This window comes from Asticcacaulis sp. W401b (assembly GCF_046503825.1).
GTDB lineage: Bacteria > Pseudomonadota > Alphaproteobacteria > Caulobacterales > Caulobacteraceae > Asticcacaulis.
Genome location: NZ_JBKFEE010000006.1, coordinates 113462 through 228804, shown reverse-complemented (window position 1 = coordinate 228804; position 115343 = coordinate 113462). Strand labels below are relative to the sequence as shown.

The 115343-nt window shown below is 59.4% G+C and carries 90 protein-coding genes, 3 pseudogenes and 2 riboswitches (2 of these 95 running past the window's edge); of the genes and pseudogenes, 45 read left to right on the top strand and 48 right to left on the bottom strand.

Annotated elements, in window-relative coordinates; genetic code table 11:
* The 5 genes from ACK8OE_RS14345 to ACK8OE_RS14325 form a co-directional block, all read left to right on the top strand.
* Nucleotides 1–1242, top strand: the 3' portion of a protein-coding gene (locus ACK8OE_RS14345) for a DUF2336 domain-containing protein (protein ID WP_410273082.1). 33 nt of this gene lie to the left of the window's left edge; only the last 1242 of its 1275 coding nucleotides appear in the window; its start codon lies beyond the left edge, outside the window; it ends in the stop codon at nt 1240–1242.
* Nucleotides 1243–1578: 336 nt separating this feature from the next.
* Complete coding sequence (locus ACK8OE_RS14340; RefSeq protein ID WP_410273081.1) at nt 1579–2085, top strand: PAS domain-containing protein; 507 nt, start codon at nt 1579–1581, stop codon at nt 2083–2085.
* A gap of 225 nt (nt 2086–2310) precedes the next feature.
* Nucleotides 2311–2688 carry a helix-turn-helix domain-containing protein gene (locus ACK8OE_RS14335; protein ID WP_410273080.1) on the top strand — a complete coding sequence of 126 codons (378 nt, stop codon included), beginning with the start codon at nt 2311–2313 and terminating at the stop codon, nt 2686–2688.
* Nucleotides 2688–3245, top strand: coding sequence for a hypothetical protein (locus ACK8OE_RS14330; protein WP_410273079.1), 558 nt, complete (start codon nt 2688–2690; stop codon nt 3243–3245). Before ACK8OE_RS14335 ends, ACK8OE_RS14330 begins: the two co-directional genes overlap by 1 nt.
* 142 nt (nt 3246–3387) lie before the next feature.
* Nucleotides 3388–3759 carry a hypothetical protein gene (locus ACK8OE_RS14325; RefSeq protein WP_126422676.1) on the top strand — a complete coding sequence of 124 codons (372 nt, stop codon included), beginning with the start codon at nt 3388–3390 and terminating at the stop codon, nt 3757–3759.
* A 142-nt stretch (nt 3760–3901) separates the two neighbouring features.
* On the opposite strand, the gene ACK8OE_RS14320 is transcribed toward ACK8OE_RS14325, so the two are convergent.
* A complete protein-coding gene (locus ACK8OE_RS14320) occupies nt 3902–4315 on the bottom strand; it encodes a SufE family protein (protein WP_290795634.1) in 414 nt (137 codons plus the stop codon).
* Nucleotides 4316–4482: 167 nt separating this feature from the next.
* Nucleotides 4483–5226, bottom strand: a complete 744-nt coding sequence (locus ACK8OE_RS14315) for a sensor histidine kinase (protein ID WP_410273078.1) — start codon at nt 5224–5226, stop codon at nt 4483–4485.
* 173 nt (nt 5227–5399) lie between these two features.
* Between ACK8OE_RS14315 and ACK8OE_RS14310 the strand changes: the two genes are divergently transcribed.
* Complete coding sequence (locus ACK8OE_RS14310) at nt 5400–7208, top strand: sensor histidine kinase (RefSeq protein WP_410273077.1); 1809 nt, start codon at nt 5400–5402, stop codon at nt 7206–7208.
* Between the two features lie 3 nt (nt 7209–7211).
* Here ACK8OE_RS14310 and ACK8OE_RS14305 read toward each other — a convergent pair whose 3' ends face one another.
* Nucleotides 7212–8141 (bottom strand): hypothetical protein, encoded by a 930-nt coding sequence (locus tag ACK8OE_RS14305; protein ID WP_410273076.1) that lies wholly within the window; start codon nt 8139–8141, stop codon nt 7212–7214.
* A 72-nt stretch (nt 8142–8213) separates the two neighbouring features.
* Here ACK8OE_RS14305 and ACK8OE_RS14300 point away from each other — a divergent pair, with 72 nt between their 5' ends.
* Entirely contained in the window at nt 8214–8543 is a 330-nt protein-coding gene (locus tag ACK8OE_RS14300; protein ID WP_298329099.1) for a DUF1491 family protein, read from the top strand.
* 124 nt (nt 8544–8667) lie between these two features.
* A complete protein-coding gene (locus tag ACK8OE_RS14295; RefSeq protein WP_290795624.1) occupies nt 8668–9057 on the top strand; it encodes a hypothetical protein in 390 nt (129 codons plus the stop codon).
* A 112-nt stretch (nt 9058–9169) separates the two neighbouring features.
* Here the strand turns inward: ACK8OE_RS14295 and ACK8OE_RS14290 are convergent, their stop codons facing one another.
* Entirely contained in the window at nt 9170–10366 is a 1197-nt protein-coding gene (locus ACK8OE_RS14290; protein ID WP_410273075.1) for an MFS transporter, read from the bottom strand.
* Between the two features lie 141 nt (nt 10367–10507).
* On the opposite strand from ACK8OE_RS14290, the gene trhA reads away from it, so the two are divergent.
* Nucleotides 10508–11170: a PAQR family membrane homeostasis protein TrhA gene (trhA, locus tag ACK8OE_RS14285; protein ID WP_126422688.1), complete on the top strand. Its 663-nt coding sequence runs from the start codon at nt 10508–10510 to the stop codon at nt 11168–11170.
* Between the two features lie 51 nt (nt 11171–11221).
* Entirely contained in the window at nt 11222–12826 is a 1605-nt protein-coding gene (locus tag ACK8OE_RS14280; RefSeq protein WP_410273074.1) for a peptide chain release factor 3, read from the top strand.
* A gap of 6 nt (nt 12827–12832) precedes the next feature.
* Here ACK8OE_RS14280 and ACK8OE_RS14275 read toward each other — a convergent pair whose 3' ends face one another.
* Nucleotides 12833–13219: a Tat pathway signal protein gene (locus ACK8OE_RS14275; RefSeq protein ID WP_410273073.1), complete on the bottom strand. Its 387-nt coding sequence runs from the start codon at nt 13217–13219 to the stop codon at nt 12833–12835.
* Nucleotides 13220–13392: 173 nt separating this feature from the next.
* Here ACK8OE_RS14275 and ACK8OE_RS14270 point away from each other — a divergent pair, with 173 nt between their 5' ends.
* From ACK8OE_RS14270 to ACK8OE_RS14250, 5 genes are all read left to right on the top strand, one after another.
* Nucleotides 13393–14298: a response regulator gene (locus tag ACK8OE_RS14270; RefSeq protein ID WP_290795611.1), complete on the top strand. Its 906-nt coding sequence runs from the start codon at nt 13393–13395 to the stop codon at nt 14296–14298.
* Complete coding sequence (locus ACK8OE_RS14265) at nt 14295–15476, top strand: hypothetical protein (RefSeq protein WP_410273072.1); 1182 nt, start codon at nt 14295–14297, stop codon at nt 15474–15476. Before ACK8OE_RS14270 ends, ACK8OE_RS14265 begins: the two co-directional genes overlap by 4 nt.
* Before the next feature lie 109 nt (nt 15477–15585).
* Nucleotides 15586–16776, top strand: a complete 1191-nt coding sequence (locus ACK8OE_RS14260) for a hypothetical protein (protein WP_410273071.1) — start codon at nt 15586–15588, stop codon at nt 16774–16776.
* 126 nt (nt 16777–16902) lie between these two features.
* A riboswitch (cobalamin riboswitch) is annotated at nt 16903–17095 on the top strand.
* Between the two features lie 100 nt (nt 17096–17195).
* Complete coding sequence (locus ACK8OE_RS14255) at nt 17196–18200, top strand: DUF1852 domain-containing protein (RefSeq protein ID WP_290795605.1); 1005 nt, start codon at nt 17196–17198, stop codon at nt 18198–18200.
* A gap of 12 nt (nt 18201–18212) precedes the next feature.
* Nucleotides 18213–19241 (top strand): methionine synthase, encoded by a 1029-nt coding sequence (locus tag ACK8OE_RS14250; protein WP_410273070.1) that lies wholly within the window; start codon nt 18213–18215, stop codon nt 19239–19241.
* Between the two features lie 2 nt (nt 19242–19243).
* Here ACK8OE_RS14250 and ACK8OE_RS14245 read toward each other — a convergent pair whose 3' ends face one another.
* From ACK8OE_RS14245 to ACK8OE_RS14235, 3 genes are all read right to left on the bottom strand, one after another.
* Nucleotides 19244–20992 (bottom strand): SLC13 family permease, encoded by a 1749-nt coding sequence (locus ACK8OE_RS14245; RefSeq protein ID WP_410273069.1) that lies wholly within the window; start codon nt 20990–20992, stop codon nt 19244–19246.
* Between the two features lie 179 nt (nt 20993–21171).
* Nucleotides 21172–21714, bottom strand: coding sequence for a molybdenum cofactor guanylyltransferase (locus ACK8OE_RS14240; RefSeq protein WP_410273068.1), 543 nt, complete (start codon nt 21712–21714; stop codon nt 21172–21174).
* A gap of 28 nt (nt 21715–21742) precedes the next feature.
* On the bottom strand, nt 21743–23887 hold the full coding sequence (locus tag ACK8OE_RS14235; RefSeq protein ID WP_410273067.1) for a glycoside hydrolase 43 family protein: 2145 nt from the start codon (nt 23885–23887) through the stop codon (nt 21743–21745).
* A gap of 200 nt (nt 23888–24087) precedes the next feature.
* Here ACK8OE_RS14235 and ACK8OE_RS14230 point away from each other — a divergent pair, with 200 nt between their 5' ends.
* From ACK8OE_RS14230 to ACK8OE_RS14215, 4 genes are read left to right on the top strand one after another with little or no spacing between them, the layout of a single operon-like run.
* Entirely contained in the window at nt 24088–25197 is a 1110-nt protein-coding gene (locus tag ACK8OE_RS14230) for an endo-1,4-beta-xylanase (protein ID WP_410273066.1), read from the top strand.
* A gap of 10 nt (nt 25198–25207) precedes the next feature.
* Nucleotides 25208–26872 carry a glycoside hydrolase family 43 protein gene (locus ACK8OE_RS14225; protein WP_410273065.1) on the top strand — a complete coding sequence of 555 codons (1665 nt, stop codon included), beginning with the start codon at nt 25208–25210 and terminating at the stop codon, nt 26870–26872.
* Entirely contained in the window at nt 26869–28137 is a 1269-nt protein-coding gene (locus ACK8OE_RS14220) for an MFS transporter (RefSeq protein WP_410273064.1), read from the top strand. Before ACK8OE_RS14225 ends, ACK8OE_RS14220 begins: the two co-directional genes overlap by 4 nt.
* Nucleotides 28134–29756, top strand: a complete 1623-nt coding sequence (locus tag ACK8OE_RS14215; protein WP_410273063.1) for a glycoside hydrolase family 43 protein — start codon at nt 28134–28136, stop codon at nt 29754–29756. Before ACK8OE_RS14220 ends, ACK8OE_RS14215 begins: the two co-directional genes overlap by 4 nt.
* On the opposite strand, the gene ACK8OE_RS14210 is transcribed toward ACK8OE_RS14215, so the two are convergent.
* Entirely contained in the window at nt 29737–30702 is a 966-nt protein-coding gene (locus ACK8OE_RS14210; RefSeq protein WP_410273062.1) for an alpha/beta hydrolase family protein, read from the bottom strand. The genes ACK8OE_RS14215 and ACK8OE_RS14210 overlap by 20 nt on opposite strands.
* 161 nt (nt 30703–30863) lie before the next feature.
* On the opposite strand from ACK8OE_RS14210, the gene ACK8OE_RS14205 reads away from it, so the two are divergent.
* Nucleotides 30864–31625, top strand: coding sequence for a LytTR family DNA-binding domain-containing protein (locus tag ACK8OE_RS14205; RefSeq protein ID WP_410273061.1), 762 nt, complete (start codon nt 30864–30866; stop codon nt 31623–31625).
* Nucleotides 31626–31829: 204 nt separating this feature from the next.
* Here the strand turns inward: ACK8OE_RS14205 and ACK8OE_RS14200 are convergent, their stop codons facing one another.
* Nucleotides 31830–32318: a hypothetical protein gene (locus tag ACK8OE_RS14200; protein ID WP_290795580.1), complete on the bottom strand. Its 489-nt coding sequence runs from the start codon at nt 32316–32318 to the stop codon at nt 31830–31832.
* A gap of 22 nt (nt 32319–32340) precedes the next feature.
* Nucleotides 32341–33135, bottom strand: coding sequence for a DUF4198 domain-containing protein (locus ACK8OE_RS14195; protein WP_410273060.1), 795 nt, complete (start codon nt 33133–33135; stop codon nt 32341–32343).
* Nucleotides 33136–33329: 194 nt separating this feature from the next.
* On the opposite strand from ACK8OE_RS14195, the gene ACK8OE_RS14190 reads away from it, so the two are divergent.
* Nucleotides 33330–35420, top strand: a complete 2091-nt coding sequence (locus tag ACK8OE_RS14190; protein WP_410273059.1) for a TonB-dependent receptor domain-containing protein — start codon at nt 33330–33332, stop codon at nt 35418–35420.
* An 8-nt stretch (nt 35421–35428) separates the two neighbouring features.
* Nucleotides 35429–36148: a TonB family protein gene (locus ACK8OE_RS14185; protein ID WP_410273058.1), complete on the top strand. Its 720-nt coding sequence runs from the start codon at nt 35429–35431 to the stop codon at nt 36146–36148.
* A 24-nt stretch (nt 36149–36172) separates the two neighbouring features.
* Here the strand turns inward: ACK8OE_RS14185 and ACK8OE_RS14180 are convergent, their stop codons facing one another.
* Nucleotides 36173–39667 (bottom strand): EAL domain-containing protein, encoded by a 3495-nt coding sequence (locus ACK8OE_RS14180; protein ID WP_410273057.1) that lies wholly within the window; start codon nt 39665–39667, stop codon nt 36173–36175.
* A gap of 150 nt (nt 39668–39817) precedes the next feature.
* Between ACK8OE_RS14180 and ACK8OE_RS14175 the strand changes: the two genes are divergently transcribed.
* The 4 genes and pseudogenes from ACK8OE_RS14175 to ACK8OE_RS14160 all read left to right on the top strand — a co-directional run bounded on the left by ACK8OE_RS14175 (nt 39818) and on the right by ACK8OE_RS14160 (nt 44745).
* A complete protein-coding gene (locus ACK8OE_RS14175) occupies nt 39818–41059 on the top strand; it encodes a TadE/TadG family type IV pilus assembly protein (RefSeq protein ID WP_410273056.1) in 1242 nt (413 codons plus the stop codon).
* Between the two features lie 10 nt (nt 41060–41069).
* Entirely contained in the window at nt 41070–41684 is a 615-nt protein-coding gene (locus ACK8OE_RS14170; RefSeq protein ID WP_410273055.1) for a PleD family two-component system response regulator, read from the top strand.
* Between the two features lie 402 nt (nt 41685–42086).
* A pseudogene (locus tag ACK8OE_RS14165) lies at nt 42087–42376 on the top strand (ATP-binding protein); the annotation flags it as partial.
* Between the two features lie 716 nt (nt 42377–43092).
* Complete coding sequence (locus tag ACK8OE_RS14160) at nt 43093–44745, top strand: alkaline phosphatase family protein (RefSeq protein ID WP_410273054.1); 1653 nt, start codon at nt 43093–43095, stop codon at nt 44743–44745.
* A 33-nt stretch (nt 44746–44778) separates the two neighbouring features.
* On the opposite strand, the gene ACK8OE_RS14155 is transcribed toward ACK8OE_RS14160, so the two are convergent.
* From ACK8OE_RS14155 to ACK8OE_RS14120, 8 genes are all read right to left on the bottom strand, one after another.
* On the bottom strand, nt 44779–46569 hold the full coding sequence (locus ACK8OE_RS14155; protein WP_410273053.1) for a sulfotransferase: 1791 nt from the start codon (nt 46567–46569) through the stop codon (nt 44779–44781).
* Nucleotides 46570–46572: 3 nt separating this feature from the next.
* A complete protein-coding gene (locus ACK8OE_RS14150) occupies nt 46573–48483 on the bottom strand; it encodes a tetratricopeptide repeat-containing sulfotransferase family protein (protein ID WP_410273052.1) in 1911 nt (636 codons plus the stop codon).
* Nucleotides 48480–49094: an aspartyl/asparaginyl beta-hydroxylase domain-containing protein gene (locus tag ACK8OE_RS14145; RefSeq protein WP_410273051.1), complete on the bottom strand. Its 615-nt coding sequence runs from the start codon at nt 49092–49094 to the stop codon at nt 48480–48482. Before ACK8OE_RS14145 ends, ACK8OE_RS14150 begins: the two co-directional genes overlap by 4 nt.
* Nucleotides 49091–49729: a sulfotransferase family 2 domain-containing protein gene (locus ACK8OE_RS14140; protein WP_410273050.1), complete on the bottom strand. Its 639-nt coding sequence runs from the start codon at nt 49727–49729 to the stop codon at nt 49091–49093. The genes ACK8OE_RS14145 and ACK8OE_RS14140 overlap by 4 nt, the downstream gene beginning before the upstream one ends.
* 64 nt (nt 49730–49793) lie before the next feature.
* Nucleotides 49794–52583, bottom strand: a complete 2790-nt coding sequence (locus ACK8OE_RS14135; protein ID WP_410273049.1) for a TonB-dependent receptor — start codon at nt 52581–52583, stop codon at nt 49794–49796.
* A gap of 402 nt (nt 52584–52985) precedes the next feature.
* Nucleotides 52986–53762: a DeoR/GlpR family DNA-binding transcription regulator gene (locus ACK8OE_RS14130; protein WP_290795563.1), complete on the bottom strand. Its 777-nt coding sequence runs from the start codon at nt 53760–53762 to the stop codon at nt 52986–52988.
* A gap of 132 nt (nt 53763–53894) precedes the next feature.
* Complete coding sequence (gene phnX / locus ACK8OE_RS14125) at nt 53895–54677, bottom strand: phosphonoacetaldehyde hydrolase (RefSeq protein ID WP_410273048.1); 783 nt, start codon at nt 54675–54677, stop codon at nt 53895–53897.
* On the bottom strand, nt 54667–55791 hold the full coding sequence (locus tag ACK8OE_RS14120; protein ID WP_410273047.1) for a TIGR03364 family FAD-dependent oxidoreductase: 1125 nt from the start codon (nt 55789–55791) through the stop codon (nt 54667–54669). The genes phnX and ACK8OE_RS14120 overlap by 11 nt, the downstream gene beginning before the upstream one ends.
* A 155-nt stretch (nt 55792–55946) precedes the next feature.
* Here ACK8OE_RS14120 and ACK8OE_RS14115 point away from each other — a divergent pair, with 155 nt between their 5' ends.
* The 3 genes from ACK8OE_RS14115 (at nt 55947) to ACK8OE_RS14105 (ending at nt 58892) form a co-directional block, all read left to right on the top strand.
* A complete protein-coding gene (locus tag ACK8OE_RS14115) occupies nt 55947–56882 on the top strand; it encodes a LysR substrate-binding domain-containing protein (RefSeq protein ID WP_410273046.1) in 936 nt (311 codons plus the stop codon).
* Between the two features lie 51 nt (nt 56883–56933).
* Nucleotides 56934–57506, top strand: a complete 573-nt coding sequence (locus ACK8OE_RS14110; RefSeq protein ID WP_410273045.1) for a metal-dependent phosphohydrolase — start codon at nt 56934–56936, stop codon at nt 57504–57506.
* Nucleotides 57507–57611: 105 nt separating this feature from the next.
* Nucleotides 57612–58892: a DUF5690 family protein gene (locus ACK8OE_RS14105; RefSeq protein WP_410273044.1), complete on the top strand. Its 1281-nt coding sequence runs from the start codon at nt 57612–57614 to the stop codon at nt 58890–58892.
* A gap of 988 nt (nt 58893–59880) precedes the next feature.
* On the opposite strand, the gene ACK8OE_RS14100 is transcribed toward ACK8OE_RS14105, so the two are convergent.
* The 3 genes from ACK8OE_RS14100 to ACK8OE_RS14090 are packed head-to-tail and all read right to left on the bottom strand — an operon-like array spanning nt 59881 to nt 64228.
* Complete coding sequence (locus ACK8OE_RS14100) at nt 59881–61386, bottom strand: PepSY-associated TM helix domain-containing protein (RefSeq protein WP_410273043.1); 1506 nt, start codon at nt 61384–61386, stop codon at nt 59881–59883.
* Complete coding sequence (locus ACK8OE_RS14095; protein ID WP_410273042.1) at nt 61383–61955, bottom strand: hypothetical protein; 573 nt, start codon at nt 61953–61955, stop codon at nt 61383–61385. The genes ACK8OE_RS14100 and ACK8OE_RS14095 overlap by 4 nt, the downstream gene beginning before the upstream one ends.
* Entirely contained in the window at nt 61955–64228 is a 2274-nt protein-coding gene (locus ACK8OE_RS14090) for a TonB-dependent receptor domain-containing protein (RefSeq protein WP_410273041.1), read from the bottom strand. The genes ACK8OE_RS14095 and ACK8OE_RS14090 overlap by 1 nt, the downstream gene beginning before the upstream one ends.
* 409 nt (nt 64229–64637) lie before the next feature.
* Here ACK8OE_RS14090 and ACK8OE_RS14085 point away from each other — a divergent pair, with 409 nt between their 5' ends.
* Nucleotides 64638–67214, top strand: a complete 2577-nt coding sequence (locus ACK8OE_RS14085; RefSeq protein ID WP_410273040.1) for a glycosyl hydrolase 115 family protein — start codon at nt 64638–64640, stop codon at nt 67212–67214.
* Between the two features lie 735 nt (nt 67215–67949).
* On the opposite strand, the gene ACK8OE_RS14080 is transcribed toward ACK8OE_RS14085, so the two are convergent.
* The 3 genes from ACK8OE_RS14080 to ACK8OE_RS14070 all read right to left on the bottom strand — a co-directional run bounded on the left by ACK8OE_RS14080 (nt 67950) and on the right by ACK8OE_RS14070 (nt 72195).
* Nucleotides 67950–70040 carry a TonB-dependent siderophore receptor gene (locus ACK8OE_RS14080; RefSeq protein WP_410273039.1) on the bottom strand — a complete coding sequence of 697 codons (2091 nt, stop codon included), beginning with the start codon at nt 70038–70040 and terminating at the stop codon, nt 67950–67952.
* 137 nt (nt 70041–70177) lie between these two features.
* Nucleotides 70178–71722, bottom strand: a complete 1545-nt coding sequence (locus tag ACK8OE_RS14075; RefSeq protein ID WP_410273038.1) for a PepSY-associated TM helix domain-containing protein — start codon at nt 71720–71722, stop codon at nt 70178–70180.
* Nucleotides 71719–72195 (bottom strand): hypothetical protein, encoded by a 477-nt coding sequence (locus ACK8OE_RS14070; protein WP_410273037.1) that lies wholly within the window; start codon nt 72193–72195, stop codon nt 71719–71721. Before ACK8OE_RS14070 ends, ACK8OE_RS14075 begins: the two co-directional genes overlap by 4 nt.
* Before the next feature lie 378 nt (nt 72196–72573).
* On the opposite strand from ACK8OE_RS14070, the gene ACK8OE_RS14065 reads away from it, so the two are divergent.
* From ACK8OE_RS14065 to ACK8OE_RS14055, 3 genes are all read left to right on the top strand, one after another.
* On the top strand, nt 72574–73095 hold the full coding sequence (locus ACK8OE_RS14065) for an RNA polymerase sigma factor (protein ID WP_343685631.1): 522 nt from the start codon (nt 72574–72576) through the stop codon (nt 73093–73095).
* 25 nt (nt 73096–73120) lie between these two features.
* Nucleotides 73121–74065, top strand: a complete 945-nt coding sequence (locus ACK8OE_RS14060) for a FecR family protein (protein WP_410273036.1) — start codon at nt 73121–73123, stop codon at nt 74063–74065.
* 99 nt (nt 74066–74164) lie between these two features.
* Nucleotides 74165–76648: a TonB-dependent receptor domain-containing protein gene (locus ACK8OE_RS14055; protein ID WP_410273035.1), complete on the top strand. Its 2484-nt coding sequence runs from the start codon at nt 74165–74167 to the stop codon at nt 76646–76648.
* 76 nt (nt 76649–76724) lie between these two features.
* Here ACK8OE_RS14055 and ACK8OE_RS14050 read toward each other — a convergent pair.
* Nucleotides 76725–76976 (bottom strand): annotated as a pseudogene (locus ACK8OE_RS14050) (energy transducer TonB); the annotation flags it as partial.
* A 21-nt stretch (nt 76977–76997) separates the two neighbouring features.
* Here ACK8OE_RS14050 and ACK8OE_RS14045 point away from each other — a divergent pair.
* Together ACK8OE_RS14045 and ACK8OE_RS14040 are read left to right on the top strand one after the other, a co-directional pair.
* Nucleotides 76998–77693 carry a hypothetical protein gene (locus ACK8OE_RS14045; protein WP_410273034.1) on the top strand — a complete coding sequence of 232 codons (696 nt, stop codon included), beginning with the start codon at nt 76998–77000 and terminating at the stop codon, nt 77691–77693.
* Between the two features lie 292 nt (nt 77694–77985).
* Nucleotides 77986–79002, top strand: coding sequence for a hypothetical protein (locus tag ACK8OE_RS14040; RefSeq protein WP_410273033.1), 1017 nt, complete (start codon nt 77986–77988; stop codon nt 79000–79002).
* Nucleotides 79003–79154: 152 nt separating this feature from the next.
* Here ACK8OE_RS14040 and ACK8OE_RS14035 read toward each other — a convergent pair whose 3' ends face one another.
* The 5 genes from ACK8OE_RS14035 to ACK8OE_RS14015 form a co-directional block, all read right to left on the bottom strand.
* Nucleotides 79155–79829 (bottom strand): energy transducer TonB, encoded by a 675-nt coding sequence (locus ACK8OE_RS14035; protein WP_410273032.1) that lies wholly within the window; start codon nt 79827–79829, stop codon nt 79155–79157.
* Between the two features lies 1 nt (nt 79830).
* On the bottom strand, nt 79831–80907 hold the full coding sequence (locus ACK8OE_RS14030; protein ID WP_410273031.1) for a cytochrome-c peroxidase: 1077 nt from the start codon (nt 80905–80907) through the stop codon (nt 79831–79833).
* Nucleotides 80907–83714, bottom strand: a complete 2808-nt coding sequence (locus ACK8OE_RS14025) for a secretin and TonB N-terminal domain-containing protein (RefSeq protein WP_410273030.1) — start codon at nt 83712–83714, stop codon at nt 80907–80909. Before ACK8OE_RS14025 ends, ACK8OE_RS14030 begins: the two co-directional genes overlap by 1 nt.
* Nucleotides 83715–83840: 126 nt before the next feature.
* Nucleotides 83841–84821 carry a FecR family protein gene (locus tag ACK8OE_RS14020; RefSeq protein ID WP_410273029.1) on the bottom strand — a complete coding sequence of 327 codons (981 nt, stop codon included), beginning with the start codon at nt 84819–84821 and terminating at the stop codon, nt 83841–83843.
* 70 nt (nt 84822–84891) lie between these two features.
* Entirely contained in the window at nt 84892–85407 is a 516-nt protein-coding gene (locus ACK8OE_RS14015; RefSeq protein WP_410273028.1) for an RNA polymerase sigma factor, read from the bottom strand.
* A gap of 573 nt (nt 85408–85980) precedes the next feature.
* On the opposite strand from ACK8OE_RS14015, the gene ACK8OE_RS14010 reads away from it, so the two are divergent.
* The 3 genes from ACK8OE_RS14010 to ACK8OE_RS14000 are packed head-to-tail and all read left to right on the top strand — an operon-like array spanning nt 85981 to nt 89778.
* Nucleotides 85981–87678, top strand: coding sequence for a PAS domain S-box protein (locus ACK8OE_RS14010; protein ID WP_410273027.1), 1698 nt, complete (start codon nt 85981–85983; stop codon nt 87676–87678).
* A gap of 39 nt (nt 87679–87717) precedes the next feature.
* Nucleotides 87718–89397: a methyl-accepting chemotaxis protein gene (locus ACK8OE_RS14005; RefSeq protein ID WP_410273026.1), complete on the top strand. Its 1680-nt coding sequence runs from the start codon at nt 87718–87720 to the stop codon at nt 89395–89397.
* Nucleotides 89398–89415: 18 nt separating this feature from the next.
* On the top strand, nt 89416–89778 hold the full coding sequence (locus ACK8OE_RS14000; RefSeq protein WP_410273025.1) for a hypothetical protein: 363 nt from the start codon (nt 89416–89418) through the stop codon (nt 89776–89778).
* 423 nt (nt 89779–90201) lie between these two features.
* On the opposite strand, the gene ACK8OE_RS13995 is transcribed toward ACK8OE_RS14000, so the two are convergent.
* The 16 genes and pseudogenes from ACK8OE_RS13995 to ACK8OE_RS13920 all read right to left on the bottom strand — a co-directional run bounded on the left by ACK8OE_RS13995 (nt 90202) and on the right by ACK8OE_RS13920 (nt 105103).
* Nucleotides 90202–91455, bottom strand: coding sequence for a methyl-accepting chemotaxis protein (locus tag ACK8OE_RS13995; protein ID WP_410273024.1), 1254 nt, complete (start codon nt 91453–91455; stop codon nt 90202–90204).
* Nucleotides 91456–92204: 749 nt separating this feature from the next.
* On the bottom strand, nt 92205–92555 hold the full coding sequence (locus tag ACK8OE_RS13990; protein ID WP_410273023.1) for a hypothetical protein: 351 nt from the start codon (nt 92553–92555) through the stop codon (nt 92205–92207).
* Between the two features lie 240 nt (nt 92556–92795).
* A complete protein-coding gene (locus ACK8OE_RS13985) occupies nt 92796–93608 on the bottom strand; it encodes an AraC family transcriptional regulator N-terminal domain-containing protein (RefSeq protein ID WP_410273022.1) in 813 nt (270 codons plus the stop codon).
* A gap of 84 nt (nt 93609–93692) precedes the next feature.
* On the bottom strand, nt 93693–94322 hold the full coding sequence (locus ACK8OE_RS13980) for a YecA family protein (protein ID WP_410273021.1): 630 nt from the start codon (nt 94320–94322) through the stop codon (nt 93693–93695).
* Nucleotides 94323–94378: 56 nt separating this feature from the next.
* Nucleotides 94379–95035, bottom strand: a pseudogene (locus ACK8OE_RS13975) (transposase); the annotation flags it as partial.
* Between the two features lie 516 nt (nt 95036–95551).
* Entirely contained in the window at nt 95552–96769 is a 1218-nt protein-coding gene (locus tag ACK8OE_RS13970) for a type II toxin-antitoxin system HipA family toxin (RefSeq protein WP_410273020.1), read from the bottom strand.
* Nucleotides 96762–97355 (bottom strand): helix-turn-helix domain-containing protein, encoded by a 594-nt coding sequence (locus tag ACK8OE_RS13965; RefSeq protein WP_410273019.1) that lies wholly within the window; start codon nt 97353–97355, stop codon nt 96762–96764. Before ACK8OE_RS13965 ends, ACK8OE_RS13970 begins: the two co-directional genes overlap by 8 nt.
* A gap of 203 nt (nt 97356–97558) precedes the next feature.
* Nucleotides 97559–97834 (bottom strand): HU family DNA-binding protein, encoded by a 276-nt coding sequence (locus ACK8OE_RS13960; RefSeq protein WP_410273018.1) that lies wholly within the window; start codon nt 97832–97834, stop codon nt 97559–97561.
* A 339-nt stretch (nt 97835–98173) separates the two neighbouring features.
* Entirely contained in the window at nt 98174–98836 is a 663-nt protein-coding gene (locus ACK8OE_RS13955; protein ID WP_410273017.1) for a hemerythrin domain-containing protein, read from the bottom strand.
* Nucleotides 98837–98895: 59 nt separating this feature from the next.
* Nucleotides 98896–99450, bottom strand: a complete 555-nt coding sequence (locus ACK8OE_RS13950; protein WP_410273016.1) for a molybdenum cofactor guanylyltransferase — start codon at nt 99448–99450, stop codon at nt 98896–98898.
* 4 nt (nt 99451–99454) lie between these two features.
* A complete protein-coding gene (locus ACK8OE_RS13945) occupies nt 99455–99895 on the bottom strand; it encodes a molybdenum cofactor biosynthesis protein MoaE (protein ID WP_410273015.1) in 441 nt (146 codons plus the stop codon).
* Nucleotide 99896: 1 nt separating this feature from the next.
* On the bottom strand, nt 99897–100169 hold the full coding sequence (locus ACK8OE_RS13940) for a MoaD/ThiS family protein (RefSeq protein ID WP_410273014.1): 273 nt from the start codon (nt 100167–100169) through the stop codon (nt 99897–99899).
* Nucleotides 100169–101407 (bottom strand): gephyrin-like molybdotransferase Glp, encoded by a 1239-nt coding sequence (gene glp, locus ACK8OE_RS13935; RefSeq protein WP_410273013.1) that lies wholly within the window; start codon nt 101405–101407, stop codon nt 100169–100171. The genes ACK8OE_RS13940 and glp overlap by 1 nt, the downstream gene beginning before the upstream one ends.
* Nucleotides 101404–102390 carry a bifunctional molybdenum cofactor biosynthesis protein MoaC/MoaB gene (moaCB, locus tag ACK8OE_RS13930; protein WP_410273012.1) on the bottom strand — a complete coding sequence of 329 codons (987 nt, stop codon included), beginning with the start codon at nt 102388–102390 and terminating at the stop codon, nt 101404–101406. Before moaCB ends, glp begins: the two co-directional genes overlap by 4 nt.
* 4 nt (nt 102391–102394) lie before the next feature.
* Nucleotides 102395–103369 (bottom strand): GTP 3',8-cyclase MoaA, encoded by a 975-nt coding sequence (gene moaA / locus ACK8OE_RS13925; protein WP_410273011.1) that lies wholly within the window; start codon nt 103367–103369, stop codon nt 102395–102397.
* Nucleotides 103360–103495, bottom strand: a riboswitch (molybdenum cofactor riboswitch). (Overlaps the previous gene by 10 nt.)
* A 66-nt stretch (nt 103496–103561) precedes the next feature.
* Nucleotides 103562–105103: a nitrate- and nitrite sensing domain-containing protein gene (locus ACK8OE_RS13920; RefSeq protein ID WP_410273010.1), complete on the bottom strand. Its 1542-nt coding sequence runs from the start codon at nt 105101–105103 to the stop codon at nt 103562–103564.
* A gap of 201 nt (nt 105104–105304) precedes the next feature.
* On the opposite strand from ACK8OE_RS13920, the gene ACK8OE_RS13915 reads away from it, so the two are divergent.
* From ACK8OE_RS13915 to narH, 7 genes are all read left to right on the top strand, one after another.
* Entirely contained in the window at nt 105305–105985 is a 681-nt protein-coding gene (locus ACK8OE_RS13915; protein ID WP_410273009.1) for an SCP2 domain-containing protein, read from the top strand.
* Complete coding sequence (locus tag ACK8OE_RS13910) at nt 105972–106961, top strand: peptidase U32 family protein (protein ID WP_410273008.1); 990 nt, start codon at nt 105972–105974, stop codon at nt 106959–106961. Before ACK8OE_RS13915 ends, ACK8OE_RS13910 begins: the two co-directional genes overlap by 14 nt.
* The gene (locus tag ACK8OE_RS13905) at nt 106958–107878 is read left to right on the top strand and encodes a U32 family peptidase (RefSeq protein ID WP_410273007.1); all 921 of its coding nucleotides are present in this window, start codon (nt 106958–106960) and stop codon (nt 107876–107878) included. The genes ACK8OE_RS13910 and ACK8OE_RS13905 overlap by 4 nt, the downstream gene beginning before the upstream one ends.
* 123 nt (nt 107879–108001) lie before the next feature.
* Nucleotides 108002–109330 carry an MFS transporter gene (locus ACK8OE_RS13900; RefSeq protein ID WP_410273006.1) on the top strand — a complete coding sequence of 443 codons (1329 nt, stop codon included), beginning with the start codon at nt 108002–108004 and terminating at the stop codon, nt 109328–109330.
* A 32-nt stretch (nt 109331–109362) separates the two neighbouring features.
* Nucleotides 109363–110697, top strand: coding sequence for an MFS transporter (locus tag ACK8OE_RS13895; protein WP_410273005.1), 1335 nt, complete (start codon nt 109363–109365; stop codon nt 110695–110697).
* Nucleotides 110698–110729: 32 nt separating this feature from the next.
* Nucleotides 110730–114506, top strand: a complete 3777-nt coding sequence (locus ACK8OE_RS13890) for a nitrate reductase subunit alpha (RefSeq protein WP_410273004.1) — start codon at nt 110730–110732, stop codon at nt 114504–114506.
* A gap of 4 nt (nt 114507–114510) precedes the next feature.
* Nucleotides 114511–115343 carry the 5' portion of a nitrate reductase subunit beta gene (gene narH / locus ACK8OE_RS13885; protein WP_410273003.1) on the top strand. 694 nt of this gene lie beyond the right edge of the window, so the window shows 833 of its 1527 coding nt (coding positions 1–833); it begins with the start codon at nt 114511–114513; the stop codon falls past the right edge of the window.

Here is a 115343-nt window from a genome sequence, read left to right as displayed (position 1 = left end):
CCAGAAGACGAAATGTCCGTTGATGACGGCCTTATCGCGGTGGGTGCGCGTGCCGATGAGGCCCCCGAACAGGTCTTTCCGGCGCGTCAGACCCTGCTGAAACGGCTCGCTGACGTGGTCTGTCTGCCGGAAACGCGGGTCAATGCCTTTGAGCGCGCCGTGACCGCCGACCTGCTGGTCGAAATGCTGCGCGAAGCGCAAAAGGGCGAGCGCCTGCGCGTGGCGCGCCGTCTGAGCAAGCTGAGCGAAGTGCCGCACACCTTGGTGCGTCTGCTAATTACCGATGAGCCGGAGATCGCCCGCTTCCTGATCGAGGATTGCGACTCGCTGGCCGAAACCGATCTGCTCTATTGCGTTCGCCGCGGTACGCCGACCCACTGTCGCCTTCTGGCGGCGCGTAAATATATTGGGCCTGTGGTGGCCGAAGCCCTGACCGACACCGGCGATATCGACACGGTCGAGCAGTTGTTAAAGAACCGCACCTCCACCCTGTCGCAGGGCGCCATTGAGGTGGCGGTGTCGCTCAGTCAGGACGCGCCACGACTGGTGCCGCATCTGATCCGGCGTCTGGAACTGCGCCCTAGTTCGGCCTATGTGATGTTCTGGTGGGCCGATGCCGATGTGCGTCGCGTCATCCTGAGCCGGTTTGCCGTCAACCGCGAAGTCATGCAGGATTCCGCTGGTGACGTATTCGCTATGGCTGCGAAAGAAAAGTGGGGCGACCCGCTGGCGCGCAAGGCCCTGCAATTTATCGAGCGCCGTCAGCGCAACCGCGAGGCCCTGAAAAAAAGCCCGTTCGCCAGTCTGGAGGCCGCCATTGCCGAGGCCGCGCGCAGCGGCATGACGCGGCACACGGCCGAGGAAATCTCTTACCTGTCCGGTATCAAGCCTTCGACCGGGGCCAAGATCCTGCGGGATGGTGGCGGTGAGGCGCTGGCCGTGCTGTGCAAGGCAACGGGGCTGAAAAAGGCCGATCTGCGCAATCTGTGGCGGGCTTTGCGCCGTCCGGGGCAAAAGGACGGGGAGGTGCATCCGGACCTTGAGCGGGTGCTGGTTGTCTATGACACCCTGGCTGTGGATCGGGCGCAGACGGTGCTGCGCTACTGGAACTGGTCGCTCTCTTCGGCCCTGACGCCGATGATGATCCGCGCCCTGTCGCAAGGGGAGTCGATGGAAATAGACGCCCTGTCCGTACCGCAACGCGCCGCCATGCTGGCCTTCGCGCAGGACCTGAAGCGGTAGCCCCGAAATCAGGCTGGCGATAAATATAGAATCGCCTCACGCGACCCGCGGCTCAAGACTCGTCAAAGTACCAGACGGCTCAGAATGTGAGATTTTGCGGCTTTATTGACCTCATATACAGATACGAGCGGCATTTTGTCACAAACCGCACAGCGTGATGAGAACAAAAGGAGTCTAAATCCTGCGGGCCGTATCCTTAAGCCCGCATCTGTGGATAGGCGGCGGCCTTAACCGGGTTTAAATCTCTGGTTAACCCTTTTTTGCTTGCCAAGGAATCACTGATTAAGAGAAGGTGAAGGTCAGTGATTCGTATACGGGGCAAGGTTTCAGGCGATTATGACGGGCATGGCAGCGGAAATGCTGAGCGCTTTGCGCATGCACGAAGAGGTCTTCCGTTACTGGAAGAGCCTGCGCCGCCCCGGACGCCTGCCGTCGCGCGCCGACATTGATCCGTGCAGTGTGCGCAAGCTGTTGCCGACCATTTCCCTGATTGATGTGCTGGCCGATGATCCGGCGAATGAACCTGAGCGTTTCCGTCAGCGGCTGGCCGGCACCGACCTCTACACGGCCTATGGTATGGAGATCACGGGCAAGTCGTTCACCGACATCTATGGCCCCGAAGAAGCCCGCTACTGGGCCGAAGAACTCACCTTTGTGGTGCGTACACGCAAACCCGGTGTCGGTCTCCATTCGATGGCGTGGCGCGGTTCAAAATCGCTGAGCCTGTTCTGGCTGCGTCTGCCTCTGGCCTCGGACGGGGTCAATGTCGATATGATTCTGGGCCACGACGCCCTGATCGGCCAGCCGGAACTGATCGGCCCCAGCGGCATCCGCGCCGCCTGATTTTTTTGTCATCGCGATTTTTGACTTTAGTGCCGGAGACGAATCGCCTCTGCCCGCGGGGGTTTTGCCGTCGTCATCTGGCCCTCTATCCCCCTACTTAAGAGCGAAAAATAGGCTTAATTGCCCATATTTTCACTTGAAATAGGAAAACTATCCTCTCAATATCCGCTTCGCTTAACATGAGAACAAATTGGCAACATTTGAGTCTCGTGAAAGGGGATCGCTATGAAACGGAGGGTGCAGACAGAGGCGGAAATCGCCGCCGAGGCGCAGGCGGACCTGACACAGGCCGACTATGTGATGGGGCTGGTGTCGGTGGTAACCGGCGTGCCGCTCAGTGATATCCGCGCCATGGACCGCAAGGATGCGCGCACATCGCGGGCCCGGCAGTTGTGCATGTACCTGATCTCGGTGGCCTGGCAATGGCCGCTCTATCGCATTGGCGCGGCTTTTGGCCGTGACCGCACGACGGTCGGCCACGCCTGCCGTCGCATCGAGGATTTGCGCGACAACCGCCTGCGGGACGAGCAGATCGAGCGGCTGGAGGCCTGTCTGCTGGACATGCCCTCCGGTCTGGCCCTGCCGCGCCGGAGGGCCGCCTGATGCGCGGTACGCCCGAAGCCCTGCGCGAGCGGCTGAAAGCGCCGGGGGCGCACCTGAAGCCCGTGGCGGGCGGTTACGAACTGCGCCTGACTGCGGACGGGCGAAGGCGCGCCGTGGACCGGCTGAGTGCCGCCGACCTGCGCGCCGTTCAGGCGCTGGGGCCGCTGACCCGCCATGCCGACGGGCGGCTGAGCCTGATGCCGCCGCCGGATGACCTCAGTGGCCTGATCCGCGAGGGCTATTTTGACCGCCTTCAGTTGCTGGCGCTGGATCAGTGGCGGCGCGATCACGCCACCGCCTATGCTGCTGATCGCCTGACTCAGGACTGGAGCCGCTTTGGTGGCGGGGGGCGCTCTACCACGTCCAGTGACCTGCCGCTCTATCGTCTTCAGGCGCGCAGGCGCTGCGAAGAGGCGGCTGCTGTGCTGGGTGATCTGGCCGGGCCGGCGCGTCGGGTGGGGCTGGAAGACTGGCCTTTGTCGAAGGCGGCCTGTGGTCCCGAAGCATTGACGGAGGCCTTTACTCGCCTGTCTGGTTATTATCGTATCGGCGGTTAACCCAGTCATGTCCCGCTATGAAACGAAAATACCGAAAACTATAGCATGGATAATACACTGTTAACAAAAACCGCGATTGCCCGGTTGACCTTCGTAAGTCCTGCGCAGAGGATATATCCACAGTTCGGGAAAAGGACACATTATGTCTGAAGACAAGGCCACCCCCACCACGGTGACTCCGCTCAAAAATCCGCCGCGTAACACGCTGGACAAGCCGCTGCGCCATGTGGTGTCGAACGAAGAACTGGACGCCTTGTGCGAAGTGCGGCGCGAATACGTGACCGAGTATGTATGGGGCGCGGTCGGTGTGGCCATCGGCACCTTGCCCGGCACGGTGGCCCTGCTGTACGGCTATCTGACATCTGGTACCGCCTATGGCTTCCGCCCGGAAGGGCTCATTCAGTTCGGCCTGTTCTGCGCCGCCCTGTCGGTCATCGGCAGCATGGGCATGATCGCCCAACGCCGCGCCCGCCGCCTGCGCGATATCGAAGCCGATATCCGTATGCGGGCCTAACCGTTTCCAGACAGACTCATACCAACGGCCGAAGATGCTGACCGCATCCGGCCGTTGAAGAAACGAGAATGTCTCATATGTATCAGCGACATGAGACATTCTCGAATGGAATACCGAGGGTCATTCTCCATGACCCTTGGTATCAGGCCGCCGCCTGTTTCAGGCGTTCGACCATCGAGATCAGGCCATTGGTGCGCTGCGACGACAGGGCCTCATCCAGCCCCAGACGGGTCAGGGTGTCGCGGATTGAAAAGTCGCGCACCTCGGCGCGCGGCAGGCCGTTCAGCAACCGCACCAGAATGGCGATCAGCCCCTTGACGATATGGGCATCGGAATCGCCGCGAAAGCGCAAAACCCCGTCGCCGGCCTCATCCATCATCAGCCACACCTGTGAGGCGCAACCGCGCACGCGCGTCACCTCGTTGCGCTCGGCCTCGCTGAGCGGGGCGAGCGTTTTTCCCAGGTCGATAATATAGCGATAGCGGTCTTCCCAGTCGTCGAAGAGGTCGAATTCTTCGAGCAGATCGCTCAGGCGGGCGTCGAATGTATCGGTCATGGCGTGGCTATAGCGCGCCAAAGCGCATTCCGAAAAGTGTGAAACGGTTTTCGGATGCAAATGCGCGTCAAAAAAAGCGCATTCCGAAACGAAGTTCGGCGAAGCCAAAAGTGTGAAACGGTTTTCGGATGCAAATGCGCGTCAAAAAAAGCGTCCAAACCGAAAACTCAGCGTCGCTTCAGTCGCACCGTGGCTTTCAGCCCGTTGCGCGGGTCGGATTGTACCGAAAAGCTGCCGCCCATCGCTTCTGAGGCCAGTTTGACGATCGACCAGCCGAGCCCCGCACCTTCGCGGCTGCGGTTGTAATCGCTGGCCCCCTGCTCGAACGGCCGCATCAGGCGCGGGATATCGGCGGGGTCAGGCGCCTTGCCCGGATTGAAGACAGCGATATCGACAAACTCGCCGTCCGGGCGGGCGGTGATTTCGACATCGCGGCCTTCGGGCGTGAAGTCGATGGCATTGCCGATCAGGTGATCGAGACACAGGCCAAGGCCGCGCGGGTCAAAGCGCGCGCTCAGTTCGGCATCGGTCAGGCCAGGCAGGATATTGACGCCGCGGGCCCTGGCGCAGGCGGCGTGACGGCGCGCCGCGTCATGGATATGCGGCGGCAGGGTTTTGATCTCCGGACGCAGCAGGTTGGGCTCGCTTTCCAGCCGCACCAGCTCCAGCACGTCATTGAACAGGCTGAGCAATTTCTTGCCGCTGTCGCGGATAATCCCGGCATATTCTGTATATTGCGGCGCGCCCAGAGGTCCGTAAAGCTCGTGCGTCAGCACCTCGGCAAAGCCGATGATCGAGTTGAGCGGGGTGCGCAGTTCGTGGCTGACCATGCGCATAAAGGCACGCTTGCCGAAGTCGCTTTCCGGCGGGGGGCAGGCAGACGGGGTAAGGGCCGCCGGTTGTTTGTCCATAAGCGTGCGCCGCAACAGGAAGGAGAGGAATGAAACTTTGGGCTGAATCGTACAGTTAACGTCTTAAGCAGAGGTTTCCGGGGCGAAAGACGACTTTTCTTTGGTCTTTTCTCGCTTGGCGGGGGATAGCCTTTCTCTTTTGGCGGCAGTTGGTTAGGATGGCACACGTATCCGTGAGTAAAAACGTGCCGCTGAAATCCTATCTTCAGGAACTGAGATCACCCACCGGGGCCATGGCCACGCCGCGCAGTCGTGTGCGGTTGGGCGTCATTGCGTGGCATCTCGGCTGGTCGGCGGTCAGTCTGGCCTCCATGATCTATCTGATCTTCCTGCCGGCCTCGGTCAATGTGTTGGCGGCGCTGGCGGCGGCGGCCCTGCCGGGTGTGTGCAGCGTCTTCCTGCTTAGCCGGGATGATTTCCGTACGCGGCAGATGCTCGTCTGGGTGTGGGCCCTGGCCTGTCTGGCGGCGCTGGGGCTTTCGGGCGGCGTGCTGGGGCCGCTGGCACCGTGGGTAGCCGCCCCGATGGCGGCGGCTGTGGCGCTCAATCAGCGGCGGCTGATCCTGCTGGGGGCGGCCCTGTCGGTGGCGGTGACCCTGTTTGCCATCCTGTTTTCGCTGATGCGTCTGTTCCCCCTGCCGGATATTGTCGAAAGTTTCTGGCTGTCTTCGGTGGCGGTGATCACGCTGGTGACGGGGCTCGGCCTGTCGCTTTTGCCGGCGCTGCGCGTGCGTACCGAGGCGGTGCGCGGCGTCGAACACGACCGCACGCGCTTTCTGACGGTCCTCAGCGAACAGCCGCACCTGATCATCAGCGTCGATGGAGAGGGGCGTCTTCTGTCGGCCTATGGCGAGACGCCGCCGGGGCTCGATATGGCGCTTCTGATGAAGCACGGCCTGATCACCTGCGCCCACGTTCCGCACCGTCTGGGCCTGATGCAGGCGCTGGAGGCGGCGCAGGAGACGGGCCGCGCCGAAGCGGGCTTCATGCCGCACGCCGCGCTGGATCACTTCATTCGCCTCAGCCTGCGGCGCGGGGCGGATGGCAAGCTCTACGGCGTCCTGTCCGACGCCTCGCTGCAACACGCGCGCGAGGACGAGCTGGAAACGGCGCGTCAGGAAGCGCAGGCGCTCAATGAGGGCAAGTCGCGGTTTCTGGCCGGGATGAGCCACGAACTGCGCACGCCCCTCAACGCCGTCATCGGCTTTTCCGACATCATGCGTCAGCAGATGTTCGGCCCCCTGACCGGTAAATACGCCGAATACTCGCAACTGATCTGGGAGTCGGGGCAGCACGTGCTCGATCTGGTCAACGACGTGCTCGACATGTCAAAGATCGAGGCCAGCCGTTACGAGCTGTCGCTGGAACGCTTCGATGCGCGCGAACCCGTATCGGCGGCGCTGCGCCTGATACTGGCCACGGCGCACGAGAAGGGCGTGACGGTGAAGTCGGTCCTGCCGCCGACGCCGCTTGAGGTTACAGCCGACAAGCGCGCTATCAAGCAGATGTGCCTCAACCTTTTGTCCAATGCCGTCAAGTTCACGCCGCAGGGCGGCACGGTTACCCTGATGCTCAGCGAAACCGGTCAGGACAGTATCGACATCCAGATTACCGACACCGGGGTCGGCATCGCGCCCGAAGACCTCAAGCGGCTGGGCAAGCCCTATGAGCAATCCGGGCCGATGGAACAGCGGGCTATGGGGACGGGGCTGGGTCTGTCACTGGTGCAGGCCTTGGCCGGGCTGCACCGCGGGCGCATGACGATCGAAAGCGAGCTGGGGGTGGGGACGAGCGTCAGCCTGCTGCTGCCGGTGGCGGTCAATTCCGATCAGCCGGAACTGCCGCTCAGCCCGCCTGGCGCACCGGACACTGAGACGCTGGTGGCCCTTTCGACGGAAACGCCCAAGCCGCTGGAAGATCGCCTCTACACGCCGCCTGACCTGACCGGCAGCGACTTTGTGATCCGTCCCTCGAAGTCGTAATCTCTACTTCACCCCATACGGCGAGGGCAGGGTGGCGAAGACCAGACCCGGCACGAAATCCCCGGCTTCGAAGCGCGCATATTGCGTGCCGCTGTTGAAGTCGAAGGCCACCACAATGTCTTCGCGCGGGTCGAGCTTGCCGATGGCGACCGTGGCGCTCATCGGAAAATCAAAGCGCAGGGTGTCGCGCTTTTCCGCGTGACCGGCGAATTTTCCATCGACCGTGAACCCGGCCAGATTGACGCGCGGCGCGTTCTTCAGCGCGATCTGCGTGTTACGACGGCCGGAGGCGCTAAAGCTCAGATCAAACGGGCTCATGCCCTTCGGTATCTGCGCTGACACGGCCAGAGGGTCACGGTTGATCAGGCCGGAACGGCGGGCCGGATCGCGCACGATCAGCCGCGCCGCATAGGGCGTCTCGCCGCTGAATTGGGCCATCACACTGAGCGTCTGGCCTTTCAGCGTGCCATAGAGGCCAAAGCCCATGGCAACGTCACCGGTCTGCTGATACTGCACCAGACGCCATTTCGACAGGCTCTGTTCGGTGCGGTCAGCCAGCCATTCGCTGCGCAGCCCGCGCAGCGTCAGGCGGTTTTGCGCCACAAAGCCGCGATAGGCGCCGCGCAGGGTTTCGACCTCCTGCACCAGCGCCGGGTTGCGGCAATCGGCGCGGGCGGCGGCGGCGCGGGCGTGGTCGATCGTGGCATAGACGGTGGCCGGGGCAACGCCGTGATTGAGCGCCGCATTGCGGTTTTGCAGCAGCCCGGCCTTCAGCGCCAGCAGGGTGGGACCGTCGAACCAGTTACAGCGCGCATTGGCGCTGCTGATGAACTGACGACGGGTCAGGGTCTCCAGAGACACGGGCTCAGCGGCCGCCGTAGTGGCGGTCAGCATCAGAGCCAGGGCCGAGGCCAGTATTTTGCAGCGCTTCACGTTCGACATCCCTTCGCAGGCCGACTATAGACGAACGTGTTTAAGTCCCGGTGAGCAAACAGGGTAAACCGCATGTTACTGCCGACCGACCTTTGGGTATCGGCCCTGATCCGACGCGCCGAGCAGGGCGGGGCCTTTGCCTATGTGCTGAAAAAAGGCGATGCGCGCGCCGGTGCGGTGATCCTCAAAATCACCCACCTGCGCGAACGCGAAACCTATATCCTGCGTCAGGTCACCGCCGGGGACGAGGTGAAGTGGATGAAGCCCATCACCTCACACGATCCTGAGGCCATTGAGTCCTATATAGAGCGCGAGCGCCGCTTTGACTCCGATCTGTGGGTCGTCGAAATCGAGGATACCGAGGGGCGGCATTTCCTCACCGAGTCTATTCAGCTTTTGTAAACCCTGTTCCTAAACGGGATTTCAAACCCTCTGTGTCAGGATGATCACCCTGAAGCGATGTGCGGAAAAGTGTCAGCGGTTTTCCGCGATAACATCGCGACAGAAATAAAAGTAGTTCATAAAGGTGATCGCCTTGCATTTTCTCCTCAACGATGTCGTCTTCGATCTTGACCCCTCGCGCATGATGCATCCGCTGGATGCGCAGCGCTTCGAGGCGCTGTCGATCGACTACATCGCCCAACTGGGCAAGGAGATGTTTGCCGAAAACCCGCAGGCCCACCGCTACAACCCGGAACGCGCCCGCCGTCTGTGCTATCTGCTGCATCTCAAAATGCCGCACGTCAACGCGGCGCAGTTTCTCGATCAAGCGGGTCGCGGTCAGGCCGCCGACGTGCTGGCGGATTTCAAGGCGCTCAATGAAATGGCGCTGGGCATGATGTATCAGCAGCAGGTCATCGGACAACTGGATGCGGCGAAGGTGGATGGGGCCGTCTGGCACCGCCACGCCGCATAAAATCGAGGTCTTTGGTCGATTAGGGCGTCGCCGTCGCTTGGCTGTATTCATATACAGCCGGCGCTAGGCTCCTGCTACTCGACTCAAATCTCTCGATTTTAGATGTTGGCTGTCAGGCTGACTTCCGTTCGCCGGTGAGGAAGAGGGTGAGACCGATCAGAGGCGCGACGGTGCCGGCGATGGCAATGGCTGTCCAGCCGCCCAGACCATAGAGCGGGCTGGCCACCGCCGAACCGATCGCACCGCCCACAAAGATCGACGCCATATAGAGCCCGTTGAGACGGCCCCGGCTGTGCGGGTCGAGGCCATAGATGGCGCGCTGCCCCTGAATCATCGTCAACTGCACGCAGGCATCGAGGACGATACCTACGACCATCAGCGACAGAATGCTGACCAGCGCGGGTATCGTGCCGCTCAGCATGGCGAGGGCCGCGCCGATCAGGCCAAACAGCGTTACCTTCGCTCCGTGCCCGGCATCGCCCAGCCGTCCGCTGAGCGGGGCGGCCAGAGCGCCTGCGGCCCCCGACAGGGCAAACAGCGCGATCTGCGACTGGCTGAGGTGAAACGCCCGGAACAGCTCCACCGGCACGGCGGTCCAGAACAGGCTGAAGGCCCCGAACATGGTCGCCTGAAGCAGCGAGCGTTGCCTCAGCACCGGCTGGCTGAGCCACAGCGATGCCATCGACCGCAGCAGCGCGCCGTAAGAGGCCGTGTGCGCCGGGCGGCGCTGCGGCAGGGTCAGGGCCAGCACCAGACCAATGGCGATCATCAGCCCGGCGGCGATAAAGAACACCGCCCGCCACCCCAGATGATCGGCCACAAAACTCGACAAGGGCCGCGACAGCAGGATGCCGGTCAACAGCCCGCCCATAATATTGCCGACCGTCCGGCCGCGCGTTTCTTCCGGGCTCAGATGCGCCGCTAACGGGATCAGCATCTGCACCGACACCGCCCCCAGACCGGTCAGAAAGGCCACGAACAGGAACAACCCGCCGTTTTGCGCCGTGGCGCTGAGGACCAGGCTGACAAAGGCCAGACCGAGGGTAACAAGGATCAGGCGTTTATTCTCAAACAGGTCAAGCAAGGGCGTGATGAACACCATCCCCGCCACATAGCCAATCTGGGTCAGCGAGACGATCAGGCTGGCCGTCGTCTGCGACAGGCCGACATCCGGTGCGATCAGCTCGATAATCGGCTGGGCGTAGTAGAGATTGCCGACAATGGCGCCGCACGCGAAGGCGAACAGCGCCACAAGCGCGGGTGACAGGTGAGACGGGGCGGGGATGCGGGCATCAGTCATGGCGCACATATAGGTGGCCTTTTCGCAGATGCAAACGTTTGGACGGGGCGGGGGCGAAAGGGGCTTGCCTTTCCGTTGCGGCAGGCGGTTACAATGCGATGCAACAGGGTTTGAATTGACCCTGCCCGGCCTTTGCGCGATCCTCTGCCCATGAACATTTCCCTGCCCCCTCTGCCGCACTATCCCACCCGCTGGGCGCGCCACGCCGATCTGATCGTGCACGTGACGGGGCTGGCCTTTGCCCTGTTCGGTGGCGGGGTGGCGCTGGGTCTGGCGGTGACGCAAGGCTTGCTGGGCATGGTGGCCGCCGTCATCATCTATGCGGTGGGCATGATCGCCATGCTGGCTTTTTCGACGGCCTATAATTTCGCCAACCCGCGGTTTCAGCCGTTTCTGCGCCGTCTCGATCACGCGGGCATCTTCCTGATGATCGCCGCCAGCTACACGCCCTTCACCACGCAGGCCTTAAGCGGGCCGTGGGCCTGGGGCATGACGGCCGGCGTATGGACGCTGGCCGGGCTGGGCATATTGGGCAAGCTGTTCCTGCCCGGCGTGGGTAAGGGCGTGTGGGTGGCGCTTTATCTGATCCTCGGCTGGCTGGTGGTCATTGCGCTCAAGCCGATGATCGCCGATGTGCCGCCGGCCGCCATGATCCTGCTGGCCATCGGCGGGCTGGTCTATAGCGTCGGGGCCATCTTCTACATGATGAAGCGTCTGAAATTCCGCCGCGCCATCTGGCATGGCCATGTGATCACCGGGGCCGTCCTGCACTGGTGCGCGGTGCTGGTCGGTGTGGTGCTGGTCGGGCATTGAGGACGGGTTCGGGGCCTTTACATTTTACCCCCAAAGCCTTATCCGCAGCGCATGTCCAATACCCCCGCCACCGAAGCGCCCCGCCGCCGTACCTTCGCTATTATCTCGCACCCGGACGCCGGTAAGACGACTCTGACCGAGCACCTCCTGCTGGCTGGTGGGTCAATCCGTGCCGCCGGTCAGGTGCGGGCGCGCGGTGAAAACCGCCGCACCCGTTCCGACTGGATGAAGATCGAAAAGGAACGCGGCATTTCGGTCTCGTCCTCGGTGATGACCTTTGAACACGATGGCAAGGTGTTCAACCTGCTCGATACGCCGGGCCACGAGGACTTTTCGGAAGACACCTACCGCACCCTGACCGCCGCCGACGCCGCCATCATGGTGCTCGACGCCGCCAAGGGGATCGAGCCGCAGACGCTCAAGCTGTTTGAGGTGTGCCGCCTGCGCGACATCCCCATCATCACCTTCATCAACAAGATGGACCGTGAGGCCGAGGACTCGCTGGCCCTGCTGGATGAGGTGGCGTCAAAGCTGCAACTCGATCCGTCGCCCCTCTACTGGCCGGCCGGGTCGGGTAACCGCTTCCGTGGGATGCTGGAGCTGAAGACCGGCCTGTTTTACCCCTTCACCCGCCGTGAGTCGGGTTCGGAATACGATCAGGGCCACGAAGACCCGGCCCCGCTGGATCAGGCGGTGGCCAAGGGCTGGCTTGATCAGGCCGAACTCGACGAACTGCGCGATACGGCCGAACTGCTGGAAGGCGGGTTCAAGGCGTTTGAGGTGGAGAGCTTCCTCGAAGGCCACATGACACCGGTCATCTTCGGCTCGGCGCTGCGCCATTACGGCGTCAATCAGTTGCTTCAGGCGATTGGCGATTTCGCTCCGGCCCCAAAGACGGTGGCGGCGTCGAAGGCCGGGACCGACACTACGGTCGATCCGACGGACAAGGAAGTCACCGGTTTTGTGTTCAAGGTGCAGGCCAATATGGACCCCAACCACCGCGACCGCATCGCCATGCTCAAGCTGACCTCTGGCAAGTTCCAGCGCGGCATGAAGCTCAAGGTGCAGAATACGGGCAAGCAACTGAGCGTCAACGCGCCGATTATGTTCTTTGCCTCGGACCGCGAACTGGCCGAAGACGCCTTTGGCGGCGATGTCATCGGCATTCCCAACCACGGCGTGCTGCGCGTCGGTGACTCCCTGTCGGAAAGCGGCACGGTGCGCTTTCAGGGTCTGCCCAACTTCGCGCCGGAAATCCTCCAGCGCGTGCGCGTCAAGGACCCGCTGAAGGCCAAGCACCTTAAAAAAGCGCTGGAATCTCTGGCCGAAGAGGGGGTGACGCAGTTGTTCCGCCCGTCCATCGGTTCAGACTTTATCGTCGGCGCCGTGGGTCAGCTTCAGTTCGAAGTCATGGCCGACCGTCTGGCCAACGAATACGGGCTGGATGTGATCTTTGAACCCTCGCCCTATGCCGAAGCGCGCTGGCTGGGCGGAGATGCGGCCAAGATCGAGGACTTTGCGGGCAAGCACCGTTCAGCCATGGGCACGGATATTGACGAGTTTCCGGTGTTTCTGGGCAAGTCGGCCTGGGAGATCGGCTATGTCGCCGAACGCTATCCGGACGTGAAGTTCCTGCGCACCAAGGAGCGGGGTTAATAGAGTTTACGCCAGAACCACGCTGCCCAGCAGCACCTTGACGCCCTTTTGTTTGATGATGGCGTCGGTGGCCGTCTGAAGCTCGCGCGTCAGATAGTCGAGATCAATCAGCGATGAGGCCGTCAGCCCCATGGCATAGGCTTGCAGGCGGGCCACATAGGCATCGCGCAGGCGCGGAACCGACTTACTGAGGGTTTCGGCCAGCTTCTCATTCTTGTTGGTGTCGAGCCCGACCTCAACCGTCAGCGTGCCGTGCTTGCCGCCGCGCGCCTTGGTAAAGACGGTCAGCAGCGGCATCTGCACAAAGTCGGCTCCGCCGCCCTTTTTCTTGGGCGCGCTGGCCAGGGCGTGTGAAGCCGTGCTGCCCGTCGCCATAAGGGTCAGGCCGGACAATTGCCATCTTAAAAGGTCGCGTCTGTTCATGAGGTTGAGGCTAGCACAACAGGGTTTACAGGCGGTTTCCATTTACGCTTAATTTCGATTAACCATGTATTTTCAAATGGTTAAAGCTGGAATTAAGAATTTGAGGCTAGGGTGCGTCCGCGAAGAATTGCGGTGCCTCTCTGATGTCTGAAACCTCTGCGCTGTTGCGCCATGTCAATCTGCCGGCCACGACGGTCCTGATTGTCGAAGATAATGACGGACTGAGGCGGATGATCGTCGAGGTGCTGCGCGCCTCTGGTTTTCAGCAACTGATTCAGGCCCGTGACGCCGAAGAGGCGATCGAGCTTCTGGGGGCCTATAATCCCGATCTGATGATCCTGGACTGGAACCTGCCGGGTTTGTCGGGCATTGATCTGACGCTGTTGCTGCGGCAGGCGGCGGTGAATGAAGACGCGCGCTTTCCCAATCCGCGTATCCCCGTGCTGATGCTGACCGGGCGTCAGCGCTCGCGCGATGTGACCGAAGCGCGCAATGCCGGGGTCGATGAATTTGTCATCAAGCCGTTTTCGACGCGCAGCCTGATGCGTGGGGTGGCCTCCGCCCTGTGCCGTCAGCGCCCGTTTATCGTCTCGGCGGGCTATGTCGGCCCCTGCCGACGCCGGCGCAAGGATGAGGACTATCGCGGTCTTATGCGCCGCGTCGATGATATTGAGGCCGCCGCCGACCGCCATTCGCGCGCCCTGTTCCAGCAGACCCTGTCGGTCGAGCTTGAGGCCCTGCACGCCCTGATGTCGGCGCGCGGCGGGCTGCACAAGGAGACGCTGGATTACCTGATCGAGCGTACCAGCGAGGCCGAGACGCAGGCGGTAAGATATCGCCAGAGGCTGCTGGCCGAAGCTACACGTTCTTTAAAGGAATATGTGTCATATTTCGGGAATGCGGCTGAACCGGATGTGCTGGACGTGCATCTGGATTCCATTCGCCGGCTGAACGCCCTGCGCCATGAGGATACGGCCGAAGCCCAGACCATCCTTCGTCAGCTTGAAGCGCTGGTGAAGAATCGCAAGAGGAAGAGACTGTCGGCATGAGTGCGGTGGCAACCTACCGGCAGACCAAAGGCGCGTTTCAGGCGCGTTCGGACAAGGGTAAGCCCGCCTCACGCGATGTGCGCAATCTGGCGAATCTGGGCGATACGGCCTCGACCAGCCGCGTCCTCAATCTGGCAGCGATTGCGCTCGTCATGTCCGGCGAAAAAGACTATGCCGCCAAGCCCTTCTTCCGCGACCGGCAGCTTAACCGCGCCATACTGATCAAGCACACCCTGCGCGCCAATGAGCGCGACCTGTTCAGCCGCACGCGGCGCACGGCGACCAAGATCGTCATGCCCTTCGACGCTGAGGACCTGCGTCTGGGCGGGCGTTCGGTCATGGTCAATCAGGTGGGCTTCGAAGCCTTTTGCCGCACGCAGTTCGGCATTGGCGATGTCAATTCGCATATGGATGTGCAGGTTCTGCGCCTGCTGGACGACCTGCCGTCGCTTGATCCGTTTCTGGTGCGCGAACACCTGTCGCGCAATGGCTTCAAACCCGGCGCCTGTTATCTCAATATCTCGGCCCATGATATTCAGCGCATGATCGGTTTCGCCAATGCCGAGATCGAGCAACTGGTGCGCACGGCGTTCGGCAATATGATGGTCGGGGGTGCCAGCATCAAGCTGGCCGGCAAGATCCTGTCGAATGAGCTGGATCAGGAATTGTCGCCCCTGCGCCAGACGCTGCGCATGTCCGAAGAAGAGTTCTCCGAAGGCATCTTCTCGTGGCGCGGCTTCCTCTATTTCAAATGGCGTCACGAAGAACTGCAAAACGAGATGCGCCGCGTCATTCAGGGGCTGGGCTCTTACCAGCCCGTCGGCGCGGTTGACGATCAGGTGCGTGATTATCTGCGTGAGGTGCGTCCGCGGCTGGGCCGACGTATCGCCAAGGCGGTCAATGAGGTGGCGCGCACCCTCAGCATCTATGATCGCGCCTATCACGCGCTGACCCAGGGGCAAAACCCCGGTCCCTTCCGTCAGTTCCTGCTTCAGGGGCCGAAGCTGTTTTTCGAACTGGGCGAAACCATCGGCATATTGGGGCATATCTCGTCCTTCTGGACCTACCGCATGATGTCGAGTTTCGCCGCCCAGCGGCTGACCGCGCTGGAATACGCCGACGTGCTGATGGATTTTGACGACAGCCTGATGATTTTGGGGCCTGACGACGAGGATTAACCGTCTTCGTTCACGCCCTGTTGGAACCTGTCCCATACGGTCCGAAACTGACCTTTTTTCCGTTTCAGTCTGGTTCGTGATGGTTTCAACGGCCCGCCGACATTACAAGATGACCCGCGCGCCGGATCAATCGAACCGCGTCATCCGCGAATACCGCAATCTGGCCAATCTGGGGCAGACGGCCGCCTCAACGCGGGTCCTCAACCTGTCGCGCGTCTACCGCCTGCACCACAAGGATGAGGACTATGGGGACAATCCCTTCTTTCAGTCCTCGCTGCTCAACCGCTGCATCATCCTCAAACACACCCTGCGCCTGAACGAGCGGCACTTCTATCACGGCACCCGTCGCACCGTGACCAAGATCATCCTGCCCTACGATCATTTCGACCTGCGTCTGGGGGCGTCGAGCATCTTCATCAACCAGATCGGTTTCGAGCAACTGGCGCGGGACTATCTGTCGATCAGCGATTTCGACAAGAACCCGGACATAAAAATTCTGCGCCGACTGGATCAGTTGCCGTCGCTCGACCCGTTTCTGGTGCGTGAAACCCTGGCGCGCCACGGCCATCGCCCGGCGGGCATCTATCTGCGCCTGTCGCCCGCCGACCTGTCGCGCATGATGCAGTTCACCTCCAGCGAGATCGAGCGGCTGGTCAATACGGCGCTGGGCGATCACTATGCCGGGGCCTCGATGAAGCTCGGCAACAAGATCCTCTCCGATCAGCTTGACCGCGAACTGTGGCCGCTGAAAGAGACGTTCCGCATGTCCGATTTGGAATTCGCCGAAGGTATCTTCGCCTGGCGCGGCTTCCTCTATTACAAGTGGCGTTACCTTGAGCTTCAGGATCGTCTGCGCGAAGTCCTCGCCGGTATCGGCACCTATCAGCCCTTTGGCGTCAGCGATGATCGCGTAAAGGACTATATCCTCAGCGCCCGCCTGCGTCTGGCGCGCGGCATGGCGCGTGCGCTCAATCAGGCCTACGACGTGCTGAAAATCTATGACACGGCCTATGCCGATCTGGTCAGCCACAATAAGCCGGGGCCGTTCAAACGCTTCCTGCTCAATGGCTCCGGCCTGTTCACCGAACTGGGGGAGATCATCGGCACGCTGGACCACATCGCCGCCTTCTGGAGCTTCCGGATGAATCGCGCCATCCAGTCGGGCAAGCCGATGAAGCCGGTCGAATATGCCGACGTGCTGATGGATTTTGAAAGCGGGCTCAACTACCTGTTCGAGGATCGCCCCAGTTTCAGCGTCACGACCTCCGGCTTTCTGCGCGCCAGTATCCCGGCGGGGTGAACGAGAGTCTTCGACGGTTCACAAAAGGCGAGGGCGAAGGCGAGGGCTTTCGCCTTTTCATTTGCAGATAACATAATCATATAAAGATATGTTTATATCATTATTGACTCTCGCGCCTCGTCCGCCTAAGGTCCGGCTGTCAGCGGTCCGCGCCTTTTAAAAAGCGTGGCTAAGAGGGAAGCCGGTCCAAACCCGGCGCTGCCCCCGCAACTGTAGGCGGTGAGTGTCGATCCGGAAGACCATTGGGGTGCGCCCTGAGAAGGTGGATCGAAACCGTGACCCGCAAGCCAGGAGACCTGCCACTGACCGCATCTGTCATCCCGGGCGGAGGGCCACGGGCATGAGTCCTTCGCCCTGCGGCCTGACGCGGGATCGCGGACCTGTGCCCAAAGCGCTCCCCCACAGAAACGGGGAATACCGTGTCACACCCTTTGCCTGTCGCGCCGCGCGCAGACTTCGATTTTACCCTGCGGCGGCTTCGCTTCGATGAGCACTACACGCCGTCGCAAACCACGCGCCTGACCACCAATTTCGCCAATCTGGCCAGAGGCGACAACCGCCAGCAAAACCTGCGTAACGCCTTGCGCATGATCGATAATCGTTTCAACGCGCTGGCCCACTGGGACAACCCGAATGCTGACCGTTACGCCGTCGAACTCGACATCATTTCGGTCGAGATCGGCCTTCCGGATCGGGCAAGCGATGACCGTTTCCCGCTGCTCGAAATTCTGAAAACCACCATACTTGACCGTCACACGGAGTCACGCATCGAAGGCATTACCGGCAATAACCTGTCGTCCTTTGTGCGCGATTACGATTTCAGCGTCGTGCTGCCCGCGCACAACCGGGACCGCTCTGACTTCAGCCTGCCGCCCAATTTCGGCGACCTGCACGGTCACCTGTTTCTCAGCTTCGTCCAGTCGCCAACCTACAGGACGCAGTTTCACAAGCCGCCCGTCATCTGCCTGAGCGTCGCCAACAGTAAGACCTATCGGCGGACGGACACGCATCACCCGATACTGGGCGTGGAGTACCAGCAAAGCGACGAGTCCCTGACGGATATATATTTCCGGAAAATGGGATTAAAGGTGCGCTTCTTTATGCCGCCGGGCAGCGTCGCACCGCTGGCCTTCTACGTCTTCGGCGACCTGCTCTGCGACTACACGCCGCTGGAGCTGATCAGCACGATCAGCACCATGGAAAGCTTTCAGAAGATCTACCGCCCGGAAATCTACAACGCCAATTCGGCCGCGGGCGCGGTCTATCAGCCCAGCCTGCAACACCCCGACTATTCGCTGACTCAGGTGGTCTATGACCGCGAAGAACGCAGCCGTCTGGCCGTCGAACAGGGGCGCTTTGCCGAGGCGCACTTCATCAAACCCTATCGCACCCTGCTTGAGCAGTGGTCCGCACATTACGCCTGAGAGGTAATTCTCATGACTTTACTCCTTCCCCCGTCCACCGCCGGCAGCCTGCCGAAACCGTCGTGGCTGGCCCAGCCGGAGACCCTGTGGTCGCCGTGGAAACTGCATGGCGAGGAACTGACTCAGGGCAAGCGCGACGCCCTGCGTCTGGCGCTCGATGATCAGCTTCAGGCCGGTATCGAGATCGTCAGCGACGGCGAACAGACGCGCCAGCACTTCGTCACCACCTTTATCGAACACCTCGACGGAGTCGATTTCGCCCAGCGCGAAACGGTCCGCATCCGCGACCGCTATGAGGCCAGCGTGCCGACGGTGGTGGGACGTGTGTCGCGGCCGCGCTCCGTCTTTGTCGAAGACGCCAAGTTCCTGCGCCAGCAGACGACACAGCCGATCAAGTGGGCGCTGCCGGGGCCGATGACCATGGTCGATACCCTGTTCGATGCCCACTATAAGAGCCGCGAAAAACTGGCCTGGGCCTTTGCCGAGATACTCAATCAGGAGGCCCGAGAGCTGGAGGCTGCCGGCGTCGATATCATCCAGTTCGATGAACCGGCCTTCAACGTCTTCTTCGATGAGGTCAATGACTGGGGTGTGGCGGCGCTCGAAAAGGCCGCCGAGGGCTTACGGTGCGAGACGGCGGTGCACATCTGCTACGGCTACGGCATCAAAGCCAATACCGAGTGGAAAAAGACGCTGGGGTCGCAGTGGCGGCAATACGAAGAGGCCTTCCCCAAACTGCAAACCTCCAGCCTCGATATCATCTCGCTGGAATGTCACAATTCGCGCGTGCCGATGGACCTGATCGAGCTGATCCGCGGCAAGAAGGTGATGGTCGGGGCCATTGACGTGGCCAGCTCTGTTATTGAGACGCCTGAAGAGGTGGCCGAGACGCTGCGCAAAGCCTTGCAATTCGTCGATGCCGACAAGCTCTATCCCTGCACCAATTGCGGCATGGCCCCTCTGTCGCGCGAGGTCGCCACGGGCAAGCTGCGGGCGCTGGGGGCCGGGGCGGCGATCGTGCGCAGGGAGCTTACGGCCTGACTCTACCCGCCAAACAGCGTGCTAAGCACAAAGGCGGTGGTGGCCACGACCAGCACCGCCAGCAGCGCGCCCGCCCGTGCGTAGTCGGTGAAGCGATAGCCGCCCGGTGCCATGACCAGCAGATTGTTCTGATGCCCGATGGGCGTCAGGAAGTCCGAGGAGGTGCCGACCAGCACCGCCAGCAGCAGGGCGTCGGGCGACACGTGGAGTATCTGCGCCAGCTGAATAGCCAGCGGCCCCATGATCAGGGCCGTAGCCACATTGTTGAGCAGTATGGTCAGGAACAGGGTGAGGCCGCACACCGCCGCGATGCAGAGGATCAGGGGCGCGCCCTGAAGCCCGCCCGCCAGCGCATCGGCGACCATTTTCGCCGCGCCCGAACTTTCGAAGCTCTGCCCCACCGGGATCATGGCCGCCAGCAGGACGATGACGCTCCAGTCGATCGACTTATAGATTTCCGGGGCAGGGATCAGGCGCAGGGCCGCCATGGCCGCTGCCGCCGCCAGAAAGGTCAGGGCGGGGGAAACGTCGAACAGCACGGTCACCGCGATGGCCAGCACGAAGATGCCGACCGTCTGGATCGCCGCGCGGATATTGACGGGGGCGGTGTCGGCGCGGTCGATTTCCAGCAGGCGTTGCTGCGTGCCAAAGCGCGCAATATCGGCGGCCTGCCCCCGGATAAACAACTGATCGCCGCCTTGCAGGAGGATGCCCCCCAGCGGCTGTTTCAGGCGGGCGGCGCGTGGCCCGCCGGCCGTGACATTCAGCGCGCCGCCGCTGCGGTGGGTGATGGCGTCGTAGCGCTCCCCGATGATGGGGGAGCCGTGCGCCACGACCATGTGCGCCGTCACCTCGTGCTCGGCGGGTAGCGGCGCGGCGGTCTTGACCTCCAGACTGTCGGCCACGTCGCCGGGCATATAGCGCGACAGAAGGAGCAGCTTGTCGCCGCGTTTCAGGCGATTTTCTTCCGGCCAGTCGATGATCTTGTCACGACGGATGAGGCGCAGCAGGCGCGTGCGGCTGGCGTGCAACTGTTTCGACAGGGCGTGGCGGCTGAGTTCGACGGCGTGGGTGAGGGTCAGTTCAAACACCTTCCACGGGGCGGCGTGACCTTCCATCGTGCCGCGGCGCGGCGGCAGCAGTCGCCAGCCGATGACGGCCAGATAAAGTATGCCGACAACGGCCACGGCAATGCCGACCGGTGCCATGGCAAAGAAGCCGAAGCCCTGCCCCAGCCGCTCCTCGCGCACCGACGACAGGATCATATTGGCCGGGGTGCCGATCAGGGTGATCATGCCGCCCATAATGGTGGCAAAGGCCAGCGGCATCAGGATGGTGCCGACGGCCTTCTTGTTCTGACGCGCGATTTCTGCCCCCAGCGGCATGACGATGACCAGCGCGGCAATATTGTTCATGAAGGCCGACAACAGGGCGCCGACGGCCATCAGCATGGCCATTTGCAGGCTGTAGGTCGCCTTGCCGAACATGATGTAACGCGCCAGCTTGGCCGCCACGCCGCTGAGTTCCAGCGTGCGCCCGACGATCAGCACGGCGGCCACCGCCACCACGGCGGGGTCGCCAAAGCCGCTTAAAGCGTCCTCAGGTTTGACGACGCCGGTGATCAGCCCGGCCAGCAGCGCCAGCACGGCGATTAAGTCGTGGCGCACCCGTTCGGTGACAAACAGCACAAGGGCCCCGGCCAGGATCAGCGCACTGATCAGGGCGGGAGAAACAAAGGGGCTTAAGTCCATTCAGCGGGGGTCCGGTCGAAGGCAGGGTCTTTCTACTGCCCGCAACACCGGTAAAGGGGCGATAGGGAATGTGCTCAGGCGCGGAGCCTAGAGCGATGTGCGGAAAAGTGTGAGCGGTTTTCCGCAAAAACATCGCGACAAAACAAAAATTTAGAGCGAAATGGCGATTCAACCTAAAGTCATTTCGCTCTAAGGGCCGCGACGTCCTGCGGCGTGTTCAGGTTGCGTAAGGTCAGACCCGCCGGGACCGGGAGTTCGACGCAGCCCACCTGCCGCAGCAAGGCGCGCAGGGATGGCGCGCGCGGGGCGGTGGTCACACACTCATGGGCAGCCGCAAGGACCGCCGGGCTCAGGCGCAGGGCAAAGGGCAGGGGCTGCCCTTCAAAACAGGCACCGATACCCTTGTGCGCGGCCAGCAGACGCAGGGTATCGGGCGACAGTTCGGGCATATCGACGGGCACGCACAGGACCTGATCCACCTCCGCGCCAACCTGCGTCAGGGCCGCCAGCACGCCGCCGGCCGGACCGCTGTCCGCGACAGGATCGGCCAGACCGCCGGGCAGGTCGGGCCGCCCGCTATAGAGGATATGCGTTGCCCCCGCCGCCGTCAGGGCGTCGGCGGCGACTTCCAGCCACGTCCGGCCCTCGAACGTCAGGCCGGCCTTATCCACGCCCATGCGGCGCGATTTCCCCCCACAAAGCACAATACCGGCAAGGGACATGTGGCCTGATCTCCAAAAGGGCTCCGCGTTACTTTACCTCTTCCCACACCAGCACCGTGCCGTCCTTGCGGTCGGGATCGGCACCGGGCCAGTCGGCGGCGTAGGGCTCACCGGTACGCACGTCAAGGCCCAGATAGCGGTGCGTGCGCAGCGACATCAGCATGAACTGTTTGCGCAGCATGTCCTGCCACTGGAACAGGCTGTCCGGCGTTTCCGTCTTCATCAGGCGCACGTCCGACGACAGGCCCAGCCCGACAACGGTCAGGAAGCCGCTGCCATCCATGGCCTCCAGCGCCACGCGCCCCTGCCCGCGATCGTGGACGCGGAAGCGCGCGCCGGGGCCGGCGGCCGCCTTTGAGCCATTGGCGGCGAAGTGCAACATGCCGTGCGGATTGGCCCACATCGGCTGATCATTGGCGAAGTTGCGGATGGTCACGACCTTGCCCGCCGGAATGTTCTGTGAGCGGTCGGCCAGAGGCTCATCGACGCGGAAATCGTCGAAATCCGCCTGCCCGCCGGTCGTGCCCTTTTCGTTGAAGGCAAACAGGGCGAAGCGCACGCCCTGAAAGGTGCGCAACTGATAGGCGGTGCGCACGTCGCCACCCATCGGGGTGAAGGTCCTGCCGTCGGTGGAGTAGCTGAACTGCGACAGCTCGGTGTCGTAATTGCCGCTGACGCGCAACTGCACGCGCGGTCCCGGCAGGGCGGCCTCGATGGTTGTGTTGGTCAACTGATCGTAGAAGCGCAGGCGATAGGCCTGACCGTCACGCACCACACCCAGCCAGTAGTAGGGGATGTTGAGCAGGCCCAGACCGGCCACATCGCCGTCTTTCAGCCCTTTGGCATCCAGCGTCGTCGTCGCCGTCGATTCCGGCCCGATGACGCGCTGGGTCAGGCTGTTGCGCGCCAGCAGGAAGTGCGGGGCGGGCAGGCTGTGCAGACGCAGATAGCCGCGCCGCTCAGACAGAGACCATTTCGTGTCGTCCGGCACGTGGTTCCATTGCCAGACCGCTTGGGGCTTCGGGCCGGAAAAGTCGTCATTGCGCTGATAGGTCGGGGTCGGGGCGACGGTGGCCCCCGTAGCGGGTTTCAGCCAGGTGCGCGGGCTGCGCCCCAGATTGCCGGGCAGGCCGAAATAGGGCCAGCCATCGTGCCAGGTGACGGGCGACAGGAAGGTGGTGCGCCCCATCGACTTCACATCCATCATCGAAAAGCCCCACCAGTCGCCATTGGGCAGTTCGACCAGCCCGCCCTGATGCAAGGGGTCGGCCCCGAAGGCATTGCCGCCCGGCGGTGGCGGCGAAACGCTGATTGTGTCACCGGGGGCCGGCAGGCTGCGCCCGATGCCCTGGGTGCGCCAGCCGAACTGTGTGCCCATGGTCTCCCGCGCGCTGATCGTCACCGTCTCATAGGGGCCGAACGGACTGTCTGAGCGTGCCGCCTGCATCCGCCCGACCGGGGCGTAGTTGGCGCTTATGATGTAGTATTTGCCCTTGATCTTGTAAAAGTGATGGCCTTCGCCCATGGCGTTGCCCGCCGGGATAATCACTCGCTCGCTGCCTTCAACCACGCCGCTGAGGTCGGGTTTCAGTTCGACCAGCCGCACCTCATCATAGCTATAGACGGCGTAGATCTTGCCATCGTCGTCGAACAGCACCGACAGGTCGTGAATCTTGCTGTTCAGCGACTTGTGCGTCCACGGCCCGGCGGGGTTGGTCGCCGTGAACACCTGTATCCCGTAACCGTTGATATTGGAGAAGATGTAGAAGGTGCCGTTGTGATAACGCAGCGCCGGGGCCCAGATGCCCGCCCCATAGGCATCCTTGCCACCTTCGAGGCGGTATTCCGGCCCCATCTCCAGACGGTCCAGCGCGTAGCCCAGCAACCGCCAGTTCACCAGATCCTTCGAATGCAGCACCGGCAGGGCGGGCATGGTGTGCATGGTGGTGCCGGTCATATAGTAGTCGTCGCCGACGCGGATAATATCAGGATCGGAAAATTCGTCGTTAAACAATGGGTTGGTGAAGGTGCCATTGCCATTGTCCGGCGTCCAGGTCGTCGCCGCCGTGGTTTTGGGCAGGACCTGAGCGGGCGGGGTCTGCGCCGCGGCAGACAGGCTGAAAAGAGCAAACAGCGCCGTCAGCGCAAGGCCGGGCAGGGGGCGGGCGGGCATGAGCGTTTCCTGTTATCGGTGTTTGGGCGCACTATAATAGTCTGAGTTATCCGGTCAATCGCGCTTCGCCGCGCGCCTGCTCGGGCGTTTGAGGGGGGATAGCAAAAACCCGGACATGACTTGATCGCCAATTGACAGAGGCGAGGAAACCGTGATTTGTTAGCGTTAACATAAAAAACAAGCTTCGTGCAGGGATACCCATGCCTAATCTTCTTCCGACACGCCGCCACGTGCTGGCGGGCCTGAGCGCTGCCGCCCTTCCGGTGATGGCGTCCACCCCTGTTCTTGCCGCCAGCGGGCCGTCTCTGCGGACACTGGCCGCCGAAAAGGGAATCCTGTTCGGTTCGGCGCTGAGCGCGGGCACCATGGAACCGGCCTATCTGGACATACTGAAGGCCGAATGCGGCGTGATCGTGCCGGAGAACGAATTCAAGGTCCATGTCATCGCCACCCAGCCGGACCGCTATAACTTCGCGCCCGGCGATACGATTGCGGGCTTTGCGCGCGATAACGGCATGAAACTGCGCGGGCACACCCTGTTGTGGAACAAGGTCGAGTTCATGCCGAAGTGGCTGCTGAATATTGACTTTGGCGCAAACCCGGCGCGCGAGGCCGAACGCTATCTGCGCGACTACATCAAACGCGTCTGCACCCATTACGGCGATCAGGTGTTTTCGTGGGATGTGGTCAACGAAACCATCGACCCCCAGACCGGCGACATCCGCGACACGCCGTTTACCAGGGCGCTCGGTTTCGAGTGTATCCGCATCGCCTTTGAGGCGGCGCGTGAATACGCCCCGAAGGCGCAACTGGTCTATAACGACTATATGTCGTGGGAGCGTGGCAACGAGACGCACCGCAAGGGCGTGCTCAAACTGCTGGAAACCCTGCGGGCGAAAAACGTCCCGATAGATGGCTTCGGCATCCAGAGCCATATCGGCAATGACGGCCACATCAAGGAGGCGCAGCACGATCAGTGGCGCGCCTTTATCGACGCGGCTGTGGGCATGGATTACAAGCTGCTGATCACCGAATTCGACGTCAATGACAAGGACCTGCCGACCGACACCGCCGTGCGCGACGCCGGGGTGGCCGCAGCGGCGAAGGACTATCTCGACCTGATGTTCTCTTACAAGCAACTGGATCAGTTCCTGTGCTGGGGCATGAGCGATAACCATAGCTGGCTTCAGGGCTGGACGCCGCGCGCCGACAAGACGCCGCAACGCCCGACTCCCTATGACGCCCAGTATCGCCCCAAGCCCCTGCGTGAGGCCATTGCCGCCGCGCTGAAGGCCGCCCCGAAACGATAGGAGACAGACGATGCGATATCTGGCAATGCGATATCTGGCTGCCCTCTCCGCCGCCCTGTCTGTGGGCCTGTCCTTACCGGCTGTGGCCGAGCCGGCGCGCTTTGAGCGCTTCACCTATGAGGGCCGCTCTCAGGAGCAGGCGAAGGCGGGACCGGGGGAATATCTCAACCCCATCCTGTCGGGCTATTATCCTGACCCATCGGTGACGCGCGTCGGCGACGACTATTACCTCGTCAATTCGTCCTTTACGCACTTTCCGGGTCTGCCCATCTTTCATTCAAAGGATCTGGTGAACTGGACGCAGATCGCCAATGCGATCAGCCGCCCGGAACAGCTCAATTTCGATGGGCTGAAGGTGTCGCGCGGGGTCTTCGCGCCGGATATCTCCTATCACGACGGCCTGTTCTACATCGTCAACACCTGCGTCGATTGCAAAGGCAATTTCGTCATCACGGCCAAGGACCCGAGGGGGCCGTGGTCTGATCCGGTGTGGTTCGATTTCGAAGGCATCGACCCCTCGATCTTCTGGGACACGGACGGCAAGGCCTATATCGTCAACAATGGCGCGCCGAACGAGACGCCGCGCTATGACGGCCACCGCGCCATCTGGGTTCAGGAATTCGACTACAAGGCGCTGAAACTGGTCGGTGAGCGCACGCAAATCGTCAATGGCGGTGTCGATATTTCCAAAAAGCCCATCTGGATCGAAGGGCCACACATCCTGCGTAAGGACGGTTTCTACTACCTGACGGCGGCCGAAGGCGGCACGGGTGATCAGCATTCGCAGGTGGTGCTGCGCTCGAAAAGCGTGCGGGGGCCGTTTGTGCCTTATGACAAAAACCCGATCCTCAGCCAGCGCACACTGGACCCGGCGCGCCAAAACCCCGTGACCTCCGCCGGTCATGCCAAGCTGGTGCAGACCCAGACGGGGGAATGGTGGGCGACCTTCCTCGCTACGCGGCCCTATGGCCCGGACCTGTACAATATCGGACGCGAAACCTTCCTCTTGCCCGTGACGTGGAAGGACGGCTGGCCGGTCATTCTGGAAGACGGCAAGGCCATTCCCTTCACGGAAAAAAAGCCCAACCTGCCGGCGCAGGCCGCCCCAGCTCAGCCGGTCAATGGCGATTTCGGCTTTAGCGAAGCGTTTGACGGCAAGAGCCTGCCCCTGTCGTGGATCGGGGTGCGCACGCCGCACACACCCGTCTATCGGCTGGACAAGGGGGCATTGGTGCTCAATTCTGGGTCGGCGCTCGGCGACCTGAAAGGGACGCTGGCCTTCATCGCCCACCGTCAGCAGCACCACATAGCCACTGTGTCCACGACCCTCACCTACAGCCCGGAAAAAGACGGTGACCGGGCCGGACTGGCGGCCATGCAAAACGATGACGCCTGGCTGTTCTTCGGCCTGACGCGCATAGACGGCAAGCCGCAGATCGCCCTTTATGCCCGTGAAAACACAGCGGCAGACAAGCTGATCGCCGCGGCCCCGCTGATGGCGCGCGACGTCACCCTGACCCTGCGCTTTGACGGTGGACGCCTGACGGCCGACTATACGGCGGATGGTCAGACCCGCACTCTGAGCCGCGACGTCGATATCACCTTCCTGTCGACGCGTAAGGCGGGTGGCTTTGTCGGCACCCTCATCGGGCCCTATGCCTATGAGGCGAAATGATGCTGAAACGGATCGGGCATCTGCGCTGGTGGATCATCGCTCTGGTGATGCTGGGCACCATCATCAACTACCTGACGCGCAGCACGCTGAGCGTTGCCGCCCCCACCCTGACGCAGGAACTCAGCCTGACGCCGCAGCAATACAGCTACATCACCAGTGCCTTTCAACTGGGCATCATGATGCAGCCGATCGCGGGCTACATACTCGACCTGATCCGTCTGCGTATCGGCTTTGCCCTGTTTGCCACGGCGTGGGGGATTATCACCATCGCCCACAGCCTTGCCGGCAACTGGCAGGGGCTGGCCATGCTGCGCGGGCTTCTGGGCTTTGCCGAAGGGGTGGCGCATCCGGGCGGCCTGAAGGTCGTTGCCGAATGGTTCCCGGCGAAGGAGCGCGGGCTGGCGGGCGGCATCTACAATATCGGCGCGTCTCTGGGCTCGATGCTGGCCCCGCCGCTGGTGGTGTGGGCCATCCTCTATTACGACTGGCGCGCCGCCTTTGTGATTACCGGCATTATCGCTCTGGTCTGGGTCGTCCTGTGGCTCCTCTTCTATCAGTCGCCGGACAAGCATAAGGCCATTTCGGACGGTGAGCGCAGCTATATCCGCGACGGTCAGGAGCGCCATCTTGAGGCCACGGCGGCGCGCCCGTCGCCGTTGAAGATTCTGGGGCAGCGCAATTTCTGGGGCATTGCCCTGCCGCGCTTTCTGGCTGACCCGACCTGGGGGACGCTGACCTTCTGGATGCCGCTCTATCTTTCGACCGCGCGCGGCTTTGACCTGAAAGAGATTGCCCTGTTTGCGTGGCTGCCGTTCGTCTTTGCCGATATCGGCTGCCTATTTGGCCCGGCGGTGGTGCTGTGGCTGCAAAAGCGCGGCATCGGCCTGATCGACGCGCGCCGCTGGGTGTTTACGCTGGGCGCGGTGCTGATGACCGGCATCATGTTTGTTGGCTGGGTCAAAAGCCCCTTCGTCGCCATCGGTTTACTGTGTCTGGGGGCCTTTGCGCACCAGACCCTGTCGGTGACGGTGATCACCCTGTCGTCGGACCTGTTCCGCAAGAACGAGGTAGGGACGGTGACCGGCATGGCCGGGACCTTCGCCAATCTGGGGGTCTTGCTGTTCTCTCTGGCCATCGGTGCGCTGGTCAGCACCATCGGCTATGAGCCCTTCTTTGTGATACTGGGTCTGCTCGACCTGATCGCCGCTGTGGTGCTGTGGACGCTGGTCCGCGCGCCAAAGGCTGAACCGGAGCCTGTGACGTGATCCGTAATCCGATCCTGCCGGGCTTCAATCCCGACCCCTCCATCGTGCGCGTGGGCGACGACTACTACATCGCCACCTCGACCTTTGAGTGGTATCCGGGCGTGCAGATCCACCATTCGCGCGACCTGATCCACTGGCGGCTGATTACGCGGCCTTTGCGCCGTCCGGCGCAACTCGACATGCGCGGCGCCCCCGATAGCTGCGGCGTCTGGGCCCCGTGCCTGACCTACGATAACGGCCTGTTCTATCTCATCTATACCGATGTGAAACGCTATGGCCGCACCACGGTCGGCGGGGCCAGCGGCGCGTCCCTGCGCGACTTCCACAACTATCTGGTCACCTGCCCCACCATCGACGGCGAATGGTCCGACCCCATCTATCTCAACAGCAGCGGCTTCGATCCGTCGCTGTTCCATGACGATGACGGGCGCAAATATCTGGTCAACATGCTGTGGGATCACCGGCCGGGCCGCGTGCGCTTTGCCGGTATCGTGCTGCAGGAGTATGACCCGGTAGCGCAGGGTCTGACCGGCGAACGCAAGGTCATATTCGAGAGTACGTCGCTCGGTATGGCCGAAGGGCCGCATCTCTATAAGCGCGACGGCTGGTACTACCTGATCACGGCGGAGGGGGGCACGGGCTGGAACCACGCGGTGACTATGGCGCGGTCGCGGACCCTCACCGGGCCGTATGAGTTGCACCCCGAAACGCACATTCTCTCCAGCCGCCTGCGCCCGGACAGCCCGCTTCAACGCGCCGGTCATGGCGATCTGGTCGAAGCGCGCGACGGCACGCCGCTGCTCGTCTATCTGTGCGGGCGGCCCCTGCCCAATCGCGGACGTTGTGTGCTGGGGCGCGAAACGGCCATCCAGCCGATGCGCTGGGACGAAGACGGCTGGCTGCGCACGCTGGACGGGCAGGGCCTGCCCCTGCTGGTCGCCGAAAGCCCGGAGCCGGTCGCTGAGGCCTTTGAGGCACCTTCCGTCGATTTTAACGGCCCGGACCTGCCCATAGACTTCCAGTGGCTGCGCTCACCCTATCCCGAAAAGCTGTTCAGCCTCAGTGACCGGCCCGGACATCTGCGGCTCTATGGGCGCGAAACCCTGGGCAGCCTGTTTGAACAGGCGCTGGTGGCGCGCCGTCAGCAGGCCTTCTGCTATTCGGTGGAAACCGTGCTCGACTATCAGCCGCGCCATTATCAGCAGGCGGCGGGACTGGTCTGCTACTATAATGGCAGCAAATACCACTACCTGCACGTCACCCACGACGAACAGGCGGGGCGGCACGTGCGGGTGATGTCGGCCCTGCCGGACTCCACCACCAGTGACGCTTTCAGCGCCCTCTATCCCGTCGCCGATGGTCCGATCCATCTGCGCGCCGAGGTCGATTATGAGCGCCTGCGCTTTGCCTTCCGGCTGGCGGCGGACGCCGACTGGACGTGGATCCACGGGCATTTCGACGCCAGTGTCCTGTCGGACGAGGCCACGGTGCCGGGGGCGCCTAACTTTACCGGCGCCTTTGTCGGCATGGCCTGTCAGGACACGTCGGGCGAAGGCTTGCCCGCCGATTTCGCGAGGTTTGATTATCGCGAGCGCGACTTTATCGCAGAGATTGGCTGAAGAAGCGCACCACCTCGGCATTAAAGGCGTCGTGGAAGGCCGCGCGATCAAAGCCCGCCCGGCTTTTGCAAATGTGCGGGGCCAGATTGACGTCCACGCACGGGGCGAGGAAATCGAAGTGCCCGGCATTGGGGACCGCGTGAAACTCAGGCGGTTGCGGCAGGGCCTGACGCACGGCATCGGCATAGTCGGGCGCGGGCAGAATCTCATCGGCATCGGCGCGCCACAATTGTACAGGCAGGCGCAGGTCTTTCAGGCCCTCGGCAAAGGTGAAACCGAGCGCCGGAGCCGCCACGATCAGCGCCTTGATGCGCGTATCGGCGGGCATCGCAGGCGCGGGAACGGCGGTGGTCGGGCGCGGATGGCTGGCGATCATCTGGCAATCGAAATAGGCCGGATGCGCCTGACAATGCGGGATCAGGCGCGCAAAGTCCGGACGCCCGCCGGTAGCCGCCAGAACCGTGAACCCGCCCGCCGAGAAGCCGAAGGCCCCGATGCGCTGCGGGTCGATGACGCCACGCTCTGGTGCCTCGTTCAGCATGTAGGTGATGAGCTGGCTGAGCGCCTTCGGGCGGTCCTCGATCCGGGTGGCGCGGCTATTGTCCTGCCAGTTGTCGCCCGGATGGGTGAGGGCCGCTACGACGAAGCCCGCTTTCGCCAGGGCCACCGCCGTATCGACATGGCCGGAAAAGCTGCCGCCTGTGCCGTGCGACATGACGATCAGCGGATGCGCGCCGGGCAGGGGCGCGGCATTGGCCACGACCGCGTGGCTGTAAAGCCCCAGCCTTTGGCGGGCCGGTGTGCCTGCGGCGGGAAACCATATGCCGACCTCGACGCCCTCAGCCGTGACGGCGTGGCGGAACCCGACCTGTGGGGTGTCCGCATGGGCGACCATGCCAAGGGCGGCGAACGAAATAAAGAGAGCGAATAACAGGCGACAGCGCATGAGAAATCTCCGTTTGACCCGTCCGCTCTAACCGTCTGACACAGCGCGTAAAGGCGTCATTCGCCAATGGGCAAACGGGTACGTGGTCCGGCGATTGGGCGCTCTGGCGGTGCGGGGCGCAGGCCGCTATAGTGCGCTAAACCGCCTTGCTCTGAGCCCCGATGCCGACTTCGTTTTCCAACCGTCTGACACAACTGAGCCGTAACCCCGTCGCGCAATGGGCCGCCGTGGCCACGGTCGCCGGGCTGATACTGGGGGTGCTGGGGCCGTTCGGCAGCTATCTGAATACGGGGCTGGACAAGCGCATCGCCTATTGGGTGGTGTCGATGCTGGTGGGGGCAGCGCTGTTCGGGGGCACCCTGCGGGCGGTCAGGCGCCTCGCCCCCGGCGGCGGGATGAAAAGCCTCAGTCTGCTGGCTGTCGCCCTTGGGCTCGTCAGTCTGTTGCAGGCCTTTCTGACGCGCACAGCGGCCTTCTGGCTGTGGCCGGAACTGCATCGCTTCGATCTGTCGCCGGTCCTGTGGTACGGCCAGACCCTGCTGATCGCCGGGTTGATGGTTGCCGTGGTGTGGGCGCTTCAGCGTCGGGCGGCCGCGCGCCCCGTTCTCTCAGAGACGGAATCGCCCGCCGCCCTGCCGAGGGACGTGCTGGCCCTTCAGATGGAAGACCACTATGTGCGCGTCCACACGCCCACGGGCGCGCAACTGATGCTGATGCCCCTGCATCAGGCGATTGCCCAGCTTCAGGTCGAAGGGCTGCGGACGCACCGGTCCTGGTGGGTGGCGCGTCACGCGGTCAGGTCTATTGAAGGCACGCCGCGCGCCATGCGCCTGCACCTGACCAACGGCCTCACCGCGCCGGTCGCCCGCTCGGCGGTGGTGCACCTGCGTCAGGCCGGCTGGCTTGAACATGCTGGTGGGTGAGAAAGGGCCTATCACTGATAAGCCCTTTTTTGCCCGACACCGCCTAGTATCGTGAATTTGAAGTTCGCTTCATTCTGATATCGAGAGCCGGGCGAACTTCAAATTCAAAAACGATACGAGTTACAATAATTTGCTAGTGTCCTGTTGAATCTGAAATTCGCCAGAGGGCGATATCAAGCGCATGCGAATTTCAGATTCAGGACACTAAGGATTCACAAACTCGCCCGTCTTGCCGCTTTTGGCGGCGTCTTCGGCCAGAACCACATCCTTGTGATCCACCGCCCCGTCCTTATTGCGGTCGTGCAGGTCGAACATGCGCAGACCCGAAGCGAGGTGTTCCGCCTGACTGATGGCGCCGTTCTTGTCGGTGTCGAGGACGCCGAAACGCACCTTGGCCTGACGCATCTGGCGCTGCTGTTCCTCCAGACGCTTTTCCGGGTCGCCGATGCGGCTGAGTCTGGCCATCAGGCGGCCTTCGTATTCGCCGATATATTCGGCCTCGCTCAAGCTGCCGTCTTCATTGAAGTCGGCCTTGCGAAATTCGATGGCGCGACCAGCCTTGAATTCCTCAAGCGACACCTTGCCGTCGCCATTGAGGTCCTGTTCCTCGATAAAGGTCGAGGTGGAGTGTGAGGCGGCCAGCGCCGGGGCCGAGACCGCGATGAGGGCGGTTATGAGAAGAGACGTTTTCATCCGGGTATCCTTATAGAACGAGTTATTGGGGCAGGACTTCAAGGGTGAGGGTGGCGGTGTGGCTGAGCCACAGGTTCGCCTGACCTTCGGCGGGGCGGCGCACGCGCACCTGAAGGAGGTAGAGGCCGGCGGTCTTCGGCGTGAAGGTGACCTCGCCCGCGTCGTTGGTGCGCAGCGTCTGTTCGCCCACCTTGGGTGTGGCATAGGTCTGGCCGTCGGTGATGACGGTCACGTTTTGACCCGACAGACCCTGGCCATTTTCACGCACGCGCACGGTGAAGGGTTCACCCGCATAGGCGTCATAGGGCGCGGTGACGGGGAAGAGTTCGACGCCGTTGCTGCGGAAATCGGGACGGCTGGGGCGGCCATGCGTCACATAGACATCGGCGCGCGTCAGGCTTTGCACGTCGATGACGGTTTCGCCGGATCGGGCAGCATTGGGGCCTTCGAGAAAGTGCACCTCACCGTTGCGGAGGACGCCCCTGGCCACGCGGCCCTTACGCACGCCGGAAGAGATCAGATAAGTGCCTTCGGCCTTTAGAGGCGCTTCGAGAAATACCGCGTCCTTAAGCGTCGCCGCCGGGGGCAGGGGCGTGTCGGTCCCGTCCGGTGCGATGATGTGGAAGGCGTCCGACTTCATGGCCACGTCAGGACGCAGATCGCCATCCGAGAAGGCCGCTTCGATCGTTACGTGGTCGCGCGGTGCCGGGACCGTAAAGGCCGCGGGCTTGAGATAGGGCGAATGCGCCACGGCGGGCGCGGTCAATAAACCAAAGAAAAGCAACGGAGTAATGCCGATAAAGCGATAGGCGGTCATGTCGTGTGATCCCTGAAAGAGCCCTGTGGCCCGAAAGACATGAATCCAATAATGAGAATCATTATTATTTGCAAGTGGCTTGACGTCGCATCGCCTCAGGGTGTAGTCGGCGAGTCAATGAGAATTATTCGCAACTATGGGCGTGGGGCCTATGGCGAATCTCAGCCGATTTTTTTCTGAAAGGAAGTATGGGGATGTCACTCAAATCATACCGTCTGCCGGCCGTCAGTGCTCTGGCGCTCAACGCCCTGATCCTGTCTGCCGCGCCGGTTCTGGCGCAGGAAGCGGACAAGACGACCGACGCCACCACCCAGTTGTCGCTGGGGCGCATCGTCGTCTCGGCGGGCAAGGAAAAGGTCGCCACCGATACGCCGCAGTCGGTGACGGTGCTCGATCAGGAGGACCTCGAAAACGCGCAGGCCGGTACGGTGGGCGAACTGCTGGAAGGCGTGGCCGGGGTCGATGCGGCCGGGGGCGTCTCATCGCTGGGGCAGGGGCTGAACATCCGCGGCATGGGCACCGCCCTGTCGGAATCGGACAGCCGGGTGGTCTTCACGGTCGATGGCGTCACCAAGTTCTTTGAGGGCTATCGCATGGGCAGCCTGTTCACCGATACCGAGCTTTACAAGCGCGTTGAGGTGCTGCGCGGGCCGTCCTCTTCGACCGTCTATGGCTCCGGCGCGCTGGCCGGGACGGTCAACTTCACCACCAAGGACGCTTCGGACTTCCTGAGGGGCGATGATCGCTTCGCGGTGCGTCTGAAGGGCGGCTACGACAGCAACAGCGAGGGCACGCTGCTGTCGGCGACTCTGGCGGCCAAGCCGATGCCAAACCTCGATGTGCTGCTGGTCGCCAACAAGCGCGACTTCGGCAACTACACCGATGGCAATGGCAAGATCGTCAACCCGTCGCAGGCGGCGGGCGAGTCGGTGCTGCTCAAGAGCCGCTACTATATTGGCGGCGACCGCAAACACAGCGTCTGGGCCTCCGCGCAGAAATGGAGCGACGATTCCTGGCAGATCTACGATCAGCAGGCGGCCTTTACGACCAGTCAGGTGCGCCGCAAGACCGACGACACCAACTACGTGATCGGTTACGACAACGCCTTTGAAGGTAATGACTGGCTGGACCTCAAGGCGCAGATCGCCTTCGACGAATCGAAGACCGATCAGCGCGACAACCAGTTTTCGCCCACCGCGCTCGGCTATACCTCGCAGTACAGCTACAAGACCGTGCAGGCGAAGGTGGAGAACGTCTCGACCTTCACCACCGGTCCCGTCGAGCACTTTCTGACCGTCGGTGTGCAGACCTATCATCAGGAGCGCCGCAACCCGCGTTACAGCGCGACGGGCAGCCTGACCAATGGCGCGACCACCCACCCCGAAGGCGATATGAACCGCGTCAGCCTGTATGTGCAGGATGAAATCCTGATCGGAGACAAGCTGACCCTTATTCCGGGTATCCGCTACGATAAGTCGAAGCTGAAACCTGGGGCGGGCACCTATGTGGTGGGCACGACCGGCGTGCCTTCCTCTGTCGAACTGGACGCCACCTCGCCCAAGCTGGCGGTGCTCTATGCGCTGACGGAGCAGGTCAAACTGTTCGGCTCGCTGTCGCATACCGAGCGCCTGCCCGTACTGGATGAGATCTATACGCGCGGTGCGGCCCAGACCATCAGCCTCAATCTCAAGCCGGAAGAGTCGGAAAATCGCGAGGTGGGCGCCAGCTATTCGAAGCGCGGTCTGTTCAGCAAGGGCGATGGTCTGAACCTCAAGCTGACCGTGTTCCAGAACGACATCAAAAACCTGGTCACGCGCACCTCGACCACGGCTTCGGCCTACACCAATGTCGGCGAAGCGCGCTATGAAGGGGCCGAACTGGAGGCCGAATACGCCTCACGCCGTATTTTCGGGCGCGTGGCATGGTCCACGGTCAATGGCTATAACAAGGTGACGAATATCGCGTTTAACACCATCCCGGCGGAGCAACTGAACCTGACGGCGGGCTGGGTGTTTCCTGAAAAGGGGGTAACGCTCGGCTGGAAGGGCGATATCGCCGACAAACAGTATAGCTACAACGCTACCACCGGCGTCGTTTCGGCCACCAGCAAGTCCTATACGGTGCATAACCTGTTTGCCACCTATCGCCCGCTGTCCGGCCCGCTGGCCGGGATCGAGGCGCGCCTGAACTGGGACAATATCTTCGACACCTATTATCAGCCGCACCTCAGCTATCTGCCAGCCGCGGGTCAGACGGTCCGCCTGAGCCTCGCCAAAACGTTCTGAAACCAGCGGTGACGAGCAAGGGTCAAAAAAGCCTGGCTGTCGGGGCCTCCGTTCTGGTGAACGGGGGCTTCCTGCTGGCCGTCGCGGGGCTGGCGCCTCAGCCAACGCCCCCGCCGGTGGAGGTGCCCGTGTTTGAGGTGGCAATAGAGATGCGCCCGGCCGTGGCGAAGACGGCCCCGTCAGCGGCAGAGGCTCAGACCCCCCCCTCTGCGGCTATCAAACCTTCTGAAAAGCCTGCGCCTGTCGCGGTTTCGACGCCGCAGCCGTTGTCTTCGTCGGCACCCGTGGCCGCCATGCCCTCAGCGCAAGCGGCCCCGGCCTCCGCTCGGACCGAGCCCGCTGCGGCCCCTCCGTCGGCGGGTGCGCCTGCGTCTGCGGCCCTCATTCCCCAACCCGCCGCAGCCGGTGCGCCGCGTCCGAGCGCGTTGCAAGGCCCGCCCCCAGCGGCCTATGCCGCGCGTCTCCGCCACCATATCGAACAGTTCAAACTCTATCCGCCGCAGGCCAAACGCCGTCGCATCGAAGGCGAGGTCGTCCTCAGCTTTCAGATGGATCGCCAGGGGCGCGTCCTGACGTCGCGGATCGAGCGCGGATCGGGCTCAGCCGACATTGATCGGGCGGCGCTGGCCATGCTGGCCGACGCCCAGCCCCTGCCGCGTCCGCCGGATTCCGTGGCGGGTGAGGTTCTGTCCCTGAGCTTCGCGACGCGCTTCAGCCTTACGGACTGACAAAATGTCTGGGGCGAAAGAACGTCACGAGGATGCCGAATTCCCCGGTCGCCGCGTTGACTCCGCTAAAGGCGCAGGCGACAGACGCTCGATTATGGCCTCTATGCGCAGCGGGCGCGAGAAGAGGTAGCCCTGCATGGCGTGTACGCCTGCGGCCTTGAGGTGCTGATGCTGGGTCGCGGTTTCGACCCCTTCGGCCACCACCTGCATCCCGAAGGCGCGGCCAATACCGGACACGGCCTGAATGATGGCCAGCGCCTCCAGCGCCTTGCGCGCTTCGCCGTCCAGTCCGCGCACAAATTCCTGATCAATCTTGATCTTGTCGAAGGGGTGGCGGTGCAGGGCGGTCAGCGACGAATAGCCAACACCGAAATCGTCGAGCGCCAGGCGGAAGCCGTGCGCGCGTAAGCGCTCAAACAGCCTGTTCATACGCTCCGGATCACCGAGGATGGCCGTTTCGGTCACCTCGATCACAAAGCGCGACGGGTGCAGTCCGGCCTCACGCACCGACGCCAGCAGACCGGCCTCAAACTCCGGCTGATCAAGCTCGACCGGCGACACATTGATGGCCAGCGGCAGGTCGCCCAGCCGTCTGGCGTCGGCAAAGACGATTTCACGCACGCGCTTGCCGACGCCGATAATGCGCCCGCTGCGCTCAGCCAGCGGCACGAACAGGGCCGGGGTGACAGGGTTGGGGTCTTCGGCGGGCCAGCGGACCAGACATTCGGCGGAGATAATGGTTTCGCCCAGGCGGTCATAGATCGGCTGATAGACGACATCGAGCCGCCCATGCGCCAGAACGGCATCCAGACGCCGCAGCAGGGTCGCGTCCTCATCCGTGAAGCTGGGCACAGCGACCGACACGGGCGAAGGCAGGCGCTGCGCCATTTCGGCCAGCGTGGCCGCCAGCGCGTCGGTCAGCGCTTCGCCATCCCCCAATCGCAGGTCCGGCGGCGTCTGACGCGCCAGTGCCTCGATACTGCCCGCCAGATCGGCCAGCCGCCGCGCCCCCAGATTGAGGCTCATCGAGCGCAGGGCGTGGGCGGCGGACGACACCTGATGGGCGTCTTCGTCTTTCAGGGCGGCCACCAGCGTTTTCAGGGTGACCGGCGCGTGGGAACGGTAAAGTTCGACCACGCGATCGCGGAAGGGGGCGGCCTCTTTCAGCAAAGCCGTAAAGCCGGGGCCCAGCCACTCACCCGCCGCCAGCGGGGTGGGATCGGGCACCGGCATTTCCGCCGCCAGCCCTTCGACGGTCACCGCCAGATGCGGCAGGAAGCGGTTCAGCACCTCGCCGAGCGCGGCCAGCGTGAAAGGCTTGTGCAGCACGGCGTCCATACCGGCGGCCCGCCATTCCTCGGCGGCCTTACCCACCACGTGCGCTGTCAGGGCGACGATGGGCAGGTGCGCGTCGCCTTCGTCCGCCCGCCAGCGCCGCGTGGCCTCAAAGCCGTCCATGTCCGGCATGGAGCCGTCCATCAGCACCAGATCAAACGCCTGCGTCCCCATCTGCCTCAGGGCCTCGGCGCCGTTGGCGGCGGTGACGCACGCAATGCCGAAGCGGCTGAGCGATTCACGCGCCACCTCCAGATTGACCTCGGCATCGTCGGCGACCAGCACGCGGGCGGCAGGGTAGTGGACGCCAACGGCCGCAGGGGCGTCGGCGATGTCCACGTGCAGGGGGGCGCCTGCGGCAAAGGCGGTGATCAGGCGGTCAAGATCGCTGTGGCGCAGGGGCAGGCCAAGTACCGCCGCGCAGCGTCCGTCTTCGCGCCACAGTTCGGCCTCTGCGTCGCGGATATCGGCCAGCAGGACCAGCGGTGCGACTTCGGCGGCAAGGGACTCGCGGTGCACGGCATCGGCCAGAATGAGGTTGGGGGCCTCGGTGCTGAGGGTGAACCCGGCCGCTTCCAGTCGGGTTTTCAGCGCGTGGGCCAGAGCCGGGGCCGCGACGGCCAGATGCAGTCGGGCGGGGGCCGTAAGGCGCGGCGGGGCGGCGGTCGGGGCGTCCGCCTGACGCGGCAGCCGCACATGAAACGACGTCCCCTTGCCCTGTTCGCTGCTGACGGCGATGGCCCCGTGCATGGCCTCGACCAGCCGTTTGGCGATCGACAGGCCCAGCCCCGTGCCGCCGAAGCGCCGCGTCGTGGTCTGGTCTTCCTGCGTGAAGGCGCCGAACACGCTATCGAGCTTGTCCGCCGCAATGCCGATGCCGGTGTCAGAGACCACCAGCCGCCAGTGCTCCGGATGACGGTCGGGCAACAGTTTCAGCGTCACACGTCCGCGTTCGGTAAATTTAACGGCGTTGGACACCAGATTGGCAATGACCTGCCCCAGCCGCACCGTATCGGCGGGCACCCGGCGCGGCGCGTCCGGATGCACAAAAGCCACCAGTTCCAGCCCCTTGTCGCGCGCCCGGTCGTGGAACAGGGCCACCACCTCGTCGATCAGGTCCACCACATCGACGTCGCTGATTTCGACGTCCATGCGCCCGGCCTCGATCTTGGAGAAGTCGAGGATGTCGTTGATGACCGCCAGCAGGTTGCGCCCGGAACGCACGATGGTGTCGGCGTGACGACGCGCCTTGGGCGGCAAGGGCTCGCTGGCCAGCAGTTCGGCCATGACCATCACGCCGTTCATCGGCGTGCGGATTTCATGGCTCATGGTCGCCAGAAACTCGGACTTGGCGGCATTGGCGGCGTTGGCCTCGTCGCGGGCCAGCCGGTAGTCTTCGGTGCGGGCAGCGACCTCGTCCTCAAGGTGCTGCACGTGAGCTTCGATCTGCCGGTCGCGCTTGTCGATGGCTTCGGCCATCAGGTTGAAGCCGTCCACCAGCGTGCGCACCTCGTCCTCGGCCTCGGTCTCGACGCGCGTGAACTGCCCGCTCTGCGTCACCGCGGCGAGCGTCTCGGTCAGATCGGTCAGCGGTTTGACAAGGCGGCGTTGCAGCCGGTTGGCGACGAGCAGCGCAATGGCCGCGGCCGCCACCGCCATCAGGCCGATACCGGCCAGAGTGCTCAGCAGCCCGGCGCTGAGGCCGCTGGCCTTATGCACCACCACCACGTGGCCGAGTAAGCGGCCTTCGTGGCGGATGGGCGAGCGGATTTCGATGGAACCGGTGGTCAGAAGGTGGCTGAGCGACGGCGTCTTGCCCTTGTCTTCGATGCTGACATCGGATTTCAGCCGTACCCCAGCCCCGGTTTCGGCCAGCACGCCCTGCACCGTCTCCACCCGCGCATAGACGATGCCGGGCGTGCGCGTAACGGCGCGCAAAGCGCGGAACGCCCCTTGGGCGTCGCCCGTTTCGACGCTTTCCGAGGCGCTGGACGCCAGCACGTCGGCAGCGGCCTTCAGCGTGGACCAGCGCGTTTCGCCATAGCGATGGGCCTCATTGACCACAAACAGCGCCGCTACCGGTAGACAGGCCAGCAGCACGCAGCCAATAACCAGCCGGTTCAACCGGCTATGGAAACCCGGCTGACGCCGGCGTGAGGTAGTGATTCGGGCGTCTGAGCGCATAGACGGACGCTAAAGCATGTCTCGCCAAAGGGGAAACCGGTTTTACCGTGCGCTTTTGTCGCATCACGGAGTTGTATAAAAAACGCATAAAAATACAGGCGTTTAGGTTGTGGAAAGGGGCTGTTAACAGGCGCGTGTTACAAGGCTGATATGAGATCAGGTCGGTTTGATCGCTATACGCGCTTGCTGAAGCGCTTTCCGGGGGCCCGTGACGGGCACGCCGGGATCACGGTTGCGCTGCTGGCCGTGCCCTTGATGCTGGCCGTCGGCGGGGCGATCGAGCTGAATGCGTACAACCGCGACAAGAGCCGGCTTCAGGACGCCGCGGACGCCGGGGCGCTGGCCGGGGCCGGTCGGCTAACTCTGGCGACCTATGGGCAGAATACCTCCGGTGTCACCACCTTTGCCACCCAGACCGCCTATCTTCAGGCCAACCCCCTGCCCGACGGGCTGACTGTAGAATTCACTGCTGCGGCCGATTTGCAAAAAGGCATGGTCGAGGTGACGGGGGTGGCTGAGCGCAAACCCATCTTCAACGCCATTGATTTCGCCTCCACCCTGACGGTGAAGGCGCGCGCCGAAAATATGCAGAAGACGCCGCTGTGCGTGCTGCAAACGCAAGATGGTGGCCTAAGCGTGCAAAACACAGCCCAGATCAGGGCTCCCGGCTGCGCTATACACGCCAATCACAGCATCACGGTCGAACCCGCCGCGATGATCGAGGCCGAGCGCATCCAGACCTCAGGCAAGGTCACCGGCATCACGCGCCCCCAGGCGGGCGAGGGGGCCATGACCATTGCCGATCCCTTCACCACGCTCGACCTGAAACCGCCATACCCCTGTATCGGTTTGCCGCTTCAGATCAATGTGCTGAACACCCAGTCGATCATCTTGCCTCCGGGCGTGCATTGCGGTCTGCTGATCATCGCCGGCTCCGGTCGCGTCCACCTTATGCCTGGCGAGCATTACTTCATGTCCAAAGTTCTGATGTCAAATATGGCGCAACTGACCGGCGACGATGTGGTGCTGATCTTTGGCAGCGACGACAAGATAGATATTGCCGATCGCGGCGAGGTGCGCCTGACAGCCCGCAAATCGGGCCGCTTTGCGGGTTTTCTGATGGCGACTTCGCGCGAAAACACGCAGACCTTCACGATAAAGTCCGATCGCGTCAGCCAGCTCTTGGGGACCATCTACATCCCCAATGCGACACTTCAAATCGAAACCGCCGGGCGCGTGGCGCAGGATTCGGCGTGGAGTGTGATTATCGCTCGCACCATTACCCTTCGTCAGGATCCGACGCTGGTAATCAACAAAAACTATACCGGTTCCGGCGTGCCCGTACCCGAAGGCGTCGGGCCGAACCGTTCCATGCCGGCATTGACGCAATAGGGAGCCTGCGATGAGCTATTTTGTCACCTTCGAAGCGGCGCGCCTTCTGGTGGTCGATGACGACCCTATCCTACGCGAATTTGCCCTGACGCATCTGGCGACGCCCAATGTCAGCGTTGAGGTGGCCGAAGACGGCGCCGATGCCTGGACGAAGATGGGGCGCACCACCTATGATATCGTTCTGCTCGATCTCGACATGCCGCGCATGGACGGTTTTGAGCTGCTGGGCCTGATGCGCGCCGATGCGACGCACCGCCACGTCCCGGTGGTGGTGGCCACCGGACGCGAAGACATGCTGGCCGTGGACAAGGCCTTTGCCAATGGCGCGACGTCGTTTGTCATCAAGCCGCTGAACTGGCGACTGGTGTCGCATCAGCTGTCCTACGTCCTGAAAAGTGCGCGCGAAGAAGCGGCGGTGCGACAAACCCTGCGCACGCTTCAGGAAGACAACCGTCTCAGGGATGAGGCGGTGACGCTGGCGCTTTCGAAGCTGGAACAGTCGAGCCGCGCCCTGAACGCCATGCTGGCGCGCCCGGAAGAGGTCGAGCTTACCGAAGCCCAGACGGAGGCCGAACGTATTGTCCGCCTGTGTGAGGCCCTTACTCAGGCCGCCCGCCTGCCCTGATACTGAACGGAGGCCAGCGGCCGATCGCCTTCGCCTCACTGTAAACGCCTTCAGATCATTATGATTTCTGGTAGAAACATAATGATCTGGATTTTTGTTTAGTCCCTCGCCGGGTACGGGCTCCGCCACCTTGGCCGCCGCCTCAATGGCGGCTTGAGCGGAATGCTTCCATCAGAAATCATTCCGCCGAATCGACCAGAATGGTCGTCGACGGGTTTGAAAGAGGGTAATTCGGCGAAATGGTGCGGTATTTTTTGACCGTTATATGCATTGGATGCTAACTGGCATGGAGATGCCGCATCCCAATGTTGAGCCCGTTGCGGTAGGCTAACCAACCGATGCGAGTTCCATACTTACACTCCTCGAAATCTTTCGGGTCGGTGTAGTAATATCCAATCATCCGCGGCAGTGACTGTTCTAAGCGTACATACTCTGGCTCAAAAAACCTTTCGCGTTCCGAGTAAAACCGCGGCGGAGTTACTGTTCGAACTGATCTCGCAGCGCTACGAGCGTGGATCGCCCCTCATCACCAGTAATCAGCCCTTCGATGATGGACCGAAACCTTTGGATCCGGGCGGCTCACCGGTGCCTTGCTGGACCGCATGACCCACCACGTCAGCATCCTTGAGATGAATGGCGACAGCTATCGTCTGGCTCACAGCCGCGCCCGCAAGGCCAGACCCACTCCCTAATCCCCCAAAAAAGTATGGAAGCCCTTTACGGGCGACGTCCTCCAGGCGCTCCTACACGCGCGACTTAACTGGCCTGATTTTGCTCTGCCCTTGACACGTAGTGATGTCTTCAGATTCGACTCCACTTTCTCTGTCGTAGATCAACGGCACATCGATGGAGATGCCAGTGTCCGGGACGCGGCAACAATTGATCTCCTTGGTTTCCTTCAAAATGAATGGAATCGCAGGCAATCATGCGGACGAGCCGGTGATCCGCTGATGCCTCCAATCGAGTAGCTACTGCCCGTCTCGAAGGAATGGCGGGATCGCCTGATCAGCTTCGGGGACGGCGACGCTTCTGCACTTCGCGAACCGTCCTGTGTGATGTAGGTAACCAAGTGGTACCACACTCCATAGCGAAGTTTTTTGACACTATCCGCCCATGGCGGTCATTCAAGGGCATAGTTTCGCTCAGGCCGCCGGTTAAAGCTATTCGGTCAGTTCTCTTCAGCGCGGTCTTTCATACGAGGTTTCAGCGTTATCCCCTCGCTGAATTGAACAGCCTCTCAAGTGGTGACAATAACACAAACCCTAATTTATTCGTCAAATCGGATTGCTTATTTCACAATTTCTCACATTTTTTGACCGTTTCGCATGGTTGTCACACATTGCCTATAGGCTAAACCCGAATACCGCGCGGCATTGGCGCGCGCTTTGTTTCAGGACGGGAGCCACCGATGTTACGCAGCCTGCGATCTCTCACCCTTGCCACTACGGCCCTTATGGCCCTCGTCGCGCCGGCGATGGCCGAGCCGTCCCGACACGTCATCATTATCGGCGTCGATGGCCTGAGCACTGACGGCGTCCGCACCGCCAAGACGCCAATCATGCACGAGATGATGAAAAAGGGCAGCTCCAGCCTGCACGCGCGCGGCGTCCTGCCGACGACCAGCGCCGCCAACTGGGCCTCGATCCTCAATGGGGCCGGACCGGAACAGCACGGCGTGACCAAGAACGACTGGCAGGTCGGGGATTTCAACTTTCCGACCTCGGTCACCGGTTCGGGCGGCTTCTTCCCGTCGCTGTTTCAGATCATCACCGATCAGCACCCGGAATGGGAGGTCGGGTCGATCTATCAGTGGGACGGTTTTGGCAATCTCTATGACCATCGCTTCGTCGATTACGACGCGAATCCAAAGACCGAGGACGAGACGGCACAGGTGGCGGCTGACTATATCCGCCGCAAGAGGCCGAACCTGTTGTTCATCCACCTCGATCATGTTGATCACGTCGGACACGCCGACGGGCATGGTACGCCGCAATATTATCAGGCCGTCGAAAAGGCTGACCGCCTGATCGGCCTGATCCGTCAGGCCACCGTTGAGGCCGGGATCGACAAGCAGACGACCATTCTTGTCACCTCCGATCACGGCGGCGTGGGTAAGGGGCATGGCGGTGAAAGCCTGGCCGAGCTGGAAATCCCGTGGATAGCTTACGGTTATGGTATCAATCCCGGCCGCACCGTCGATCAGCCCATCAACACCTTTGACACGCCCGCCACTGTGGCGAAGCTGCTGAACGTGAAAATCCCCTATGCGTGGCTGGGGCGTCCGGTGGCTCTGGCGCTGGAAGGCGAACCCGCGCCGGATCAGGTCTATGGCACCAGCAGCTTCTACGCCATGCCGGTCATCGAGCCGGTCAATGCGGGCAATTCACCTTCCGGTGGCCTGTTCGTTAACAAGGGCGCTTCCTTAAGCATCCGCAATCCGAACCCTGTGGGTGAGGTGCGCTACACTCTGGACAACAGCACGCCGACGGCCACATCGACACTCTATTCGAAACCAGTGGCCATTACCCAATCGACCATCGTGCGCGCCGCCCTGTTCGTGGACGGCAAACCGGCCAGCGTGCCGACGACGGCCTACTTCCGTATCGTCACGGACACGCCCGCCGCGCCCAAGGGCGTCAGCTACCGCGTCTATGCCCTGCCCGAAGGGACGGCGCGTCTGCCGGACTTCAGCCGCCTGAGCCCCATCGCCAGCGGTCACGCCTATGAGTTCAGCCTCGACGGCCTCACCCTGCCGCAGACGGACAATGTCGCGGTCGTGTTCGAAGGCGATCTCGACATCGCTACGGCGGGCAGCTACGGCTTCATTCTGGCCTCCGATGATGGCAGCAAGCTCTATATCGACGGGCGGACGGTCGTCGATAATGACGGCGACCACGGCGTCGTCAGCGCCAATGGTTCGGCCGACCTGACGCCCGGCAAGCACCGCGTGCGCGTTGAATACTTCAATGGTGGCGGCGGGTCGTGGCTGGGGGCCTATTATCAGGGACCGGGCGTCCCGCGTCAGTTTATCGACGCCAACCGCCTGACGCCTGTGAAATAGCCTGATGGAGAGGGGCTCAGGGTCGCCTGAGCCCTACAGGTTCGCCAGCCGGTACCAGAGGGCTTCAAGGCCCGGCAGCACGCGCTCTATGGACTCGCGATTACGCAGCCACTTGTCGGCCGCAGGCGCCGTATGAGTGTGACGCGACAGCGGCAGAGCGGCAGCGGTGCGGGCCTGAAGCGCCGCATCAAATTCTACCCCGGCAAAGTCGCACAGGCGGCGCGTGACGCCCGCCGGATCAGCCAGAAAGTTGTGGTAGGCCACGGCAGTCCAGTCGTCATCCGGCAGGGATTGAAGATCATCGAGAGCGATCTGGTTGGCGCTGCGCCACTGCCAGGCAGCGACGGTTTCCAGCGGGGCCCCGCTCATCATCTGCCAGCCGGGGGGCAGAAGCAGCGACCACGGCCCCTCCAAGCCCGGTAGGGCGCGATAGGTGACCCAGCCCCCGGCCTTCCACGCCTCCATGATCGAGCTGACATTTTCGCGCGGGTCTCGCCACAGGAAGATAAAGCGCGCATCAGGAAAGACCCGCTTCAGGAAGGGGATACGCAAAGCGTTTTTGGGCGTTTTTTCCAGCAGCGGTGCGTCTGCTGCGGGGCGCGCGCCCTGCGGCCCCTGCCGCCGGTTAAGCGCCATTTCACGGATGGCCGCAATCAGGTCAGGTGTCGCTTCGGCAGCCCCCAGCCGGTTGGAATCAATCCCCGGCGCGCCGGGACGTAAGCCCGCGTGGTCCTCGATCAGCCAGTGAGCTTCGCCGCCAAAGCTGTTGAAACCCGGCGTGGCGGCCAGGGTCTCATAGAGCAGGGTGCTGCCCGATCGCGGTGCGGCAATGATAAAAACCGGGCGGTCCAGCGGCCCCTTAGCCTTTGACCGCCCCACAGCCGGAGCGCATGGCTGCGGTTCGGCGACCAGATGTTGCAGGACGCGCTTTTCCAGCACCAGCCGCGCACTGGCCCCATTGGTGCGCATAACCAGTCCCTCGGATAACTCATGCACCCTGGCCTGAACAGCCGTCGCCAGATGCCGGAAGGCGTCGAGCCCCTCGCCCGACGTGCCGTGCAGGCCGCACAGTTGCCGCCAATCGAAGACAAGGTTTTCGAGCAGGGTGTGAAAGGCCTCGGCCTGAGCGTCAGGCATGGTGGCCATCAGCTCACCGCGCAAATCCTCGATCAGCCCCTGCACCTCAGCGGCGGGCATGATGACAGAGCGTTCATTGGTCTCCGTCAGCAGCGGCATCGGCGCCTGCGGGTCGAAGGCAACACGCGGCCACTGATCAAGCGGCGGTGTTGCGGCCGTGGCAAAGTGCCAGAAGCCCGCCGTCCCGGTCGTGTCAGCGACCAGATGGATGCGCGGGCTATCGGCGCGGTTTTCGACGTGGTGCCGCCGCCAGTTGTCGAAAATCCACGCCTCACCCGCACCCATATGTACGGACTCGCCATCGCAATGGAAGCGCACTTCGGGACGGGTAAAGACCGGTATGTGCAGACGCACGCGGGTGTGCCAGTGATAGTTGATGTCGGCGTGTTCGGGCACGCCGGTACCGGGATCGAGACGCATCAGGCGCGAACGACTCCACACGACGCCAAACCCGGCCAACACCTGTTTCAGATAGGGCATGGCTTCCAGCCACGGCGTCGGGCGCATCGTGCCGTGCACGGCATCCGTCTCCTGTCCTTCGGCACTGATCAGGCGCACGGCGCTGTTTCCCGGCACCCGGTCTGGATGCGGCACAAAGGCCTGCGGCGGCAAGGCGGCGACCTCGGATTGCAAACGCGCCACATCGAACAGGACGGGCAACTGATAGAAGGGACGCGAAAGACGCATCGGCTACTCCCGATATCGGTTTACGGCATCGCCCAGCGCGGCGCGCAAATCACCCAGCCACGGCGCATAGGCCTGCCACTGGGTAAGGCCGTCACGGCTTAAGGGCTGACGCACCTGTTCGGAGCTGGGGGTACGGATACTGCGTTGCGTCTCGTGAAAACGCAGGCAAGCGGAATCGAACGGCAGGCCGCAATAGTCGAGCAGACGCCGCACCCCGCCCTCCAGATCATCGACCAGAGCCTCGTAAGACACGCGCAGCACGCGACCGGGCAGTACCGTGTCCCAGTGGCGCATCAAATCGAGACAGGTGCGGTAGTGGCGGCCAATATCCTCTGCGGCGTAGGTAAATTCCTGATTGGTGGTGCCGAACAACTGTTTGAGATTGCTGAAACCGCAAGCCATCGGTTCGCGGCGCACTTCGATGATCTTTGCCCTGGGCAGGATGAGCTGGATCAGGCCGATATGCCAGAAATTGTTGGGCATCTTGTCGAGAAACACCGGTCGCCCCAGCCGCCGGTAGGTGCGCGTCTCAGACAGATACCGCGCCCCAAGCGCCTGCGCCTCGGTTTTGCTGAGCCGTAACAGGGCTTCGGGCTCAAGCGGCAGGCCGCAATCCGGATCACGCCCGCAGCGTTCGGCCATATAGCGGCTGATCTCGGTCAGCTCCTGCGTCCCCTCGACCTGCGGGTGCGAGGCCAGTATCTGCTCGATCAGGGTCGAGCCCGAACGCGGCAGGCCAATAATGAAGATCGGGTCAGCGTCGTCAACGCCCCAGCCAGCGCGATCACTGAACACCTCTGCCGTGAAGACCGCGCGCAGACGTTGCGCGCAGGCCTCGGCCACCTCTGGGCGCCAACGGCTCAGCGTCCGCCGCAGGGCGTTGCCGCGTTCGTAGTGCGCCCAGGAGGCGGCGTAATCGCCGCGATCCTCAAACGCCTTGCCGAGAGCGAAGTTGAGATAGATGCGATCCATCCTCTGCGTATCCGGCCGCGCTTCGGCGGCGCGCAGGCGGGCGATATCGGCCTCGGAGAAACGATAGGTCTTGAGATTGGCCAGACTGAACCAGGCGACGCCATTATCGGGCCGCGCGACGAGCGAGGCCTGATAGTCGGCAATCGCCTCCGCCTGTCGCCCCGTGACCTTTAGCGCATTGGCCCGCCACAGGCGCAGGTCGGCGGCCTCTGCTCCCACAGCGGGTGTCGTGGCCAGCAGCCGTGCATAGAGGTCGATGACCGGCTCATGATCGCCCAGTGCCACCGAGGCCGCCCCATAGTGTTTGAGATAGTCGCGATTATCCGGCTCAACGCGCAGCAGGTGTAGCGCCTCCTGCCGCGCCGCCAGAGGCTTCTGAAGGTGTAGCAGCACCATGCCGTAATCGAAACGCGCCGCGTGATAATCGGGGGCCAGTTCCAATACCTGCGCCAGCAGCGCCTCGGCCTCTTCGGACGCTCCGCGTTCAAAGCAGATGCGCGCCAGAAGCCGCAAGGCCCCGACATTGCCGTCAGTCTGCTCCAGATAGGTCCGCAGCACCTCTTCGGCCGGTTCCAGATCGCCATCGGCATAGAGGCTGTTGGCCACCACAATTTCCGGCGGCAGTTGACGCAGCGTCTCCAGATGCCGCTCGGCGGCCTCCGCCTGCGCCTTGTCGCCCATCAGCCGGTAAAGCTGCGCCAGCATATCCCAACTGGTCGGCAGGGTCGCATTGAGCGCCACGGCCTGACGCAGGGCGTCGATGGCCGCCGGGGCATTGCCCAATTGAATCTGGCAGTGAGCACGTTCCTGATAAAGGCGGCTGAAACGCGGATAGTGCGCCTCCAGTTCTGACAGGGTGCGCAGGGCGTCGGGCAGCCGCTGTTGTGCGCGCAGGGTCTGGGCGTCGCGCAGGCGACGGTCACGCTCAGTCATCAGGCTCATCGCGCGCCACCGCGCAAAAAGGGCTCCAGCCACGCCGGGTCCGGCTGGTCAGCGTCGTAATATTCAAAGATCAGATGGATGCGGTCACAGTCGCCTGTATTGCGCACCCAGTGCGGCCCCAGATTATCGACCTCGACCGCCTCACCCACAGCGAAATGGCGCTCCGCCCCGCCGAAAAAGGAGATGACGCCCGGATTTGTGGTGAGGGGCACATGGATCTTGTGCGGCCATTTGGCGGCCGGGTTGGCGTCGATATGCGGCTGAATGACGCCGCCCACCGGCATACGCGCCAGCATGACGCGCGGAAAGACGCCGCGCGCATAGCCATAGTCGCGCACCGCCGCCGTAAGCACCGGCTCAAGTCGCGCCCGCCAGCCCGCCCACAGCGGCCGGTCGTGCGACCCGCGCCAGTCGCGCGGACTATCGACAAAGCGAAATACGATATGGCGGGTGTCTTCGAGCACGCCGAACTTGTTGGGCTTGGTCGCATTTTCCGCTGCCCACACGGCTTCGGGAATGCCCAGAACGGCCTCGGTCAGGGCCGCCACATCGACCTTTCCGAGCGCGCGCACACCCGTCGTCTTGCGCGGATTGGCAGCGGGTTCGCTCATCTCAGGCCTTCGAACGTGTAGCCAAACAGGTCAATATCCAAAGCGTAGCGCGCGGCTACGGCGTCTTGCAAGCTCTGGTCATAATAGTGGCGATAATCCCCGTGACGACTGCCGTTGACGCGGTCGAGCGGGCGGGTTGCCAGACCGATCTCAGCACAGATGGCGTCATAAGAACCCTGCATGTCTTCGACACGCCCGATGCGGTCGGTCAGAAGGCTACGCCCGTCGGCATCGACCAGCAGGGCCGACTGCGGCTGGAACAGGATATGACCTTCCGGCGGTGCGACGAACAGGAAATGCTGCATCACGTCGCGGGGTCGCTGCGCAAAGACGTCGCTGTCGCGCGTCATGAAGGCGCAGTAGGAGACGAAACGGTCAAACGGATTGCGCACAAAGGCGAATTTGAAATAGGCGGCAAAGGCCTCTTCGCCCAGATAGGGCCGGACCTGTTGCAGGGACAGATGGCCGTGGCGGATGGCCGCCAGATCGTCCCACGGAAAGCGCTTGTTGACGAACAGGCCCACCTGTTCGACATCTTCATCCCCCATCTGCTCGCGCAGGGCCTGCCGCACGGAATGGGTGCCAGTCTTGGGAACGGCGGCGAAGATGAAGCGGTGACGGTGAGAGACGATCATAAACGCTCTGAACAGAATGCGGAAGACGCCCCCTTCTGTATAAAGGGGGCGTCCACCGGGTCGATTAGAACTTATAGCTGAGGCCGACCATATAGGTGGCGCCGCTCTGGTTCTGGTTATAGAGGTAGCGGTTCTGACCCCAGAACTGCGTGTCCTTCTGGTTGGTCAGGTTGATGCCGTTCAGCGTAAGCTGAAGCTGTTTGCTGACATTCCAGAAAGCCGAAGCGTCCACATAGGTGCCCGCCTCGAAACCACGGGTGCTGGCGCTCATCACCGACGCATTGCGACCACTGTACCACAGGTCACGATGGCTGAGCGAGGCGCGCGCGCCCCAACGGTCGGTTTCGTAAAACACCGTGGCGTTATAGCTGGTCTTGGAAATGCCGGTGATCTTTTCCGGGATATCCAGCGACGTATAGTTGGCCTGCATACCCAACTTATCGAACGGCGCGGGCAGGAAGGTAAACTGCGCCTGACCGGCGAGTTCGATCCCCTTGATGCGTTGCGTGCCTTCAATATTGATCGGCATGGAGAAGTCGTTGATGATCGTATTCGCCGTCGCACCGGGGATCGAAGAGATGGGCATACCCGCCTGAGCGAAGGTCAGGGCGTTGTTATCCTTTGAGCTGTAATCAGCGGACCCGATGAAGTTCTTGACGTCCTTCTGGAACACACCGGCCGACAGCAGGCCGACATTGCCGAAATAGTATTCAACGGCCAGATCGAGCGTCGTGTCCTTATAGGGCTTCAGGTTCGGATTGCCGCGCGACGCGCTGATTTCGCCGCTGGTCTCGTCCTTGAAGGCGCTGCCCTTGGCGGCCATCGAGCCCATACCCGGACGGTTCAGGTTCTGCGTGGCCGAGAAGCGCACCAGAACTTCCGGCGTCATTTCGAGCACGGTGTTCAGCGTCGGCAGGACGCCGCTATAGCTGCCATCCACATCCGCCGTCCCGAGATAGGCGTAGGAGTCGCCCTGAATCCAGCCTGTCGAGTTGGTGTCGGTCTGATAGCCGCGCAGGCCGACATTACCGCGGAAGCGCTTGCCGGCGATGTCGCTGTCCCAATCCGCCTGCACATAGACGGAGGTCGTCTTCTCGCTGGTCGTATAGACGTTTTCGATGTCCTGAAGCGCGCCGCCGGTGCCGTCCGTGTTCGGGCCAAAGCGGTGATATTCGTTATACTTGGCAAAGGTCTTGGCATAGTCGCCGATCAGCCACGAACCGAAGTTGTTGGTGAAGACCGTCGTGACGTCGGCCACCGGCTTGCCACGCATCTTGCTGCGGGTGCCATTGACGTTGTCGTCATAGAACTTGTCGATGCCGTCCTGAGTGAATTCGTGATAGGCCACGCCCGCACGCAGGGTCCACACGTCCGAAAGAGAGTAACGGCCATTAAGGACGGCTTCTTTCAGCTCTGAAGAGTTGTTGAAACCGCGATAATAGAAGGAATCGAGAGCGTAGTTGGCCGGATTTGTCGTGTCCCAGCCCGGGTACTGGAACGACGCGGAACGCCCATCCGAACCGTAGTTGGCGATCAGGTTGCCCTTGGCACGCATATAGAGCTTGTCATCATAGGGCGTGTCGTAGGTGGACTTTTCATAGCCAATATGGCCGTCCAGCGACAGGCGATCGGAGATGTCCCACTTACCGGTCAGCACCAGTTGGTTAAACTTGTTTTCGTTGAGCGAGCGACGGTTTTCGCTGCCGAAGGTCATGCCCGTCACATCGGTCATGGTCACGTAGTTGCTGCTATCCCAGGCGATATTGTTGATCACCGAATTCGTTTGGAACGCGGCCGGCCACACACCGCCAGCGGCAGTATCAAAGGCCACGGAACCCGTGGAAGCCAGCGGGCGGGTCGCCAGGTGCAGTTCGCTGCGCTTGGTCTTGAATTCACCGTGCAGGGCATCCAGCGTCAGGAGCAAATTTTCCATCGGCTTCCATTGCACGGCGGCGGTGACGCCCAGACGTTCCATCTCGGCATTCCACGACGAAATACGGTTGCCGTCGGCGAAATAGAGGTCACCCGACAGGAACTTGGCCTGCTGCGCGGCGCTGAGTTTGGAGATGTTGAGGCCCTTGGTCACAAGGCTCGACAGGGTCGAAGCGCTCGGCTTCGAATAGTTATAGGTGTTATGGCCCTGCTCAGTCGTTTCGCGCTTGCCATAGGCGACCGACAGGGTGACGCCAAACACGTCGTCCCAGTTGCGGCTGTAGAGGGCGGCGATGCGCGGCTGGGTATCCTTGGTGTACTCATTGGTGCCGATTTTCACCGAAACGGCGCCCTTGGTGCCCGGCGCATAATCGAAGGGCTTGCCCGTGAACAGACCGACCGTACCGGCCATGCCGCCCTCGTGTTGCGCGGCCTGATAGGTCTTTTCGACCTCGACGCGCGAAAACAGTTCGGACGCGAAGATATTGAAGTCAAAGGCGCGGTCGCGCGAACGCTGGCCGCGGCTGTCCTGTGCCGAGTCCACATTGCCGAGCACTTCCATGCCGTTTAGCTGGACGCGGGCAAAGTCCGGCCCCAGACCGCGAAGGCTGATGCGACGGCCTTCGCCGGCTTCGCGGTTGATCTGCACGCCCGGCAGACGTTGCAGCGATTCCGCGAGGTTCAGTTCCGGGAACTTGGCCATGTCTTCGGCGACGATCACGTCCTTGATGACGTTCGATTCACGCTTCAGCTTGCGCGCCTTGGTCAACGAGCCGCGATAGCCCGTGACGACGACGGTGTCGATAGTGTCGCTTTCGGCCTGACCGGCTTTGGGCGCGGCGGGCGTTTCGGTCTGCGCGTAAGTCGGCGCAGCCATGAAGAACAGCGCGCCAGCGGCGGCCCCTGTCATAAGCATCTTCATAGAATGTCTCCGTGAATAAAGCGCGCCGAGCGATCGCGATGCACAGAAGATGCCCCCCGCGGCCGGCTGCGGAGGACACAATTAACGTTTGTTTGTGACAGGTGTGTATTTTGGGAGGGAAAATGTGAACTTTTGTGAGGTTTTTGCGCAACGGTGTTGGAAAAACCCGAAAAGCTGACGCGATTTGATTTTCGCGTTAAATGTCAGAGTCTAAGGTTCGCCTCTCTAAAATAATGATTTTAGAGCGCTTTCTGCAACGAAGTTCGGCGAATGCAAAAGTGAGACGCACTTTTCGGATAAAAAAGCGCGTTAAACCAAAAATTTAGAGCGTGCTTTCGTTTCAATTTAAACGAAGTGCGCTTTAGTTCATTATGATTTCTGGTAGAAACATAATGATCAGTGTCAGGCGACCAGAACTTCAACCTCGTGTAGCGCCGCAACCAGTTGCGGCGGCGGGGTCTGATCTGTCACGAAAATATCGATCTGCTTGAAGTCGAGCGCCTTGATAATGCCCTGCCTTTCAAACTTTGTGGAGTCCGCCAGCGCCACAACGCGCGAGGCCCGAGACCATATGGCCGCCTTCAGCGAGGCTTCCGGATAATGGAAGTCGAGCAGGCCGCGTCGTGAATCCACCGCCCCTATTGCAAAGAAGGCGATTTCCGGCGTGAAGCGACCCATAAAGGCTTCGGTCTCGCTGCCGAAACAGGACTGATAATCATAATCCATTTCGCCGCCGGCAAAGAAGACCTTGCAGCCATTACGGCCCGTCATCTCACGTGCCACATCCAGTGCATTGGTAATCACCGTCAGATTGCGTTGCTTGATCAGGGCGCGGCTCAGCCAGTAAGAGGTCGAACCCGCGTCAATCAAAATGGTCATATTGTCTTCGACAAGGGCCGCTGCCTTCAGCGCAATCGCTTGTTTTTTTTCCGCATTCTGATTACGTCGCACCAGATAGGGGGCCTCGGCCGCCGTTTCCTTGAGCGTAACGCCGCCGCGTACACGGAAGGCAAACCCCTCTTCTTCAAGCTGACGGATATCTCGCCGGATGGTTTCGTCGCTGACATCGAAGCGCTGGGCCAGATCCGTTATGGTACAGGTACGATGGACCTGAAGCAGATTATAGATTTCTGACTGACGGGTATCCTGAAGCATACGGCCCCGGGGAAGGATAAACATGACGGCTTCTGTTGTGTTGTGTTTTGCCGCAGCCTGTCAATGGCGATGCGCCGAAGCCCGCCGCATAAGGTGGGCGTATGACAAACGTGTGATGGCGTGTGAGATTTTGTGGACTTTGTGGAAATCCGCGCGTCAAAGCCCCAGCCACTGCGGCAGATCGGCCACCGTATCGAGCACCGCATCGGCCCCGGCGGTGTAGAGCGCCGTCCGCGCCGCTTCAAGTCGCACAACACGCTCGGTCGGATCAAGGGCCGCAAACGCCTCCACGGTCAGTCCCACCCCATTTCCGCTGGCAGCCACCCCGATCGTGTAGGCCCCGGCGGCCTTACCCGCCGCGATACCGACCGGCGCGTCATCGACCACCACCACATCTGCTGCGGGCCATACGCCCAGCTCAACCAGATTTTTCCAGATCATCAGCGGGGCGGGGCGGCCCTGCGGCGTTTCCCCGGCGCAGACGACCAACTCCGGCTCGTAGCCCTGCGCCGCAGCGGCCGCCAGAATGGGTGTCATCATAGCGCGCGTATAACCGGTGGAGGAGCCCACGCGGATACCGGCGGCGCGCAATTGATCAAAGGTGGCACGCGCCCCCGGAATAAGGGTGGCCCGCGCGGTTCCCGCCGCCCGCATCAGCTCATCCAGATGGGAATAGATACGCTCAATATCCGTGTCGGTCGGCAAGCGACGGAACCGGTCCTGCCAGCGCTGCGCCACGGCGGGCTGGGCCATCAGGGCGGCGACGTGATCGCGCTTGGCCTGCCCCATGGGCAGGCGCACCTCAGCCTCTGAGACCTCGACCCCGGCGGCGGCAAAGCCCTGCTGCATGGCGATAACCGGGGCCAGAGAACCAAAATCGACCATGGTCCCGGCCCAGTCAAAGATAACGGCCTTGGGGTGTAGGGGCTTAGTGGTCATGCGCGGTTTCCTTACCATACAGATCATTGAGCGTTTCTTCGGCAATGCCGAAGGATGTGGAGGCCCCGGTGCCGCTGGTCACCACGACCAGCCGTACCCGCTCAGCGGGCGACAGACGCATCAGGTCTTCGGCGGCGCTGGCATAGGTGCCAAGCCAGCGTTCGATCACTGGCGGCGGTTCGATACCCAGAACGCGCTGGAACTCTTCGAGGATCAGCGCCTCGACCGTCACGTCGTAAAAAGGTTCAGGGGCGCGGCCGTAATGATGGCTGTCGCCGACGATCAGCGAGCCATCGGCGCTCTGGGTGACGATCAGGTGCACGCCGGCGTCCAGATACGCCTTCTGTTCGCGCTCGAGCACCGCGCTGAGCGCCGCGCTCTGCAGGCGCTCGGCATAGCCACGATAGCGCACCAGAGACAGGTCCGACATACGCGGGCAGATCAGATCAAAGCCCGGTGCCGCCAGGCGCAGCATGTGCAACTGGCTGCGTGTCACGCCCTGGCGGGCATAGAGGTCGGGATAGAGGTGGGTCAGGTCGTCACCCGGGCAGACGATAACGGCTTCGCTGCGCACGCGTCCCTGCGGCGTAACAACCTCGGTACCATCTACCGCCAGCGCCGCCGTATCGAACAGGAAGGTGACGCCGTTGTGCGCCAGCCACTGCACCAGACGCGGTATAGCGGTGCGCGATTCCACGCGCAGCTCGTGCGGGCTGTAGAGGGCACCTTCAAGGGCAGCGCCTATGCCGGCATAGGTCGCGCGCACCGCATCGGGCGTCAGAATCTGACATTGAGCGCCCATCGCATGCGCGGCGAAGGCTTCCAGCACCTGCATGGCTTCGGGGCGCTGCGCGGTTACGAGAAGCCCGCGCTGCACGATCTCAATCCCCGCCTGCGGTGCGATTTCGGCCCAGATGTCACGACTGCGCCGCGCCCGTCGCCAGGTGTCGGTTTCACCCTGCCCGGTCACGGTGACGAAGCCGAAATTGCGAATTGACGCACCGATCGGGGCGGCTTGACGCTCAATCACCACAGGCCGCAGGCCCCGCCGCAGCGCCATCAGGGCGTGCGCCAGCCCGACAATCCCCGAACCGATAATGGCTATGTCGTACATGAAGGCCTCCTTGCCGCTTCTATAATGAATTATTATTACATCTGTATAGTTATAAATTTCGCGAATTTTGTAACCTTGCCACTCGCGACTGAACTTGGCAGGCTCCCCAAGCCACTATATGTCTGCCTGTGCACCCCCGCCTGAAAGGAAACGACATGTCCGCACCCGCGCCCGGCAATGCAGACGCTGCCCCAGAAGACCACCCAACACGGCGGCGGGAAACCAGTGGCCTGTCGATCGGGGCCTTGCGTGCGTTTGTAGCCGTGGCGGACCTTGGTTCATTTTCGCGCGCCGCCGCAGAGCTCGGCGTATCACAACCCAATATATCTAATCAGATTATGGCCCTGGAACAGGCGTGTGGTCTGCGGCTTCTGCACAGACGCTCCCACAATCAGAGCCTTACAGATGCCGGACGCGAACTCTATACCCGGGCGCGGCTGGTCGTAAGTCGCATGCAAGATTTTGAGACGGCGGCGAACCTCTTTTCCACTCTGAGTCGGGGGCGGATCGTCATAGGTTATTCAACCCCACCCATTGCTATGGCGCTCATCGGGCACTTCATGCGTACTTACGGCAATATTGAAGTCGTTGCCCGCCATGGCAATACGGCCGACCTCCGCGCAGAGTTGCAGGAGTGCCGTATCGACGTGGCGATTACCTCGCTGATGGAGCCCGACCCCACCTTGTCATGCCATCTGATCGCACACCAAGGTCTGAACCTGCTTCTCCCGGCAAGCCACCCTTTCTGCGGGCGGGCCGATATCACCGTTGAGGAACTGAAAGGCATGGCCTTTGTCGCGCGGGAAGAGGGGTCTGTCACCCGCCTCCTCAGCGAGGCAGCCTTAAGCGCGGCAGGGGGCACGTTTGACCCGGTTCTGACCGTTGAAAGCCGCGAGGCGGTGAAAGAGGCGACTGCGAATGGCGTGGGTTTAAGCTTTATACTGGACGGCGAAATCGGCGAGGACGCACGGCTGAAAGCCCTCCCTGTGCGTGGCATGACGCGCGGCGTTGGCGTTTACGCGATCGCCCTGAAAGAAAGCCTCGAAATTCCGGCTGTTTCGGCGTTCGTGCGCCTTGCCTGCAGCACCTGACACCATTATAATTATATCCAATACAGATGAGACATTGGATATGAAATAATTATGACAAATTCAATCACCCTCATCGACGAAATCCGCCAAGTCTATTTGTGTGAGGGCCACCATGCCTATGGCCTCTACCATCTTAACCAGTTGCAGCACGCCTTACAGTCGGCAGCCCGTGCCGAAGCTCAGGATCTGGGCCCGGCCATGATCATGGCTGCCTTGCTTCACGACGTCGGCCACATGGTTCACGACCTGGGGCACGCGCCCGCCGAGGAGGGTGTGGATGACAAGCATGAGGTACTGGGCGCGATCTGGGCTGCCGCGCGCTTCCCGCCGGCTGTGAGCGAGCCGATACGCCTGCACGTGGCGGCCAAGCGCTATCTGTGCGCGGTTGAACCGGGCTATGAAGCGGCGCTGTCAAAAGACTCGGCCATTTCCCTGCGCCTTCAGGGCGGCCCGATGACCCCAGAAGAACAGTCGGCCTTTCTGAGCACGCCCTACGCCCACAATGCCCTTGCTCTTAGGCGGATAGACGAATTGGCGAAGGAGCCGCAGGCAATCACCCCCACGCTTGAACAGTTCCTCGACACCTACCTTGAAAAGGCTCGCGGTCAGGTCACGGTGGAATAGTCCCCCCTGTCATCGGCACGTTAAACTGGGTCTGTATCAGCCTTCATGAGATCGGGTTTAGCCCGTAACTTTTGGTGCCCATAACTTTTAGTGAAAGTCTTGCCCATGACGTCCGGCCTGACCCGCAGACTGTCGCGCGCCGGCCCCATCTGGGTGGCTGTTTACGCCCTGACGGCCGCCTTCCTGACCTATTTCTGCATGTATGCCTTCCGCAAACCGTTTACGGTGGGTACCTACGCGGAGATAGGCGACTGGCACTTCGCGGTCGATTTCAAAATAACGATCGTCATCGCGCAGGTCATAGGCTATGCCCTTTCCAAATTGATAGGTATCAAGATCGTCAGCGAAGCCACACCGCAACGACGCGGGTTGATGATAATTGTCTTTGTGCTCGCCTCTCTGATGGCCCTGATCCTCTTTGCGGTGGTGCCGACGGGGTTGAAGGTCGTTGCTATCTTCCTAAGCGGTCTGCCTCTGGGCATGATCTGGGGGCTCGTCTTCGGATTTTTGGAAGGGCGGCGTACATCCGAGTGGCTGGGGGCTGGCTTGTGCATCAGTTTCATCGTCTCGTCGGGTGTAGTCAAATCCGTAGGTAAGGCCCTGACCGTTGACTACGGCGTGCCGGAACTGTGGATGCCCGCCGCGACGGGGGCTCTCTTCTTTCCATTACTGGCATTCTGTGTGTGGATGCTGTCGCTGACACCCCCGCCGGATGCCGCCGATGTAGCCGAACGCATGGCGCGTCAGCCAATGTTTCGGGCCGAGCGGAAAGCCTTCTGGGCACGGGCGGGGCTGGGTCTTGTGCTGCTCATTGTCGCCTATGTTGTCCTCTCGGCCCTGCGTGACTTCCGCGACAACTTTGCGGTCGAACTCTGGGACGCCCTCGGTTATGGCGATGAGCCGGCCATTTTCAGTCTGTCAGAGTTGCCGATCGCCGCCCTTATCCTGCCGCTCTTCGGTCTAAGTTCCTTGATCCGCAATAATGCCCGATCCGTTCTCGTCTATCACGCCATGATCATCATCGGGGCCGTGCTCATCGCGACGGCTACTCTGGCGTGGCAAGCGCAGCTTCTGAGCCCCCTGTGGTGGATGATTGCCGTTGGGGCCGGGGTTTATATGGGCTACATTCCCTACAATGCTGTACTCGCTGATCGCCTGACGGCGGCGTTGGGCCTGCCTGGCAATGCCGCCTTTTTTATGTATCTGGCAGACGCTTCCGGCTATGGCGGCAGTGTCGCTCTGATGCTGCTGAAAAATTTCGGGCTATCCCTTAGCTGGCTCAGCTTCTTTACAGGCCTGTGTTATGTCTCCGCCGCCATGGTCGGCGTCACGACGGTCCTCTCACTGTTCTATTTTCATGCGATGTTTCGTAGGTCCGCAGCCTGATTAAAGCGCTTTTCGAAACGGAGTTCGGCGACGGCAAAAGGCATGGCTTACTTTTGGGATAAAAAGTGTGTCAAACCAAAAAATTTAGAGCGATATTTGGCTATGCAGAACTGTGTCTCAATTCAATCTGAACAAAATTAACTAAAAAAACAACAGTTTACACATATTTCCGTGTCTGTGTCACCCGAACAGTCGCGCAGCGCCTATCGGTCAAATCTGTGGTTCAAACCGATTTGACGCAAAGTGTTAAACTTTCGCCGAGAATGTGTGGCTTCTTTTTTGACTTATTTTATCTTTGAGCGTCATCGCTAAGGGACGGAAAAGCCTTATATGGGTGCAACGTTGTACAAATTTGGACGGACTTGATCCACAATATATGGCGCGGTACATCATTTTACAAAATACTACATCAATGTTGTACTTTTTCGCGGCGTACTTCTTTTCTGGGGTAAAGTTATCAAGCCTGTAAAATCTATAACGCATTGAAAAATATTGCAAATCGAATGAAAATTCGTGTATTGGGTCTGATGGTTTCCTCAGTCTGTCCAATATGTTGACTGGATCGTAGCTTCGTAATTTTATGAAAGAAAATCAAGCACTTAGATCGGCAAAATTTTCCGTGGCGCCGATGATGGACTGGACGGATGCTCGCTGATTTTTCCAAATTTTCAATTTTAGTCAGTATGTTACCCAAGTAGCAAATTTTGAGCTGTACTTTTTGCTGTACCGAATCGACGAGAATGGTCGTCGACGGGTTTGAAAGAGGGTAATTTAGCAAAATAGAGCGGTATTTTTTGACCGTTAAATGCATTTAATGCGAACTGGCATAGAAATACCGCATTCCAAAGTCTCGCCCGTGGCGTTGGGCTGACCAACCGGTGCGCATTCGCTACTTACGCTCCTCGCAGATGGGGGGCAGTTCTCGGCGACAATCAACGGTGGCGTGGTTTCGGTCCGCCGGGATCATCCCTTGAGCGTTTCCGCGGACCTATCCGGTCTGGCGCGTGCCATGGGGAGATGTGCTCGACCAGAGTGTACTCACAACAAGTGCGCAGGCCATGAGGGCGACCGCACAGTCAACGAACCAGACCACAGGGTCAGCCTGCACAAAGCTGAGCAACAGAACGAGATGTATGCCGACCGTACCAATCAGGCCCGCGGCAGTGGCAAGCCTGAGTCCGACCGAAATCGGTTTTGCGGGCACCAAAGCCGCGAGCCACAGTGAGGCAACGGTTATGCCCAGCCATAGGGGTATGAGCGCTGTATCGCTGCGCGTGATGAGCGCCAGCCCGGCTGTGAGTGCGTAGGCGAACGGTTGGCTCCAGACTGTAGCGGCCCAGAGGCGCTCAAAGATCGGGGCCGGGCGTCCTTTGTCCCGCCGCCGGGCCAGCCAGATCGCGACCCCGGAGGAGGTTACGGCCGCCAGTCCAAGACCCAGGACTCCGTAGACGAGCTTGATAGCCCAGCCGCCAAACCAGCCAAAATGCAAGGGCGAGAGGGCCGAGTATATCTTCTGGCCCGCCGTGCCCTTTTCCCAGCCCCAGTTACCCAGATAAACTGCCTTTCGGTCATAAACATGCATCTCCCCACGCGACAACTTGTGAGGCGTTTGGGCGCTGACGGAGACTGAGGCCCCCTCTTCGCCGGGGTGCTCGATCATGATGTAGGTCACCCTTGCGTCGGGCTCGCGCGTTTGAAGGTCCATCAGGAGCGCATTCAGGTTCGGGCGAGGAGCCGGTCGCGGATCGTCAACCGGATGAGGGCCTGTGAACAGGGCGTAGGCCTTCTCGACATCGCCCTTATAGACCGCCAGTGCCAGCACACCGACGATCAGCGTCGTCAGGCCGAGAAATGCGCCGGTGAGACTTACCAGAAGATGAAACGGCAGCCCCCAGATTCCGACGCGATTGTGCAGGTCGGCTTCCTGAAGGCGTTTATTGGACCCCATGCGAAAGGCAAAGGCGTCCTTGAATACGCGCGGATGCGACAAGACCCCGGAGACCAGAGAAGACAGAAGTGCCACGCCCGTCAGGCCGACGAGGAAGCCGCCCCACATGCCCGGCAGATGCAGGCGGGTATGCAGATAGGCCTGAAAATTGGTCCAGGCGTCCACGACTTCGGTCGTCAGGTTGCCTTCGGCATCAACCATCCAGGTCTTGTCTTTCCGCGCATGATCCTCATGGTCGGGCTGAACCATGACGCGCATCTGCGGCAGGTCCTCGGTTGGCAGGGTAATGAAGACGTGGTGCGCCCAAGGCGCACGCTCTAGGGTCTGTCCGAAGGCCTTGTCGATCAGATCGGGTGTGATTGAGGTCACTCGCGGGCTTCCGGGGTTTTCCCAGCGACGGAACTCGTCCGTGAAGACGGCGAGGGCACCCGAAAAACAGACAAGGTAGATAAGGGCCGCGAAGGCCAAGCCAAGCGCCGAGTGGCCCGCCAGCACAGCGCGAACAAAGCCGGCGGGAATACGTGGCCATAAAGGTCTCGCGCTCATGTCAGCGTTCCTTTCAAAAAGGCTGCGCCAAGGGACAGACTGGCGACAGTGAACAGGACGCAAAAGGCGCGGATAATCTTGTCGTCGGACAGGGTCCACGCCATGCCTGCGGCCCACAGGAAGGGCACGAGAAGGCCGCCGATGACCATTCGCGTCTGCGCGGCCCCCGGAAACCATATGGCGACGAACAGCCCCACACCCATAGCGGCAGTTCCTGCCAGAGGGCCGGCCAGAAATCCTCGCAGCCAGCCCCGCCAGGCCACGCGCCGGCGATCCGAAGGCTCCAGAGGGATTTCGCGCGCCGTGCGCGCCTTAACCACCCGCATCGTAAACCCGGATAACGCGATGACCAGTCCGGTCAGACAGATGAGGACAAGAGCCATAAAAGGCCCGCGCACCGGTCCCAGTCCTCTGGCGGCCAAAACGGCTGCCAGGGCAAAGGCAAGCCATCCGCCGATAATCAGCCAGGGCCGTGCCTTGCTTAGCGTCTTCCACGCGGCTTTAAGCGCCAAAGCCCCCGTAACCGCGAGGGCCAGAACGCCGGTTTGCAAGAGGAGATCACCTGCCATCAGAAGCGCGCCTCAAGGATCAGACCTACCGTCCTTGGCGCTCCCAGAAGCGCGATGCCGTCTTCTGGCCGCGCGTATTGCATGTAGTGCGCATCCAGAAGGTTGTTGGCGTAAAGATAGGCCGACCAGCGCGCCGTCTCATAACCGATCTTACCGTTAAGAAGCGTACGCGCCTTTACCTCAATGGTGTTGTCCACACCCTGATAGTTCTTGTCGCGATAGTTGGCGTTGAGGTTGGCGAACATGCCGTTATCTGCGCGCCAGGTGCCGCCAGCGGACACGGTCCAGCGTGGAGCGTACATAAATTCTTTGCCGGCGAGGTCGGTGAATAAAGTGCCCTCGCTCACCGTGAAGTCGTCGAATTTGGTTTTGGAATAACCGATGGAGGCATACCAATCGAAGGTTCGGCTAACCTTGTGCGCCACCTCGACTTCGAACCCAGAGAGGTGTGACGCGCCGGCATTGCGGGTCTCGTTGTCAAATTCGTTCGTGCCGAGATTGACGTTCACCTGCTGATCGGTCCAGTCGATGTAGTAGAGATTGGCGTTAAGCGTCAGACTGTTTTCCATCCACGCGCTACGCCAGGCCAATTCGTAATTGGTCGTATATTCCGGGTCATAAGCGACCACACGCGAGCGGGCCTGGTTGATGACGGAGCCCCCGGAACGATAGCCGCGTTGGGCGATAAAGCTCAGCGACATCGTCTCGGTGACATCGTACTTGACCCCCAGTTTGGGCAGCCAGGCCTCAAAGGTTCGGCTTGAGGGGGCAGTATCCGAGTTCGCGGCGGACACCTGGGCGGCTACCAGGGTGTTGATACCGATGATGGCAGGTTGCAGCATAGCCGGGTAATTGCTGGGGTTCGGATAGGTGCCAGCGAAGGTGGCGACCTGGGTCGTGCCGATGCTGTAGTCCTCACGGTCATAGCGCAGCCCGGCCATCAGTGACCATTTCGGTGTAATTTGCCAAGTGCCGTCGGTGAAGAGGGCGGTGTTTTCAACGGTCTCCGGCGAAAACGAGCGGACATTCACCGGGATGACGGGCAGGGCTTGCCCGTAAAGCGTGGCAATGGTGGTGGCGGTTGCCTGATCGAGACCCCCTTGCATCAGGCCGCTGGTTATGAACGCCACGGGCGTGGTGACATTGGTCAGGGAGCTGGCGTTTGCGTCACTTTCGCGCTTGGCATGGTAGAGGCCGACTAGCCCCGTCAGACGGTCACCCCTATAGTTGAGGCGCAGTTCCTGCGAGAAGGTCTTTGTCAGCTGATCCTGCGCACCGTATGCAAGGTTCCGAGCGCTTGAGTCCTGATCATACGACATCGTTGTGTCGAACCGATTGTAGGACAGGATGCCCGCCAGATTTAGTCTGTCCGACAAGCGATAGCTCGTCTCAACCGTGAATATGTCGGTCGTCGTGTCGTTGACATTCGGGTAGTTCGAGGTGTTGGTACGATGCTTATAGAAGTCCGGTACCGTGGTATCTGTATAGGTGAACAGATAGCCAGACCTGAAGTCGTTATGCGCATAGGTAGCGATGACCTCCAACCCGCCAATCGCCTGCGGACGGATCAGGAGCTTGCCGCGAAGACTGAGACTGTCTACCGGCGTCTCATCCGTCTTTCGCGTCGTATTATAGATATACCCGTCATCATTGCGGACTTCTGCGGACAGACGGAAAGCCAGTTGGTCTTCGATCAGGGGGCCGCCGACAGCGGCGGCGACCCTGCGGTCGCCCTGGTCTGAGATCAGGGCGCGGGCCTTGCCCTCGAAGGTGAAACCGGGATCTTTCGAGCGGATGACGACCGCCCCCGCCAGAGCATTCTTGCCCTGAATGGTAGATTGCGGGCCGCGGAAGATTTCGACCTGCCCGATGTCCCACATGTCGAGCGGGCCAGAATAGGCGGCGCGCTCCGGCAAGGCGGCACCGTCAACATAGATGGTGGCAAGCGAACCCGCACCGCCGCCCGACACGTTCAGATTGGAGATCCCCCGAATAGTGAAGCCTGTAGGCCCGTAGGTTTCCGACATGTTCGCCGTCCGGTTCACGATGTCGTAGAAGGTCTGAATGTTTTCTTCTTCGATCTTCTTTGTGGTCGTCACCGCAACCGAACTCTGGGTCTTTTGCAGCGAGCGGCTCGCTTTTTCGCCTGTGACGACGATTTCGGTAATCGGGTCGGCTTCCGTAACGGCCGCGTCAGCACGACTGTCTGCCGCCATTGCCTGTGCACACAGCAAGGCGGACAGACTTACGGATAGGAAAAGACACGATTTCATGGCGGCGCCCCCACGGCGAACAAGTTGAGAATGGGTTGCAGCTACACATTATGCGGATGCGAGTCAATTGCATTTTGAGGTGGAGGGCCTCGCCTTTTCATGCGGATGCGGAATGACGACTTGTGGGCAAACCGAGGGCCGCCTGCAGAAGCCTGGCAGGCTTTCAAGGTGGAATGATGCCTTACCCCACGCACACGACATAGCTCGGTCGTGTCTGGATAGCGAGTTTCGTCACTGGGCCCACCTGTGGCGCGCGTGACGACCAAAACTCATAATGGTGTGCTGGCTCATGACACATTTGATAGCGCTACCAATAACGTATTTTTTGTTATAGGTTTGACCAATAGCCGGTCGATGGTCGGATCGGCGCTGAAAACCAATAAAGGCCAGATGCTCATCAGGAGGAAACATGAAAGCCGTCGTTGTCGCGTTTATTATCGCAGTCTTTGCGGCGGGCCCATGGGTGGCCAGCGCTTGCGAAAGACCTGTCAGTATCTGCGAAAAGGAAACCCCCGCCAGTCTGGCATTGATCCGCGACGGGCAGCCTATCAGAGTTTATGTGGATGCCTCTGCCGATAGCGCCGTGCGTCATGTGGCGGCAGACTTTGCGGACGACCTGCAGCGCGTGTCCGGGACTTCGGCTAAACTGATCACAGATCTGAGGGCAATGGACGGCGAGGTCGTGATTGTGGGCGTCCTCGGTCAAAGCCCGGTTATCGACCGACTCGTCAGAGCACGCAAAATTGATGTCAGTGCGGTCAGAGGAAACTGGGAAGCGTTCAACCAGGTCGTCCTTGAGCGTCCGCTACCCGGTATCAAACGCGCTTTGGTGATCATTGGTTCGGATAGGCGGGGTGCCATTTATGGCACTTACGACATATCCGAAAAGATGGGGGTATCGCCCTGGTATTGGTGGGCGGATGTGCCCGTCGCACCCAAGTCCAATCTCTTTGTTGTCGCCGGTGAGCGATCAGATCGGCCCAGAGTTCGTTATCGCGGTATCTTCATCAATGACGAAGACCCGGCCTTGAAGGGGTGGGCGACAAAGAAATTTGGCGGCGTAAATTCCAGGATGTACGAACACGTCTTTGAACTCACCCTGAGACTGAAGGGCAACTACATCTGGCCAGCCATGTGGGGAAAGGCATTCGCTGTGGATGACCCGCAGAGCCCAAAGATTGCTGACGCGATGGGGGTGGTGATGGGAACCTCGCATCATGAGCCCATGATGCGGGCGCACAAGGAGTGGCATCTGAATAAGGAAAGCGGCGTCACTGGGGGCAAATGGGATTACGTGACGAATGCCTCAAATCTTCGGGCATTCTGGCGTGGGGGCATCGAGCGAATGATGTCCAAGCCTGGTAAAGGCGGCTATGAAAGCCTTGTGACGGTTGGCATGCGGGGAGATGGCGACGAGCCGATGTCCGAAAGTACGGCAACGGCGCTTCTCGAAAAGATCGTTCAGGATCAAAGACAAATTATCGCCGAGGTCACAAGGCAGCCTGCGGAGAAGACTCCTCAGGTCTGGGCGCTATATAAGGAGGTGCAGCAATATTATGATCACGGTATGCGGGTGCCGGATGACGTGACCCTTTTGTTCGCCGACGACAACTGGGGGCAAATCCGGCGCCTGCCCGTTGTTGGCCAGGATAAGCTGGACCGAAAAGGGGGGTACGGCGTTTATTACCACTTCGACTACGTCGGCGCACCGCGTAATTATAAGTGGCTCAACACGAACCAGATAGGGAAGGTCTGGCAGCAGATGGACCTCGCCTACAACCGCGGTGCCCGCAATCTGTGGATCGTGAACGTCGGCGACATCAAACCGATGGAATATCCCCTGAGCTTTTTCATGAAAATGGCCTGGAATCCCGAACGGATGACGCCCGAGGCCATGGCCAGCTACCCCAGCGAATGGGCCGCGGAACTATTTGGTGCTGAAAACGCCACTGAGATTGGTGCGATCCTTTCCGAGTACAGCCGCCTCGCATCGCGCCGCAAACCCGAGCTTCTCGATCAGAATACCTACACCATAGGGGAGGGGGCGGGCCCGGAACTCGATGGCGGTGAATTCGGCGCCATTGTCAACGAGTGGCAGGCCCTGATCACACGCGTCCGCGCTGTCAAGGCGAAGTTGCCCGAGCAGGCGCAAAGCGCCTACTTCCAGATCGTCGAATATCCGGCCGAGGCTATCGGTAATCTCTACGGGATGTATTACGCGGCCGCCTGGAACAAGCGGCTCGCTTCCCGAAACGATGCACGGGCGAATTACTTTGCCGACTGGGTCGAGACAGCGTATCAGCGAGATCAGGACCTGACCGATCAATACCATGCGCTCAATGGCGGTAAATGGGACGGAATGATCAACCAGGTGCATATGAGCTATGTCATCTGGAACGACCCCACCCAGCAAACCATGCCAAGTATTACTCGGGTGGCCGGCGAGACGCCTTCGGACAAGCTGTCAGTGGCACCGGTGTTCAAATCCGCCCCGACTGTCCGGGCGGCGAATGAACGCGTTATTGAGGCCGTTGACTATACCCGCTCGACAAAAGGCAATGGCGTAGAATGGAGAGCCATCGCCGATCTCGGCCAAGCCAAGGGCGCGATGATCTTCTATCCGCAAGGCGTGGCAAGTTCAACGACCGAGGACAATGTGCGGCTGGACTATGACTTTGAGACCGCTCAAGGCGGATCGGTCCGGGTCCGCTTGGTCCTGTCCCCCACATTGGATACCTCATCTAAGGGAGGTTTGCGGTTAGGTCTGTCCTTGGACGACGGAGCGCCGCAGATATTGACATCGACCTTGCAGCCGACGGGTGGCGGCGCCAATACGCCTCAGGAACAGGCATGGTACAAAGCCGTAATCGGCAATGTGGAATGGCTGGACGCGAGGTTCGATGGAGTGGCACCAGGAAAACATACTCTCAAGGTCTGGCGTCTCGACGATAATGTCGTCCTACAAAAACTGGTTATAGCGCCTTAACGTCGATGTCCGATTGGGGGGCATGTTCTGGCGAAGGTCTCTGCAGGTCGGACGTGTGAGTCTATGGTCGAAAACACCAACAAAGGCGTAGACATAGCAAGTTTTTTTGAACCACAGATGAGGGGGAGTTGGCTTTGGCGCATCTGAACACGATCCTTGATCGTGGCTTTGAAACGGGTGTCTTTAGACTCGGTTTAATGCATTCGATGTGCACAAGATGATTAGCGCTCTTCGGTTCGACAACGTTTCAAATCGCTGGACCGTCAAGAATATTGTAGACGTCGATATTTGCTAGCCCCCGGAGACTAGCCGTTATCGTCTGGTCGACTATTAACCTGGTTATGCTCCCCGCGCGCGGAGCCCCCGACCTCTTGCAATCGGTCATTCAACTGTTGCGCCGTCAGGAAGAACCAAATGGCGGAGAGCACGGCCACCAGAACGATAAACAGCGAAAGGCCCTGCCATATGAGTTTGCCGGTGGGTCGGCGAGTTTGAGACGGTCTGGACTGAACCATTTAAGCGGTCTTCCTTTGCTGACGTGCACAACGCTCCGCCGGACAGACTTTAGTGGGGGGTTCGGAAGAATGCAGTTGGGCCCCATATTTCGGCACGCAAAGGATGGCTAAAGGGCCAGAGCCCGCCCGCGTGTTTTTGCGCGGACGGGCCTCTAAAAGAGCGGGGTAACGCTGCACGCCTTGTCTGAATTTGCCACGTGCGAGCCAAAGGATCGCCAGATCAGAAGCTGTAATCGAGAGTGACGAGCACACTGCGGGGCGCAGCGTAGAAAGCCTGCCCCCAGCGCAGCCCGCCCCAGTATTTTTCGTCAAGCGCATTTTTGACATTAAGCGAAGCGCGAACCTTGTCCGTGACACGCACACTCGCGAAGAGATCGACAACGCTGTAGGCTTCCTGCTTGAACACCGTGGTGAGTGCCAGGGTTTGCGTATCGCTCTGCCAGCGGACCGAGCCGCCCAGCTTGAGGTCATTATAGGCCGGCAGACTGTAGGTCGTGGCCATTTTCAACGAACGGCGCGGAAGGTAGAGACGCGCATCATTGCCGTCGGCATCTTCAATAGACAACTGCGTCCAGCCACCATTGAGGCTCCAGTGCGGGGTGATCTTGCCAGAGACCTCAAACTCGTAGCCTTCGACGACCGTGTCGATGCCTTGGTAATAAGAATCCCAAGTGTTCGGAATATAACCGACAAACTCGGCCAGATCGCTCTGTTCCGATTTGAACACCGAGGCCGTAGCGTAAAGTCGGCGCTCAAACCATTCGGACTTCACACCCGCTTCATAGCTCTTGCCCTTGGCCGACGGCAGGCGATTGCGGTTGATGTCCACCTCGGCCTGCGGGTTGAAGATGTCGGTATAGCTGGCGTAGAGCGACACATGGGTGTTGAGGTCATAGACCCCCCCGACATAGGGGCTGACCTTCTTCTCGGCACGGTCCTGTGTCACGCCGTAAGAGATGCCGGTTGTCTTAAGGTCAATAGCGTTGAAGCCTACTACGCCCTTGAAGCGGTCCGTAAAATTCAGGTGGATGGCGGCATAGGCGCGCGTCAGTTCGTCCGTAACATTGGCCGCTTCGTAGGGCGTCGCGAAGCTGGTGGGCTCGGCCGGGGCGATAATGCGCGCCCCCTGATAGGCCGGATACGCGAAACCCGGCGCTTCGCCGGCCCAGCGCAGGGTGTCGCTCTTGTTGGCATTGGCGCCGACGACCACCTCATGCTGGCGTCCAAACAAGGTTACGGACCCGTTGGCAACGACGTCGAACAAATGTTGCTTCCAGCTTGAGGGATAATAGCCCGCAAAACCCGCAACACCCAAACCGGTCGCCTTGTCCGGATTGCCATAGGCATAGGTCAGCTTCGCTTCGTCGCTCAGATTCTTGTAGGTGTAGATGCCTTTGACGGTCCAGCCGCTATCAAACTGATAAGACAACTCGGTGAAGGTGGTCGCGTTGTGCGTATCCCAATAGGTCCACGGCGCAGATGTATTGGCCGAGACGTCATAAGGGATTTTCGTACCGTCCGTATAGACCAGAGGCAGAGCACCCCAGTTGTTGCCTGTAGCCAGATTGTCCTGTTTGGAATATCCGGCCGTAGCGTTCAGCTTCGGCGTGATGTCCCACGAAAGGACGCCGTAGTAGACGTTCCGATTGACACCGTAATAGTCGAGATAAGACCCGCTATCGCTGTTGGCATAGACGAAACGGCCCGTTACGGTGCCCTCGGCATTGAGCGGCCCCGACACGTCGCCGGTCAGGCGCAAAGTGTCCCAGGTGCCGTAGCTGGCCGAAACACCGGCGCGGAAATCTTTTGTCGGACGCTTGCGTATATAGTTGAGGGTCGCCGAGGGGTTGCCGGTGCCAGTCATCATGCCGTTGGCCCCACGCACGGCTTCAATGCGCTCAAAAATAGCCACATCGAGTGCGCCGGTCTGCAACCCCCAGTCCAGCGGCTGACCCACGCCGTCAACCTGAAAATTCACCACGTCAAAGCCACGGGAATTATAATAGGTGCGGTCTGTTTCCGACGCCTCGACATTAATACCCGGAAGGGTCGCCAGAAGCTGATTGGCGTCTGTCAGCGCGAAGTCCTGCATTTGCTGCGCCGTGACGATCGTCACCGACTGTGGCGTTTCCCGCAAAGATAGATCCAGGCCGGTGGCCCCCGCGGACTCGCGGATGACGCGTTTGCCCAGAACGACCACTTCCCTGACATCGGAATCGACCTCAGAAGGGGCATCGGCGGCCAAAACCGGTGCGGCACTGATGCTCATCAGGAGAATCGAGGTGGAGGCCAGAAGCAGAGGTTTGCGCATGATACACCTTTGAACACGAGCAGCGGTTATCGCCACCTTAGTGAGAACGACAGTCATTATTGAATTGGGGCGCGGAAGACAAGATTATTGCGAGTGATTATCAATCTCTGTGACTTCTCAGTTACAGTCGCAAAGACCTATTCACCGGGCGCGGGGACGGCAGCCGCAGAGCGTGCTTCAGTCATTAGACCGCGCAGAGCCGTCAAGGTGAACATCAGGCCCAGCAGGGTAAGGGGCAGACTGACCTGAACAGCGGCAAGGCTGAGAGAGCTATTCACTAACAAGTGGGTGACGACCATGACGACCAGGCTGGCCCCCAGAAGCAACCGCATCAGTCGCGAGACCTTCTGGGCGGGGGCCTGGGAGAGGCGCAGGCTGACGAGGGTTGCGATCGCAAGGGACATCATTAGCCCCCAAAACAGGACCACCGGGTTCCAGCCTGTCGGCATGGCAGCGACAAAGGTCAGGGCGATGGCGGCGGGCGATCCGTAGATCAGCACGGTCCATAGCCTATGCAGGCCCGGCCGCGGGCGGCCGCGTCCTGCCGACTTGATCAGCCATATATCCATGCCCGCGGCGATCATGACCGTGAGCCCCAGACCCAGAAGGGCGTAGACCAACTTGACCGGCTGTCCGCCGAAGTTACCGAAGTGAAGGTTATAGAGACTGGCGGCAATCTGGCGCCCGGCAGGACCATCGGACAAATGATAACTGCCCTTGAGATTGCCCTCGGCATCGAAGCGCCACGCCTCCCCATATACGAGTCGCTGAGCCGGCATGGTGGTGATCTCGATAAACTCCTGCGGTGTCCCGACCATGCGGATGGCGATGAAGGTGATGGGTTGCTGCGGCTCCGCCTGACGTGTCTGGCTGATGGCGTTGACGATGGCCGCGTCGCCGTTCAGCGGCTTGCCACCGGTCGCCGCCTGGATCTCGGCTTGCGAGCCGAAGATGGGCTCATAGGCCTTGAGGCTATTGCCGTTGTAAAAGGCCATTCCCATAACCAGCGCCACCACCTGAGACAGGCCGATCAGCGTGCCTGTAAGGGTGATGATCACTGCGAAGGGCAGGGTCCAGACACCCAGCCGATTGTGCACATCGGCGCGGCTGAGGTGGCCATGCGTGCGTGCGCGGAGGCTGAAGGCTTCGCGAAACATACGCGGATGCGACAGGACGCCACCGATCAGGAGCGCCAGCATACCCACCCCAAAAGCGCAAACCACGATCATGCCGAAGCTCTCGGGCAGATGCAGGTAGTAGTGTAGCTCCGTTAGAAAGTGGGTGAGGTCGTGCGTCGCTTCGCCTGCGAAACGGCCGTCCGCGTCATAGCCGCGCGCTTCGTGGCCATAGCCCACCACCAGACGCGGCAGGGAGTCGGTCGGTGTGCTGATATAGATGTCCGTATCAAGTGGTCCGCGATGCGTATCGGCCAGCATCACTTGGCGCGTATCGGCGGCCGCGCGCGCAATGGCCTCGGGGGTTGTCGCGGTAAATTCCGGTATATTTGGGCGCTCCCAGCGCTCAAATTCGACATAGTAGACTCCGATCCAGCCCGTCAGGCAGATCAGATAGAGTATGCCGGCAAGCGCCAGCCCTAGCGTCTTATGGCCGTCCAGCATACGGCGAACGAAACCGGCAGGCATTTTGGGCCACAGGGTAGTATCTTTGTGAGCCTGGCTCATCTAAGACCTCCGGCAGTAAGAAGCGTGGGCAGGGCGCTTACGAAGCCCGCGGCGCTCATCAGACCCAGCGCCCGCCACGGACGTCGGGCACTCAGGCCCCAGAGCTGAGCCACGGCGAAAACAACGACAAAACCGAATACAGCCCAGACAAATCGCGTGGCTTCATGTCCGGGCATCCACAGCCACATCAGCAGCCCCGCACACATACCGGTGGCGGGTGCGACGATCAGGGCGGCGAGGCTACGCGCAGCCACGCCCGGCCATGAGGGACTGGCGTCAGGTTCGGCGCTACCCGCGCGGGCGGCCTCTGGCCGGTGAAGGACGCCCCGCCAATCTCCATTGCGAACTATAAAGCCCAGCGCGATGACCATGACAGCCAAGACGCCGAAAGGTATGCCAACTATGGGATGATAGGCTGTGGACCACAGGACCAGAGACAAACAGATAAAGGCCCAGCCCAACAAGACCGGCATTGGAAGGGGGCTCACTCCGCGCCATCTAAGAAAGAGGAGCCAGATGCCTGCAAATGCACTGGCGAGGGCAGAGGCAATAGCGAAGGAGGATGAAAGGAAGGCCATATCTGGTCTTAACAAGGCCGTCTTCGTTTGTAAATAAGTCTGCGAGGCATTTGCAACGAGCTGCCGACCATAGGTTTGGAGCGAGTAATCATTTCTCACCCGGAGAGGGCGCACGAGAAGCGAGAGGGCACAGACTCATTCATGTGTTGCAAGCCGGGTCCGGCGGTCTCAGGTCTCTGAGAACGGGTGCCTTAGTTAGCAATCTCAGCGGGACCGGTTGGGTGTGGATCGATCAACGCACAAACTGTCACATTTGGCTGGTAACGCCGGAACATGAGCAACGCCTGTCTGAACGAAACCGTCTGTTCGGCGAGTCATTTTGACGCGCTTGCCCGGCGCTTGCGTCAGCCTCTGATGACCTTCTTTCTTAGACGTGCCGCCTCACCGGCGGATGCGGAAGAGATGGTTCAGGAAGTGTTCGTACGTCTTTTGCGACGTGACAATCTGTTTGCCCTGCAAAACCTCGACGGGTATGTCTTTGAAACCGCCGCCAATCTGATGCGAGACAAGGTGCGCCGTGATACGGCGCGCGCATCGGATCGGCACGATGATGTTAGCGTCCTCGATATCGCGACCGAGGCGCCCTCTGCGGAAGACAGCGTCGCGGCGCGTCAAAGGCTGGACCGAATGATGTCAGCTCTGGACACCTTGTCGCCAAGGGCTCAGGCTGTCGTCCTCCTCCGAAGGTTCGAAGACATGTCCTATGCTCAGATTTCCCAGAGGCTCGGTATTTCTGTCAGCGCGGTTGAAAAACATATGATCAGGGCTATGGAAGTCCTGAGACTTGTTGATTAGACCACGACTGACTCCAAAGGATATTATGGATACACCCCAGACAGCCGACGAGTGGTTCGTCCGCCTGAATTCAGGCCACCCTGTTTCGCCTCAGGACGAAGCGGCCTTCCGCGTCTGGCTGTCCAAAGACCCGCTGAACGAAAAGGCTTACCGTGACTGTCAGGTTCGCTGGACAGAGTTGGCGGCATTGGGCCAATCGCCGGAGCTTCTGGCGCGCCGGGCTAAGGCGCTGAAAGCTGCGGCCGGGACCAACAGCCGCCGCGATCTTTTGCGTTGGGCCGGGGGTGGTTTGGCGGCCGCCGTGACAGCGGGCGTGGTCTATGCCGGATTCGCGCCATCGCGTGCCTGGGCAAAGTATGCGACGGGGGAGGGGCAGAGGTTGACCGTTCCGTTACCCGACGGATCCGAACTGACACTGGCGCCGCTGAGCCGAGCACGGGCCCGCTTTATCGATGGGGGTCGCATCATCGAATTGCAGGACGGCCAGATATTTGTACGCGCCGCGCGCAGACCAACGCCTTTAATGGTACGGGCAGGTGATTGCGTCGTTACTGGGTCTGGCTGTCAGGTGCAGGTGACGCTTAACGCTGATAAGACCGAGGTGCTGGTCGCCGATGGTGGCGCGACGGTAAAGCCGCAGGGCGGACGGACACGCCATCTGTGGTCGGGTCAGAAGCTGAGTGGCGACCTGACAACAGCCCGGATACAGGCGGTTGATGCGCGTACCGCCACCGAATGGCGCGAGGGGCGGCTGGTTTTCAGGGACCAACCCCTTTCCGATGTGGTGGCAGACTTTAACCGCTATTCCATCGAGCAGTTTATAATTGCTGACCCCAAACTGGGCGCACTGCGACTATCGGGTTCGTTCCGCTATGATGGTGTCGAGGATTTTCCGCAGGCGCTGGAGAGTGTTCTGGGTCTGTCTGTCGAGCCGGCTGGCGCGAACCGCTGGCGTATCGCCTCTCGCTGAATTGGATGAAATTTTTGCGACAGGGTGTGGATCGATAAAGGCCGCGCGTTCCTGAAAGCGGGCCCGGTTGAGAGGGGTCTGTTCAAGGAGATATTCGCGATGCCTCGCGTTGCATTCAAAACAACACTGCTGGCGTTCTGCGCCGCCGCTTCTCTTACCGCTGTCATCACGGCCCCCGCCTGCGCGCAAACCGCCCCTGTGGCATTTCGCATTGAGAGCCAGTCGCTGGATCAGGCGTTGATTGCATTCGCCCGCAGCGCCGATGTACAGGTATTGTTCACCCCGGAACTGGTCCGCGGTAAGCGCGCGACGGCAGTCTCCGGCTCAATGGCGCCGCGCGAGGCGCTGGCCACGATGCTGAGCGGCACGGGCGTCGGCATCCGCAGCGTCAGCGCCGATGGCCGCACCTTCTCGCTGGGGGGCATGGACTTGGCAAGCGCAGAGCCGGAAGTGGTTGTGGTCACAGCACTGAAGCGTTCGGCAGCCATCGCAAAGGTTCCGGCGGCGGTCGTCGCCCTCAGCGGAAATGAAATCCGCGAGCGAGGTATTGTTGGAACGGAGGGCCTCGTTGACGAAGTCCCCGGCGTCTCTATCAACTACGCCTTCGGGGGTACGGGCTATGGCCTGCTGAGCATCCGCGGCATCGGCGGCGCTGACGACTATAAGCCGAACGGTTCGCCCTCGGTCGCCCTGCATGTCGATGGTGTCTACCAGACCTCGAATTCCTATTTCAGTATGCCCCTGTTCGACCTTGAGCGCATCGAAGTGCTGAAGGGGCCGCAGGGCACCCTTTATGGCCGCAACACGACCGCCGGCGTCATCAACGCCCTGACGCGCGGACCTTCAGAAACCTTCGAAGGTTATGCCGACGTGCGCGCCGGTAATTTCGACTACACGCGCTTCGAAACGGCCGTCGGCGGGAAGGTCAGCGAGAATTTCGGCGTGCGTCTGGCCGTCATGGCCGAGAATGGCGGCGGCTTCATGAACGGTGAGGGCGCAGGCACGCTGGCCGGGTTCCGCCCCAGCGTCGGTGGCGTCGTTCAGACCCAGGTTCCCGCTGTCACCGATCCGGGTAAGCGCGAGGGTTTTGGCGACAAGGATATGGTTGCCGCGCGCGCTACCTTTTCTTTTGACTTCACTCCGCAGACCAACCTTACCATCAAGACCTTCGCCAGCCGTGACCGCGGCGATAGCCGTCAATACGACCGTCTGGCTAAGGCTCAGGACAATACGCAGTTCAACGCCGGTGAAAATGCCGATCCGTATAGTTTCTATTCGCAGAAATATTTCACCCACGCTTACGACATCCGCGGCCTGTCTGGCACGCTGACGCACCGCGTGAAGGAAAACCTCAACTTCACCGTGGTCGGCGGCGTGCAGTCGACGGATCGCACTGACGGCGGCAATGGCGATGGTTCGCCCTATCCCGGCTACGAGTACGCTTTCGATGAGAAACTATCTCAGGCCTCGCTGGAGATGCGCCTGAGCGACGACAACGGCGGCAAGCTCGACTGGATCGTAGGTGCGTTCTATTTGACGGACTCGGCGCACTTCGACTCGACCTGGACCAGCTTCACCGTGCGATCGGTCTATGACAACAATCACAAGCAGCGCCGCAATTCCTTCGCCGTGTTCGGTCAGGCCGACTATAACCTCACCGAAAAGCTGCGCCTGTCGGGTGGTTTGCGCTTCACGCGCGACAGCGTCGATTACAAGGGCCAGAACATCGACCACAATCCGTGGGGCATTTCGATCTACAACTCGACCTTCGCCACCGTGTCGGGCTTTAGCTGGGATCGCGATTTCGAAGACGACAACCTGTCAGGCCGCCTGACGGCGCAGTATTTCGTCAGCGAGAATTTCAACCTCTTCGCATCAGCCTCGACAGGCTATCGTGGCGGCGGCTTCGATGGCACTTCGATCATGACGTTGGAGGAGACCTATCCGTTCGAGTCGGAAACCGTCACCGCCTATGAAGCGGGTGCGCGGTGGTACAAGGGTCGCTTCCGCGCCTCGCTGGATGTGTTCTCTTATAAATTCAAGAATCTTCAGGCGACAACGCGACTGGCGAATGACACCAATGGCCGCACCAATGTGGGTAAGGCCGAAACCTCGGGCGTTGATCTGGCCGTCGGTGCGCGCCTGTTCGACGGTCAGACTCAGAAGCTGGACCTCGACCTGTCGGCGGCCTTCCTCGATTCGGAAATCACCGAATACATCTCGCGCCGCGCTGCCGATGTGGCGGCCACGGTCGGCGATCCGCTGCCGGGTGCGCCAGACGTTACGGCCAATCTCAGCCTGAAGCATCAGGTGGCCTTTACTGGTGGTTGGGACCTGACCTCGCGCCTTACCGTCGCTCACCACGGTGAAGAATCGAACCGCCTGAACGCCTTGCCCAATAATACGGCAGAGCCCTACACCCTGACGAATATCCATGTGGAACTCGCGTCTCCCGCGTCATGGTCGGTTTATGGCTACGGTAAGAACATAACCGACGAAGTCTATTTTCCGGAACTGAACGGGGCGGCCCGTCTGGTCGGCGCTCCGGCGACCTACGGGGTCGGTCTGCGATACCGCTTCTGATAATAATGTTTGCGTACCTTTGCGACACCCTCTCCCACACGGGAGAGGGTGCTTGGTTATTCAATAAAAATTCCAAACCGACGAGGATTTCCTGACCTTCCAAGCCTGCATCGGCTGTCAAAGGCAAGGGAGACGCGGCCCGCAATACGCGCAAGGCCTCAGCATAAAGTAGAGGCACGCCTGAACTGTGAGCCAGTCTGCGCGACAGAACCTTACCACGGCTATCGACCGTGAAACCGACGACAGCCACACCTCCTGACGACGGATGCGGGCTTCGGCCGGATAACGTTTGTAACGCTCTATGTGGCTGAGAAGTTGCGCGCGCCAGTCGGGCGGAGCCGTTACCGCTTTGGCTGCGGGCGGCGCGGGTCGCGATAAAGGCGCAGTCGTTGCCGGAGCGGGGGGAGACACGGAGGGTCGCTCATTTCAGTTGGCGAAAATCAGCCTCGTGGTCAACGGTCTCCTGAGGGAGCCAAAAAAGATCAAGGCGTCAATGCGATGGAGATTGCGAACGATTCTCATAAATGCTAAATCAAATAGACCATTTTTGCATTTAATTCAGGGGATGATGGTGCGGAAGGTTTCGCTGGTTTTAGGCACGATGGCATTGATGGCCGGCATGGTTCACGCGGAACCTGCAAACCGTTGGTGGGCTGGCTTTGGGCAGGGTACCTTCGAGTATGGGTATAATGACGGTAGCTTAGGGAGCGGAATCTATATCTGGTGTTCAGAGGTCGAGACTAACATGCTCGTTACGATCAACAATGCTGAGCCTCGTTTAACGTCTAAAGTGAGATTCATCGTCGATGGCGATAAGGAAAATGCCGTCGACATGTACGTGGATGGCTCGGGAAAAATAGCCACCAATTTTCGTGTGAACGCGGATAACTTCACCTTCTTATGGAAGGCGCTTAGGGCCGGGAAAAAGTCAGTCTCGTACTCGTTTAGTGACAAGGAAGGAAGCGAACGTTTCAAAGAGTTTCCTTTGAAAGGAAGCGCGAACGCGTTGCCTTCTGAGGCCTGTGTTCCAACATTCTACAAATAGCCAGTTATTCGATTCAGGACGTTTAGCTCCGGTCGGTAACCCAGATGCAGCCACGGTAGCGTCACGTGAATTCCACCCGATACTCGGCTTCATCCTCAGGTTCATGTTTGAGGAGATTGCTGAGTTCAGCTACCCGTTCCAGCTGATCGATGTGGTCGGGACTCATGCGATTTATTCGGTGACAGCCGGCGAATCGCTTGATGGGCGTGCCAAAGAAACACGATTGAACGTTACCGTACTCGGGCATATGCTACCTGAAATAGTTATTTCGAATCGATTGTAGGAAATTTCTATGGCGATGATTCAAGGGCTCGGGGCCGCCTTAGGATTGACTTTAACGGGAACTGTCTCCATCGCCACCGCGCCTGTAGATTTTTCTCTTCTGACCATTCACTGCCCACAGGTGATAAGTCAGATGTCGATCGGTCCCAAACCCGACGGGTTCTATTTCAAGAGCGAATGGGGCTTGCAGATACCCTTCGGCGATTGGGAGGATTTGGAATACGAGCAGAAATGCTGCTCGTATTCCTTCCAGGGTGTGACGCAGAGAAGCGCGCCGCCGCCACGCTATACAACCGTTCACACAACCTATCACCTGAATCCCGAGGGCGCGGGCTATTCCCAGGTGCTAAAAGACGAACTTACAGCAAAATGCCCAGACAACATCTTTTCGGGATCGGATGGCGTTTCCAACTGTCGGACGGACACCTCCGTTATGCCGGGTTGTGCAGATGCAAAAACTGTTCAGATTGCCCCGATTGATGCAAAAGTGTGGGAGCAGTGGCAGCGCGACTTTTCGCCGAAGGGCGCATCGCGCGCTGATGCTCCCAAAAAGGCACCCGCCTATTATCGGGTTCAATCCAGAAGTGACATTTTATCCGGTCTCCTCGCTGCTGCGGGAAGCAAACGCAATCCAGCATATACCGGGAGCGCGCTGAGCACCGTAGAGGCCGTAGCCTACGCTGCGGGATGCACTAAAGTCGCAGCCAATGGCGTGGCGTCCAAAGGTGATGGCGTCATGGTCTCGACCTTGTTCGACTGCGCTGGCGGCGGATATCTGCAGGCCAACGAATACCGTCGGGAAGGTAAGCCAAACGCCAGACTTGCAGCTGATGCGGAACGGATTTCGCTCAGGGAAGGGGTCGTTGCCACGGCCACCTATATCATCGATGCGGAGGGCAGACGGCAATCGAATGTTTCTCTGACCGACGGTAAGACGCTTGTATCGATTACGGTCTTTCATGAAGAAACCGATGCAGCGGGATTGCCGCTACAGATCGCGAAATCAACACGCTTTAACGCCCAGTAGAGTGGGCTTGGTGCGAATTACTTCTTTCTTCCTTGACCCCCGGCATCGAAAAGAGACCCAGCGGGGGTGCGGAAAAGGGGGGCACCTTTTTTGGTTTGAGCGGCGCGGTAGCGCGTACCCACTCCCCTCTCTCACACGGGAGACGGGTCTGCTTATTCAATAAAAAATTCCAAAGCGACGACGATTTCCTGACCTTCTAAGCCTGCATCGGCTGTCAAAGGCAAGGGAGACGCCGCCCGCAATACGCGCATGGCCTCAGCATCAAGTAAAGGCACACCTGAACTGCGAACCAGCCTTCGCGACAGAACCTTCCCGTGGCTGTCTACCGTGAAACCTACGACCGCCACACCCTCCTGACGACGGATGCGGGCTTCGGCCGGATAACGTTTGTAACGCTCTATGTGGCTGAGAAGATGCGCGCGCCAGTCGGGCGGAGTCGTTACCGCTTTGGCTGCGGGCGGCGCGGGTCGCGATAAAGGCGCAGTCGTTGCCGGAGCGGGGGGAGACACGGAGGGTCGCTCCGACGGCACCTTATCGTCTCTGGGTTCGACGAGAAGTGGTTCGATCGAAGGGTCTGCGGTTGGCTCTAACCGGCGGCGCGAGGTTTCTTTGGGAGCGGACGCCTCGGTTTGTACCGGTCCAGGCGGACGCTCGCTCGGAGGATCGGGCGGTGCCAGTCGCACCATCTCTACCACCAGAGTCTCCGACTCCGGCGCTGGCTCAGGCGCGACCTGCGACCATTGCCACAACCCCATCAGAGGCACGATGTGGAGCATCGCGCTCAGGGCGAAGATCATGGCGTTCTGGGCTGTGCTCATTGCACGCATGTCAAAGGGTTTTCAGATAAGCGACCAGAGCGGCCTTTTCGTCCCTTGTCAGGCCAAGGGGTTTGAGCAGGGGGGAGGTCGTCGGAAACAATGGGTCGTTTGTCTCGCCCGCCCTGGGTTTGGGGCGTGCGCCGCCCTCATTGTAGAAATTCACGGTGCCTTCGAGGGTAGGGAAGATGCCATTGTGCATGTAGGGGCCAGTGCGCGACACATTGCGCAGAGAGGGTGTTTTGAAGGCACCGACATCGGCGGGGTTACGGGTTACTTCATAGCGCCCCAGGTCCTGTAGCTTTCGGCCATAAAAACTAAGGCCGATATTATGGAATTTCTGATCGGAAAAGAGGGGACCATTGTGACAATTGGCGCACCCGGCCTTGCCGCGGAAAAGGTCGAGCCCGCGCAGTTCTTCGTCTGACAAAACACGGGTGCCCATCGAAAGTACGCGATCCCATTTCGAAGAGCGTGGTTTCAAGGTCCGCTGGTAGGCGGCGAGCGCCATCGTCACTTCGGTCATGCTGACCTTTCGGACGCCAAAGGCTTCGCGGAACGCGGTGCGATAGACCTGATCGTGATTGAGACGCTTCTCGATTTCCCTAGGTTTTGCCGACATCTCGCGATGGTCGGCGATCGGCCCGCTGGCTTGCGCTTCAAGACTTTCGGCCCGGCCATCCCAGAACAAAGTCTTTTGCCAGCCAGCGGTTATCAGACTGGGGGCGTTGCGGCGACCGCGTTGGCGATCATGACCAAAAGAGGTTTTGACGCCATCACCAAAGGACAGTTCCGAACTATGGCAGGAGGCGCAGGCGATCTGTTTCGAACCCGACAGGATCGGATCGTTGAACAGTTTTTCACCCAGTGCGATCTTCTTAGGCGTCGAGGGATTGGTCGTGGGCAAGGTGACAGGGGGCAGCGCGCCGAATTCTTCGAAGACGGCGCCCTCATGGACCACGGGCCGCGGCCAGGTTTCCGGCGCGCCCTGATATGCTTTGCGTAAAACGTCGATGCCGGGACTGTCGAAACCCGTCCCGGCAAACACCATCAGTACGCCTGCGATCAGCAGGTGTTTGGGTTTCATCATCAATACTTATACTTGATCCCAACCCAGAAAGACCGCCCGAAGCGGTAGGGTTGCGAGGTGGAGGTGGTGCCGGTGATTTTCGGAAGAGTGTCGAGCAGGTTGGTGCCCTTGACCTCAAGCGTCACCACATTGCGCCCGCGTCGAACCAGTTCGGCGTCAAACCCGCCATTGAAGGCGATGGTGTCGCCGTAATGGACGATGTCATAGACGTCATAGGAGGCGCCGCCAACTGTGATATTGGTGCCCGTGTCTTCAAGCTGGTCGAAGGCGTCGCGCCAGCGGGCATTGAGATTGGTGCGCACGCGGCTTCCCAGCCAGCGGGCACTCCAGTCGAGGTTGGCAAGGCCGGGTGCCGCGAAATCCAGTCGCTGATTTTCCGCCAGCACATCCATCAGGGTGCGTACCTGCCCCTGATAGTAGACCAGATCGCCGTCAGCCTCTTCGGTGTCGCTGACGGCCATATAGGCGTTGGTGGCGTCGATATTGGTTTTTGTCTCACCCCAGTTACCGCTGAAGGTGACGGTGTGGCGTCCGAAGCTCTTGCCCCATTCCAGAGACACGCCGCGATAGGTCGTTTCCCCCCCATTGGTCGGCAGATAGACATTGTAGGTGCCGGTTGTGCCGTCAGCCTTGGTGTAGGGGCGCGCTTCCGTCGTCGTCGAACGCGTCAGCTGATCCTCATAGTCACGAGAAATAAGTTTCAGGCGCCCCTGACCACCCCACAGCGACCGGCTGAAAGCCAGGGTCAGTTCGTCGGAATAGGGGGTCTTCAGTGCGATACCGTCATAGATGGTGCCATTGGAGACGCTGTAGAGATACCAGTCACCGGCCTTGTAGGTGCTCCCGACCTTCGACACGGTGCGGCGATAGGTAAAGGTGCGTGCGGTCGCGCCCTGAATGGCGTAACCAAGGAAGCTCTGATGGTAATAACGGTTGGCCCCGAAGGTCGCTGTTACCCACCGGAAGTCGTAGCTGACCGAGACACGCGGGGCGAAATTGTCGTTTTCAAGCACGCTTTCGCTGTCGTAACGCAGGCCAGCCCGCAGATTCAGATCACCAAAGCGACGGCTGTACTCGGCCCAGGCCGCCCGCGTGCGGACATCGACCGTAATGTCATAGGCCGGATAGAGTAGTTTGGTGGTCAGGACCCCCTTGCCCGCCATACAGGCGGGGTCACCGTCGCTGCAGACTACCAGAGCCCCCACGCTGGTGCCCGTGGCGGTGTTGTAGGAGGCATTGTCCTCGAACCGCTGCTTGTGCGCGGCGACGTAACCGAAATCGAAACCGCCGTCGAATAACCCGCCCCACAGGGGTTGCGACCACTGGCCTTTCAGATTGGTGTCCTTCTGCGTCTGGGCGATATCGCCGAAACCGCCGAACACGCAGTTGGTTGATGAGCAGTAGCCCGACCCGAGGACCGTGACCGGCCACGTAAACAGATTGCCAGGCGATGAGCGGCTGGAATTTGACGCGGCATGGGTGGCGGTCAGCTTCCAGTTGGCCGAACCAGCACGGCCTTTCAGTTCAATGCGCCCGCTCTTACCGCCGCCCTGCGTGACGATCAGGTCGTTCAGCATATTTTCGCGCGAGTATTCCTGCGTATAGGGGGTGTAGCTGTACTGTGTGGTCAGGGTCATGCTCTTAGCCAGATCGGCCTCGGCCTTGAGCAACAGGTTCCTGCTTTCGCTTCTCAGGCCGAAAGGGGCATTGCCGTAATTCGCGTTCTTGTAATAGGTCAACTCGGCTTCCTGCCGACTTGCCCCCACTATCACGCGCAGACGCTCGTTGACCGGCAGATCAAGGCTTAGCCCGGTGCGGCACTTGGTGTAGTCGGGCTCATTCGGGACATTGCTGCCCAGAGCTTCCCGCGTTTGCGGATCGATCTTGAAGCTGACCAGAGCATCACTGGTGCAGCTACGGTAAATAGTCGCGCCATAATCCTTGCGCGGCGCGCGTGTGTCGATTTCCACAACGCCGCCGGTAAAGCCGCCGTAGCGCGCTGAGACGTTGGAGTCGCGCACCGTTACCGCGTCGACCAGACTGGAATCGACCCACAGGGTTTCCGCGCTGGCTCCGCTGGTCTTGTCGTAGTGGGCTGGGTTACTGCTGTCACTCGACATAACGTCCAGACGGCTGTTGGCGGCGATGCCGTCGAGTATGAATGAATTCTCATAGGGCTGGCTTCCGGCGATGGAGATGTCGGCTGGGCGCAGATCCTGAATATCATCGGAGGTGGCACTGCCTTCTTTGGTGCTGAAAAATACATGCGGGAGGATCTTCAGCGTCTGATTGACATCGCCGTTGCCGTTCTGGCGCGCTTCGATCGACTCGCGCGACAGGATGCTGGTGCCGCTGTCGATGGCATCGCCCATTTCGTAAGCCATGGGGGCACCGGGCTGCGCGCTTTCACCCGTCAGACCGTCACCCTGCACGCGGATTTTGCCGAGGCTCATATCGCCGCCTTGCGCCTGCGCTTGTCTCAGGTTGACCGAGCGACCGGAAATCGAGTAGCTCAGCCCTGTTCCCGCCAACAGCTTTGTGAGCGCCTGACGCGGTGTGTAGCGGCCTCTTAGCTCAGACGAGCGGCGGCCTTCGACCAGCCCGTTGTCGTAGAAAAGCTGTAGGTTCGCCGATTGCGCGAATTTCAGCAGGGCCTGATTGAGGTCCTGCGCAGGCAGGTCGTAGCTTTGTGCCGCCTCTGTGGCGATCGGGATTTGCGCCCATGTCGGCGCGCTCACCATGGCACCCGAGATCAGCGCCCACACACAGGCGCCCGAAGTTAATTGCCGCAGCGTACTCGTTTTCATTTTACCCCGTCCTATTTATGCGAATAATTCTCAGACGCACATTCACGGGGTAAGACGCAGCTCGATCGAATTCCGGTAAAAAAATTCAATCTTCATTTCAATATAATATAACTATCTGAAATATAACTATTCCTGGAGAAGCAGAATGCCGGCCGGTGTCTTGATGGCCTGAGCATTTAAACCCGTCGTAAGGCTCGTCACGGCGCTATCGGGGTCCTGGGTGTCGAATACGCCACTGACACGACGTTCGGACAGGGTCTGGCTGGTGATGAACAGCCGGTCTTTGCGATAATGATTGAGTTGCGCCACCACCTCCCTCAGCGGGGTCCGGTCGAAAACCAGCCGGCCATAACGCCATGTGGCGGTTTGCGACGCCGGCATGGAGCGCACCGGCTGTAAGCCGTGGTGTCCGTAGATTACCGATTGGCCCGCATTAAGTAGCGCCTGTCCTTGCGTGTCAGTGACGCGGACGCGGTGTTCAGTGACTGTGACGCGGACATCTTTGTCGAGATACTCCACCGCGAACTGTGTCCCGAGCGCCCGTGACTGGCCGCTACGAGCCGCCACAACGAAGGGCCGCGTTTCGAGGCCCTTTATTGGAGCCGCCACCACATAGGCCGCGCCTGCCCGTAGCTTGAGGCGGCGGGTCTCGCCGTCATAGGCGAGATCGGCGGCGCTGTCACCTCCCAGGGTCAGGCGGCTGCCGTCAGGAAGGGGGAAGGTCCTGACATCTCCGGGTGCGGTGCGGAAATCCGGTGCCGTAGCCTGTTGATAAAGGAAGCCCGCAGCGATAGCCAGGATCATGCTGGCGGCAATCCCTTTTGGTAAGTGCCGGGACGTCAGCAACGGGCCGCTAACGCGCGCACCAGGTAGGGTACGCTTAAGCAATTCGTCCCGGTGAGGCCTCAGTTGCTCCGCCTGCCGCCACACCTCCATCGCCTCGGCGAGCGCAGAGGCATGAGCAGGGTCCGCAGCCACCCAGGCTTCAAAGCGCGCGCGCGCCTCCGTCTCAAGCGGCCCGTCTTCCAGCCGAACCAGCCATTCGGCGGCGGCCTGGGTCGGGTCAGAAGGCAGAGGACTTTTCCATCGGAAGGAGGGGGCGGTCACGCGAGCCTCGTAGCTGACATTTGCCGATCTGTCTTTAAGACGCAAAACATGACCGAAGCAGTAAATTTTCTCATCGGCGAATTGCCCCGGTCTTCAACTGACGCATGAGGTGCGCAGTGGCTGTCGCCAGATGCTTTTGCACCGAACTCTCAGAAATGCTCAATGCTGCGGCCGTGTCCCGGTAGCTTAGTCCGTCGATCCTCGTCAGGACGAAGACCTGTCGAGTACGTGACGGTAGACGCAGCAGAGCCTCACGCATAAAAATTGACTGTTGGGCGCTGCATAGGTGTTCTTCGGGCGTGAGAGCGTCGTCCGGTAAGGCCGCAAGCGTGGTAGGGTGGGTGTCGTGATCACTTTGCCGCGCCTCGCGCCGCAAGTGGTCAACCAGCAGATTGTGCGCAATTCGGTAAAGATAGGGGCGCTTTTGGTCAACATTGTCAATGTTGGTACCCATTCGCGCCACCCTCGCAAAGGTGTCCTGCGTCAGATCTTCAGCCAGGGCGCGATTGCGCGTCTTTTTCAGGAAATAGGCATCTATTTCGCGTCGGTACGTCCTAAACAGATGGGTGAAGACATCCTCACTCAATGGACGCGTTCCCGTGTTGGCTTGATTACTTTGAAATGAGCTGTTTATAGCGATTGCGGGTCATTCGCAATAGATAGCTCCAGGTCTACCCTTTCGACTGTAGGCTTGAGCCGACGCCTTTCGATTTAGATGATCGGGCTCCGATGAAAGATCTGGATCGCTGTATTTGTCTGCACGTCTAGCGCACAAAACGAAAAGGCCCCGGATGTGTCACCCGCCAGTTGGGCCAGCATACGGCTTGAAGAGGGTGCGGTGGTCGGAAACAAGGCTGCCAAACCGTCCCGTCGAATCTACAAAGGCTAGTTCTGGATATGTCGGTCCTGGAGTTTTCTTTCTCGCTATTTTGGGGCGGGCAGGTCAGGTTCTACGGAGCTTCCGGGGAGCCTTCAGTGTGATCACGAATTGTTTATGGGTGGCGCCGCCTCCTTGAAAATGACCTCAAGCCTTTTATCTGAAAGAAATCAGGTATTTATGTATTGAACGGTGGGGGTTTAATGTGAAGGGCAAGATCACGTTAACGCCTTGGCAACCCGGAGGAATAACAATGTAATCTGTGCTGGAGGGAGATAAGTTATGCTTGCGTTTGCGTTCGGAAATCGGGAAGACCTTAAAAATCAAAAATGCGCCGATCTCTTGAGAGCCATAGATGCGAGCCAGGCCATCATTGAGTTTGATCTCGATGGTCGCATCTTGGCCGCCAACGCGAACTTCCTGGCTACGGTGGGCTATTCCAGTTCCGAGGTGATTGGAAAACATCACTCGATGTTTTTGACCCCCGACGAGGTCTCCACCCCCGCCTACCCAGCATTTTGGAAAGACCTCAAGTCTGGCATCCCGAAAAAAGGGGAGTTTCGCCGTCGCGCAAAGGATGGCCAAGACATATATCTTGAGGCCGTTTACAACCCGATCCTGGCCAAATCCGGACAGCCCTACAAGGTGGTGAAACTCGCCGCAGATGTGACGCAACGCAAACTCAGAGACCTTGATCTCGAGGGAAAGGTGGCGGCCATTTCGCGGTCACAGGCCATGATCGAGTTTGCACTTGATGGAACCATCCTGACGGCGAATGCGAATTTTCTCAGTGTGTTGGGTTACAGCCTTGAAGAAATCGTAGGCCGTCATCACAGTATGTTCGTGCATGAACGCGAAAAAAAGTCTCGTGACTATGAGGCTTTCTGGAAACGTCTCCAATCGGGCGAATACATCTCCACACGGTTTAAACGCATTGCTAAAACCGGCCGTGAAGTTGTGATTCAGGCATCATACAATCCTGTTTTCGGTGTTTATGGTCGGCCAATTAAGATTGTGAAGTTTGCAACCGATATAACAACTCAGGCCCAGAAAGACGCTGACAATCTTGGGCAACTGGAGGCAATATCTCGAGCACAGGCGGTTATCGAGTTCGCCCTTGATGGTACTATCCTCAAGGCAAATGACAATTTTCTGAAAACGATGGGGTACCGGCAGGAGGAAATTTGCGGGAAGCATCATCGAATTTTTGTTGATGAGGAATTTGCCCAAAGTGACGATTACCGTCAGTTTTGGGAGCGACTCGCTCGGGGCGAGTATGTTGCGGGCGAGTTTCATCGGCATACGAAGGATGGTCGCTCGGTCTACATCCAAGCAACTTACAACGCGATTCTGGATATCGATGGTCGCCCATACAAGATCGTGAAGTATGCCTCGGATGTAACGGCAAGACGTGTGGCCCTTAATCGAACGACAGAGCTGTCGCACTCACTTCAGGACCTTTCTGCCGCCGTCGAGGAAATGGCAGCTACGGGTCGATCCATTGCGGACACAATGACGCAGACTAAGGCGGCAGCGGATCAGGCGAACCAATGTGTGACCGATGCTGACGAAAGTGCCCGCCGGCTCGCTTCAGCGGCCGCGCAAATGGACGGAATTGTTGAACTGATCAGCAATATCACAAGCCAAATCAACCTCTTGGCTCTAAACGCCACAATCGAATCTGCGCGTGCAGGTGATGCCGGTCGCGGCTTTGCCGTGGTCGCCACGGAGGTGAAAAATCTGGCGACGCAGGCGCGCAGGGCGACTGAGCAAATTAGCTCTGAAATCAGCGGTGTTCGCGCGAGTTCGTCGGCAGTCGTCGAAGCTTTAGACATGATCCGAAAAACCGTTTCGAATGTTCAAGAACAGGTTTTGTTCACTGCAGGGGCTGTCGAGGAACAGAGCGCTACCTCTCAGGATATGGCGAGAAACATGCAAATTGCATCGTCCGAGGCAGAAAGCATCGTCAGGGCCGCCTAGACTGCAGCCACAACATTAAGACCAACGGAGGATCAGGCGATGTCAATCAGCATCAAAAACCTGCTCGTGGGAATTTTGAGCTTCTTAGCACTTATTATATTAAGCGTGGCAGCGCTCGCTTTGGTTGAGTTGGATACAACCAACCAAGATACACGTGAGTTGGCCGACAACTGGCTTCCGTCCGTCGACGTTGTGAATGCAATTAATACGGATACGTCAGATCTACGGGTCGCAGAGGGCAGCCACGTAATGTCGGTCACTGCAGAGGACATGCTTGTCGCAGAGCGCCGTTTCGACGCCGTGATGGGCGAGTTGAAGAATAACCAGGCTAAATACGAAAAATTGATTTCATCTCAGGAAGAACAGAGGACGTATGAGTCATTCAAGTCTCAACTAGCAGACTATCTCGTTTTACATGACCGGCTATTCGCTCTTTCTCGGGCCAATAGAAATGCTGAGGCATCAGAGCTTTTCCGCGGCCCTATGAGTGACGCTTTTGACAAGTTTTCGGCAACATTGCTCGTTCTGGTCAAACTCAACCGGGAGGGTGCAGACCAAAGCCGAAAAGGAGCGCAAGCGACTTATGATCAGGCGCGATTGGTCTTGTGGGGCGCCATAGTAGTAGGTGGCCTGACACTTATTGCAGCCATCTGGTTAGTATTGACTAAGGTCGTCGCACCTCTTTCCTCCATCACTCAAGCGATGAAAAGCATCTCTGACGGAAAGCTTGACACTCATGTTTCACATACACATGAGAAAAACGAAATCGGGCTTATTGCGTCCACCCTTCTTGTGTTTCGGGAAGGTTTAACGGAGGCGAAGCGACTTCGAGAAGAAACGGAAGCGCTTCGTGTGCAGGCGGAGGTCGTAAGGCGTGACGCTATGCTAAAGCTCGCCGATGATTTTGAACGGTCGGTAGGTACCGTGGTGTCGATGGTTTCCTCAGCAGCGACGGAAATGCAGGCCGCGGCGACCCAATTGACAGCGACGGCCACGGAGACCTCTCATCAGTCCACTGCGGTGTCCGCTGCAGCCGAGGAAGCCGGCACTAATGTGACCTCTGTGGCCTCTGCAGCTGAGGAACTTGGTGCCTCGGTAGGCGAGATCGGGCGGCAGGTTTCCAGCTCGGCCACTATGTCGCAAAAGGCCGTAGATGAGGCCGATAAGGCGACAACCGTTATCTCGGAACTTAATGCAATGGCGGCGTCCATTGGCGGCGTTGTTGACCTTATTGCGGGTCTGGCCAGTCAAACCAATCTACTTGCCCTGAATGCTACCATTGAATCTGCGCGTGCAGGTGAAGCGGGGAAGGGGTTCGCAGTGGTTGCGTCTGAAGTGAAAGCGCTGGCCGGGCAAACGACGCGGGCGACCAGCGAAATTTCGGATAAGATTACCAAGATTCAGGAAACCACCGCTCTTGCGAGTGAGAACTTCCAGAACGTAGCCGATACGATTAGGGCATTGAGCTCAACAAATTCAGCGATTGCCTGTGCTGTAGAACAACAGTCGGCGGCGACGAGTGAGATTGTTAAGGCTGTCGCACAAGCTTCGCTCGGTGCGCAAGAAGTGACCGCCAACATCGCGGGTGTTGCTCAAGGCACCGAACAAACTGGGGCGGCGGCGTCTCAGGTTCTCGCATCTTCAAGCGAGTTGGCTCAACAGTCGGAGCGGCTCCACCACGAAATGGAAACGTTTCTAGCAAACGTGCGCGCGGCTTGAAACTGAAAGAGGATCCCGATGAGCGTCAAGGAACAAACAGCGAATTCGGTCCACATTCACCCGACGTTCTGGAAACGGTCCCAAAACTCAGTTCAGACCGACATCTCAAATGAGTTAGCGACACTGCCATCGACCTGTATTCAAGCCGAACTACAAAACAAACTCAGATCTTTGAGCGACGCTTGCGGCCAAATAACCGCGGAGGCCCTGCGTTTGACAGCCTTAGCTCAAAAAGCCAAAGAGCCTCAGCGCAGCAGTCTTCTATCTGACGTGGAAAAACTGAGGAGTTGCATTGCCGAGATATCCCTTGTTGCCGTCGATTTGCAGGCAAAAGGCGGGACGTCACCAATTCAAGAGAGCGTGACGGATTTAGATGATTGAGTGTTGATTTACGCCGAGATTTGACCCTGGGGCAAGCGGACTAAAAGCTGGACTGCTAGGAGGTGCTTCACCTATTCATACGTGAAATGAAGGCAAGAGGTCGAGCTCGACGTGTGCGCCCAATCTTCTTCCGTCATCCGTGTTGACATCGGTTCCAACCTTCTTTCAATCGGAGTCCTGTGGATCACAACAGATTCTCCCTGGGAATCCTATTTCTTCATCCCAACAAAATTCGTCCAAACGGCCTAGTGAACACGTCCTCCAACCTCTCCTGCCTCACCTAAAGGTGCGGGGAAATTCGCACTCACGTCCTCTTTAAGTCAATTTTAGACGGTTGCGTTCGATATGCCGACCTTGCACCGACCTCAGCGACCTCCACGCCGTCGTATACATGCTTCAAGTTGAACGCGATTTGCGAAGGACTTACGACACGGAGCGCATTTTTTCAACGAAAGAGCCAACTTCGCTCTCTAGAACCATCGAGCGGTGGGCGAGATCGTCCGAAAGAGCCCTCAGCTGCTCTGCGGCGGCGCCTGTTTCGTGAGCCGCTGCAGAGATAGTAGCGATCTGCTGGGTCACCTCGACCGTTCCATTCGCGGCCTCGATCGCGTTCGCTGCGATGTCTTGCGTGGCCGCGCCTTGTTGAGAGACGGCGCCGGCTATAGCGGTCGTTGACTGACGGATAAGTTCGATCGTTTGCACAATTTCACTGATCGAACTGACGGTTACAGTGGTAGCCGATTGGATTTCGTTCACCTTTGCGGCTATCTCATCGGTGGCACGGGCGGTCTGGTTCGCCAGCGATTTGACCTCGGTCGCGACGACCGCGAAGCCCTTGCCCGCATCGCCCGCCCGTGCGGCTTCAATCGTGGCGTTTAGAGCAAGTAGATTGGTTTGCGCTGCAATCTCACGGATCAGTACGATCACATCGCCAATCCTTGAAGCCGCATCTGTCAGAACGGATATGTTTTCACTTGTCGCGGAAGCAGCGGTAGCTGCTGACCCTGCTATTTCTGCGGAGCGAGCGACCTGAGTGTTGATTTCCTGAATGGAATGAGCAAGCTCTCCGGTTCCCGCGGCGGCGGTGTTGACGTTGCTGGCGGCTGCCTGCGCGTAAGTTGTTACTTTTGCGCTTGTCTGTGTGGTCTCCTGTACCGCCCCGCTGAGGCCCTTCGCGGCCTGAGCGATTTCGTGTGCGGTTTGGTTGAAGCCCTTCGTCATGTTTTCCACTTGAGCGATCAGGGATTTGGCCAACTCATCACGTCGAAGGACTTGGCGCATCTCTTCTTCTTTTACTGCAGCTTCTCTTTGCGACATCGCCTTCGTCTCGGCTTCGGCGGCCCGGGCAGTGTCCAGCGCGGCGCTCGCGTCATGGAAGCTTTGCTGAAGTGTGCGCACGATCCATACGAGGACGCCGGTTTGCCCTACGAGGATGATGGCGTGTATGACCACGCGCTCGAGATCGGGGCTACTCGATGGGAAAACTGCCGTCGGCATAACGTAATTCAACCCCAGATGATGGACAGCCACGATAGCGCTGTAACCAACCAAGGCGCGCCAGTCACACCAGCCGGCCACAAGCGCCAACGAGGCGAAAAAGTACATATGCATGTCGACTTGGTACCCGTGACCGTCAAATACGTAGACCAGTTCACAAGCGAGAACGGCCAAGGCCATGGAGCTAACCATGCGGGACTGCGGGCCCGTTCGATCTTGCCACCAAAGGAAGGTCGCCAACCCAGTGACAGCACAAGCGATAGCGAAAGGAAATAGGAGTGAGGCACCCGTGCGGAACACAACTGGCAAAGCGGCGACCGCTACGACGTTGATCCAAAGAAAGGCTATGAAGGCGGCGCCAAACCGGTTTCTGAGGGAATTTAGAAGATTCATATCTATGACCTTTGGCAACCGGCGAGAACGCGGGGATTGAAAACCAGAAAAGCCCCATGTTTGTAGAGGCGGACCACGAAACCAGGAGATTTCGATTGCGCAATGACTATCCGACCCGAAGGGGTGCCGGAAATCAGCTCTCCGTCAGCCTGCAATATCACGTCTATGACGTCGAAATCCGGATTCGATGAGAGGGGATTGGCGATAACGGCTACGGGCCCGCTCGACTTAGGCGTAAGTGCTACGCAGAAAGTAAGTAGAGTGAATATGACTCCAATCGAGGCCATCGCCGCAGATTTTTGGCGTTTTGTTTTCGCCATCGCAACTTCAATGCTAAAGTTAACCCTCTGGCAACGTAACGCCGTTTCGTTAATTGGATATTACTGCCTGCGCCCGAATTCAAGCTGAATCGCAGGTCCCTCTTCGAGAGATGGCAATAATGACATGCTTCATAAGCAAGCTCCGCTGCTGCCGCACCCTTTCGAATCCGTGTCATGCGCCGGATATAAATCAGTCGTCTGGAAATGACGACACGTTTACTTTTCCCGGGCATATTTAAGAATGGCAGGGGCATGGTGGTGGTGATGGCGACCTTTGAGTTCAGCAGCCGCTTGTGTTAGCCGCGGCGGCGTCCGGTAGAGATCGAAATGCGTCTTCAAATCAGGATCGAGCATGCCATCATGCGTGTCAGGCAGGAAGCTTTGATAGGTACCCAGCAAGCCATTCCTTGAGCCCATCGGCGCTACCGACTGACGTGTCCAAAGAATGGCCGTGCGTTTTGCAAGGTCGAGCTTGTCATAGTAGCCTCTGGTCATCAGGGGGAGCGTGTCATACATGCTGATAGCGAAGCTAGCATCGATGCATTTGTAGATCGCGGTCTGGTTCAAGGCCAAGGTATCGCGGCCACAATCCCGATGACGCCAATCCTCTCCCGATCGACATAGGCAAGCAATCGGATGTAATCCACCGCGGCGCTGACCTCCTCCGTGTTAATATCAGGTGAGGCCGGGTTACGTGGTTCGCCGCCACTTCCACCGGAACGTCGTGGCATACCCGATACGCGCGTCTGAGGGCGGGCTATCACTTTGAATATTAATGGTCGAAATTTACTGCCTTCAATTCCCACCTTACGCGGGTGTGGGCCTGAGGGTCATCAGGCTGCGCTTAGGGGCGATACCAAACATCCGCGAGTATTCGCGGCTGAACTGGGATGGGCTTTCATACCCCACCTGATAGGCGACGTCGGCGACATTGGCGGCGTCTGCCATAAGCAGCCGCCGGGCCTCAAGCAGTCGAAGTTGTTTCTGATACTGCAACGGCGACATGGTAGTCATTTTCTTGAAATGCTGATGGAAGGATGACGGGCTCATGCGAGCCTCAGAGGCCAACGCCTCGACGCGGATGGTTTTGGCCAGGTTGTCCCGAATCATGTAGATGGCGTTGGCGACCCTCTCCATATTGCTTTCCGGTATAACCAGTTTGCGCAACTCAGCCCCATGCGGGCCGGTCAGCAGCCAGTAATAGATTTCCTTCATGATCGACGGGTAAAGCACAGGCACGGCTTTTGGCGTTTCCGACAGACGCACCAGTCGCAAAATACATTCGGCGAGCCGATCATCGACCTTACCCACAAAAACGCATCGGCCTGAGTCCGGGGTTGTAGGTATGTTGTCGACCTGTTCTATGACTTCGCGCATCATGGCGCTGTCGAAATCAATCACTACACCGACATAGGGCAGGTCAGAGCTGGCTTCGACGATGCGGCCGGAACCCGGCACGTCGACACTGACCACCAAAAACTCCATAGCGCAGTACTCAAGCCGCTCATCGCCCAGTAGGATTTCTTTAGTGCCTTGAAGGGTCACGCACATAGAAGGCTTATAAATCTTGCGCATTGGCATCATCGCTTGAAAACAGCGCAGGATGTTGACGTTGTCCACGGCGGTTTTAAACGTAACTGTTGCGAGCGGCGCACCTTGGATATGTGATTTTGGCGGGGTAAGCTCGCGCGCGTAAAGGATGGGCTATGGGCGAGGAGCGTTTGGGTCGGGCGTTCCGAACCGCTTAAACTGGAAGATTTCTCGAAGCCGCGCCGCGTTTCCTGGGATATCCGCCCGGCAGTCATCAAGGATGCTGGGCTCGTCGAGCGTGACCATTTTCCCTTTCACTCTGACGGGCAGATGAATCAGGATCGGCATCATAAGGTAGCGGTGTGGACTGTTGGTCTTAAGGACGTCGTTCCACAGTCGAGGGTTCATATCAACGGCAAGCATGAAGCCCGCACACCAGTCGTGGGCCGTTATCTGCCCCTTCGCGTCCGTCCTAAATACGGGCGTCAGATCCTGGTCGTCGCGCAGAGTATCGCTGATCCTGTTGTGCCAGCGCATGATCGCCTTAATGGCGGCAAACTCCGGCGTTCCCCCCGTATTGAAGGCCGTGGGTTCGATCCCAAGCAAGGGGCATATCCATTTCAGGGGATCCATAGATACGGGCCCCACCACGACGGCCGTAACAAAGCCATCGATGATCGACAGGTTTTTCCCCCAGGCCGAAGGCCGCTGGCTCAGCCATTGAGCAAACTCTTCGTCCTCCATGGTCCGTTCCGGCGGGGCCTGGATGACCTTGGGTTTCGCTTTGGAAGGTCTAATCTTCATGCCGCCAACCTCAACTGCGCTTGAGCTTCTTTCGCCGCCCGCCAGTTCCAGGCCTGGCGCACCATCCTGCGGACCCAGCCACGCACCTCCTTGCCTGACGGTGTTTTGCCGGGTCGCAGGATGACGACGACCGGTCGGCCTGTGCTCACATCGTAGACGTGGATGGGCTTAAAGACATATTCCCCTTCATGGGCATTGAAGAGCGAGAGTTGCTGGCGTCCGTGAACCACGTCGACCGTGTCGTCGATATCGAGAGTGACAGCGGCGGGAATGGCCGAACCGAAACTGGCGCAGTACTGGTCGATAAGACCGTAGGTCAGCTTGATCGCGCTACGCAGGTCCGGCGCATTCTCAAGGCGCGACAAGGTCGGTTGTGAGCACAGGTCCTTGCCGCCTTCAGGCAGTCGCCCGCATGCCAGCTTGAAGGCCGGATCGGTGCGCAGGAAAGCCAGATCGTTGCCATCTTCGTAGCCGCAGGCGATGGCGAAGACCCGCGCCTTCAGGATCGAGGCAAGGGAATGGGTCACCAGGAATGGATTGCGCTGATCGGGTATCAGCCGCCAAAGCCGATCAATGATCCCGATCCGGCGTTCCGCGGCAGATAACAGCATAACACCGCCGTCTGAACTGATACGTCCGCCATCAAAGGCAGCCGTGATTTTCTTGCGGGAAACGCTTGGCAAATCGAATGGAAGATCGGTATCCTGGTCCATGGCGGGTGTGGCTCCGCGTGTCTTGGGTTTAGGTCAGGTGTGGTAACCAGAATCTATTCCAAAACAACGCTTTACGCTACACCCGCTGCACTTTTTTGCCCCCGCCGTGAATAGGATGGGTTAGAAGTTCGAGCGCTTGTGGCGATGCCCATTCCGCGAAACAATTTGCCTATTCCTACGTGATTTCGCTTTTGGGGTTTGTGGGGATTGAACCTAAGTTTATGATGGCAACTGAGTGATAGATCATAGCCTTGAAGCCTTTGTTGGTTTTGTCTGTCCTCATTACAATTCGTTTTAATTATTTGATTTTAAAGAAAAATTCAAATGCACGTCTCCATTATTCGATTTCTTTTCGATGTCTAAAGGCTTTGTACGCCGTCGATGTTGGGAGATGAAGATCTTCGCCCCACGTTCATTGAGATCATCGACGATCGAGCTGCGGTCAAACGCCTGATTGACGCCCGCAGGATACAATAATTGTCGTTGCATATTGTTTTTCCGTTTCTTTGTTCGGATTTAAAAGCCGTTGTAGATAGGAATGCTGGGTGCATGTGCATCCACACGGTTGAGAACATCCTTGGCCAGCGGAAGGTTGCTTTTTTCGGCTGCCCAAACCTGCTTGAAGCGGTTTACGGTTTCCCGCGCGACGTCGATCACAAGCTTCTCTGGCAGTCGGGCCTTAGCCGCAAGGTGGATCAACTCGTCCTTCGTGACTTCGGCCATTTTCTTGGTGCGCGAATATTTCAGAGCGGCGCTGTCATCTGGCAGGTAGGGAATTGTCGACAGGAAGTCGTATGCTGGCGCCAGAACAGGCGTCCTTCCATCTGGATAGAGAACGGACCAGTTCTTCAGATGCATATCGGCATTGCCGATAAGGGTATTGAAGACCAGACGCCGGATATATTCAGCAATATCGGCATCTCCAGTTTCGATACCCAAAACCATTCCGATGCGCCGGTAGCTTGCGTCGTCGTACTTGGCTTCGGGAAACTGGCTGAAAACCTGAGCGAAATCCTCAGTGTGGATTGGACTATCTGGGCTACGGTCGAATCGCTTCACCGCCAGGGCCTGTCCCGAAAATTTTCCGATGCCTTCGGGTAGGCCGTCAATAGAGTCGAGATCCAGCAACTGAAGCTCAGGGACGTCCATTCCCATGAGGCGGGCAACTGTCATCATTGAGAATTCGTTTTCCGGAACGCCGGCAAATTGCTGTGAAGGAAGCTTCACGATCCAAGAACCGCCCACCCCTTCGGCGGGAATGGTCAAGCCGCCGGCCTTGTTACCGTTGCGGAGAGCGGAAAACTTGAGTTGCACGCCAGCCAAAGAAAAGCGCAGCGCGTTGCGATGACCCTGATCGAGAATATCATCGTCAGAAGGGACAGTTTGATGCTCGCCCGGATACACCGAAAGTGCGCCGGGCAGGTCACGTCCCAGCGTCCAAAGCAGAAAGAACTCCCGCCTCTCATTTACGCCGGCACGCTGGGCCAGGTAGCGCCTTAGTGACCCTTCTGGGAGAAGATTGGAGAAGAAGGGGGGGAGCTTGGTCTGGACAGGCCTGAAGCGTGTAAGTAACTGGCCATATTCATCCTTGAACGATAGGCTTAGCGTTTGCCGTTCGGAATTGCCTATGTAATCCTGATTGAAGGCAAACAGCGTCCGATCGCCCTGCACATTGGTCAGGGTGCCTATGGATTTGTTATGCAGACGGACATCGAGGACAGAGACTTCAGGCATCGTCGTCATCCTCAGTGAGGCTATAGGCAGAACGCGGCTCCTCTGTCCGGCCATGAGCAATCCTGTTTCTCAGAGCCTGAAGCCGTTGGACAGTTTTCATAAATTCCACACCCCACTGCATTCCGCTTTCGTAGTGGTCGAGCATATGAACGGCGTCACCTATGATTTTGATTTCGTCTGGCTGCAATGAAACGCGCTTGAAGAACCGAAGATATTCATCCACTCGATCTAGATCGGCGAATGAACCGGCGAATTTCTTTATTTCGGTTACGAGACGTTCACCGCGGGAGATCAGCGAGAGCGCAGATTTTCCTGTCTCTGGAGATAGGCCCCGACGCGACGGCGTATCCTGAAACAAGCTGTTTACCGCTGACATCGAGCGTTTAGGAACGAAAAGCAGTTCTAGGTCCAAGGCCCGACCTATATCGATCATGGTTCCAATGCCGGGACTAAGTTTGCCACTTTCGATCTGAGAGATATGGCTTTGCGTTACGCCAGACCGCGCACTCAGGTCGCGCTGGCTCATACCTGCTTTTTTGCGCGCCTGTCGGATTTGAAAAGCCAGATCTTCTGTTTTGTAGGGCATGATATAGATTCATATATCAAAAACGAAATTGATATAAAGGAATATATCATGTCCAGTGTGATTTTCAAGAATTGATACTTCATCTTGATCATATGGAGAATTTGATAAGAATTTTATATCAAATTCAATCTATGCCGTGCTGACCTCACGCAAAAAAAAGCCCCGGCTGCTGTCCGGGGCTTTTCCTTCTGATTGAGGCGATCTCAGGCGTTGAGGCGTTCCTTGACGGCTTTGCCCGGAATGAACGTCAGCTTCTTAGAGGCCGCGATTTGGATGGTGGCCCCGGTCGACGGATTGCGGCCCGCGCGGGCCGGCTTATCCTGGACCTTGAACTTGCCGAAAGCCGGGAAGTTAACTTCCTGGCCCAGCACAGCCGCTTCGATAATGCTGCTTAGCGTGGTTTCTACGATCGCCTTCGCGGCGGCTTTTGTAACACCGTGTTCGGCGGCAATCTTGTCAATGAGGTCAGACGTGTTCATAGAAGGCTCCTTTGTCTCTCGGCCGGTTCTCGGCCCGAATCACAGGATATTTCAAGTGGGGTGGGGGTAGATCCCGCAAATGCGGCAGGGAAAACGCCCGTGCATGTGCTGAGATTCGGCGATAGGCTGCGGCCGTGAGCTTTCAACTCGATATGTTCGCCGTGACGCAATCGCTTGCCTCGAGCGTTGCTCCGATTCTTGAGGGCATAGTCTGGACAAGTGATATCTGCGTTCTCCCGTCGAGCGGTGCCCACCGATAAGTCAAACTTCTCTCTTGGTAAACGCTAAGTTCCCATATCGAGTATGCCCTGTGTGGCAAGGAACAGCGCATCACAGGCCTCAGGCGTGAGCACCGATGAAGAGAATATTGTTCTCTATATGTATGTGCATCATCAGATCCTCGTAGAGCCTTTCGAGTTCTGAATAGAGCCGCCGCCACGTCCCGCACGCTCCGTCCGGAGGTACAAATGCGTTGGCGATCACCTTTAGTTGTTTCAACGCGTCGGTATGCTGGACGTGCTCCATCTGCATCATCCGGATCGGCCCCTCGGCCATTGGTAGTGCGCCGGAACTGAGCATGGGGAAGAGGATGTTCTCTTCTTTCATCATGTGCATGAACAGGTCTTCAAACACGGCGTGCAGGTACTCTGTCAGTCCGTGCGGGCACTGGGGGTGATCGGGGTGAACGGAGATGACGCGTTCAGACAAGGCGATAAGATCCGCAAACTGAGATCGATGTACGTCGTGGTATCGTTCAACGATATGTGTTGTGATCTCGCGGGCTGATTTTGTGCGCCAGTCCACAGTGCCAATAGGGTCAAGCGGCGTCGTTGCGGCGAGTCGCGCCAGAAGGTCATCGCGGTCCCCACCTCGATGAGTCAAGGCCTGAGCCAGTGACAGGTGACCTTCGTTTAACGCATCAAGGCCCGTTTCCTGCAGGATGCGAAGGGTCTGGGGACATTCGCAGACAATATCCGCCAGGGGACGTGACAACCAATCCATTTCAACCTCCTTGGACGACTTCAGTTAAAGCGATGGCGAGTTCGCGTATTTGACCCCGGTCAATTCCGAGGAAGAATAGCCAGATCCTCCGGCGAGTTGAGGTTTTGCAGTATGTTGCCCCCCGGATCGGGTAGCTCTATGCCGCCAAGTCCATGCAATAGCCGTTTCAGGGAGTAGCCTCCCGACTTTACCGCCGCATGGGCGGCCGATGTAATGGCGGCTCGTGACGCCGCGCGCAGTGGTAGGGCGAGGGGGAGGGGCGTGGGTTGAAAGTGGACCGGCACCATGGAGAGGCAACAGGTTTCCACGAGTTCGCGCAGGCAGATTACCGAAAGGCAAGGCATATCCACGGGGACGACGACAAGACAGTGCGTGTTTGCCGGCGCTGTTTCGATCGATGTCAGAAGGCCGCCCAATGGGCCTATGCCGGGAAAGCGGTCAGAGAACCCGCTGGGAAGGTCTGGGCGACCCGCGTAGGAGACCTGGTCAACTCCACAAGCAAACAAAAGGCCAGTCATTATCTGGAGCCAGGTTCGTCCTTCGTGAACGAGACCCGCTTTGTCCTGACCCATCCGGGTCGATTTTCCACCGCACAGGACCACGCCCAGAATCATCCGGCTATCGTCCTTCCACAGTTGCGCCGTCGAGCCAATCGCTCTGGCCGTCGCTATAGTGTTCTTCCTTCCACACCGGGAGACGGTTCTTGAGTTCTTCGATGATGTAGCGGTTTGCCTTGTAGGCGCTATCGCGGTGTGGCGAGCCAACACCGATCACGACGCTAATGCCGCCGATGGGTAGATAGCCGCGAAAATGCTCGACAAAGCAAATCAGATCTTGTCCATATGCCTCTCGCGCCTCGGTACAGATCGCAAGCAATGTGGTCCGGGCAAGCTCGTCGAACGCCTCATACGTCACCCCGGTTACAGGTCGCCCCAGGTTGTGATTACGCACACGACCAACAAAAATCGAGCTGGCACCATTTTCCGCTCGGTCTGTGAATGTGAGTGCGTCCTCAACTGACAAGGCGACGCTTTGAATTTGCACGTGAATGGGATCCACTTTAACCTCCCGACACGGGTGGGATCAAAGCCAGGCCGGCGGGTTTGTCGATAATCGCGTCCGCCCGCAGAATTTCGTCCCGGGTGGCAAAAGCCGTCACCCTGAAGAGGCCCTCGCGGTTAAATCCCGGATTTTGGGCAGCGATGGCTTCAGCGACAAGTACCCGCAGGGTTTTAAGGGGCATTGGCAATTCGACTTCCAGTTCCATAAAACCAGTGTCGCTATATCGGCGAAAAGCGCCGAAGAGTTCGAGTTTAAGGATATGCTTGGTCATTACAGAGCTTCATGAAATGGGAACTGGCAACCGATCGGGAAGACGTCGACATAGGTTGCAACCGTCAGGCGAGAGGCGTTGCCGCTGATACGGATGAAGGCATTGGCTTTGGCCAGAGACATTGTCTTGAACGATTCCTGGCCGTCGAGCGGATCGACCCACAGGCCGTTGTCCAGATTGAGGGCCACACTGGCCTTCAAAAACAAGGTGAGATCGTTTTTGCGGGACACGCTGGCGTTGAGACGCGCTGTCAATGGTTTTTCCGGAGGTAAATTTTGAAGAGCCCGGATAAAGGGGATGACGAAGAACCTAAAACCAACGGCCGCTGCCGCCGGGTTGCCAGGCAAGCCGAAATAGTGCCCACCACCCGGCAGGCGCGCAAACAGGATTGGCTTGCCCGGTTTGATGGCGACTTTATGAAACAGGATTTCACCGCCCATCTTGGTAATCAGTTCGGGGACGAAGTCATGGACACCTGCGGAGACGCCGCCGGTAGAGATAACGAGAGTTCCTGCTTGTAGATCCTTAAGTTGTGTTTTTAGGGCTTGAAGGGAGTCAGCAATGCGCCCCCCGAACCGAGCGCTTAATCCCTCACGCTGTGCGGCTGCGACCAGATAGGGACCGTTGGCATCATAGATTCCCGCCTTCGCGCGGACGGCGGCTGTCGTTTCGGCGACTTCGTCTCCGGTGCTGAAGACAATCACATCGGGCTGCTTAAAGACCTGCAGGGAGGCCACACCTGCCGACGCTGCCAGCATCATCGTTTCGGCTGAAATCCGCTCGCCGGCGCGCAGCAGGAGGCTACCGGTGGTGATATCTTCGCCTGTTCTGCGGATGTGATCTCCCCGTTCCGGTGCATAGGGGATTAGGACGCGGTTACTCGTAGGGGAAACCGTCTCGAGGGGCAGCACGCAATCAAAACCCGCTGGGATCGGTGCCCCCGTCATTATCTGAACCGCCTTGCCCCGTAAGTCGCCTTCAAAAACGCTTTCCGAACCGGCTGTAACCGTTCCGATCACGTGAAGACCGACGGGACTTTGGGCTGAAGCCAGCCGGACATCGGCGTGACGGACGGCAAATCCATCCATGGCAGAATTGTCGAACGGCGGCGAATCGTGTGCGCTGCGCACAGTTTCTGAACTCACGCGGCCCAAGCATTCGATAAGAGGGCGTTTTTCGATGGTTCTTAGAAGCCCTTCACCGGCAATGATTTCGAGCGCTTTGTCGTAGCTGATCATTTAGGGGCTCCTTTTGCGATCCGCAGGAGATGAGGGAGCAAGTCCGGCAGCAGGGCCGAAAGACCTTCCGCCACCGCCTTCGGATTACCGGGAAGAGCGACGACGAGAGTTTTACCGATCAGGCCGCCGATGGCGCGACTGCTCCAAGACAAAGGCGTGTAACGGGCGCCATCGGAACGCAGTCTCTCGCCTATACCCGGAATTTCTCTGTCGAACAGAGCCGCCAGCGTCTCGGGCGTGACATCCCGCTCGGCAACGCCTGTCCCGCCTGTGCAGACGATCAGGTCAGGGCTCGATCGCGCCAGGACTTCGACGATCAGGGCTCGCAGCTTTTCGGGTTCGTCCGCGATAACCTCGCGTCCTATAAGCGTTGCGCCGTAGCGTTGCAGGGTGTCGCCTAGCAGTGTGCCGGACGTGTCATCATATTCACCTCTCGACGCGCGGTCGCTGAGCGTGATGACAAACACATCCCGTTCACTCAGTACAAGCGGTACGGATGGATTCACAATTTGGGATATCCAGTTTGGCACGCCCAGAGGGTGCACCCAGGTTCCTGACTTTCCTCCCATCTTGGCCAAAAGGCAGATGTTTGTGAGTTCGAGACCGGGTTCAACCATCTTGGTAATATCCCAGATGTTGAGCAGGGCCGCATTCACACCCGCGAGCGCTTCCATCTCCACGCCGGTCCTGGAATGCGTAATGACGGTGCAGAAGACCGTTATCTGATAGGTCCGGGGGTTTGGCTCAACTTTTATACTGACGTGATCCAGTGGCAGGGGATGGCAGAGTATCATGGTTTGCGAGGCGGCCTTGGCCCCCTGAATCCCCGCCAGTTGGCAAAGAGTCAGCGGATCGCCTTTAGGCAGGCTCCTGTCGTTGATTCGCACATATGCCGCGGGACCAACGGTGATGGTTCCGCAGGCTATTGCGACCCGTTTCGTTACGGGTTTCTCGCCAACATTTATCATTGAAAACGCGTTCAAACGCTTATCCTCCAATCGACGCGAGGTGCGGGGTCAGACCGGTGACGCCGTTCTGTAACTGATGGGCCGCGCTTTTGCCGGCCAGCAAACGGCGAATGGTGGTCATCAATTCAGCTTGCTGGTGGTGATGCATCAGGAGCGGGCGCAGGTCATGGCCAAATTCACCAAACAGGCACAGTCGCAATTGTCCCCGGGCCGTGACCCGTAGACGATTGCAAGTGGTACAGAAATCCCGAGAGTAGGGGGCGATGATGCCAATGCTGCCCTTGAAATCAGGGCTTACATATTCTTTTGCCGGACCGTCGTTTGGCCCTCTGGGCTTAAGATGGAAACCCTCGCGAACCAGACGTCGTTCAATTTCCGAGGCGCTGTAGTGATGTCTGGCAAAATACTCGGCATTTTCACCGGTTCGCATAAGCTCAATGAAGCGCAGGCTGATCTTCTGGTTGCGAACAAACGCGAGGAAAGAGGGCCACTCGTCGTCATTCAGCCCCTTGAGCATGACGCAGTTGATCTTGAGGCGGTGAATACCTTCGGCGCGAGCGGCGTCAAGGCCGTCGAGAACCATGTGAAGTTTATTGTGCCCGGTAATGAGCTCGAACTTTTTAGGATCGAGACTGTCAATGCTCACATTCAAGGCGTTTATCCCGCACTGAACGTAGGCTTTAGCCATCGATTTCAGGTTATAGCCATTGGTCGTCATGGCCAGGGTGCTAAGCCCTGGAAGAGAGGAAATGGCCGCAGCTATGGTTGGCAAATCCCTGCGTAAGCTGGGTTCCCCGCCAGTCAGGCGTATTTTCTGTACCCCAAGACGCACAAAGGCTTGAGCCAGATGAACCGTTTCCTGAACCGTGAGGAAGTCATGGGGCGCGGTCTTTTTGTATCCATCCGGAAGACAATAGGTGCAACGAAAATTGCACGCCTCTGTCAACGAAAGCCTTAGATACGGGAACGCCCGTCCGAACGAGTCTGTGATCACCCTGTCATCCTTTCCAATCGCGGGAGGTGCGTGCGTTTCCACACGGCACCCGGTGGCGGATGGCCACGGCCTTTCAACCTTATGAGCAACTCACTTAGGTTTTGGGCTTCGGATGAAGAAGGCGTATCAGAGACGGACTGAACGGGATTTGACCAAGGTCAAACGCGGCGAGCCAGATTGCCGCACCTGTGTTCAGAGATCGGGATTAGGGCACTCGTCTGACTCGTGACGGGGGCAGGTCCCCGCAAGTTCCATGTCGCAATACTGGCACAATGCGAAAGGACTGGGGAGCGAAATCTCGTTGCGTTCGACATCGATTCCGTCATCTCGCAGGGTCTGCAGCGCGCGGGAGAAGGTTTCTGGCTTCATTCCGAGATATCCCGCAATGAGGGACTTATCGTAAGGCAGCTTAAAGTGAGTGGAGCTTTCCTCATTATGCAGAAGTTCTTTCAGGAGGAAACGTCCCACCCGCTGGCTTACGGATTTGAGGGTCAGTTGTTCGAACTGGCTGATCATGGACTGCGAGCGCATGGCTACGGTCGACAGCATGTTCATCGCGAGCGTTGAATTAGACTGAAGTTTCTCCCGCATGATCGAGGATGGAATCGACAGGAGTTCAACATACTCGATGGCCTGCGCATTGACGGGCAGAATCGCACTATTGAAAATCGCTGTCTCCAGAAGTGCATCGCCGGTGCCCAGGACCTGAAGAATCGACTCCTGGCCCTCAGCATCGCCCTTGAATAGCTTCACCCAGCCTTTGAGGACGATATAGAACCGCGAAGCCTGTTCCCCCTGCATGAAGATGAGCGCGCCTTTGTCATGGTGGGTGACGCGCGCAAATCTCAAAATATCGCGCAGATCCGCCTCGGCGATTTCGGAGAACAAAGGCAGCGAACTGATGCCTGCCATGTGGTTTGAAACGTTGCTACCGATGTCGGCGGGCTCAGTCCGTGTTTCGGACGCCTTGGCTGGTGCAACCGCTGCCGGGTTTTGGCGCCCGAGCGAGTCCACCATGGAAAGCCCCAATTGATGGAGGGCATCCATTTTTTCGGTGAAAAGCTCAAACCAAGCCAGAGGATCCAGCCCTGATTGCGACAGGGCAGACCCATTGCGAACGAGGTCCTTGTTGAGACTGTTTATTTTCTCAAACGCAGGCGTCCTTTTTTTGATCAACTCAAATGCCGCTTTGGTTTCTTCGTCACAGAGGCTTAGGAACATACGTTCATAGGCGTTCTGTTTGGCGATAATATACTCAAGTAGATTTCTGACTTCAGGACTTTCGCTGCCTTGCCCCTGTAAAAGGTAGCCTCCAAGTGCCCGTTCGCGGCCCACACGTTCCTTCCAATGCAGAAAATTGACGAACGCGGAAACGCGAACCGGATTGTTGTCAGGGTCAAATACAGACAGTTCCTGAACGATGTCGATGGCCGGATTTATGATTTCGCTGGTGTAGAACCTCTGCGCGTCGTCAGGGCCGACCATGCGGGAAATGACGTATTTCCGCCGTGACGGCAGATAGTGTACGGCGTTCATCAGAGGCTCAATCTTCGCGCTCTGTTTTTTAGGCAGGGCGCTGAGAGTCTGGATACTCTGATCGGAGATATGGAACTGGCGATCGAGGTGTTCCGTGAAGCGGCCAACGCTATCACGCAGGAACAGAGAGACGATACCGCGCTCCTTCTGCGCGTCGTGAACGAACTGGCAGAGTGAGCCTATCGCGGCCTCGTTCATGCGTAGGATTCCCGATCTTGTTATATGAGGGTCTACCATACCATATACTCAGTCTGTGTCAGCCATAATGCGTCATTGATCACGCTTCACTATCGACGGCCATGTGACGAAATGTCATGCGCGCTCAAGACCTATTGATCTCGGTCAAGGTCAAGCGTTCTCGTCCTCGACTAAGGCATGCTGCCTAAACCGGGAGGAGCCATGTCGATAAATCTGCACCCAACGCCCACCAGTGCGGCCCTTACCTCGGCGAGCCTGACGGCACTTTTTATTGCGCAACTTCCCATTCCCCTGCTCAAGGGGCTGGCACACGCCGCAGCGTCGCTTATTGACCGCTATCATCCCGGTCTCGGTGAGCGCCTCGCGGAGGCTGAAGGGTCCAGGTTTCACTTCCAACTCGTCGATTGTCCCTTCGATGGCAGTATCTGTGTCGAGAATGGACGTTTGCAGATCGATGTTCTGTCAAAAGAGGCGCAGGCGTCGGCGGACGTCGTTGTCAAAGGTCGGCTGGAGGCGCTGCTCGATCTGATGCAGGGTCGGTATGACGGAGATGCGCTCTTCTTCACGCGCGAGATTGAGACTCGTGGCGACACAGGCGCGCTTCTCAGCCTGCGAAATGCACTTGAGAATGAGGAGATCGATCTGGTTTTGCTGGCAAGCCGCGCCAGTGGCCCTTTCGCGCCTTTGGTTCGCGCTCTTGTTTCCCATCTGTCGCGCCGGGCCACACAGACGGTCGCTCAACTCGAGGGCATTTTCAGCGCGCGTCTTCAGCCCTTTATGCTGGCTCAGAGAGCGCTTGATCGGCGATTGAGTGACATTGAACAGCGATTGGGTCCCATCGAGCGGGCGGCTCGTAAAGGACGTAACCATGAAGCGGCTTGAAATCATCTGTCCCGCGGGCACACCTGCGGCCCTCAAGGTTGCCATTGATGAGGGGGCGGATGCGGTTTATCTCGGCTTTCGGGATGAAACCAATGCCCGAAACTTCCCGGGGCTGAACTTCTCGCGCCCGGAATTGTCTCAGGGAATCGCCTATGCCCATGCGCGCAGGCGGCATGTCTACGTCGCTATAAATACCTATCCTGAAGCGGGCCGTGAGACGCTTTGGCGTATGGCTGTCGATGACGCCGTAAAAGCGGGTGCAGATGCGATCATACTGGCTGACCCCGGTCTCCTCCATTACGCCCATGAGGTCCATCCGACGGTGCGCTTGCATTTGTCTGTTCAGGCGTCAGCATCGACGGCAAAGGCAATCAGATTTTATGTCAGCCGATTTGGAGTAAAGCGCGTCGTCCTGCCCCGCGTTCTGACCCTCGCTGAAATAGCGGACCTCAACCGGGAGGTTGAGGTTGAAACGGAAGTGTTTGCCTTTGGAGGGATGTGCCCCATGGCTGAGGGGCGATGTTCCTTGTCATCCTATATTACCGGGAAGTCTCCAAACCGGAATGGCGTGTGTTCGCCGGCAAGCCATGTCGAGTACGTTGAAGACGATGCTCACCTTTCGGCCCGATTAGGCGGATTTACAATCAACCGGTTTTCTACTGGAGAGGGTGCGGGCTATCCAACCCTGTGTAAGGGGCGTTTTGTCGCTCAGGATCAGGCGTCATACATTTTCGAAGATCCGGTCAGTCTCAATGTCCTGGCGAACTTGGCCGAGGTGGCAGCGACCGGGGTCACCGCCCTAAAAATCGAAGGGCGTCAGCGGGGTAAAGCCTATATCCGTGAGATCGTTCAAACGTTTCGGCAGGCGGTAGATGCCCACTTTGCAAACAGGCCGGGACCGGACCCCGCGTCCATCCAACATTTGTGCGAGGGCCAGGTTTCTACGTCTGGAGCCTACGAGAAGGGCTGGCGATGACAAATTCTGAGCGCACGACCCTGACACTTGGGCCGCTACTTTATAACTGGTCACCCGAGAAGGCGCATGATTTTTATCTGCGGGTCGCTGATGAGGTCGACGTGGACCGTGTCTATCTCGGCGAGGTCGTGTGTTCAAAGCGTCAACCCTTTCACGAGCCCTACTGGGCACAAGCCGTCGAAAGGCTTGAGCGGGCGGGCAAGCAGGTTGTTTTCTCGAGTCTGGCGCTGGTAACGACGCGCCGGGAGGTCCGCGCGCTTAGTGAACTTGCTGATCCGGAGGGGGAGCATGTGGTTGAACTTAATGATTTGACAGCTCTTGAGGGATGGAGGGGCGGCGCATTCCGAATTGGTCCCTATATCAACGTCTATAACGAATCGAGCCTGCGTTTCTTTGAGAGTCTTGGAGCGACGGGCGCGACCTTGCCGTTTGAACTGACAGCAAAAAGTCTGGCGCAAATCGCGGCCTCGACATCAATGGAGATCGAGGTTCAAGCCTTCGGGAGGCTACCGCTGGCCATTTCCGCCCGATGCTATCACGCCCGCGCCTACAGGCTGCACAAAGACAATTGCCGTTTTGTCTGTGCTGATCATAGTGATGGAATGGTCGTCAAAACGTTGGATGGCGCGCCTTTCCTTACGGTGAACGGGACGCAGACCCAGTCCCTGACCTGCGTCAATCTCCTCGAAGATCTTGCGGCGTTGGCAGCTATGGGCATCCGAACCTACCGTTTATCGCCACAGGACATCGATATGGCTGACGTGGCTGCCACGTTCCGGTCTGTGGCAACCGGAAGCCTCGAAGCACGAGCCGGTTTGGCGCACCTGGGGGCCTGCTTTCCGCAATTTGTTTTCTCAAATGGCTATTTCCACGGTCTTGAAGGCCGCGTCCGAACGCCTGCCCAGGAAGCCATTTGATCCGGATCAAGTCGATCCGAAAGGACAATTGCGTGTGACCTGACGTGCATCAAAGAGCCCTTTTACGAAGTGTGGGAATTTCGGGCCGTTGCTGAAGGCGGCTTGAAAGGACGGGGTGCTCAGATGCACGGGCAATCAAGTACAGATCTGCTGGCAAAGGTCAGCCAATTCGCGCAATTTCGGGCACTTAGCCTGACGACGGTCGCGTTCACCATCAGTTTTGCGGTCTGGACCATCTTCGCTATCGTTGGGGTCGAGATCAAGGCTGAACTGGGACTGAGCGAGACTCAGTTCAGCCTTCTGCTGGGCACGCCTATTCTGACGGGTTCGCTGGTCCGGCTTTTCATGGGCATCTGGGCGGATCAATATGGCGGTCGCCCTGTGATGTTTGTGGTGATGATCGCTTCGGCGATCTGCACCTGGCTTCTGATCTACGCCAAAACCTATGAAATGCTGTTGATCACGGCGCTGGGGCTGGGCGTTGCCGGCGGCACCTTTGTCGTCGGGATCTCCTACCTCTCGAAATGGTATCCAAAGGCGCGTCAGGGAACGGCCCTTGGGATTTACGGTATGGGTAATGTTGGCTCGGCCGTCACCAAGATTTGCGCGCCGTTTGTAATGGTGGCCTTCGGCTGGCACATGGTCGCTCAGATCTGGGCGGCGGCTCTGGCGGTGATTGCGTTTGTTTATTTCTTTGGCACCAAGGATGAGCCTGAGCTGATTGAGCGTCGCCGGACGGGGGCCAAGCCCAAGTCAACGGCTATGGCTTTGAGCCCATTGAAGAAGCTTCAGGTCTGGCGCTTCTCGGTCTACTACTTCTTTGTGTTCGGCGGATACGTCGCTCTGGCCTTGTGGCTGCCGCGTTACTATGTCGGCGCCTACGATCTGGATATCAAGCACGCCGGGCTTCTGGCGGCTTCCTTCTCCATCGCGGGCTCAATGTTTCGCGCTGTGGGTGGTTATCTCGCGGACACGATCGGTGCTCGTAAGGTCATGTATCTGACCTTCATTGTCTGCGTGGCGTGCTGCTTCGTGCTGAGCTATCCCGCCACTGACTACATCATTCATGGGATCAAAGGTGACATCGCCTTTTCGCTGAAACTGGGTTTCTGGCCGTTCACAGCCGTCGTTTTCTGCCTCGGCCTTTTCATGTCATTCGGCAAGGCTGCAGTCTACAAGCACATCCCGGTCTATTACCCCGATAATGTCGGGTCGGTGGCCGGCATTGTGGGGCTGATAGGCGGGCTTGGTGGCTTCTTCCTGCCGCTGGCTTTTGGCGTGCTCAACGACCTGACCAATGTCTGGACGAGCTGCTTCATGCTCATGTTCGTTCTGGTCGCCATCGCCCTCACCTGGATGCATCTGGCCATTCAGCACATGGAAAAGGCCCGCCACCCCGAGCTGCGGGGACCCAAGTACTTCCCAGAACTCGATCACACGCCTTCGCGCTGAAGGCTTTCTCTCCCAACTTAAGGCCCATCTCAATGGCAAACACAGTCAGTTCGTATTCGAAAGACGTGCTCGATCAATGGAATCCCGAGGATCCGGTTTTTCTGGAAGCTTACGGAAAGAAGATCGCCAACCGCAATCTTTGGATTTCCACCGCTTGTCTCTTCCTTGCTTTCGCGACCTGGATGATCTGGTCGGTCGTGGCAGTCAACCTGAACAGCGCCGGCTTTAACTTCACCAAGGAGCAGTTGTTTACGCTTGCGGCCATGCCTGGGTTGTCGGGGGCAACCTTACGCATCTTCTACTCGTTCGTCGTGCCGATATTCGGAGGGCGTAACTGGACAGTCGTGAGCACGGCCTCGCTTCTGATCCCAGCCTTGGGCATTGGGGTGGCTGTTCAGAACCCGAACACTTCGTTCGAAACGATGATGCTTCTGGCTCTCTTTTGCGGATTCGGTGGCGGGAACTTTTCCTCCTCCATGTCCAACATCAGCTTCTTCTTTCCAAAGAAGGCGCAAGGCTCGGCGCTTGGCATCAATGCGGGTCTTGGAAACCTGGGCGTCAGCGCGATCCAGTTCATTGTCCCCATCGTGATCGGTATGTCGGTTTTTGGTGATCTGGGTGGGGCGCCGCAGACCCTGACGACGGATGGGGTTACAAAAACCGTCTGGTTGCAAAATGCCGGGTTTGTCCTCGTTGTGCCCATCCTTTTCTGTACGATTGCCGCCGCGTTCGGGATGAACAATCTGAAATCGGCTCAGACCCCGCTCCGTGAGCAACTGGTGATCTTTCGCCGCAAGCACATGTACCTGACGACCCTTCTCTACATCATGTCGTTCGGTTCGTTCATCGGGTACGCGGCGGCTTTCCCATTGCTAATCAAGACCCAGTTTGTGGGCGTAAACGCCATTCAACTGGCCTTTATCGGCCCATTACTCGGTGCCGCTATTCGCCCGCTTGGCGGAATCATTGCCGACAAGCTCGGTGGCGCAGTTGTCACCCTCTGGACGCTGTTTTTGATGATCGCAGCTGTTCTGGGCGTTCTCTGGTTTATTCAGCCGGATACCCGCAGCTTCGAGGGCTTCTTCGCCTGCTTCATGGTCCTGTTCGTCACAACGGGCCTCGCGAACGGATCGGTCTTCCGCATGATTGGGGTTATTTTCCCTCCCAAGGAAAAGGCGCCGGTCCTGGGCTTTTCAGCCGCGATTGCCGCTTTTGGCGCGTTCTACATCCCTAAGGCTTTCGGATGGGCTGTAGAGGCCACTGGCCACGTCGACCCGGCTTTCTGGGGGTTTGCCGCCTACTACGTCCTTTGCGTCGCCATCCTGTTCATCTGGTATCTCGGCAAGAACGCCGAAATCAAGTGCTGAGCCAAATAGAAACTTACCGAGGATAGAACGAAATGAGCCAGTTGTTAGATAAGATCTCATTCTTCACCCGCCCCAAGGAAGCCTTTTCGGACGGGCACGGCACAAAGACCACCGAGTCCCGTGAATGGGAGAAGGGCTACCGCGCGCGTTGGCAGCACGACAAGATCGTCCGCTCGACGCACGGTGTGAACTGCACCGGATCATGCAGTTGGAAGGTTTATGTAAAGAACGGGCTCGTGACCTGGGAAACCCAGCAGACCGACTATCCGCGGACCCGGCCGGACATGCCGAACCACGAACCGCGCGGCTGCGCCAGAGGGGCCAGCTACTCGTGGTATCTTTATAGCGCCAACCGTCTGAAATATCCTCTGATCCGTTCGAAGCTGATGAAGGCGTGGCGCAAGGCGAAGGCCAGGCACGCGGACCCGGTGGACGCCTGGAATGCGGTGGCGAGTGACGAAAAGGTCCGGCGCGACTATCAACAGGCGCGTGGTCGCGGCGGCTTTGTGCGCGCCAGTTGGGACGAGGTGAACGAAATCATCGCCGCTTCCAACGTGCATACGGCCAAAACCTACGGCCCTGATCGCATCGTTGGGTTTTCTCCCATCCCTGCCATGTCCATGGTCTCATATGCGTCAGGGGCACGCTATCTGTCGCTGATCGGCGGGGTCTGCCTCAGCTTTTATGATTGGTATTGTGATTTGCCGCCGTCGAGCCCTCAGACCTGGGGCGAGCAGACGGACGTGCCCGAAAGCGCCGACTGGTACAATTCTGGGTTCATCATCGCCTGGGGCTCTAATGTCCCCCAGACCCGTACCCCCGACGCTCACTTCTTCACTGAAGTGCGTTACAAGGGGACCAAGACGGTTGCCGTCACACCTGACTATTCTGAAGTTGCCAAACTCGCTGACCTGTGGATGCATCCGAAACAGGGCACTGATACGGCGCTGGCCCTGGCAATGGGTCACGTGATTCTAACTGAATGGCATCTGAAGGGCAAAAGCGACTACTTTGACGACTATTGCCGCGCCTTTACGGATATGCCGTTCCTTGTTCGGCTCGTGGAGAAGGAGGGGCGCCTCGTTCCCGAACGGATGATCCGGGCATCGGACTTTTCTGGTAATCTGGGATTGGAGAACAATCCGGACTGGAAGCCGGTCGTCGTTTGCGGTCACAAGGAACTGATCAAGGTGCCCAATGGCACGGCGGGTTCGCGTTGGGGGCAGACCGGGAAATGGAACCTGGAACCGAAAGACGAGAGGACAGGCGAGGATATCTGGCCGCTCCTCAGTCTACTTGACCACAGTCAGAAAGAGATCAAGTCAGTTGCTTTTCCGTACTTTGGCAATCTTGAGCATGATTTCTTCAAGTCGACGGGGCACGACAGTGTTCTGGAGCGCAATGTTCCGGCGGTGAGGCTGGAACTGAAGGATGGCCCGGCCTATGTGACCAGCGTATTCGATCTGTTTGTTGCCAATTACGGCGTGGACCGTGGTTTGGGCGGGGCCAATGTGGCGACCTCCTATGACGATGACGTGCCCTATACACCCGCTTGGCAGGAAGCCATTACAGGCGTCCCGCGTGAACAGGCGATTGAAATCGCAAGGCAGTTTGCGGAGAATGCTCACAAGACCCATGGTCGTTCCATGGTCATCGTCGGTGCTGGCCTGAACCACTGGTACCATATGGATATGACGTACCGGGCCATCATCAACATGCTGGTCATGTGCGGTTGTATCGGGAAGTCCGGTGGTGGCTGGAGCCACTATGTGGGCCAGGAAAAGCTTCGCCCGCAAACCGGGTGGGCGCCGCTGGCGTTCGGGACGGACTGGAGCCGGCCCCCGCGCCAGCAGAATGGCACCTCGTTCTTCTATGCGCACACCGACCAGTACCGGTATGAGAAGCTCCAGATGGACGAAATTCTCTCGCCCCTCGCGGATCGCAGTGAATGGACGGACCTGTCCCTGATCGATTGTAACGTCAAAGCTGAGCGGATGGGCTGGCTTCCGTCTGCTCCGCAGTTACAGATTAACCCTCTTGACTTGGGGCGTCAGATCAAGGCGCAAGGCGTTGAAGCGGGACCTTATGTTGCGAATGCCCTGAAGTCTCGTGAAGTCAGTCTGTCCTGCCTTGATCCCGACAACCCCCTGAACTGGCCCCGCAACATGTTCGTGTGGCGCTCCAATATCCTGGGCTCGAGTGGAAAGGGTCATGAGTATTTTCTGAAGCATCTTTTGGGCACCCAGCATGGTGTCCAGGGGGTGGACCTTGGGCAGGAAGGCGCCAGCTTGCCCAAGGAGGTGCGTTGGCACGAGGAGGCTCCGGAAGGCAAGCTTGATTTGCTGGTTACGCTCGATTTCCGCATGTCAACGACCTGCATGTATTCCGACATCGTTTTGCCGACCGCCACCTGGTACGAGAAAAACGACCTGAACACGTCCGACATGCATCCCTTTATCCATCCGCTCTCCGCAGCCGTTGATCCGGCGTGGGAAGCGCGTTCGGACTGGGATATCTACAAGGGCATCGCCAAACGCTTTTCGGAGCTTTGCGAAGGGCATCTGGGCGTCGAACAGGATGTCGTCCTCAATCCCATTAAGCATGATACTGCGTCGGAACTGGCGCAGCCGTTCGAGGTTGAGGACTGGTATGAGGGCGCGTGTGATCCCATTCCGGGTAAAACCATGCCTTCGGTCACCCTGGTCGAGCGCGACTATCCGAATACCTATAAAAAATTCACTTCGCTCGGACCGCTTCTGGCAAAGGTCGGCAATGGCGGTAAAGGCATCGGGTGGAACACCGACGCCGAACTCAAGCTGCTGGCGGAAATGAACTACACAGTGTCGGAGGCGGGGATCTCTAAAGGACTGCCGCGTATTGACACGGCGATTGACGCCGCCGAGGTGATCATGACGCTCGCACCTGAGACGAACGGGCATGTCGCGGTCAAGGCCTGGAATGCATTGTCAAAAGCAACGGGACGCAGCCATGTGCATCTGGCCGAAGCGCGTGAAGACGAACACATTCGTTACCGGGATATCCAGGCGCAACCGCGCAAGATTATCTCGTCGCCGACCTGGAGCGGTATTGAATCCGAGCACGTCAGCTACACGGCCGGCTATACCAATGTGCACGAACTGATCCCCTGGCGAACCCTTACCGGTCGTCAGCAACTTTACCAGGATCATAAGTGGATGCGCGCGTTTGGGGAGTCGCTGTGCGTTTACCGGCCACCCGTGGACCTGAAGACAACCGCGCCCGTGATCCATCGTTTCGGCAAGGACCGCAAGCAGGTTGTGTTGAACTTCATCACCCCTCACCAGAAGTGGGGCATTCACTCCACCTATTCGGACAACCTACTGATGCTGACCCTTTCCCGGGGCGGTCCCATCGTGTGGATCTCCGAAATTGATGCCAGGAAGATCGGGGTCGAGGACAATGACTGGGTCGAGGCTTATAATTCGAACGGTGCTCTGACGGCGCGTGCCGTCGTATCTCAGCGCGTCCCTGAGGGCATGATCCTCATGTACCACGCTCAGGAGAAGATCATCAACGTGCCGACCTCGGAGATCACGGGGGCGCGCGGCGGCATCCACAACTCAGTAACGCGTACAGTTCTCAAGCCTACCCACATGATCGGGGGCTATGCGCAACTGGCCTATGACTTCAACTATTACGGCACCGTCGGCGCCAACCGTGACGAATTCGTCATTCTCAGAAAAATGAAAAAGGTCAATTGGGACAACGTCGAAGGCTACGGCCAGGGCGAGTTGCCATCGATTGACAATCGCACCGGACAAGGAGCCTAATCCCATGAAAGTACGTGCTCAGATTGGCATGGTGCTGAACCTCGACAAGTGCATCGGCTGTCACACCTGTTCTGTCACCTGCAAGAACGTGTGGACATCGCGTCAAGGCGTCGAATACGCCTGGTTCAACAATGTGGAGACCAAGCCCGGCGTCGGCTACCCAAATGACTGGGAGAATCAGGATCGTTGGAAAGGCGGCTGGCAACGCCAGGCTTCGGGAAAGATCACGCCTAAGCAGGGCGGTAAATGGCGCACTTTGGCGGGCCTCTTTTCGAACCCGAACCTGCCCTCTATCGACGACTATTACGAACCCTTCACCTTTGATTACGAGCATCTTCAGAAGTCCCCTGAAGCCCGGACAATGCCTACGGCGCAACCTGTTTCGGTGATCACCGGCAAGAAGATGAAGAAGGTCAACAGTGGCCCCAACTGGGAAGAAATCCTTGGGGGTGAGTTCGAGAAGCGCGGCAAGGATAAAAATTTCGAGAACGTCCAGAAGGAGATCTACGGACAGTTCGAGAACACCTTCATGATGTACCTGCCGCGTCTGTGCGAGCATTGTCTCAATCCGGCCTGTGTCGCCGCCTGTCCATCAGGCGCCATATACAAGCGCGAAGAAGACGGTATCGTACTGATCGATCAGGATAAATGCCGCGGCTGGCGTATGTGTGTGTCGGCCTGCCCGTACAAGAAAATCTATTTCAACTGGGAATCCGGCAAATCAGAGAAATGCACTTTCTGCTACCCGCGGATTGAAGCCGGGGAGCCTACCGTATGCTCGGAAACCTGCGTTGGACGGATACGCTATCTGGGCGTTCTTCTTTACGATGCTGATCG

Coding starts and splice junctions, on each gene's coding strand:
- ACK8OE_RS14340 (WP_410273081.1), top strand. CDS start 1,579: ATGACGGGCATGGCAGCGGAAATGCTGAGCGCTTTGCGCATGCACGAA.
- ACK8OE_RS14335 (WP_410273080.1), top strand. CDS start 2,311: ATGAAACGGAGGGTGCAGACAGAGGCGGAAATCGCCGCCGAGGCGCAG.
- ACK8OE_RS14330 (WP_410273079.1), top strand. CDS start 2,688: ATGCGCGGTACGCCCGAAGCCCTGCGCGAGCGGCTGAAAGCGCCGGGG.
- ACK8OE_RS14325 (WP_126422676.1), top strand. CDS start 3,388: ATGTCTGAAGACAAGGCCACCCCCACCACGGTGACTCCGCTCAAAAAT.
- ACK8OE_RS14320 (WP_290795634.1), bottom strand. CDS start 4,315: ATGACCGATACATTCGACGCCCGCCTGAGCGATCTGCTCGAAGAATTC.
- ACK8OE_RS14315 (WP_410273078.1), bottom strand. CDS start 5,226: ATGGACAAACAACCGGCGGCCCTTACCCCGTCTGCCTGCCCCCCGCCG.
- ACK8OE_RS14300 (WP_298329099.1), top strand. CDS start 8,214: ATGTTACTGCCGACCGACCTTTGGGTATCGGCCCTGATCCGACGCGCC.
- ACK8OE_RS14290 (WP_410273075.1), bottom strand. CDS start 10,366: ATGTGCGCCATGACTGATGCCCGCATCCCCGCCCCGTCTCACCTGTCA.
- trhA (WP_126422688.1), top strand. CDS start 10,508: ATGAACATTTCCCTGCCCCCTCTGCCGCACTATCCCACCCGCTGGGCG.
- ACK8OE_RS14280 (WP_410273074.1), top strand. CDS start 11,222: ATGTCCAATACCCCCGCCACCGAAGCGCCCCGCCGCCGTACCTTCGCT.
- ACK8OE_RS14270 (WP_290795611.1), top strand. CDS start 13,393: ATGTCTGAAACCTCTGCGCTGTTGCGCCATGTCAATCTGCCGGCCACG.
- ACK8OE_RS14265 (WP_410273072.1), top strand. CDS start 14,295: ATGAGTGCGGTGGCAACCTACCGGCAGACCAAAGGCGCGTTTCAGGCG.
- ACK8OE_RS14260 (WP_410273071.1), top strand. CDS start 15,586: ATGACCCGCGCGCCGGATCAATCGAACCGCGTCATCCGCGAATACCGC.
- ACK8OE_RS14250 (WP_410273070.1), top strand. CDS start 18,213: ATGACTTTACTCCTTCCCCCGTCCACCGCCGGCAGCCTGCCGAAACCG.
- ACK8OE_RS14245 (WP_410273069.1), bottom strand. CDS start 20,992: ATGGACTTAAGCCCCTTTGTTTCTCCCGCCCTGATCAGTGCGCTGATC.
- ACK8OE_RS14240 (WP_410273068.1), bottom strand. CDS start 21,714: ATGTCCCTTGCCGGTATTGTGCTTTGTGGGGGGAAATCGCGCCGCATG.
- ACK8OE_RS14235 (WP_410273067.1), bottom strand. CDS start 23,887: ATGCCCGCCCGCCCCCTGCCCGGCCTTGCGCTGACGGCGCTGTTTGCT.
- ACK8OE_RS14230 (WP_410273066.1), top strand. CDS start 24,088: ATGCCTAATCTTCTTCCGACACGCCGCCACGTGCTGGCGGGCCTGAGC.
- ACK8OE_RS14225 (WP_410273065.1), top strand. CDS start 25,208: ATGCGATATCTGGCAATGCGATATCTGGCTGCCCTCTCCGCCGCCCTG.
- ACK8OE_RS14220 (WP_410273064.1), top strand. CDS start 26,869: ATGATGCTGAAACGGATCGGGCATCTGCGCTGGTGGATCATCGCTCTG.
- ACK8OE_RS14210 (WP_410273062.1), bottom strand. CDS start 30,702: ATGCGCTGTCGCCTGTTATTCGCTCTCTTTATTTCGTTCGCCGCCCTT.
- ACK8OE_RS14205 (WP_410273061.1), top strand. CDS start 30,864: ATGCCGACTTCGTTTTCCAACCGTCTGACACAACTGAGCCGTAACCCC.
- ACK8OE_RS14200 (WP_290795580.1), bottom strand. CDS start 32,318: ATGAAAACGTCTCTTCTCATAACCGCCCTCATCGCGGTCTCGGCCCCG.
- ACK8OE_RS14195 (WP_410273060.1), bottom strand. CDS start 33,135: ATGACCGCCTATCGCTTTATCGGCATTACTCCGTTGCTTTTCTTTGGT.
- ACK8OE_RS14190 (WP_410273059.1), top strand. CDS start 33,330: ATGTCACTCAAATCATACCGTCTGCCGGCCGTCAGTGCTCTGGCGCTC.
- ACK8OE_RS14180 (WP_410273057.1), bottom strand. CDS start 39,667: ATGCGCTCAGACGCCCGAATCACTACCTCACGCCGGCGTCAGCCGGGT.
- ACK8OE_RS14175 (WP_410273056.1), top strand. CDS start 39,818: ATGAGATCAGGTCGGTTTGATCGCTATACGCGCTTGCTGAAGCGCTTT.
- ACK8OE_RS14170 (WP_410273055.1), top strand. CDS start 41,070: ATGAGCTATTTTGTCACCTTCGAAGCGGCGCGCCTTCTGGTGGTCGAT.
- ACK8OE_RS14160 (WP_410273054.1), top strand. CDS start 43,093: ATGTTACGCAGCCTGCGATCTCTCACCCTTGCCACTACGGCCCTTATG.
- ACK8OE_RS14155 (WP_410273053.1), bottom strand. CDS start 46,569: ATGCGTCTTTCGCGTCCCTTCTATCAGTTGCCCGTCCTGTTCGATGTG.
- ACK8OE_RS14150 (WP_410273052.1), bottom strand. CDS start 48,483: ATGAGCCTGATGACTGAGCGTGACCGTCGCCTGCGCGACGCCCAGACC.
- ACK8OE_RS14145 (WP_410273051.1), bottom strand. CDS start 49,094: ATGAGCGAACCCGCTGCCAATCCGCGCAAGACGACGGGTGTGCGCGCG.
- ACK8OE_RS14140 (WP_410273050.1), bottom strand. CDS start 49,729: ATGATCGTCTCTCACCGTCACCGCTTCATCTTCGCCGCCGTTCCCAAG.
- ACK8OE_RS14135 (WP_410273049.1), bottom strand. CDS start 52,583: ATGAAGATGCTTATGACAGGGGCCGCCGCTGGCGCGCTGTTCTTCATG.
- ACK8OE_RS14130 (WP_290795563.1), bottom strand. CDS start 53,762: ATGTTTATCCTTCCCCGGGGCCGTATGCTTCAGGATACCCGTCAGTCA.
- phnX (WP_410273048.1), bottom strand. CDS start 54,677: ATGACCACTAAGCCCCTACACCCCAAGGCCGTTATCTTTGACTGGGCC.
- ACK8OE_RS14120 (WP_410273047.1), bottom strand. CDS start 55,791: ATGTACGACATAGCCATTATCGGTTCGGGGATTGTCGGGCTGGCGCAC.
- ACK8OE_RS14115 (WP_410273046.1), top strand. CDS start 55,947: ATGTCCGCACCCGCGCCCGGCAATGCAGACGCTGCCCCAGAAGACCAC.
- ACK8OE_RS14110 (WP_410273045.1), top strand. CDS start 56,934: ATGACAAATTCAATCACCCTCATCGACGAAATCCGCCAAGTCTATTTG.
- ACK8OE_RS14105 (WP_410273044.1), top strand. CDS start 57,612: ATGACGTCCGGCCTGACCCGCAGACTGTCGCGCGCCGGCCCCATCTGG.
- ACK8OE_RS14100 (WP_410273043.1), bottom strand. CDS start 61,386: ATGAGCGCGAGACCTTTATGGCCACGTATTCCCGCCGGCTTTGTTCGC.
- ACK8OE_RS14095 (WP_410273042.1), bottom strand. CDS start 61,955: ATGGCAGGTGATCTCCTCTTGCAAACCGGCGTTCTGGCCCTCGCGGTT.
- ACK8OE_RS14090 (WP_410273041.1), bottom strand. CDS start 64,228: ATGAAATCGTGTCTTTTCCTATCCGTAAGTCTGTCCGCCTTGCTGTGT.
- ACK8OE_RS14085 (WP_410273040.1), top strand. CDS start 64,638: ATGAAAGCCGTCGTTGTCGCGTTTATTATCGCAGTCTTTGCGGCGGGC.
- ACK8OE_RS14080 (WP_410273039.1), bottom strand. CDS start 70,040: ATGCGCAAACCTCTGCTTCTGGCCTCCACCTCGATTCTCCTGATGAGC.
- ACK8OE_RS14075 (WP_410273038.1), bottom strand. CDS start 71,722: ATGAGCCAGGCTCACAAAGATACTACCCTGTGGCCCAAAATGCCTGCC.
- ACK8OE_RS14070 (WP_410273037.1), bottom strand. CDS start 72,195: ATGCCGGTCTTGTTGGGCTGGGCCTTTATCTGTTTGTCTCTGGTCCTG.
- ACK8OE_RS14065 (WP_343685631.1), top strand. CDS start 72,574: ATGAGCAACGCCTGTCTGAACGAAACCGTCTGTTCGGCGAGTCATTTT.
- ACK8OE_RS14060 (WP_410273036.1), top strand. CDS start 73,121: ATGGATACACCCCAGACAGCCGACGAGTGGTTCGTCCGCCTGAATTCA.
- ACK8OE_RS14055 (WP_410273035.1), top strand. CDS start 74,165: ATGCCTCGCGTTGCATTCAAAACAACACTGCTGGCGTTCTGCGCCGCC.
- ACK8OE_RS14040 (WP_410273033.1), top strand. CDS start 77,986: ATGGCGATGATTCAAGGGCTCGGGGCCGCCTTAGGATTGACTTTAACG.
- ACK8OE_RS14035 (WP_410273032.1), bottom strand. CDS start 79,829: ATGCGTGCAATGAGCACAGCCCAGAACGCCATGATCTTCGCCCTGAGC.
- ACK8OE_RS14030 (WP_410273031.1), bottom strand. CDS start 80,907: ATGATGAAACCCAAACACCTGCTGATCGCAGGCGTACTGATGGTGTTT.
- ACK8OE_RS14025 (WP_410273030.1), bottom strand. CDS start 83,714: ATGAAAACGAGTACGCTGCGGCAATTAACTTCGGGCGCCTGTGTGTGG.
- ACK8OE_RS14010 (WP_410273027.1), top strand. CDS start 85,981: ATGCTTGCGTTTGCGTTCGGAAATCGGGAAGACCTTAAAAATCAAAAA.
- ACK8OE_RS14005 (WP_410273026.1), top strand. CDS start 87,718: ATGTCAATCAGCATCAAAAACCTGCTCGTGGGAATTTTGAGCTTCTTA.
- ACK8OE_RS14000 (WP_410273025.1), top strand. CDS start 89,416: ATGAGCGTCAAGGAACAAACAGCGAATTCGGTCCACATTCACCCGACG.
- ACK8OE_RS13995 (WP_410273024.1), bottom strand. CDS start 91,455: ATGGCCTTGGCCGTTCTCGCTTGTGAACTGGTCTACGTATTTGACGGT.
- ACK8OE_RS13980 (WP_410273021.1), bottom strand. CDS start 94,322: ATGAAGATTAGACCTTCCAAAGCGAAACCCAAGGTCATCCAGGCCCCG.
- ACK8OE_RS13970 (WP_410273020.1), bottom strand. CDS start 96,769: ATGCCTGAAGTCTCTGTCCTCGATGTCCGTCTGCATAACAAATCCATA.
- ACK8OE_RS13965 (WP_410273019.1), bottom strand. CDS start 97,355: ATGCCCTACAAAACAGAAGATCTGGCTTTTCAAATCCGACAGGCGCGC.
- ACK8OE_RS13960 (WP_410273018.1), bottom strand. CDS start 97,834: ATGAACACGTCTGACCTCATTGACAAGATTGCCGCCGAACACGGTGTT.
- ACK8OE_RS13955 (WP_410273017.1), bottom strand. CDS start 98,836: ATGGATTGGTTGTCACGTCCCCTGGCGGATATTGTCTGCGAATGTCCC.
- ACK8OE_RS13950 (WP_410273016.1), bottom strand. CDS start 99,450: ATGATTCTGGGCGTGGTCCTGTGCGGTGGAAAATCGACCCGGATGGGT.
- ACK8OE_RS13940 (WP_410273014.1), bottom strand. CDS start 100,169: ATGACCAAGCATATCCTTAAACTCGAACTCTTCGGCGCTTTTCGCCGA.
- glp (WP_410273013.1), bottom strand. CDS start 101,407: ATGATCAGCTACGACAAAGCGCTCGAAATCATTGCCGGTGAAGGGCTT.
- ACK8OE_RS13920 (WP_410273010.1), bottom strand. CDS start 105,103: ATGAACGAGGCCGCGATAGGCTCACTCTGCCAGTTCGTTCACGACGCG.
- ACK8OE_RS13915 (WP_410273009.1), top strand. CDS start 105,305: ATGTCGATAAATCTGCACCCAACGCCCACCAGTGCGGCCCTTACCTCG.
- ACK8OE_RS13910 (WP_410273008.1), top strand. CDS start 105,972: ATGAAGCGGCTTGAAATCATCTGTCCCGCGGGCACACCTGCGGCCCTC.
- ACK8OE_RS13905 (WP_410273007.1), top strand. CDS start 106,958: ATGACAAATTCTGAGCGCACGACCCTGACACTTGGGCCGCTACTTTAT.
- ACK8OE_RS13900 (WP_410273006.1), top strand. CDS start 108,002: ATGCACGGGCAATCAAGTACAGATCTGCTGGCAAAGGTCAGCCAATTC.
- ACK8OE_RS13895 (WP_410273005.1), top strand. CDS start 109,363: ATGGCAAACACAGTCAGTTCGTATTCGAAAGACGTGCTCGATCAATGG.
- ACK8OE_RS13890 (WP_410273004.1), top strand. CDS start 110,730: ATGAGCCAGTTGTTAGATAAGATCTCATTCTTCACCCGCCCCAAGGAA.